This is a genomic window from Halopenitus sp. H-Gu1 (genome assembly GCF_041821145.1).
Lineage (GTDB): Archaea > Halobacteriota > Halobacteria > Halobacteriales > Haloferacaceae > Halopenitus.
On sequence record NZ_JBGUBC010000001.1, the window covers coordinates 1 to 115343 of the forward strand.

Here is a 115343-nt window from a genome sequence, read left to right on the forward strand (position 1 = left end):
ACTACGGTCAGAACCAAAAGCGTCGTGAGAACATCGTCGACGCCGGGGTCTATCCGAGTGAGCTCTTGAAAGAAGTCGTCGAGAAAGACGACTTGAAGCTAATCGTCGATCGGTACGGTCTCGACGCCCACAAGCGGAAAACCGACGACATGGTGTCCGCGATCATCGAGTACTTCGAACAATCACAGAAATCCGTCGACGACAGCGAACCAGCGGTCGACCTGTATCTGGATGCATACGAGGAGATCGCAGACGGGACGGTAAATCAAGTTCCACCGCAGCTCCAAGATCTTGTGGAGGCTGATAACCCGGAAGAGAAACTGGATGTGTTATTTGAGGACGCCACAGCGGAGATCTTCCGTGAGATCTTCAATCTGGGCGAGACAAATCAACTTGGACAGCAAGCGAACGGTGTAGTAGCGGATGGAGAGATCGAGCAAGATGGTCGCTGGTTACTTTGGGATAACAAACGCAGACGGCAGAAATTCCGACTTGGGAGCGACGCTCGAAGTAAGATCAAGACCTATATTGACACGAAGAACAGCCAGCATGACGTCGAATGGTTCCTCGTGATCGCACCCGACTTTACAGAGCAAGCAGAGACAAACGCGGCACAACTCGAGATGCAAGTCGGGAAGGACATTCGCTTGGTGCGGGCGGCCGATTTGAAGGAACTAGCCGAGTTGTGGCAGGAGGATTATGCAATGGATGACCGTGAATTGCCGTTATCCATATTCTTCGGATCAGAGGTATTTGATGTGGATGCCGCTTCCAAGTTGCTTGAAACACAATTCTCGTAGGAATCTATTCAAAGATAATCTAAAAAGATGGATATAATGGTCAATTTGATCAAAGGGGCTAGGTTCGTCCGTGTGTTTCAGAATCACAGAGAGGATGGTGTTATAAAAGCAGATCGTCAATCGGCCGGCGGACGGATACGGACGTACTCGTGGGCGTCTTCGATCTGAAGGGGCAGTGAGAATCAAGTGCGTACGCTGAGATGAATACGTGAATGGCTCTACCATCCGATTCAAGGGGAGAGTACCACGATGACTGACCTCGCCATTGAGTACGAAACGCATCCAAAGGTTACCGAACTCATCGAATGGATTCAGTACTGTACGGAGTTCGTAAGTCTGGATTTCACCGAGTGGGACCATCCACACGTCAACGGACCCGGATTGTATTTTGCCGTTGTCGTTGATTGTGCGTACGGAGCGTATGCAGATCCGATGGGTGCGAATCAGTGGCCGACGGATCAGTGCTCGTCCGTCTTCGATTCAGCGTTCCCCGAAACGTGTCAGACGGTCGGGAGAGAACAGGATGGCGGCATCGTCGTCGCCGTAGACGGGATGATCGAAGAGCAGATGGTTCGATTCCGGGACCTGGGCCAACAGACTGCCGACGACGTCGGCGAGATCCACTATCAGGAGTGGATGGGATCCCGGCATATGAGTGCCGTCGAAACGTCAGTGCGTCCGGAAGTCGTCACGACGATCACATTGAGCGAGGAAACCGGTCGGGTATCCCTCTTTCAGGACGGGACAGTCGATACGGTGGCCCGCAGCGAACTCGGAGGATCGTGGCGAGTCGAATAACGGGTCATCTGAGTCGTGTTCCGCATTGTGGAGTACACCGGACTGTGAGCTACCGTGGGATCAGGCCCCGAGAGTCGCGCTGAATAATCACACCAGATGTGTGTGATTTATTAACATAGTCTGTTATGAACTGGATCGTGGAAGCCTCCCACGGAACGATCCAATTCTCGAAAACCGAAGATGATCGGACCCAGATGCGAATCGAGTTGTCTCGGACGACGTACTAAGAGAGCCTCTTCACAGGTAATCGATCGTTGGGATTCACAACGAGAGCAGCGAAAGCTTACTCGAGTCGAATCGGTGCGTCCGGAGGAGCTATGCAGTGACGAACGCGACGCCGGTAATAGTGAACCGTGCACCCCCCGCAGAGCCGTCAGTAATCCCGATTTCCCAGCCGTGTGCAGTAACGATCCGCTTGACGGTGCTCAATCCGAACCCCGTTCCGTCATCCTCGGTCGAGAACCCGGCGTCGAATACGTTCTCACGATCCGTGTCGGCGATTCCGGAGCCATCGTCCTCTTCGCGCGCGATTTTCTGAAGCTGTTTCGCGATAGAGCCGGGCGAAGAATGGCGATCGACGACGATATGTCGGAAAACAGTGCTCGGACAGAGCTCCGTCACTTGCGTGTGTAACGTCGAGACGACGTCCCGTAACTCGAACTCCTCATCAAATACGTTCGCGAACTCGGTTGCTCGGACAAGCCTGCTTCAGCGAGTTCCGACCCGTCGAACGGAACGACCAGTGTCATACGATTCCCTTTGATGCACTACGGAAAATAGATCGGTCTGTACGGACGGGAACGAAAATCACTCGTCGGTATGTTCGTGGCTCCGTGGCAAACACCACACGGAAGGCTCTCCATCCTCGCTGTTTGTCGCCGCGGACGCTCAAACCGGACGAGCGGATCGCGGTGATCTACTCCCTCCTCACTCCCCGCCATCCGCGTATCGATCACGTGCGGTGTCGAACCCGAACTCCGACAACTCCGCACTTCGCCGGCGCTCTCGTTCGGCGATCGCCTCCGGATCCGGATTCGCGTCGTCGTCGATCCGTGCAAACGAGCCGTGCACCTTGGCGTGACACCAGCGACAAAGCGAGACCGTGATTTCGTGGGAGCCCGCATCCGCTCCATCCTCGGAACGATCGGTTCCCGTCGCATCAGCGTATCGAAGGTGGTGTTCCTCCAGTAGCGGACGGGCATCCTCGTGGGGCAGACGGATCTCCTGGAGCCCGCACCGGCGACAGTCCCGTCCGTTCGTCGTCGATCGGTAGTGTGGACACAGACACCAGCGGTCCTCCTCGCCGACGTGACAGGCGTACTCGTCTCGACGTCGATCGGCGATGAACCCGCTATCGTCGCCGGCACCTTCAAGGGCGTATCGACACCGACCGTCGTCGGTGAGGTGATCACAGACGCCGGCGACCGCGTAGGGATCGTCGACGCCGACCGGCGTCCCCGACGGAGTCCGCTCCATACCCCCGCTCCTTGGAGCGGAGACTTAAACGATCGGTCGAACGTCCGGACGGGGAGAAACGATCGATGGACGGAACGAACGGTCATCCGGAGAGGACCGCCACCGATCGGCCTTACTACCGCAGCGTCGAGATCGTCACCGCATACAGCGCACCACACTCACAGCCGATGGTCTCGGTCAACTCGCGCTCGCCGCTTGCGCGTTCGAGACGTGCTCCACACCTCGTACAGGTCAATCCGATCTTCATTTGTAGTTCCTCGGTTCAGCCCGCCAAGGGGAACGACAGCACCGAGAGAGGCCGTTACGGTGGCATGACAACGCGCCACATCTTTATCGAACCGGAACCAATCGGTGACTGCTCCCGTTGAGGGGGCCGGAGGGGGAGTCGTGCTTGCAGGCTTTCTCCCCCTCCATTGCGCACACCGGGTGCGCAGGATCGTGTTCCGCCCACTGTATTAAGAATCTACGGGCCGTCGACGTCGACGGACGGCGATCTCGACGGCAGCAACCCTGAATTGATGAGCGTGCGGGCTGAAGCATTGAGCACGACGCATCGAGTGGACCTCTTCGCGTCCCGATCGCTCCACTCGTCACGAGAGTCCCGGGACGGGCGATCGTCCGACCGGTCCAATCGCCCGGAATCACCGATCGGGAACGCGAGCGTCCTCACTGCATGACTCCACCGATCACCTATTTCGAGTTCCACGCGCTCCTCCTCGCGCCGCCGATCGTCGCGTTGATCGTCCTCGCGTGGTGCCGATCGCGACTCGATCGTCGACTTCTCGGCGGTATGGCGATCCTGTCTGCGGCCGCGATCGCGTACACGACGCCATGGGACGCACAATTGATCACGGCGGGCGTGTGGTGGTACGGCGAGGGAGTCGTGACGGGACGGATCCGTGGCGTTCCCCTCGGTGAATACGCGTTCTTCCTGCTGCAGCCGATGATGGCGCTGGCGTGGACTGCCCAGTTCCCGCTCCGGATCGCCAACCCGCCTCCGATGTCACCGCGCGACCGTCTCGTCGGAGCGCTCGCCGGAGTCTCGATTGGCATCGTCGGATGGACGTTGCTCGGCGGATCGACGCTGTATCTCGGCGCGATCCTCCTGTGGGCGGGACCGGTTCTCGCGGTGCAGTGGGCTTACGACTGGCGAGGACTCCATCAGCTCCGCCGAACGATGGCGATCGGCGTGATCGCTCCGACGGTCTATCTCTGTCTCATCGACCGGATCGCGATCGGAGCCGGACTCTGGCGGATCTCGACCGATCACACGACCGGGATCGCCGTTTTCGGCCTGCCGATCGAGGAGGCGACGTTCTTTCTCGTGACCAACGTCTTTCTCGTCCAGGGACTTCTCGCGTACGTCCGACTGTTCGATTCCCGCACGAGGACCGAAGCGCCGATCGGAGGAGAGCGACGATGAACGAGGACGCACCGAACGAAGACGCGAACAGGAGGACGCTCGTACGCATCACGTTCCTCCCGGGCTGGGTGGTAGTTGGAGTCACAACGGTCGCTTTCGCGCTCGGGGCCACCGTACCGCCTCGATACCGATGGGTCCCCCTCGCCGCGAGCGTCGTCCTCTTCGGATTGCCTCACGGAGCAGTCGATCACCTGATCGTCCCACGGGTTCGAGGCGAGTACGTAACCCGTCGCTGGCTTGCGATCGTCGGAGTCGTCTACGCCGTCCTTGGCAGTCTCTATGCGACCGTGTGGTTCACGGCGCCGGTCGCGGCTTTCGGCGTCTTCATCGGACTTACCTGGTTTCACTGGGGAGCGGGCGAACTGTATCCGCTCGTGGAGATCGCCGGAGTCGAACACCTCCGAACGCCGGGATCGCGAGTCACGACCGCGGCCGTTCGCGGTGCGATACCGATGGGACTCCCGCTCGTCGCGTTTCCGGAGCGCTTTCGAGCCGTCGCGGAGCTGCTCGTGAGCCCGTTCGCAGTCGGGTCCGCAGGGGAGGCGCTTGAACCGCTCTTGCAGCCGGAGACCCGTGTGGCGATTTTCGTCGGTATCTGTGGACTCGCCGCCTGTACCCTCGCCATCGGTGGGGTACGTGCACGACGGATGGACGCCAAGCGAGTGGACGCAAACGCCACTCTTGGCGGAGAAGGACGGATCGTCCTACCGGGCGATGCAGTTCGCGGCTGGCTGCTCGATGTGGGCGAGACCCTGCTTCTTCTCGGTTTCTTCGGGGTCGTGCCACCGGTTCTGGCCGTGGGGATATACTTCTGTGTCTGGCACTCCCTACGGCACGTCACGCGGATGATCGCGCTCGACGATCGGTCGACGGCGTCGCTCGCGGCGGGACGGATCGTCCCCTCGCTGTGGCGGTTCGGTCGCGATGCCACGCCGCTTTCGGTCGGGGCACTCGTCGTGTTCGGCGTCCTCCTCGTGATCGTTCCCCGCACCCCCGGAACGCCGGTCGAGCTGATCGGGGCATATCTCGTGACGATCGCGGTGGTGACGCTTCCGCACGCCGCGATCGTGGCCCGGGTTGACCGCGAGCAAGGGCTGATCTGAGATCGGAGCGTGTATCGCGAGCCGCGGTTCGTTCGGGTGACCCGACACGCTTTACACAGCGCACTCACAACGGTGTTCCAATGAGTACCCAGACCGCACGGGAGGAGCTGGCGGTCGTCATCGGGCTGGAAGTCCACGTCCAGCTCGAAACCGACACGAAGATCTTCTGTGGCTGTTCGACGGAGCCAGCCGAGGACGAGGCGCCGAACACCCGAACCTGTCCGGTCTGTCTCGGCCTGCCGGGGGCGCTTCCCGTCCTCAACGAGGGCGCCGTCGAGGCCGCCGTGAAGATAGGCAAGGCGCTCGGTGCCGATGTGCCGGAACGAACGACGTTCCACCGGAAGAACTACTACTACCCCGATCTGCCGAAGAACTTCCAGATCACCCAATACGACGCGCCGATCTGTTCGGACGGCGAACTCCCGGTCTCGGTGGAGGGGACGCGCCGGACGATCGGGATCACCCGCGCACACCTCGAGGAGGACCCCGGAAGCCTCCAACACGAGGGCGGATCGATAGAGACGGCAGAGCACACGCTCGTGGACTACAATCGGGCGGGCACGCCGCTCGTCGAGATCGTCACGGAGCCCGATTTCAGGTCGCCGGCGGAGACGCGGGCGTTCCTCGCAAAACTCGAGGAGGTGCTTGAGTACCTCGGCGTCTTCGACGCGACGCGCGACGGCAGCCTCCGTGTCGACGCCAACATCTCGCTCGTCCCCGAGGAGGCGATCGCGGATGACGGCTCGATCCCCGATGGCGCGCTCGCGGAGGCGAACCGCACGGAAGTGAAGAACATCTCCAGCCACCGGGGTGCCGAGAAGGCGCTCGCCTACGAAGTCACTCGCCAGCGGAACGCGGTGCGTCGCGGCCGGGAAGTCGAACAGGAAACGCGCCACTGGGATGAATCGCGCGGGATCACCGTCTCGATGCGCTCGAAGGAGGCGGAGAAGGATTACCGCTACTTCCGGGAAGGCGACCTTCCGGCCCTCGAGGTGGCCGACTGGCGCGAGGCGCTCTCGATACCGGAGCTTCCGGACGCCCGACGCGAACGATTCCGCGAGGAGTACGGTCTCGAGGAGGAGTCGGCTGCAAAGCTCACCTCCAGCCGCGAGATCGCTGACTTCTTCGAGGAGATCGCGGAGACCTTCGATCCCGATCTCGCCGCGACGTGGGTCGCCGACAATCTGCTCGGCGAGTTGAACTACCGAGATATGGCGATAACGGAGGTCGACGACCGTCTCGACGAGTTCGAACGGCTGATCGAACTCGTCGATGCCAGCGATCTCACCACGAAGAACGCCGAGGAGGTCGTCCTCCGCGAGATGCTCGATACCGGTGAGGATCCGGAGACGATCGTCGACCGCGAAGGGCTCGGCACGGCCGATACCGGAGAGGTCGAAGCCGCCGTCGAGGCGGCGATCGAGGAGAATCCCGAGGCGGTCGACGACTACCAGGAGGGGGACGAGGGCGCGATCAACTTCCTCGTCGGCCAGGTGATGCAGCGGACCGGCGGCTCCGCGGATCCCGGCGAGGTGAACGCGCTGTTGCGAGACCGACTGGAGGCGTGAACGACACCCATGGAATACGAGGAACCGAAGTTCTTCCAGGTGATGCAGTACGCCGCCCGGGCCGACGGCGACGTCATCGACATGGTGAGCGGCAACCCGGACTGGCAACCCCCCAACGCGCTTCGGGAGGCAGTCTCCGCCTACGCCGAACTCGAGTCGGAGGCGTTCCAGTATCCCCCGAGTGACGGCCTGCTTGAGCTTCGAGAGACGATCGCCCGGCGTCGCGGGGTCAGCGTGGATCAGGTCGTCATCACCGTTGGCACCGGCGAGGCGAACTACCTCGCCATGGCCCGAGCGCTCGAACGCGACGCCGGCGAGGAGGCGATCCTCCTCGATCCCGTCTATCCGTATTATCCCGGCAAGGTGGAGCTTCTGGGGGGAACACCCCGGATCGTTCCCACCGAGCACGACGGCGGAATCGACGTCGAAGCGATCCGGTCGGCAATGAGCGACGAGACCGCTCTCGTCGTGTTGAACACGCCGAACAACCCGACCGGCGCAGTCTACGATCCGACGGCCGTCGAGGCCGTTATCGAGGCTGCAACGCGCCACGACGCGCTCGTTGTCGTCGACGAGGTGTATCGCGAGTTCGATTACACCGGCGACTTCGAGAGCGCGCTAACGGTCGATTCCTCGAATCGGATCGTCACCGACGGCTTCTCGAAATCGCTTGCGATTACCGGATTCCGGGTCGGCTACGGAGTGTTCCCGCCGGAACACGCCGAGGCCGCACGGACACGACACATGCTCGTCAACGTAGCGGGGCCGCGACCCTCACAGTACGCCGTCCAGCACGCGCTTGCGGGGTTGGATCCCTCCTACCACGAGACCGCACGCGATCGACTGCGCGAACGGATCGCGACGTTCACCGACGCGCTGGATGCGGCGGGTGCAGAATACACCACTCCGGAGGGCGGCTTCTACGTCCTCGCGCGGTTCGAGGGATATCCCGGAACGACCGCCAACGTCGAGCGACTGATCGACGAGATCGGCGTGGCCGGCATGCCCGGGGAGACGTTCGGGACGACCCGCACGGACTGGATCCGATTCGCGCTCGTGACGCCGCGTGTCGAGGAGGCGGCGGCGCGGCTGACCGATCGATTCGCGTGACTCAAACGGACGAGCATGAGATGACCGCCGACGTCGCCTCAGGCGTCCTGGAGTTCGGCGTCCCGAAGTGCCTCGTTGAGATCGGTGCGGACGCGCTCGCCGGTCTCCGTGTCCATCGCGGTGGTAACGATGCGGTTCTCTTGAACGCTCGATCCGTCCCGCAACAGGAGCCGGACGTTCCCGTTCGTGTCCGCCCGAGTGGCCTTCGCGCGCAGGCCGGTCCGCGATCCCATGCCGCTGGCGTCGATGGGGCCCGGAACGATCTTCTTGACGTGGGGATGTTCAGCGACGGTCCGGATCGCGGTGCGGCCGGGGCGCCCGCCGATGAGCGTGGAGTGAGTCCCGCCGATCTTCTCGGTGGGGGCCGTCTCGACGACCTCGAGGGTTCGCTCGCCACGACGATCGAGCACCCAGCCGACGAGGTCCTCCTCGTCGGGAATCCGGTAGAATTCGTGGTGGAGTTGTGCGCGCGCCTCACGGAGGGGTTCGCGCTCGCCGGCGGCATAGACGGTCTCAGGACGCTTGCGGCGGATCTCGTCCGCCACGCGGCCGGCGAAATTTCGCGTCTGGACGGTCCCGAGCTCCTCGGCGTCCGTCTCGGGTGTCGTCGTAATCGTGGTTCGTCCGACGACATCGTCCGCAGAAAGCATCGTCAATTCGGCGCGATCGGCGCGAAACTCGACGACGACGCCGTCGCAATTAGCGGTGTTACAGGTGAGACAGTAATCGCCTGGCCGATCGAGAGGCGTGCCACACCGCCGGCAGTCCATGAACGAAGCAGGGCCGCGAGCGGTAAAAGCGCGTTGTGATCGGACGGGAAGGACACGTCCGCCGGTCCGAATCGACGACCCGCACCGAAACGGGGTGTGAGGACGGCCGAGGTGTCGAGTGGGAAACGCTTGAGTCACCGCCGGTTCGATACCGTGACGATGAACAAACGCGGCCACGTCTTGAACGCGCTATTGCTCGCGGTCGGGATCGGATTCGTGCTCGAACCGGCCGTCGACCTCGCCACGGGGCGAAAGATCGCCCAGATCATCGTTCCCATCGTCCTCGGAGCGCTGTTTCCCGACGTCGATACGGCCTTCGGCAAACACCGGAAGACGCTTCACAGCCTGCCGGTGCTTGCGATCGTGATGGCGTATCCGATCGCCTTCAACAACCTCCAGTTCGTGTGGATCGGCGTCTTCACCCACTACCTCCTCGATATGATCGGGAGTCGGCGAGGGATCGCACTGTTTCATCCACTTTCGAGTCGGGAGTTCTCGCTGCCGTTCGGCGTGACCACCGCCAGCAAATACGCCGATCTCGTGACCGTGATCATCACCGCTCTCGAGATCGCCGCCTTCTGGGCAGTCCACACCTACGTCGTCGACCTCGATGTCGACATTGCAGGCGTCTCCCAGACGATCGGGATGTGAACGGCGGAGCCCGAAAATCAGCCGGACCAAAAGGGATATATGCCGATGGATTGCGTGTTAAACGAATCCGTCGGAAGTAATACGAATGAAGATCACAGACATCAATACTCATCTCGTAGAGTCGGATGCGCCAATCTCGGAGTACGGCGTCAACGGGTGGCTCATAGTCACGGTCACGACCGACGACGGCATTCGAGGAATCGGCGAAGCCGGGGCCTGGGCCTATCTCGAAACTGCCGAAAAAGCGGTAGAGCGGTTTACGCCGCAGTTAATCGGCGAGGATCCACTTCAGCGCGAACATCACCTCCAGTCTCTCTATCGGAGTACCCACTTTCGAGGGGCGGCCATCTCGAGTGCGCTCAGCGCGATCGACATCGCGCTGTGGGACATTGCGGGAAAACACTACGATACGCCCATCTACGAACTGCTCGGAGGGAAATGCCGAAACAAACTGCGGACCTATGCACACGTCATCGGCGGCTCAATGGACGAGATGCTCGGCAAGCTCGAAGACTGCAAGGGAGAAGGCTTCACCGCCGTTGGTCACCTCTCACCGTTGCTCGACGAGCCTCGAGACGAGCCGTATTCGGAGACCCACTCGGAGATGATCACCGACGCGGCCGACCGGGTCCGACGGTTTCGGGACGCCGTCGGAACCGGGGTGGATCTGTGTATCGAGATTCACCGTCGACTCGATCCGCACCAGGCGATCGCCCTCGCCAACGAGATCGAGCAGTACAATCCTCTCTTTTATGAAGACCCCGTTCGCCCCGATAACTTCGATGCGATGAAGAAGGTCGCACGGAACGTCTCGATCCCCATCGCGACCGGGGAACGGTTCCATACGCCAGAAGAATTTGACATGTTATTGCGCCACGACGCGGTCGATTACGTCCGCCCGGATCTCTGTGTCGCTGGTGGAATCACGTGGGGAAAGAAGATCGCGAGCATGGCCGAGGCCTCCTACGTCGACGTGGTCCCGCACGACCCGATCGGACCCGTCAGCACGGCGGCGTGTATGCAACTGGCCGCATCCATCCCGAATTTCGAGATTCAAGAATATCCGTATCGTCCCGAGAACGATCAGGCACCGGGCGAGAACCTTCTGGAGGAGCCGTTCGAATGGGAAGACGGATACTTGATGGTTCCAGATGGTCCGGGTCTCGGGATCGAGCTTCAAGAGGACGTGCTGCAGAACTCGACGTACCGCCAGCCGAAACTTTCGACACGGCTCCACGAGGACGGATCCGTCGTCGACCAATAACACCGGTCGACGTCAGTACACCGCGACGTCGTCGAACCGTCCCTCATAGAAGACCCCGTAGGGATTCGTGGGATCCTCACCCGAAAGCAACTCCCGATCGAGGCGCTTCCAGGTGTTCTCGTAACCGAGGTGGGCGAACTCGATCGCTGCATAAAGGTGGTGGCCCGCACCCGAACGATGGACCACTCGACGAGGAGTGTCGGTCTTGAAGGCATCAACCACGTCGGCTTCCGTGGAAAGATCATCGTCAAAAACCGTCCAGGCCTCTCCCGTGGTTCGCGACAGATGAGCATACGAGGATCCGAATGCGGGCAAGTCCAGTTCGTCGGCGATGCGTCGGGCCCGTTGGTTCTGGTGGGCGAGCAGTTTCGTGTTGTAGGTCTCGACCGCATCGATGCGAGCGCCGTGGGCGTCGATCTCCGGCTGCGTGAGCGAGACGGTGGCGAAGGCGGGATGGGGAACGAGGATCGCGGCGTCCTGTCGCTCGAGTTCCGCCATCGCGGCCTCGAAGGTGATGAAATCGGGAATCGGATCGGAGAGTCCGAGCGCGAGCAGGTGTCGGCGGTTCCGCCAGTCGCCCGTGAACACCTCGCGGGCGGGAACGACGAGGAGATCATCGTCGGAGAATCGCGCCGCACGGGCTTCGATCTCCGGGAGTCGACGAAAGTGAGGAGCGTAGACGAGCGCGTCGATCCCACGGGCCTTTGCCCGCTCGACCGTGCGCTCGTCGAGCACCTTCACGTGTGCGTCGATTCGGGTCCCGCGTTCTGGCACACACGACTGGTCTTCCTCGTAGAGCAAAGGCGTGTCGCTCCACGACGGCACGGAGGACGAGGAAAACGATTAATGCGAGTGGGGGCGTTTCCTCAAGCATGTCTCCCTGGACGTGCGGTATCGGTGGATGTCACGAGACGTTCGAGTCGGTCGAGCCCGCGATCATCCACCAGACGACCCATCATCAACGCCACGAGTGTAAGGTGTGCGGGACGGTCGTCCCCGACGGCTATTTCGCCATCCGCCACGCGTTCAACGAGCACACGCGTGCGGAATACGTGCGGGCCTACGACGCCGACGCCGAGGACGTACGCCAGCGCGAACGGATCAAATCGGACGTCGAGTCGAGAGCCGATCTCCAGGCGGTCGTCGAGCGATTGAACGGCTGATGAGTCGCGAGACGGCCCGTTATCAGCCGAAATTTACCTGAAATCCCGTCCGAAACCCGCCCGACATCGGCATATTCGGGCGTCTTTTCCTCCTCGTGATCCGCCGACGTCATCTCTCGATAGCCAGCCGACCGTTTCTCGAGTCCGAATCAACGATCCCGATAGTCTCACGGATTCGAGCGCGAACGAAACCACAACCAATAATACAACTTAGGAATATTACCTAGTTGTATGACGGAATTCAATACATTCAGCGACGTGAGCGAGACGGAGGTCACACGCGCGATCGGCGAGCAGTGGTCCGAGGAGTTCCTCGAGTTCACGAACTCGGAGGTCATCATCATCGGCGGCGGTCCATCCGGGCTGATGGCCGCAAAGGAACTCGCCGAGCGGGGTGTGAAGGTAATGATCGTCGAGAAGAACAACTATCTCGGCGGGGGATTCTGGCTCGGCGGATTCTTGATGAATAAGGTGACCGTCCGCGATCCGGCCCAGAACGTGCTCGATGAACTCGACGTCGATTACACGGAGGCAGCCGACTCCGAGAACCTCTATGTGGCGAACGGACCGGAAGCCTGCTCGGGACTTATCAAGGCCGCCTGTGACGCCGGCGCGAAGGTCCAGAACATGACGGAGTTCACCGACATCGTGGTCCGGGACGACCACCGCGTCGGCGGGATCGTGATGAACTGGACGCCGGTCCACGCGCTCCCACGCGAGATCACCTGTGTCGACCCGATCGCGGTCGAATCCGAACTCGTGATCGACGCGACCGGCCACGAAGCCGTCGCGATCAACAAACTGGACGAGCGCGGCGTCTTAGAGGCACCGGGCATCCAGCACGCGAAAGAACACAACACGGGCATGGACGAGACGGACGACGAGCAGTACGGCGCACCCGGCCACGACTCTCCCGGCCACGACTCGATGTGGGTCTCCGAGAGCGAGGACGCCGTCGTTGAACATACGGGCGTCGTCCACGACGGCCTGATCGCCACCGGAATGTCGGTTGCAACTACCTACGGCCTCCCGCGGATGGGCCCGACCTTCGGCGCGATGCTCGTCTCCGGCAAGCAGGCCGCACAGGCCGCGATCGACGAACTCGACCTCGACACTACCGAGGTCGGGTTCTCCTCGCCCGCGCCGGCCGACGACTGAGGATCGACGTCAAAAATCGATCTCGGTATCGTCGGCGTTCTAGGCGACGGCGTTGCTCGCGAGCACTCCGCCCGTGATCAAAAGCAGGATCGAGACCGCCGCGGCGGCGAGAAACAGGGACCGCGAGTTTCGAACCGGCTCGCGGAGTTTGCCGGCATCGATCCCGGAGCGTAGTTTACTCGATCCAGCCTCGACGAGCCCCGCAAGCACGAACCAGAGGACGAGCATCGTCAACACGAGGTGGCCGCGGCCGGTTCCGGTCAACTGCTCTACGGTGTAGGTCGCCCCGGCCATGTAGCCGCCGGTGAGGAACGACACGAATGCCGAAACGCGGGTGACGGTTCGAAGCCGGCCGATGATCGACGAGAGCGCGTCGCTGCCGATGTCCCCGGTCGCCCCTGCCGGGATCACCGTCGCAGCCACAAACAGTACGCTGCCGGTCCAAAACGCGGCAAAGACGACGTGAAGCGTCCACACCGTCGCAGAAACGAAATCCATACAACCGGTTGGATCGCCGGATACTTATCGTCGGTGATGGTGCCACGATCGAGCGTCGTGATCGGGAAACATCACGATCGAGCGTCGTGGTCGGGAAACATCACGATTGAGCGTCGTGATCGGGACGGAATCAACCTCAGCGATCGAGAGGCCCGTTTTTCGTGAACTCCCGCAGGAGAACCGTCGCGTAGCTCCCGCTTGGTAGCGCGAACCCGAACCGGAGGTCATCGTCGATCGACAGCTCCGTCCTCGCGAGGATCGCCCGCCGCGTCCCGCTTGAGTCGAACTCGTCGGGCAGGGCGAAATCGTCGGGGGCGATCCCCGCCTCCGCGAGGACCTCACGTTCGATCGCGCCCGGTTCGCCGTCGGCCAGTTCGGTGTCGGTACCGATGAGCGGGGCCGTGACGAATGCCCGATGGCGCTTACAGTGGCGTTTCATCACTGAGACGCGATCCTCGCTCACCCGCTGGAGGCGGTCGACATCCGGAGCGTACAGCTCATCGGGGGCGTCGTTGTCGGCGAAACAGACGACGTCGCCCGCGACCGGCTCGTGAAACGGGAGTCCGCGGTCGAGTCGCTCGCTTACGATCCGATTGAACAGAGACGACTGGGCCGCGTTGACGAACAGCCGCTGGAGATTCGAGGGGACCGCTTCGAGTGCGTTCCGCCAGCGGCCGCCGACGTCATCTTCCTCGCTGCTGTCTCCTCGTTCGGCCCCGTCTTCGGCTTCATTGACCCTTTTCTCGGCCGTTTCGCCGTCGTCGCCTCCCTCGGCGAGACGGTGCAGCATCGCCCGCTCGAACCGGAGTCGTCCGGGAATCCGATCGAGGCAGGCCGCCCAGTCGGGATCGTCGCTCGCGAACTGCTCGTCGACGAACGTCCGGGCCGTACGGGTTCCCTCGGGCTCGGCGTCGGAGGGGTTCCCAACGTACATGCGCACCGCCTCGCGCCACTCCCCCCGAACGATCGCGAGGCCGACCTCGTGGGTGACCGGCCGAATGCTACCGAAGCGTTGTTGGCCGAAGTAGTTCGGAACCGCAACCGGTGCGTTCGGATCGGACTCCTCGTCGGCGTCTCGACCGGGGTCGGCGGCGCCCGTTCCGGTCGCAAACTCGCCGCGGCCGAACGCGCGAAGCTCGTCGGCGATCGTCTCGACACGCGCCACCGGGTCGTCGTCTGCCCCGTTCACGTCATCGTCGACGTCGGGATCGCGAACGCGGATCTCGAAGGCGTTGCCGGCGAGATCGCCGAAGGAAATCGGCCGTCCTGCGAGACCGACTACCTCAACCGTCGCTCCGTCGATCGAGTCGGCGACCGCACGGACCGCCTCCGGCTCCGCATTGCGGACGGTCATGAGCTGTGTGGTCACCGCACGTTTGTCCTTCGTGCCGGCCCAAGAGACGCGCTCGCGGCTGATCCCGAGTGCCGTCGAGAGCCTGCGGGCGAAGTCGTTCGTATCCCAATTCGAGAGCCGTACGCGCACCACGAGCTCCGGATACGCGCCGCGGTCGTCGCCGTGTTCGTCGATCGACACGGCGTCAAAGGCCTCCAACTCGCGGACCCGAAAGTCCTCGGGAGCAAGGCGCAATCGGCCACCGATTCCGTCGGTGTCGGAGACGTATCGGTCCATCCCGACCGCGCGTTCGAGCGGATGTGCTGGACGCATCGATCAGTAAAGCGAGAGGTCGCCGGTGACGCGGTCGACGAGCTTCTCGGAGCCCGGCCCGACGGCGAGCGCGCTCACGGTTCCCGGTTCGAGTTCGGTGTGGCCCGCATCGCGAACGATCGCGTAGGGGAGCCCCTCGCGGTCGGCTGTATCCGCGAGTTCGAACAGTTGGCTTTCGGAGTCACCCTTGAGAACGACCTTCTTTTGTCCGTCACCCTTCCAGCGTTTTTGCACGGAACGGGAGGCGTTCTCGTAGGCCGAAAGCGAGGCGTGTGCGACCTGGGCGGCGAGTTTTCCCTCGCCCATGCCCAGATCGGCCCTGGCGACGATGGCCTGTTTCATGTCCAAGGATTCACGCCCACGGGTTTAGGCGTATCCGTGTGGGTCGCCATATCGCCATCCACCCGATCGCCGGACGGCCGATCCGGTATCAATGTGGATCACCTTATAAGGGTATCGGCGTCGAAGACCTCGAACGAATGAGCCGCAACGACGAGATCGCGACCGTCCTCGAGGAGTTCGCGGATCTCCTCGAGGCGAAAGGGGTTGAGTACAAGCCCACGGCGTATCGTCGGGCGGCCGAGAACGTCCGTGAACACCCCGCACCGGTCGAGGGGCTCGCCGGCGAGGGAGCGGACGCGCTCAAGGAGATAGACCGAGTCGGTGAGGCGATCGCCTCGAAGATAGTCGAGTACGTGCGAACCGGTTCGATCGAGGAACTCGACGAACTCCGCGAGGAGCTGCCGGTCGATATGACGGCACTCACTCGAGTTGAAGGGGTCGGCCCGAAGACGGTCGGCACGCTATATTCGGAACTCGATATCAAGACGCTCGACGAACTCGAGGGGGCCGCCGAGGCAGGTGAGATCCGCGAGATCAAGGGATTCGGAACAAAAACCGAAAAGAACATTCTCGAGAATGTGCCGTTCGCGCGGAACGCTCAAAAGCGCGATCGGCTCGGCGATGCTCGCCCCGTGGCCGACGCCGCCCTGTCGTATTTGGCCGATCTCGGATCGGTGTCGAAACTCGAGGTCTGCGGATCGATCCGACGGTGGCGCGATACGATCGGCGACGTCGACGTGCTCGTCGCCAGCGACGAGCGGAAGGCGGTCGTCGAGTCGTTCACCGACTGGCCGGAGGCGGATGCGACCATCGAGGCCGGCGCGAACAAAGCGAGCGTCCGCGCGAACGGTCTGCGGGTCGACCTCCGCGTGGTCGTGATCGAGGAGTTCGGTTCCGCACTCCAGTATTTCACCGGCTCACAGGAGCACAACATCGCGGTCCGCAACCGCGCGATCGACCAAGGGCTGAAGGTGAACGAGTATGGCGTCTTCGACGTGAGCGACCTCGACGGCCCGACCGTCGGTCAGCGCGTCGGCGATCGGATCGCCGGCGAAACCGAGGCGGGGGTCTACGACGCGCTCGGGATGGCCTGGGTCCCCCCGGAACTCCGAGAGAACGCGGGCGAGGTCTCGGCCGCCGCCGATCATGGGCTCCCGGACCTCCTCGAGGAGGGCGACGTTCGCGGCGATATCCACACACACTCCGACTGGTCGGACAGCAACTATACGATCGCGGAGATGGTCGAGGCCGCCACAGAGCGGGGCTACGACTATCACGCGGTCACTGATCACGCGACCGGACCCGGGATCGTCGGAAGCGTCGGCCTCGACGAGGACGATCTCACCGCGCAGGCGGAAGCGGTCGCGGCGGTCCGCGAGGAGGCGACGATCGACGTCCTCCACGGAGTCGAAGCGAACATCGACGCCGATGGCGGGCTCTCGACCGACGGGGACGCCCTTGCCGACCTCGACATCGTCATCGCCTCCCCACACGCCGCACTCGGGAACGATGAGGGGGCAACGGAACGACTCGTCCAAGCGATCGAACATCCGGAAGTGGACGTTCTCGGGCATCCCACGGGTCGGATCATCAACGGTCGAGCGGGACTACGCGTCGACTTCGACCGGATCGGCAAGGCGGCCGCTCGCGAGGGGGTCGCCATCGAGGTGAACGCGAACCCGGCACGCCTTGATGCGAACGGCGAGGCAGTGCGGGCGATCATCGATGCCGGCGCCACGATCGCGATCGCCACGGACGCCCATTCGCCGCGGGAGTTCGAATACGTCCGCTACGGCGTCCACACAGCCCGCCGGGGATGGGCCGAGCGTGCGGACGTGATCAACACGCGATCGTCCGAGGAACTCCGGACGTTCCTCGAGACATGACGGGGAATCGTGAGGACGCCGAGGAGAACGAACAAAGCGGATCGGCGGAGCGAACGCCCGAAAACACGCGATTCCTCCTCGACGTGATGTGTGGCAGGCTCGCGAGATACCTCCGTTTTTGCGGCTACGATGCCGCCTATGCGCTCGATCGGGACGTCGAATCGGACGACCGAATTCTGTCGATCGCCCGCGAGGAGGACCGGACGCTGATCACTCGCGACGTGGAACTCGCCGAGCGCGCCGAGGACGCGATCCTCGTGAGTGCGCGCGACGTGACGGACCAACTCGAGGAGTTGGCGAAAGCGGGCGTGGAGATAACGATGGCGGAGACTCCACGGCGGTGTGGTCGCTGCAACGGACGGCTCCGCAGGTGTTCGACGGACGAGCAACTCGAACACGTTCCGGACGACCGACCGATCTGGCGATGTCGCGACTGTGGCCACCGCTTTTGGCGTGGAAGCCACTGGAACCGTGTCGCGGAACAACTCGAATCCGTCGGGGACGGATCCGAAACCGAGCGATAGCTACTCGATGAACTCGGTATCCTCGTCGTCCCGGTCGGTAGTTCCGAGACTCGCGTTTCCGACGGTCGATCCTCGATCGGAGGCGGATCCTCCCGGGCCCGGGTCCGGCCACTCGGTGCGGCCACGTCGATCGGAGTCGGGCGATGAGCGTTCGGATGTCGACGATCTGTGAGATTCGGATCCGGCCCCTGACGATCGCGTGGACGTCGACGAGCGGTTCGTGGTCGACTCACGATCGGGGCCGCCATCGCGTCCCGACCCGGTCGGGGTCGACAGCCGCTCCGGCTCCGATCCACCGTCGCTGACGCTTGCGGTCCCCAAGCTTCCTCCCGGACCCGAGCCGGAAGCGGAGCCGGAACTCCGTGTCGTCACCGAAACGTCCTCCTCCCCGATGCGGTTGGCGTCGGGGTCGTTCGTCTGCGTCTCGACCGATCCGTCCGGGGTTCCACCGAGCAGGCCGACGCCGCCGACTCCATGGAGTTGGCTGCGCTCGACCTCGACGACCCGGGTTTCACCCTCATGGGTGACCTCAAGCGTGACGGTCCCGCCGGGGTCGTTTCGGGTCTTGAAGTTGGCGACCCCGACGAACAGACACCAAAAGGTTGTCGCGGCGCCGAGGAAGTAGACGCCGGCAGTCGGCAGGGTGAGATCCACTAACTCCGGACGGGGACTGTTGATCCAGTGGTACGGGTACGCGTACGAGAACAGCGCGACGCCGAGCGCCATGATCGCGGCGCCGACGATCGACGCCGCGCGGGTAGTTCGACCGGCCGGAAGGACGCTCATCACGCCGAGCATCGCGAGCGGCAGGCCGATCCCACCGAGAATCCCGCCGATCCATCGCGCGTCAGCGAGGCTGTACGCTTCCATCGACGGGATGAGGTCCGTGCCCGCGGCCACGATCCCGGCCACGATGAGCAGGATACCGACGACGAAGAGCCCGACCCCCAGATACAGCCGCCGGAGGCTCGTCGTCGACCGACCTCCGTCCCCGTATACCTCCGAGAGACTGGTCATACGCGTCGTTTGTGGCCCATCCTCAAAACACTACGTCAGACGCACGCGTGACAAGACGCGATCGCCTTCGAAAGAATTACACGGACGCTCGGGAATCGTTTCCGTATGAGCGAGGCAGAGGATGCGGAGAACGCGGAGCCCGATGTCGAACTCGGCGAGGGGCAGACGATCGAGGGACAGCCGGTCGCGCGCGTGGCCTCCCGGCTCGTCTGGCCGAAGTCGAGCGGCGACGTCGCGGCTCAGGAGAGATCGGCGACGATCCGAACACCGGATGGTCCCCGCGAGCTGTCCACGGTGCTTGAGGAGACCGACGAGACGTTCTTCGAGACTCGTCGAGCGTTCATCGACGCCGTCGAGGACGTGATCGGCCGCGGACCGATAACCTCCGAGTGAGATCGGCAGATCACGAACCGTCGCGTGAAGTACCTCGGGGTCAAGCCCCGTGGCATTCGCCTTGAACCGTCGCGTAAAACACGACCGCTTTTCTCCCCTGAGCACGGATCGGTGGGTATGACACTTCCGTTCGATCCCGCGACGATCGATGGCGAGGACTTCGGCGAGGAGGAGATCGTCCTCGAAACGGATCACGAATCAGCGATCGAACACGTCCGGTCCATCTGCTCGGACGTCGGATTCGGCTTTCCTACGGAGTTCTCACCGGCGGAGATGCTCAACGAGAAGGTGGATGCCGACCGCGATCCGTACTACGTGCTCGGCGCGTGTAACCCCGCGGTGGCCGATCGCGCACTCGATGCCACCGGCGGGGATATCGGTGCGTTATTCCCGTGTAACATGGTCATAGCGCAGATCGCTCCCGGGAAACAGCGTGTCTATCACGTCTCTATCATGCGGATCGCCCGTCTGTTGGGGATGGTCGAGGAGACGGAGACGGAAGAAATGGACGCGATCATCGCGGAGACCGGCGAGCTGGTCTCGGAGACGTTCGAGCGGCTTGCCGAACTCGACGTCGCGATCGACGAGTAGCGACGAATCGTGACGTGTAGTGGGGAATATTGACACGTAGAGCGACGAGATGGACAGTAGAGACGACCCGCGAGAGTCGAGACCCGAACCTTACGACCCCAGAAACTCCCGAAGGTCGGTCTGGAGACCGGACGCCATGGTGGACTTGCGGCGGAGATCCGAAAGCGAGACCGGCAGGTGGTCCGCGACACCCCGAATCGCCTCACCGAAGGTCTCCGCGGTGCCGTGTTCGCCCTCAAAGGCGTTCCGGACCGACTCGCGGACCTGCCAGACGCCGACGGGACCCCAGTACTCGTCGGAGACGTGTCTCAGGACGATCGCCTTTGCCTGCCGGTCCCGATCGGAGAGGTGTTCGAGCACGCCGAGGCGCGCGGCGTAGTAGGCACCGGCGGTTTCCTCGACGTAGCCGGTGCGCCCCTCACGCCCCTCGTGGGCGGCTGCGAGATAAGTTCCGGCCTCGGGATCCGGGTTCCACACGCTGCCTGGCGCCTTCATCTCCACGAGTTCGTACTCGAAGCGGCCGGGCGCGAGGATCACCCAGAAGGCGTTTCCGAGGTACTCGTTGCGATGGATCTCGACGCGATCGACGCTCGGCGCGTCCCGGATCGTCCCGCGAAGGTACTTCCCGATCGTATCGTCCACAGCCGTGATCGACCACCGCGTCGGAACGAGCCTGCGGTTCTCCCCGCGACCGAGAGCGCCCGCCGAGAGGATGGAGTTGATGTCATAGACGTCGAACCCGCGGCGATAGAGGTAGGTCATCGCTCCCTGCGCCCGCCAGTCGTCGTCCTCAAGGGTCTTCTCGACGGGACGAGGAACGTGCGGATTTTCGCCGAGGGTCGCCTCTTTGGCGCGCGCGCTCGGGCCGACCGGAGCGCCGTGGTCGCTCTCGTCGACGTCGAGATCGAGATCGGGTTTCGATCCGAGTCCGATCTCGACGTCGACCGGCCGGTCGGCGATCGCGACCTCACGTTGGGTCCCGAGCCACCCATCCCAGGCGTCGTGAACCGAATCGACGTCAGTCGGTCGATTCGAGTTGAGCAGGCTCGTTCGTCGCTCGAAGACGTCGGCGATCGAGACGCCCTCATCGTACCAGGCGCCGGACGTCCGGAATCGGTCGGCCTGTTCCTCGCGGCCGACTGGCGAGAGGATCCCGGTCGAGACGTTCGGATAGTTCGATCGGCCGACGAAGATCGATGGCGAGACCGATCCGACGATCGAGTCGCCCGAAAGCGACTCCTCGAAGCGATCCTGGAAGGTCTCGACGTGATCGAGGATCGCGTAGTCCTTCTCCTCGGCGAGTCGCCGTCGCTCGGCGCGCTCGTTCCGCTCGAACTCCACGAACTCGTCGAGCCGCATTCATCGTCCCGTTGGAGGTGCCCCGGCTTGAAGGTTGCCCGACGTGGGGCTCGTCTGCCGTCGTGTCGATCCTAAGTGGGAATGCCCATCGCCTCGATCTGCTCTTGATACCGGTTGCGGATGGTGACCTCGGTCACCTGCGCAACGCTTGCGACCTCCCGTTGGGTCTTCTTCTCGTTACACAAAAGCGAGGCGGCGTAGATCGCGGCGGCGGCATAGCCAGTTGGGGACTTCCCCGAGAGCAACCCCTGTTCCGCGGTGGTCTCGATGATCTCGTTGGCTTTCGATTGAACTTCCTCGGAGAGTTCCAGTTCCGAACAGAAGCGAGGGACGTATTTCTTCGGGTCGACCGGCCGCATCTCGAGGCCGAGTTCCTGGGAGATGTACCGATACGTTCGGCCGATCTCCTTGCGCTCGACGCGTGATACTTCCGATATCTCCTCGAGCGATCGGGGAATTCCCTCCTTGCGACAGGCGGCGTACAGTGCGGAGGTGGAGACGCCTTCGATCGACCGCCCGCGGATGAGGTCCTCGTCGAGTGCGCGGCGATAGATCACCGAGGCGACCTCCCGAACGGACCGCGGGACGCCGAGCGCCGAGGCCATCCGGTCGACCTCCGAGAGCGCGAACTGCAGGTTCCGCTCGCCGGCGTCCTTCGTGCGAATGCGCTCTTGCCATTTGCGCAACCGATGCATCTGTGACCGCTTTTTCGAGGAGATCGACCGACCGTAGGCGTCCTTGTCCTTCCAGTCGATCGTTGTCGTCAACCCCTTGTCGTGCATCGTCTTCGTGGTCGGGGCACCGACCCGGGATTTCGACTGCCGTTCGGAGTGGTTGAACGCCCGCCATTCGGGGCCGGGATCGATCTGTTCCTCCTCGACGATGAGGCCGGTCTCCTCGTGGATGAGTTCCCCGTCGGCCGTCCGCGTCAGATCCTCCGGATCGAGATCATCGACGTCGATTTCGTCGGCGTCGGCCGCCTCCTCGTCGGCCGATCGCTCCTCCCCCTGACGCGTACGCCCTCGATCATGTTCCCGCTGGCGGGTTGGCCGTGTCATCGCATTTATATAGTAATCGATCCGACCAAGTTAAAAGTTCGGCCAAAATCGGGAGATCCCAACCGACGGTAAAACCCACGGACCGATCGAGGACCCTTTGCCGGGGGACCACGAGGATCGGAACGATGCCGACCATCGACTGCGATCCCGACGCCGCTCGCGATCGGCTCGTCGAGGCGGGCGTCGAGATCGAACCGGGAAACACCGAACATGAACGCTGGCGGGCCGAGCGCGACGGGGCAGTCGCGGTCGCCTACGAGGGATCCCTCGTCGTACAGGGCGAGAATCCGACCGCGATCACCTCCCTTCTGTCGGATGGGAGCGGGCGGGCCCACGTCTACTTCGATGGTGCCTCCCGCGGCAACCCGGGGCCGGCAGCGGTCGGCTGGTGTCTCGTGACGAGCGACGGGATCGTCGCCGAGGGGGGACGACGGATCGGCGAGGCGACGAACAATCAGGCCGAATACGAGGCACTGCTGGCGGCACTGCGGGCGGCCAAGGGATATGGCTTCGATGAGATCGACGTCCGTGGCGACTCCGAGTTGATCGTAAAGCAGGTGCGGGGAGAATGGAACGTAAACGATCCCACGCTCCAGGAATACCGGATCGAGGCACGTTCGCTTCTGGAGTCGTTCGATCGTTTCTCGATCGCCCACGTTCCCCGTTCGGTGAACGATCGCGCCGACGAACTCGCCAACGAGGCGCTCGACGAATAGCGCCGGATGACGCCGTCCCGAAGTGCGACGCCGGGACGCTGGGAAACGAACGAGTAAAGCGGCCGGAGCCCCGACGATACATCGAACGATGACCGAAGGGATCGAGGGCGCAGGAACCGGGAGAATGAACGGGGACGACGGGGGCGAAGCCGTCGACGCCGGCGAACGCGTTCCCGACATGCCCGGGGACGTCACAAAGGAGGCCGAGCGACTGACTCGACTCGCTCGGAACGCGACCGATCCGGACGCCGCCGACGCCTATCGTGACCGGCGCTCGGAACTGGTGGCCGAACACGAGTACACGCCTCGAGTCCGCGAGGACGACGACACGCTCGTTCTGTATCCGAGCGAGTGGGTCGAGGATGGAACGGTCAAGATCGACCGGATCGAGGAGACCGACCGGGCAGTAGAGCGATCGCTTTCAGGGGCCGGCGACCCCGATCGGTATCGGACGGTCGCCGAGAAGAACGCGGAGATCGTCGCCCGAGTCGACGATGCGTACGGTCCCGATCACGCAGCCAACGTGCGCGCATACGGAGAGTTCCTCGAGAACCACCACGTTCGAAGCCTCCCGGAGGCGACGATCGACGACCGCGAGGAGTTCCTGACGGAGTATTACCCGCGGAACGCCTGGCCGACGGACGATCAGCGGGCGATCGTGGAGCGATCGCTTGCGATCCTTTCGGAACTCCTCGAAGAATGAACTCACCGGTATGAACCGTCTCGGCCAGTTCCCCCTGTAGATCCGACGTGACGGTCCGGACGGACGCGAAGACTATCGGCGATCGTCGATGAGATCGCGGACTTCGGCGACACGCTCCTGATCGGTGAGGAACTTCGAGAGGGTCCAGTCGAGCCGCTCGAGAACGGCGTCGTGTCCCTCGTCCGTCAGCTCGTACTGGTTGGTACGTTTATCGAGTTCACTCTTTTCGACCAATCCGAGATCGACGAGATCGTCGAGATTTGGATAGAGACGACCGTGATTGACGTCCTCGCCGTAGTAATCCTCGAGTTCGCGTTTGATCGCGAGCCCGTACATCGCCTCCCGCGAGAGGATGATGAGGACGTTCTGTTGAAACGCGGTCAGGTCTCTGATGACGCTTCCCCTGGCACGAACGGATTGTGCCTCTGACATAGTGTCAGGCATGACACCCGTATATATAACCCTTGGCAAGCGAATCGACTCCGGGCGAGCGGATCCGAACTGACGGAGATTCACACGAGTGATCCCGAAAGGGCTTTGACGCCGTTGGCCGGACGAGGGGACGCATGACGAACCTCTGGACGGATCTCGAGACCGGACCGAACCCCCCGGAAACGATCTACGCCGTCGTCGAGTGTCTGAAGGGAGAACGGAACAAATACGAGTATGACAAGGACGTCCCCGGCGTGGTGCTCGACCGGGTCCTCCACTCGAACGTGCACTATCCCTCCGATTACGGGTTCATCCCGCAGTCGTATTACGACGACGAGGACCCCTTCGACGTGCTCGTCCTCGTCGAGGACGCGACCTTCCCCGGTTGTGTCATCGAGGCACGTCCCATCGCATTGATGCGGATGGACGACGACGGCGAGCAAGACGACAAGGTGATCGCGGTGCCGAGCGAGGACCCGCGATATGATCACATGAACGATCTGGAGGACATCACCACCCAGACCAGAGACGAGATAGACGAGTTCTTCTCGACTTACAAGAACCTCGAGGCGGGCAAGGAAGTCGAAACGCTCGGCTGGGAGGACGCGGAGGCGGCCAAGGACGCCATCGAGCACGCACGCGAACTCTACGACGAACAGATAGCGTAGGCGGTCCGAGGAGCCGGGACGCCGTCCGGCGAAAATGACTACTCGCGATCGAGTGGTAATTACTGCTGAACATTCGGTTCGGAAGTTTCTTTGGTAGTCTCGCGGATTTCAGCGTACAGGCAATGGCTGTACTCTGGCTGGATGACGTGGACGCCGACGACATCGAGACAGTCGGCGGCAAGGCGGCCTCACTCGGTGAACTCACAGGCGCCGGGCTCCCGGTCCCGCCGGGGTTTACCGTAACCGCCGAGACGTACCGAACCTTCATACAGGACGCGGGGATCGACGAGGAGCTGTTCGCGGCCGTCAACGTCGATCCCGAGGACTCCGCCGCGCTTCGGGAGGCTGAAGAGCGGGCGAGCGAGTTGATCCTCGGGACCGAACTCCCCGCCTCGGTGCGCGAGGAGATCCTCGAAAGCTATCGACAGTTGGGCGACGACGACACGGAGGCGTTCGTCGCAGTTCGCTCCTCGGCCACCGCCGAGGACCTCCCGGACGCGTCCTTCGCCGGCCAACAGGACACCTACCTCAACGTCCGCGAGGAGCAACTCCTCCAGCGAGTGAAGGACTGCTGGGCCTCCCTTTTCACCCAGCGGGCGATCTACTACCGCCAGCGGAAGGGATTTCCCCACGAGAACGTCGATATCGCCGTCGTGGTTCAGCAGATGGTCGATGCCGAGAAGTCCGGCGTGATGTTCACGAGCCACCCCTCGACCGGGGAACCCCAGATCATCATCGAGGCGGCATGGGGCCTCGGCGAGGCGGTCGTCTCCGGGTCCGTCTCCCCGGACAACTACGTCTACGATCGACGGACTGACGAGGTGATCGAGGCCACGATCGCCGATAAAAAGGTGATGATGGAAAAGGACTCGCAGACGGGCGAGACCGTCGAACTGGAAGTCCCCGAAGAGCGTCGAAACGCCCGCGTCCTGAGCGACGAGGAGATCGGAAAACTCGTCGCGCTCGGCGAACGCGTCGAGGACCACTACGAAACGCCACAGGACGTCGAATGGGCGATCGTCGACGACGAGATGTTCATGCTCCAGTCACGCCCGATCACGACGATAACCGAATCGGACGTCGAGGAGGATGACGAGGAAACCGACGAGGCCACAGTGGACAGGGCGGAGTCCTCCACTGAGGACGAAGCGGACGTACTCATCGACGGTCTCGGCTCAAGTCCCGGTATCGTCTCGGGGACGGTTCGAATCGTCACCAAACTCGATCACCTCGACCAGGTACGGGACGGTGACATCCTGGTCACGGAGATGACGATGCCGGATATGGTTCCCGCGATGAAGCGAGCGGCCGGGATCATTACCGACGAGGGCGGAATGACGAGCCACGCCGCGATCGTCTCCCGCGAACTCGGCGTCCCGGCAGTCGTCGGGACGAGCACGGGAACCAGGACTCTCGAGAACGGTCAGCAGGTTACCATCGACGGAGACAAGGGAACGGTTCGCGCCGGTACGGACGACGAGGCCGAACCCGCTACGGAGTTCGAACCAGTCGAGGCCGCACGTCCACAGACACCGGTCAAGCCGATGACTGCGACGGAGGTGAAGGTGAACGTTTCCATCCCTGAGGCAGCCGAACGGGCCGCAGCAACCGGTGCCGACGGCGTCGGACTGCTCCGCATCGAACACATGGTGTTGACGCTGGGCGAGACACCGGAGCACTACATCGCGAACCACGGGGCGCGCGCCTATCAGAACGAGATCATCGAGGGCATTCGGACCGTCGCCGACGAGTTCTACCCGCGTCCGGTTCGGGTGCGAACGATCGATGCGCCGACGGACGAGTTCCGTGATCTCGAGGGCGGCGACGACGAGCCGGACGAGCACAACCCGATGCTCGGCTGGCGCGGCATCCGTCGAAGTCTGGACAAACCGGACGTCTTCGAGCAGGAACTGGCCGCATTTGCTCGACTCTTCGAGATGGGGTACGACAACGTCGAGTTGATGTTCCCCCTCGTCAACGACGCCACCGACGTGATTCGGGCCAGAGAGCACATGCGCGAGGCGGGCATCGATCCGGACACGCATCGGTGGGGCGTAATGATCGAAACGCCTGCGAGCGCGCTCATGATACGGGAGTTGGCCGAAGCTGGGATCGACTTCGCCTCCTTCGGCACGAACGACCTGACGCAGTACACGCTCGCAGTCGACCGAAACAACGAACACGTCGCCGATCGATTCGACGAGCTTCACCCCGCCGTCCTCGAACTCATCGAGCGAACGATCGAAACGTGTCGCGAACTCGATGTCGACACGAGCATCTGTGGACAGGCCGGATCGAGGAGCGAGATGGTCGAATTCCTCGTCGAGTCCGGCGTCTCTTCGGTGTCCGCCAACATCGATGCCGTTAGGGACGTCCAACACGAGGTCAAACGCAAGGAACAGCGGCTGTTGCTCGATTCGGTCCGATAGCGTCGACGGACCGGTGAGGGGCATAGCCGGAACCGGAACCGATCCATGCAACGATCTCCCGCCCTCGAATCCGAATCGTTCGATCGCGTCCTCTCCTCGATGTGTACAGAGCCACACCCGGCAGCTCGCACGGCCGCAGAGCGGTTTCTCGCCTCGAATCCGGGCGATCCGGCGACGTATGAGGAGGTCTCACGACTCGAGACGAAAGCGATCGACCTCCTCGCGGAGATCGTTGACCACCCTGCCCCCGATGCCGCCGACGGCTACATCACCTCCGGCGGGACGGAGGCCAACATCCAGGCGGTCCGAGCGGCGAGAAACCTGTCGGAAGCCAACGAGCCGAACGTCGTCGTGCCCGAAAGCGCACACTTCTCGTTCACGAAGGCCGCGGAGCTACTCGACGTGGAGCTACGGACGGTCCCACTCGATGGGAAGTTGCGGGCGGATTTGGAGGCCGTCTCGGCCGCTGTTGACGAGGAGACGGCACTCGTGGTCGGCGTCGCGGGAACGACCGAATACGGTCGCGTCGATCCGATACCGGAGCTGTGTGCGATCGCTCACGAGGTCGATGCACGGATGCATGTCGACGCCGCGTGGGGCGGATTCGTGTTACCCTTTACCGATCGGGATTGGACCTTCTCGGATGCGCCGATCGACACCCTCACCATCGACCCCCACAAGTTCGGGCGCGCGGTGGTCCCCTCGGGCGGCCTGCTCACGCGGGACGGGAGAACGCTCGATGCCCTGGCCGTCGAGACGCCCTATCTGGAGACGTACTCGCAGGCGACGCTGACGGGAACACGAAGCGGAGCGGGGGTCGCAAGCGCGGTCGCCGCGATCGAGGAGCTGTGGCCGAAAGGATACCGTGAGGCCGCAAAACGAAGCCAGCGGAACGCCGATTGGTTGGCGAGCGCGCTCGCCGATCGGGGATACGAAGTGGTCGACCCGACGCTTCCACTCGTGGCGGCGTCGATCCCGAAGCCGATCTTCGAGGAACTGCGTGCGGTCGGCTGGAAAGTGGCCCGGACCACACGCGGTGAGGTCCGGATCGTCTGTATGCCCCACGTCACCCGTGAGCGGCTCGAGGCGTTCCTTCGGGACCTCGATCGCCTCGACTAATGGGCCGAAATGGGGTGACCCCGAAAGTGGCGAACAGGCGACGGAACGTCCGCTCTTCGACGGCTCGTCGCGCACCCGTCTTGACCGTCGAAGGCACCGGTCAACTCACAGGCCGCCTGGTTCGGAATGAGGGATAAACGTTCGCACGGACGGAGGGGATGGGAACCGGTCCGATCGACGCCGAACGCGACGACGCGAGACCAAACAGGTTTTAAGAACCCATATCCAATCGAACTGTAAGGTAGATACCATGGAGATGCCACGCCGCTTTAATACGTACTGTCCACACTGTGACTCCCACCAGGAACACGAGGTGGAGAAGGTCCGATCGGGCCGACAGACCGGCCTGAAACGTGACGCACGCCAGCAGCGACGTGCGCTGGCGACGATCGGCAACGCGGGCGGATATTCGAAGGTTCCCGGTGGCGACAAACCGACCAAGAAGACGCACTTGAAATACCGCTGTTCCGACTGCGGCAAAGCCCACATGCGAGAGGGATGGCGTGCGGGACGACTTACCTTCCAGGAGTAATCATGGCAGGAAACTTCATTCGCGTCGCCTGCAGCGATTGTGAGAACGAACAGACCATCTTCGAAAAGGCGTCATCGAGCGTTGCCTGTGCCGTTTGCGGCACGACGCTTGCGACCCCGACCGGCGGCAAGGCCGCGATCGAAGGCGAGACCGTCGAGACCGTCGAGGCACGGTAACCGCCTCCAGACAATTCATGAAGTACAGTGGATGGCCCGATCCGGGCGAACTCGTGGTCGGCAAGATCGACGAGATCGCGGATTTCGGCGTCTTCGTCGATCTGGAAGAGTACGAGGACAAACGCGGCCTCTGTCACATAAGCGAGGTCGCGTCCGGCTGGATCAAGAACGTCCGGGATCACGTTCGCGAGGGCCAAACGGTCGTCGCGAAGGTGCTCGAGGTCGACGAATCGTCCAAGCAGATCGATCTGTCGATCAAAGACGTCAACGAGCACCAGCGCAAAGAGAAGATCCAGGAGTGGAAAAACGAGCAGAAGGCCGACAATTGGATGCTGTTGGCGCTCGGCGAGGACGTCTCCGACGACCGGTACGAGTCGGTCGCAAACGCACTGCTTTCGGAGCACGAATCGCTGTATGACGCCTTCGAAAACGCCGCTATCCACGGGGCGGACGCGCTCTCCGGGGTCGACCTCGATGAGGACGTCTCCGAGACGATCGTGGAGACGGCACGCGAGAACGTCTCCGTTCCGTACGTGGACGTCACCGGCTACGTCGACCTCGAGTGTTCGGCGCCCGACGGGATCGACCACCTCAAGGCGGCCCTAGAAGCCGCCGAGGGGAACGGCGAGGTTCCCGAGGAGGTCGAGCTCACGGTCGCATACGTCGGGTCCCCCGAATACCGTATCCGAGTTCGTGCACCCGACTACAAGACCGCCGAGGCCGAACTCGAGACGGCCGCGGAGCGCGCACGGGAGTCGATCGAATCCGTCGGCGGAACCGGAACGTTCCACCGTGAGCGCCACGAGGACAACGAGTAACGCACGCGGAGTGGACCAGTGAAATCCCCGATTCGCGTGTGTGGTTCCTGGCGAGATGCCCACGATCGACCGATCTACACGTTCGGCGAGCGATGTCCGACCTGTGGATCCCCGACCGAGAACAGCGCCCCGCCACCGTTTTCTCCCGAGGATCGATACGGGGAGTATCGACGTCGAGCCCGCCGTCGGGGGCGCGAAGAACCCGACGAGGACGGATAGTCGCCACGCGATTTTCAAGCGATCCGGTCGGGTTCGGGACGAATGACCACGCACTTATGGCCCGCGAACCGGAGTGTAGGTCATGGACGACATCGAGATCGACGAAGTTGCGACACCGGAGCTCGCAGACCCGGTCCTGATCGAGGGGCTTCCTGGCGTCGGGCACGTCGGAAAACTGGCGGCCGAGCACCTTCTGGAGGAGGGTGAAAGCACGCTCGTTCGTCGGGTGTACGCGACGGAGTTCCCGCCACAGGTGACCGTCGACGATGAGGGAGTCGCAGAACTCACCTGCGCGGAGTTTCACGCAGTGGAGATGGACGGGACCGACCTGCTCGTGTTGACTGGCGACCACCAAGCGGCGACGAACGCCGGACACTACCAACTCACGACCGCATTTCTCGACATCGCGGAGTCGTTCGGCGTCGAGCGGGCGTTCGCGCTCGGCGGCATTCCGACCGGCGAGCTCGTCGAGGAATACTCCGTCCTCGGCGCAATAAGCGACTCCGCATTGCGCGAGGAGCTCGAGGCGGTCGACGTCGAGTTTCGAGCGGACGAGCCCGCGGGCGGGATCGTCGGCGTCTCCGGACTCATTCTCGGTCTCGGTCACCGTCGGGGACTGCAAGTTGCGTGCCTGATGGGCGAGACGAGCGGTTATCTCGTGGATCCGAAAAGCGCCGGCGCGGTGCTTGAGGTGCTCGAGGCACAACTCGATTTCGAGGTCGATTTCGGCTCGCTTGAGGACCGTGCCGAGGAGATGGAGGAAGTCACGGGAAAGATACAGGAAATGCAGGAGGGCCCCTCGATGGGCGACGACGAACTCCGGTACATCGGGTGAGGATCGGACGGCGGTCGAACGAGACAGTCCCGTCGGCCGTCCGCGGGGTCGGCAGGCCTATACGGCGCGGCGTCGATCCCATCGTATGGGAAGCGTACGCATCGCCGGTGTCGGGCTTACCCGGTTCGGTAGCCATCCGGAGCGAACGGGACGCGATCTGTTTGCGCAGGCGGCGGCGGAGGCGATCGAGGACGCGGGCGTCACGAGATCGGACGTTGGCGTGCTCAACTACGGCAACTACATGGGATCGATCGCGGAGAACCAGGGTCATCAGGCACCCCTGATGGCGGAGGCAGCAGGCGTCTCGTGTCCAGCCACTCGTTATGAGGAGGCGTGTGCCTCAGCCGGGGTTGCAGTTCGCGAGGCGGTTCGAGCGGTTCGGGCCGGCGACGTCGACATCGCGATCGCCGGCGGAATGGAGCGGATGAGTCATCTCGAGACCGGCGCCGTGACCGCGGGACTGGCGACGGCGGCGGACGATCTCTTCGAGGTCAAGGCGGGAATGACCTTCCCCGGCGCCTACGCGCTCATGGCCCGGGCGTACTTCGAGACCTACGGCGGGACGCGGCGTGATCTCGCCCACATCGCGAGCAAGAACCACGAGAACGCGGTCCCGAACGAGTACGCACAGTATCGCGAGCGGGTGAGTGTCGAACAAGCACTCGAGTCGCCGCCGGTGGCCTCGCCGCTGCATCTGTTCGATGCGTGTCCGATCACCGACGGCGCAAGCGCCGTCGTGTTCGTCTCGGAAGCCTACGCGAACGCGAACGGTGTGGACGCACCGATCGCCGTCACTGGATCCGGTCAGGGATCGGATCGAATGGCGCTTGCCGATCGGGAGTACCTCGCGCGGACGCCCGCGGCGACCCGCGCGGCCGAATCGGCCTACGCCGAGGCGGAAGTGGGTCCGGAGGACGTCGACGTCGCGGAGGTCCACGACTGTTTCACGATCGCGGAGGCACTTGCGATCGAATCGCTCGGATTCGTTCCACACGGGGAGGGGATCACCGCAGCGCGGGAGGGACTCACCACGCCCGACGGAGATATCCCCGTAAACCTCTCCGGCGGACTGAAGGCGAAGGGCCATCCGGTCGGCGCCACGGGCGGTTCGCAGATCGTGGAGGTGACCCGACTGCTCCGCGGGGACCATCCGAATGCCGAGTCCGTTCCCGACGCAGAGGTCGGGATCGCACACAACGCCGGAGGGAGCGTGGCGAGCGCTGTGGTACACGTCCTGGAGGTGGTCGCATGAGCGAGGACGGTGTCGGCGACGACGTCGATGACGGCGAATCCGCCGCCTCCCGTATCGCGAACACGGGCCACGACGAGTGGCTCGACGCGCTTGCGGCCAGCGAGGGATACGCGATGGCATGTCCGAACGGCCACGCCTCGTTACCGCCGCGGCGCGTCTGTCCGGAGTGCGGATCGAGCGAGCTATCCGAGGAGCCGCTCCCCTCGACCGGAACGCTCCGGACGTTCACCGTGGTCCACGTCGGATCGCCCGCCTTCGCCGCGGACGTCCCGTACGTGACTGCGATCGCAGAGTTCGGACCACTGCGACTCACGGGGCTGCTTCGTGACGTCGAGCCGATCGACGAGGAGATCCCGATCGGGCTATCGGTCGAAGCGACGGTCGAAACGCGGGAGAACGGGAGTCGGACTGTTGCGTTCCACCCTGTCGACGTCCCGTAACTACGAGTTCGTCCTCACTCACCGACTCGCCCTTCGATGACGTCCCGGAGGACATCGCGGAACGCCTCCGGATGTTCGACGTGTGGCAGTAGCTTGGCTCGATCGAAGACGACGAGGGTGCTCCCGGTCGTCTCAGCGAGCGAGCGGCCCTCCGAAAGGGGGGTGATCGTGGTCTCGCGGCCCCACACGAGCGTGACGGGAGCGTCGATGGTCGTGATCGCCTCGGAGAGGTCGGCGTCGGCATTGAGGTGGCCCGAGATGAACGATGCAGGTGCAAACCGAGCGCCGGCGACGTGGGCGGTTCGCCACTCATAGTCGATCCATTCTTCCGCCACCACGTCCGGGTCGTAGTAGCCGTGATCGGCGTTGAAATACCTGATCGACGGTTTCGAGGCGAGGAGGTTGAAAAGTATCTCACCGACGATCGGGCTCCGTATCGCCTCCCGCAGCCACGTTTTCGGCGGATCGGGTCCGGCGATCGAAGTCGGCATGATGAAACAGGCAGAGCGGATCGACACGTCCGGATCGTCGGCGATCGCGGCCACGTACGCCGCCGAAAGCGAGGACGCGACGACGTGTGGTCGCTCGAAGGATGCGAGAAACTCCCGAAGGAACTCCTGATAGAGGGTCGCGGAGTACCGCAGTGGCGGCCGGTCGGATCGGCCGAATCCCGGAAGATCGGGAGCAACGAGATGGTACTCCTCGGCGAGGGCATCGAAAACGGTTCGCCACTCGCCGGCGGATCCGGCGGCGTTAACGCCATGGACGAGAACGACCGTCGGAGCGTCGGGATCTCCCGCCTCGACGTAGGCGGCGTCCATCCCCCGCCACGGAAACGATTCCGGATCGCCGAGAAGCGGCGATTCAAGTGAGTCAGGATCGCCACGAAGGCCGCGATTGTACCCGACGGCGGCCCCGATCCCGAACGCGAATGCACTCACCAGTCGCTTTCGATTCATGCCGGATCGTTGACTCCCCGTCGGCTTATGATTGCCGTGCGAACGACGATCACGGAGCGATTCTGAACGTCCCCGGGGACTCACCGCCGATCGCGGATCGACTCGGCGATCGGCGCGAGGATCTCTTCGGTGAGGGTGTAGGGATCCGTCTCGCGTTCGTGAACGCGGCGTGCAAGCTCGTCGATCCCGCCACGACGGTCGATCTCCTCCTCGATTAGATCGGCCAGATCGTTTCGGAGGAGAGTCCGGATCTCGGCGGCGTATCGACTGCGCGCGGCCTCCGCGAGCCGCCCCGACGATTCGAGGTACTCGCGGTGGGCCGACAGGACTTCGAGGAGCTCCTCGACGCCGGTCCCTTTGGTCGCGACCGTCTCGACGATCTCCGGGTGCCACTCGTCCGAATCACCGTCGGTCGCGGCGAGATCGCCGTCACGATCGGGTTCTGTCTCCCGGTCGTCCGAGCGTGCAACCGTCCCGTGGTGGCCCGTTTCAACGCCCGCAGTCGGGTGTTCACGCCGGTGTAGCATCTCCTCGAGTTCGGACACGGTCCTCGTGGCACCCTCCATGTCGGCTTTGTTGATCACGAAGACGTCGCCGATTTCGAGGATGCCGGCCTTCAATAGCTGGACGTCGTCGCCGGATCCGGGTTGGACGAGAACCGCGACGGTGTCGGCGGTGCGGACGATGTCGACCTCGTTTTGTCCGGCGCCGACGGTCTCGATCAGGATCACGTCCTTGCCGAACGCGTCGAGGGCCGTGATCGCGTCCGTCGTCGCGGCCGAGAGCCCGCCGAGTTGGCCACGAGCGCTCATCGAGCGAAAGAACACGTCCATGTCGCCCGCATTCGAGGCCATCCGGATCCGATCGCCGAGGACGGCGCCGCCCGTATACGGAGAGGAGGGGTCGACGGCGATCACGCCGACGGTGAGGTCGCGGTCTCGGTAGGCCCGTGCGAGCTGGTCGACGAGTGTGGACTTCCCGGCGCCCGGCGATCCCGTGATCCCGATCACCGCCGCGTCGCCGGCGTGTCGATGGAGCTGCGAGACGATCGACCGATAGTCTGCAGATCGGTTCTCGATCCGAGTAATGACGCGGGCGAGTGCGCGATGCTCGCCGGCAAGAAGGTCGTCGACGAGTGCGGAGGCGGATGACGATGAATCCTCGCGATCGGTCGTTTCGTCCGGACCGTCGGTGGATCGATCGGTCATCGCTCGGACTCACGCTCGCGGTCCGGCGCGTGCTCGCGAACGAACGCGATCGTTTCCTCCATTGGCGTCCCCGGGCCGAACACCTCGGCCACGCCGAGTTCCTTCAGCCGACGTTCGTCCTCCTCGGGGATGATTCCGCCGACGAGAACGAGGGTATCCTCGAGAGCGCCGTACTCCTCGAGCCCCTCGAGTACCTTCGGAACGAGGGTGTCGTGGGCTCCAGAGAGGATGGAGATGCCGAGGACGTCGACGTCCTCCTGGACCGCCGCCTGGACGATCTCCTCGGGCGCACGGTGGAGTCCGGAGTAGATCACCTCGAAACCCGCATCCCGGAACGCTCGCGCGATGACGTGGGCACCCCGGTCGTGTCCGTCGAGGCCCACCTTGGCGACGAGACAGCGGATGGTCCGCTCCTCGCGAGTGTGCATGGGTGACGGTTCACGAGTGCGAGGTTTGACTCTAACGAAACGAGGGGGCCGGACGATCGCACGGAGACGGGGAGAACGCCCGTCCTGATGATTGGGAAAATCCCACCGACTGCCGAACGAGAGAACGTCTCGCGGACGGCGTGGAGAACTGACGCGTGGGTTTAAATGGAATCGTGACGAGATCACTCGACAGGGCGACGGCGGCCAAACTAATAACGAGCGGGTGGAACGCGAAATCCTCACTCCATTCCTCAAGAGCAGAAAGGCTTTGTGGTTTGAGGGTGTGTGTAAAAGTATCATGGATACAACATCGGTCGGCTCCGTGACCTTCCGGGTTGGGGCACGGGATCCGACTGCTGTCGAGTGTTCGGCGGCCTCATGTGAGGTGTCGGCCGCCCTCTCGGATCCGGGGGTCGCCACGGGGATAATCGTCCTCGCGGTGGCGGCCCTCGTGACCTTCATGTACATCTCCGAGGCGCGCCCGCAGGTCCGAGAAGAACGGAGACGAATCGTCGACGAACGGGATGCTTTTAAGGAGTTCATCGATCGAACGCGTGGACTGACGCCCCACAAGGCCGACGAGTTCTCCGCTACGGGGGGGACGGGCGGGACGGTCCGTCTCACACGCTTCGAAACGCGGGCTCCCCTCCCCCCTGACAACCTTCGCGATCGGGTCTGTTCGGATTACCGGGAGACCGTTATGTCGGTGCCACACTACACCGAGGAGTATGACGACTCGCTCGCGGAGAGCCTCAGGGAGGAACTCGGTGCGGACGTCGCCACGGCGCTGCTCACGGAGGAACGAGTCTCCTCCCCGCTTCATGCGACGATCGTCGCCCGGAGTCAGGGTGCCCGCGCCGCACGCACGGAGTTACTGGATGCAGTCGACGCGGAACTCGCGGAACTCGACGATGTCGAGACGCGCCTCACCCGGATGGATCGAACCCGAACTGCCCTCCGTTCACATCTGGAGGACGGAGACGCGGCTCCGACCTTCGAGGCGTGCCAGGACGTCTGGCGGACGCTCGGGGATCTGGAGGAAACGTGCGGGAGCCTTTCGAACGACAGACAGGAGACCCTGCGGGATCCGCCGTATGCCCCCGCGGACGACCAGCCGTCATTTCACGAGTATCTCTATGCCGACTCCGATGGCACGGACCATCCGGTGTTGTCCGCGATCGCGGAACTGACGGACCGGATCCGAACGGATAGACGACACGTCCTCCGACGATTAACGAAAACCGGGTAACCGAAGACACGCGATCACCGCTCCCACGATCGAGAACGGCCGGTAACGAATCGAAATGTGAAGGTCGTCTTACCCGTTCACCATCTCTTATTCTATATTTAATTCCGTGAAACGAAGAGTTATATACGGACCCGACTGAAGCAACGATATCCACGAGGAAGTACCGTGTGTGTCGAAGACCGGTTCGAGGATATCCTCTCCGAGCCACCCGTTCCAGCCCCGGTCGCACCGAAGCACCCCGACGCGTGGTATACACCCGATGTACGGGCGCAATACGAACCGATCGCGGGCGTGGTAACCACGATTCGGGAGACCGACGGGGAGTTCGTCTACGAGAGCCGGTCCCCACCGCTTTCGCCGGATGATGAAGCCGCTCTCGAGGTGGTCCGTGAACATTTCTCGGCGATCCGCCATCGCCGACCCCTCACGCGGGAGGGCGTCATCGAGCGGGCCGACAGGGGGTTCGAGCCGAAATACGAGCGTGCACTCGATCGGCTACTCGAGACCTCACACGCGGCACGTCGTCGAATCGACCACCACGCGCTGAGCGAACTCCGTCTGCTCGGTGAGTTGACGCCACTTGCGGTCGATGACCGGATCGAGGTCGCGGACATCGGCGACGCCGACGAACTCGTCGTCCACACGGTGTCGTTCGCGCCGGTCAAAACGGACGTGGGCGTCGAGGCGGCGTACGTCGATCGCGTGGCCGGCGAACGGCTTCATCGATACACGGTCCCGTTCGCGGGATTTTCAGTCGACGTCGTCGTCTATCGCGAGCGGCTGTTGGGCTCCGACCAGTTCGAGATCAAGTACGCAGTACTGGAACCCGATCTGTTGCCGGGCGACGAGGCGCTCATCGAGGCGTGTAAGGCGCGCATCTGGGAGACGAACGTCGATCGCGTCCTGGAGGACCGGGAGGCATTCGTTGCCGACCGGGCACGACGATTCCTCTCTCGACGATTATTGGCACGAAACACGCGTGCCTGGCTCGAGGCGACACGATATCGGGTCCGCTCCGCGCTCGCGGAGTATGACCTCACAGTCCCTCCGGTCGACTCCCGATACGCTCGGGATCGCCTCGATGACCTCGTTTACTACGTCCTTCGCGATTACGTTGGCGAGGGGATTTTGACGGTCCCGATCCGTGATCCGAACCTCGAGGACATCGAGGCGAACCGGGTCGACGAGCGAATCAAGGTCGTCCCCCGAACGACCGTCTTCGAGGGCACCGACGGCGCCGGCGACCGGGTTCCAACGAACTTGGCGTTCACGAGCGAACGGGCGTTCGTCAACGTGGTTACCCAACTGGCCGCAAGCGACGGGACGGAACTAAACGCCTCACGACCCTCGGCGAAGGTCAACCTCGACGTCGATGGCGTCGAGGAGACGATCCGGTGTGCGGTGGCGTTGCCCGTCATCTCCGAGGGCGGACCCCACGTCTCGATCCGGAAACAGTCGGCCGAGACACTCACGCCCGTCGATCTGCTCGAATATGACGCGCTCTCGAGTGAACTCGTGACGCTGTTGTGGCTCTTGTACGAATATCACGGGGTCGTCCTCTTTTCGGGGCCGACCGGCGTGGGCAAGACGACGCTCATGAACGCCCATATGCCGTTTATCCCCTTCGACGACCGCCCGATATCGATCGACGAGGGATCCCGTGAGGTACACCTCCCCCACGAGACGGGTGTCTCATTGACGACCCGCGAGCACGAAAACGAGTACAAGCGAGTGACGATGGCGGAGTTGATGACTGAAACGAACTACCTCAATCCCGACGTCGAGGTGATAGCGGAGATCAACACACCGGCCTCCTTCGAGACGTTTGCTGAGGTTTTGAATACGGGCCATGGTGTCCTGGGGACGACCCACGCGGAGGACGTCGAGACGCTCATAAACCGCGTGATAGAGCGGGGACTGCCCGCCTACCTGCTTCGAGAACTCGATCTGGTCGTGTTCCCGCACAAGGTCGGCGGCGACCGGTACGTCGCCCACGTCGTCGAGATCCTCTCGGATGCGGAGTTCGAGGCGCTTGAGGCGGAGGCCGTGCAGGGAGCGGACAGAATCGACAGGCGAGGCGGCGGCGGAACGATACGGAAAGGGGAGATGCGGGTCCACTGGAACACGGTCGCCTGGCGGGATACGGACGGTGAATTTCGTCTCGAGTACGATCACCCGGCGCTTGAGGAAAACTCCGAAACCAACGACGGGATATCGGCCGCCGGCGGAATCGATCGCGGATCACGAACCGACGGGACCCTCGGCTTTTACGTCCTGCATCGGCTCGCGGAACGAACCGACCGGGACGTCCACGAGATCGAAGACGAGTTCCACCGCAAACACCGCTACGTGCAGTATCTCGCCAGCGAGGGGATAGACGATTTCGAGGGCCTCTTCGAGTTTCTCTCCGATCTCCGGACCGACGAGGCTGCCACCGTCGAGCGGGCGGCACGGACCGCGGGAGCCGACGAATGAGCGAGGCAGACCGTGGATCGAAAGCGGACGGGCAGACGGGAGTCGATCGCCGGTCCGGATCGACCCGAGAGCCGGGAGCCGACCGGCGGTCGAACACGGTCGGGGGTCCACGAGATCGAGCAAACGATCGTCTCTCGGCGATCGATCGGGGTCTGTACGCGCTGTTCGCGCGCCACGCGGATGCGGCCCGCCACGCCGGGGACAGACACCGCTACCGGGGAACGCGGATCCAAGCAAGCTTCGAGGTGTTCCTCGCCCGTGTCTACGCCGTCTCCTGGATCGGTGGCGTCCTCGCCGCAGTCCCGGCCGTGATCGCGATCACACATCTCTCGCCGGTATTCATCCGACGACTCGATGCCGCGCTCGCCGCGGGTGTTCCCGGAGGGACGATCGGACTTACCTCGGTTTCGCGCGGTTGGCTCGCGGCCGCAATCGGGATCGTCGTCGCGACGGCAGCGAAACGTGGGATCGTCCGGCTCGGTGGGAGCTATCTTCGGTGGCTCACGGCAGCACGTCGCAACGACATCGAGCACACCCTTCCCGGAGCGGTCCGATATCTCCACGCGCTCTCATCGGGAAGCGATACTGCACGCGGGATGTTACGGAAGACGGCAGCCAACGAGGCCTACGGGGAGACGGCGACGTCGTTTCGAGCGGCACTCAACAGCGCCCGGTTGACCGGCAGTCTCGATCTGGCGCTCGGGCGCGTCGCGCGGGACACGCCTTCCCGGGATCTGCTCGCACCGTTTCTGTTGAAGTTTCGCGAACACGCCAACCAGGGGGAGGACGCACTCACTAACTACCTCCGGATGGAGGGACGAATGCTCGGTCTGCGCGAGGACCGCGCGAGGAAACGCGCGGAGGGCTTTCTGGAGTTGCTTTCGGAGCTGTTCATCGTCCTGCTCGTGCTGCCGGCGCTTTTGGTCATCATTTTGAGCATCATCGGCGTAATCGCGCCGGGACTCTCGGAGCCGATCGCGACGCCGATTGGCTCCATCTCGACGCGTGCCGTTCTCACTTACGGGAGCGGTGCGTTCATCCTCGGTGTCGGACTCGCGTCGGCGGCCGCCGTGGAGCAACTCCGGCCCAGCGACCAGCGAACGAGCTACGAGCGACCCGAGGGCCCGATCGCGACCCTCCGTTCGGCTCCGAACAACCCCGCCTCGGCCGCCGTCGTGCTCGCGATACCGTCGATCCTCCTCACAGCAGGATTCGCCAGCGGCGGTGTCGACCCGGTGAACGTGGCGTTGTTCGGCTACCTCGGATTCGCCCTTCCGGTCGGGGTCATCTCGGTTCGACGAGCCCGGCTCGATGACGCGAAGGACCGGGAGATCAAGGACTTCGTGCACGCGGTTTCCGGACACGTCTCGCTCGGCCGGCCGTTTCCGGAGGCGGTCGCCCTGGTGGCACGTGACGTCGATCTCGGCGCCTTGAACGACGACGTCGCCGATCTGGCGTTCAATCTCTCCCTGACGACGGGAGCGGGAAGCCGGGACGGCGACTACCCGGAATCCGAATCGCCCGCCGCCGCCTCTGCGGGTGGAACAGCGGAGCGAGGGAGCCGGGAAACTCTTCGAACCGCGGCGTTGAATCGGTTCGTCGACACCGTCGGCACGCCACTTGCCGAACAGACCGTCGGGCTCATCACGGGGGCACTCGATGCTGGCAGCGATACCGAGACCGTCTTCGAGACGCTCCAGACGGAGATCGGGCGGCTCTATCACCAAAAGCGGGCATTGCGGTCGGCGATGCTCGTGTACGTCGCCGTCGGATGGACGGCCGCGCTGCTCGTGATCGGAATCGTAGTCGCGGTCAACGTCTACGTCATCGACGGGTTCGCACAGCTGTCTGCCGTCTCCGGATCGGGGAGCCTCGCTCTCGATCCGGGATCGATACAGCCGGAACGCGAACGCTATCGGTTCTACGTGGTAATGCAGGCGACGATGCTCGCTTCCGGGTGGTTCGCGGGGGCTGCCTCCCGGGGATACTACGAGGCGCTGTTGCACTCGGGGGCGCTCGTCGGCGTATGTTATCTGATCTTTGCGGGAACGGGGCTACTGTGACCACCGACGATCGCCCCGGCGTCGATCGCGGCAATGCGACCGTCGTCGGGGTTGCGCTCCTCATCGGTATCACGGTCGCGAGCATGGGCGTGATCACGGCCGGGATGGGCGTCGTCATCGAGGACCACGCACGGACGATCGAGGCCGATCGGGTCACGGCAGCATTGACCACCGCGATCGAGGAAACCGCCGCACCCGGCCACCGGCGACGACGACTCCCGGTATCGGCGGGGCGCGTCGAGACGGTCGAGCGGACGGTTCGAGTCGAGAGGGACGGAACCTGGACGAACTGGGAGGCGAACGGGATCCGATACGTCTCCGAATCGGGGACGCGACGCGTCGAGACCGTCGCCGGGGCGGTCATTCGCGGGGAGGGGGAAAGCGCAGTCGTCACGCGTGATCCGTCCATCCTCGCCTCCGATGAGACGGTCGCGTTCACGTTGCCGGTGCTCACAGGTGAGACGCACATGGCGGTCTCGGGGACTGGCGTTGGGGGTGACGCTGGTAGCGCGAACCAAGTCGGATCCGGGACCGGATCCGGCATCCGAGCGGGATCCGGACCGGGAAGCGGCCTCACGCTTGAAACCACGGTTCGACACGACCGTCGCAATCTCGGGGTCGGCACGTTCCGTGTGGCGATCGAGACCCCCGCGCCGGCGGCGCTTGCACGCTCGTTCGAGCGGGTAGCCGCGACGGCGGGAGTCGAGGCGACGGTCGAACGGACGACGTTCCCGGGTGATGCACACCCGAGCGTCGTCCTCACGATCGAGGATGAGCGGGCAAGACACATGCTCGTCCGGGAGGTCACGGTGGAGGTGCGACGTGGCTAGCGATCACGAATGCTGCCGAGTCGAATCGCGATCACGGCGGGAAACACGGGGATGGCTCCGCCGAACCGATCGGGCGGTGACGCCGGTGACCGGCAAGCTGTTCGAGATCGGCATCGTCGTCCTGTTCGTCGCGATGCTTTCGGCGACCCTCTATGGCGGCGTCGTCCCCGAGTATCGCACCGCTACCGCCATCGAACTCGGCGATCGAACCCTCGCGACGGCCTCGAACGGGATCGAGACGTCCGTTCCCGTCGTCGATTCCGGAACGGATCGAACCACGGTCCACCGTGTGGCCGTCGAAACGCGAATCGATCTTCCGGCGACGATCCGCGGCCAGCCCTATCGGATCCGTACCGACGGGCAGTCGATCCTGCTCGATCATCCCCACCACGCGGTAGGTGGACGCCGGGAACCGGCGATGCCGGCACCCGTGACGACGATCGATGGCGAGTGGCGAAGCGGCGGCACGCTTCTCGTCGTCGCGAGACAGACCGACGACGGAGTAACCCTGGAGCTGGTGACACGATGAGTCGGGAGAGATCTGGAAGCCGGAGTCGGATCCGAAATCGTCTCAAAATCGAGGAGGCCGACTCCCACCTCGACGGTGACCGGCGAGCACAGGCGAACCTCCCCGTATTGGTCGTCGCGCTGGTGCTTCTCGTCGCGGCGACGGGTATCGCCCTCGCGGTCGCCACGGATGCGCGGGCGTCGGCCGAACGCGACAGCATCGAGCGGAGCGCGGCAGTCTCGATCGCCGACCGACTGGTGGCCGCCGACGGCCCGACGACGCGGCGACGGAACGTCCTTGACCGAACTGAGACGGCGGGACTGACCATTGAAACAGTCGAGGAAACGGTTCCGGCAGCAACCGATCAGGCGATCCGACTCCGACTCCGGAGCCGGAGCGACGACGAGGGGGACACCGTCCAAATGCTCCTCGAACGCGGCGACGTTCGCGGCGGCACCACGATCCGACGGATCGTCTCGCTGGCCGCGACCACGGAGGAAAGCAATCGTGTCCACGTGCCCGAAAACGGCACTTCGATCGCGATCCCGGGGAACGCCACGGGTGCGAGCGTTCGAACCGTTTCCGGAAACGTCACCACCGTTCGCGCGGACGGGCGCGTCGTACTCCACCGACCGGGTGGACTCGAAGGAACCGCACGGGTCGATCTTCCCCGACGCGCTCGGAGCAGGCTCGCTTTCGAGGGGCTCGGCATCCTCGAGGTCACGATCGAACGGGAATCACGATCCACGGCGGTGCTGGAGGTGACCGTGGATGAACGGCCGTGATCGGAGTCGCGGCCAGCTGTCGCTGTCGTCGGTCGAGGCCGCGATCGGCGTCGTCCTCGTGTTGGGCGTCGCGATGACCTTCGGGATCGCGCTCCCGGACGCGGGGACGCGGGAGGCGCAACTCGACGCCTACGCCGCCGACGTGGGGACGCTGCTCGCGAACGAACGCGGCGCCGAGGGAGAACCCGCACCACTCGGGACGGCGATCGCCTCCGGGGAGTCGTTCGCGGCCGAACGGGAGCCGCTTTCAAAGCGGGCGGACGATCTCGTTCCCGATCGCCTCCAGTACCGGATCGTAACACCCCACGGTTCGGTCGGGATGGCACCACCACGCGGCGCGACGGTCGGTCATGCGTCGGTTCTCACCCGAAACGGCATCGTTCGCGTGGCGGTGTGGCACGGATGAGCGACTGCGACCGCCGATCGGCTGAGCCAGCCGGGACCGCAAACGCAACCCAACGGAACCGTGGCCAACTCGTGTTGCTCGCGGCGGTCGTGATCGCGCTGGCACTCGTTCCGCTCGCGATCGCGTACTTCCAACTCGGCTACGTCGGCGACGTCGAAAGCGAGCCGGCGGTCGAGACGGGAACATCCGGCGCAACCGCGGTATCGGGACCGGCCTCGGATCGGGCGGCCCACGACGCGCTCGAACGAACTGCCACGGCGAATCTGGAGTCCGTCGCCGGCGAGCACGACTGGGCGAATCGGTCCGAGGCGGCCACGATCTATCGATCCCGACTCGGGGACGATCTCGACGGGATGGCCGGATTTGCCCTCGATGAGGGCGTCATCCTGACCGCGCGGCTCGCGCCCGCGCCCGCATCGGGGTGGGCGGCGGACACCTGTCCGGGCGGGCGAAACCGTGCATTCGGCGAGTGTGTGGCCGACGACGGCATCGTCCTCCAGGAGCGTGCGGACACCGCAACGATCGTGGCCGTCGCCATCGCGGTGCAGATCACCCACGATGACGGAACGCACGAGTCGACGATCGTGATCTCGATGCCGGGGTAAGGGTGAGCGTAATACTGGGATGAGTGCAATGTGAGATGAGCGTGATGCCGGGATGAGAGCGATACCGGGATGAGCACGGATGCCGAGATAAGAACGATGCGGGGTGAACGCGATACGAGAGCGAAAAACGGGAGTGATATCGAGAGGTAAAAACTCGGGAGACGGCGAGGGAATGAGGATTCAAAACGAGGGGCTGAAGCGAGACGGGGGACGCGTCCTCGAAGCGACCACGGACGACACGTATTTGGGCTCTCTGCCGCAATGGGACCACATCGATGTCGACGCCGAAGGAGGTACACGGCGACGTTCGCTATCTCGCCGGATCGCCGGGACGGATCGCGATCCTGCGGGTCCTTCGCGAGGAGCCGCTACGTCCCGCGGAGATCACGCGCCGCGTCGACTCGACGCGGACCACGGTCCAGCGCGTGCTCGCGGGATTTCGCGAACGGTGTTGGGTCTGTGAGCACAACGCGACCTATCAGCTGACGCCCACCGGTGAGCAGGTGTATGCCGCCTACGAGGAACTCCTCGCGGCAGCCGAACGCGCCCGGGAGTTCGCACCCCTCGCAAGCCACCTCACGTCGCTGCCGGAAGGACCGCCGCCGGAGGCGTTCGCCGCCGGCGAGTTGACCGTCGCCACCTCAAGCGACCCGCTCGCGCCGGTCGAGGACCTGCTCGACCGCTTCGAGGACGCACGCGGCACGCACGTCCGAAGCATCTCGCCCATCGTCACGCGGACGTTCAACGAGGCCGCCCTGGACCTGCTCGAAACGGGGGCGACGATCGAGTTGGTGATCGACGAACGGGTGCTCACCGCCTCCGCCGAGAACTTTCCGGTCGCCTTCGATCGCGCCCGCGAACGCGAGGACATCACGGTGCAGATCCACCCCGACCCGCTTTCGGCCGGCCTGCTGGCCTTCGAGGGGACGACGTGCGTGGTCGCCTACGACGACCAGAACGCGCTGCGTGCGATATTGGCCTGTGAGGACGAGCCGACGGTCGCCGAGTGGGCGACAGACTGGTTCGAGCGGCTCTGGCAGCGATCACAGCCGCTGGCCGAGGCAGTGGACACGTAGCCCGAGTCGAAGTCGGAGGCGGAATCAATAGTCGGGCTCGATCGGATCCGGATCAGGGTCCCTGATCGTCGAGACGGAGGACGCAGAAACACCGGTCGAACGAGGACCGGCTTGGAGGGTCGTCGTCAACGGGACCACGAGCCGTCGGTGGCGACTCGTAATTGACGGATCGGCGCCCGGCCACCTATATGTATCCACGGTAGGCTGTCGTAGGGTCGAGATGGTGTTACAGATCCAGTAACAGCTATCGACGTCAACGCACGATACCGCTCGGTGCGTGAAGTCGATCGGGACACGTCGTGACACGATCGGAGGGGCAACGCGAAGCAACGGGAGCGCTGCCGCTCATCGACGTGGCACGATAAAGAAGTGGAAATCGGGCTGACCCGGATGGGTCAGTGGTTAGGCGTCCGAGTTAGGGACGACGCCGGACTGCGAGGAGTGCAGCCGCGACGAGGGCGACGAGGGCGACGACGGCACCGAAGCCGGGCGTCTCTTCCTCAGTCGTCTCGGTCGGCTCTTCTGTCGGCTCCTCAGTCGGTTCCTCGGTGGGCTCCTCCGTGGGTTCCTCAGTCGGTTCCTCGGTGGGCTCCTCCGTGGGTTCCTCAGTCGGCTCTTCAGTCGGTTCTTCCGTCGCTATCTCTTCGACGACTTCGACGCTAGCACGGTCGGTGTTGTCGCCATCGTCGGCTTCAACCGTGTAGCTGCCGGGTTCGACGTCGGCGAGTTCGATCTCGACGGACCACACGCCGTCAGTCTCCCACTCGTCCGTGCTCGTGATCGCCACGGAGTCGTCGTTCTCGTCGAGGAGTTCGACGGTGATCGTGTTGTCGTCCGGACGGATGTTGGTCGTTCCTTCGATTTCGAGCGTGCCACCGGTTTCGGCCGGATCGGTGACGGACTCGATCGTCGTGAGACTGTCCGAGTAGCGGAAGTTCTCGGTGACGATCAGGTCGTCGCTCGCAGTGTCTTCAACCGAGTTCGAGAGGATCCGGTCACGGACCTGATCGGCCGTACCGGAGTAGCCTTCGATCTCGTTCGCGAAGGCGCTAGCGCTTTCGCCACTACTGTTGTCTTCACCGAAGTGACCATCACGACCGGCGGAGAGGATGTGTGCGGAAACACTACCCTCGCTCAGATCTGCACTGGGCATATCGACGGTTTCATCGAAGGTATCGTCGCTGTCGACACTGATGGCGTGTGCAACGGCGTTACCACGAGAGTCGACGAAGGCAACGACGAGTTCGTCCTTGCCGGGAGCAGCACCCTCAACGTCGACCTCCTCGTCGTCGCTGGAGACCTGACCGTTGTAGGTGATGAACTCACCATCGAGCTCGGTGTCGAGCACGCGGATCGACGAGGTACTACTCACGCCGCTGTTGAATTGGGAGGTAGTGAGGTCGTCATCCACTTGACTATCACTATCGTCGTCAGTGTCGGCATCCTGTGCATCGATAACGCCGAGACGGTAGGTTCCGGGCAGGGACAGGATGTCGTTACCGAGCGTATCGCCGTCCAGTACGACGTCCGTCTCCTCGAAGGTGTCGTCACCTTCGACGTTGATCGTCCGGTCACCGTCGATCTGGACGAGTTCGAAGTCGTTGTTGTCACGAGCGTAGATCGCAACCTCGTCGACACCCTCCGCAGCGGTGCCGTTCACGTCGACCTCAGAGCCGACCACGTACGCACCGGTCGGACTGTCGAGCGTGACGTCGCCCTCGACGACATCGAAGTCCTGCTCGTCGTCGGTGTCATTATCCGTGACGTCACGACTCAGGTCGTTATTGGCGTCGAGATAGTCACTGGCGTCCTCAGACCCGCTTGCCGGGTAGAGGTCAACATCGATCGAGGAGTCATCAAGGTGCTGGGTCTCGATGGATCCGACACCGTTTCCGCCGTCGATCTCGACGATCGCGTAGGCGTAGTTGATCTCGCTCGCGGAGAGAGTACCCGAGTTATCGAAGCCGCCGTCGCTGTTGTTCACAGCACCGATTGCGGCGGTGTCACCGACGTTCCGGAAGATATTACGCATACTCTCGTTGGTGATCCCATCGCGGAAGTCACCGGATTCGATCACGACCGCGTGGTAGTTTCCTTCCGGGCTGTTCTCGACCGTGTAGTCTAGATCCTCGCCCTGCGTGACCTCATCGCTGCCAAGGTTCAAGGATGCAGTCTGATCGTCGGTGATCGTGACTGTCGTCGAGTCGGTTGCCGTACCATAATCGAGGTCTTCGACACCCGCGATGGTGAACGTATATTCACCCGCATCGACGTTATTGGGATCGATCTCAATCGATCCATCGTCATTCCGCGTGGCGCCGTTAGTGTCAGTAACGATCTCGTTAGTGACGTCAAGTCCGTCCTCATCTTCGACGGTGAGCTCAACGTCCTCCGCGTTGTCGTAGTTGTATTCGACGTAGACGACGGCGTTGTTCTGATCCGTCGTGAGAATGCCGTTATTTACGTCTGCACCGGCATTGTTCTGAACTTCAAATGTAGTTACCCGCGGAGTCATTACGGTGGTGGTGAATCCGGTACTCGAATCCGTGTACCGACCTGTTGGCTGATCCTGAGGGATCGGCATCTGCAGAGGTTCTCCCTCTGCAGAGCCAGCTTCACCGATCAGGCTACCAGGGCTAACTTCCTCATTAGCATTTGTACTCTCGTTAAATACGATGCTGTCTTCACCCTGATAGACTGTTGAGTTGTTACCAACGATACCTGCGCCTGCACTGGTGTCCCAGTCATCCCGGGCATCAGCGTTACCGTAGTCACCACGCTCGTCAGCAGCAGCGATCGCTGCACCCGACGCGATCATGGATGTTACCATGATCACTGCCAGGAACACCGCGCGCCCCTTCGAGCGATAGTTTGTGTCGTTTGTCATAGTTATGTTCTGTTTCGCATGGACCTCCGGAAAGACACCGCTATGTCCTCCGTCCGGTCAACACGGTCAATTATACCGACCTCCATTAAGTACTTTGTGTATCTGTTAGGTAGTCGTTCACACACTTCGGAGGGCTAATTCGGGTGGTAAAGGCCCTTCTAAGCCCCGATCGACGTTCGATCGATCTCCGTCAGATGGCGTCGTAACATGCCGTTTTGACGTGTTTCGGTACGTTTTGATCCGCCCGGACGCCGACGTCGATGAGAAGCCGACGATCGACCCCGCTCGTTGGGTATGTCAGACGTTCGTCAGACCGTGAGGGCGCTTTCAAAGCCGAATGTGGCCCCAATATGCCCCGAAACGGACTCACGTCGACTCGCGCGCACGTGGGCGATACTACAATAATCGACTAAAGTGAATCAGCGCAGCTAGAGTTAGTGGTGCACCAGACCCAGCCGTGGAGACCCACCTCAACGACCGTTCGATCATTAGACTCGCCGCCGAACGCCGACCGCCGCACCGATCGCGGCCACGAGCGCGAGAAGCGCGGCGACGACGCCGAAGCCGGGTGTCGACTCCTCGGTGAGATCCGGTGTCTCCCCGGTGAGCGACGGAACATCCGGGGCAGTCGGCTCGGGAGGAGTTCGGACGTCCGGGCCGACGATCTCCGCGTTCGCGGTGGCGACGGGCTCCTCGTTCACGCTGAATCTTACCTCGATCATGTCACCGGCCGATGCTTCCGAGAGATCGAAGGTGGCGGAGAAGGTGCCGTCCGATTCGACCTCGACGGTCGCGAGTTGGACGTACGACAGCGAGGCGGCCTCCGCGGAGACCACCCGGAGGGTTGCCTTCGTGCCGGGTGCCAGATTCGTCTCACCGGCTATCCGAACCGATTCCGCGTTCGTGAGGCGGATCGTGCCGACAGCCGCGTCCTCGCCGTCGGCGTCTTTGTCCTCGATCCCCTCGAAGTGCGCCCACGGTTCGGCGACCGAGAAGTTGGCCGTCTCGGATTCGTCGTCGCCCGGTTCGAGATACGGGAATGCGGGCTCACCGGGGTCGCCGCCGGCTCCGCCGAGCAGCCCGCGATAGAACGTCTCGATGTGACGGTCCGCGCGATCGAACAGGAACGGCTCCTCGGGGTCCGTGTCGTAGGCCATCGAGGCCGAAAAGTCGAGTTCCTCGTCCTCGTCGTCCGGATCGAAGACCCTGACTGCACGCGTGTCCACGACCACGTACAACTCGCCGACCTCGTTGTCCGCGTAGACCGAGACCGCCTCGGGATCCATCTCGGTGAGGTCGAGCACCTCCAGGGGCGAGTCGATGCTGCCGCTCGATCCGGGCCCCTGGATCACGGGGCCGCTCTTGGCCTCGACGGCGAAGCGCACGCCCTCGCCCGTCCGGGTTTCGAGTTCCGCCAGCGTCCCGGGGGCGAAGCCGGTCTCGAGGGATTCGAAGTCGCCCTCGATCGCAACCAGATGTCCGTAGATCCCCGTGGCCTCCGTCGCGATCACCAGCCGGTCGCCGGCAGCGACGACATCACGCTGGCCCATCGACTCCTGGAGGACCGTCCGGTTGTCGGCCGCGTTCGCCGCACCGGCGGGCGCGGCCTGGATCGAGACGCCCTCGATGCCTGGTTGCTCCAGGGCGATCATCGCCCGACCGAGCGGCGCGGCCTCGTCGTCGGCTACCATCGCGGACTTGCCCGGCGTGGACTCCTGGGGGGCCGTAGAGCCCGCCTCGACGACCCGGAACTCACCGGTCGTGCCGGCGGCGATCGGGTACTCGCCCGGCTGGAGCGGCCGATCGAGCTGGTCGATCCCGCGATCGGTGTCCGCCGAGGCGATCAGTCCGAGTTCGGCGAGGTAGGCGTCGAAGTCCTCAAGGGATTCGCCCTCGGGGCCGACAAACGTCGCCCCGTCCTCGCCGGTGGGGAACCGACCGTGGACCCCGCTTCGGACCGCGTCGTCCTCGGAGTAGTAGACGAGATCGGTGTTCGTGGCGCTCACGCTGTCGCTCGTCCCGAGTGTTCGCGTATTGATCGAGACGGTCACCTCGCCGTCGCCGTCGACGTCCTCGAGACGAAGCACGTCGATGAACCCGGCCTCCGCGCTCCCGATCTGAACGTACGCGTGATCGGGGACGTCGGTCGTCTCCCCGTCCGCGTCGTCGGCTGCTACCGCGCTCGAAAGATCGAGCGTCACCGTGACGACGTCGCCCGCGGGCCGCTCGTAGGTCGCTGTGCTCCAGCCGCCGACTTGCCTGCTCGCTCCGGCGCCGTCTCCGGTCCCGTTCCCATCGTCGATCCGGGTGTCGGAGCCGTTCGTCGGGCTGTTCGCCGGGTCGTTCGCCGGACCGTTCGCCGAGCCGTTCACGGAGGTGGCCGTCCGGCTGGGAGCGGGCGCATCGACATCGTCGATCGACGCCGAGGACGTCTCCGGGCCCTGATCGACGGCGTCGGCGGTCGCAGCCGCCGGGGCGACCGCGAGCAAGCAGACGGCCGCAGAACAAAGTACCGCGAGAAGGACCGCCCGCGCCGTCGTCTGAATAGGTGTGTCGCGTGTCATCGTTCGGTGGGTGGGGGCCTGGGCCGGAACGGGGCGATGGCCGGCGATCCCGGGAACCCCGACTCTCGCCGTCCATCCGCGGTCGGCGCGTGGGGCCCGGTGCCGGGACGGACCGCCGTCTCGGGTGCGGGGGCGTTCACCCGGAAAGAACGATGGACAGGGTAAATACTTTGGGCGATGGGTCCGTCGCCGGCGCCGCTCGTGGATCGTCGACGAACGTCCCCGGTCGTCAATGGCGGACTCGCCGATCCGAACACGCGGGCGATCGCATCCGGCATCTTGCGGAAGGGATCCGGTGACCTCGGGGAGCCGTCACCGACTCCAGGTCACCGGCTCACGATCCCAGAGAACGGCTGTGCCTCGTCGTACCGGGCCCACAGCAACACCGCGGGAGGTAACGCGATCACGGCCATCACGAACGAATAGAGCACGCTCAGCGCCATCAGAAGGCCGAAGTCACCGAGGACCGGCGTGATAGCGAGCGCGAGCGCGCCGGTTCCAAGCGAGGTAGTGAGCATGCTGCCGAGGAGTGCCCCGCCGGTGCCCGATAGCGTGATCACCATCGCCTCGTGGGCGTTCGCCCCGGTGTTGTACTCGTCGATGAACCGGTGGGTGGTGTGGACCGAGTAGGCGATCCCCAACCCGATCGAGATGGAGAGGATCGTCGCCGTGAGCGCGTTCAGCGACATGCCCAGATACCGCATCGTCCCGATGAGGTAGGCGATCGCGATCAGGATCGGGAAGACGTTCACGACGCCCAGCATCGGCTTGTGCTCCAGGACGCCGTAGGCGATCACCAGAAAGACCCCGGTTAACCCAACCGCCAGGATCAGCCCCTGGATGGCCGAGGTGAAGATGAGGTCGGTGACCGCATCGAAGACCACGATCGAGCCGGTAGCGGTCGCCGTGTATCGGAAGTCCTCGGCGAATTCCCGGGTGTCCGCGGCGGCGACGTCCTGGGAGGCGTCCGCCTCGATCGCGTACTCGACTTGGGCACTCCGGCGATCCTCGGTCAGATACCGTTCGGCCTGCGCGCCCGACGAGGAGTCGAACAGTTCGTCGTAGATCCGATCGAGGTTCCGGTCGGGAATGCCGTTTCCGTCCCGGTCGTTGCGCGCGACGAGCGCGGCGAACTCCGGATCTCGTTCGGCGTGTGACTGGATGACGGTGAGGATGCTCCGCGGTTGGGCCTCGCCGCCGGGAGCGACGGAGAGGGTGTCGGGGGGATCGTCGTTTGGAGCCGCAAGCGCCTCAAGAGCGTGATCCTCCTCGAAGGAGCCCTCGACGTACAACTTCACCGACTGGTCCTGGTTGGTTGCGAACTTATCCTCAAGCAGATTTATCGTCTCCGTGACGGTGTACTCGCCGGGAGCGAACGGCTCTGGCAGACCCGCCAGGTAGTCGGGTTGTTCTTCGGGCGGCAGGAAATCCTTCGTCTCGAAGGACGTGTCGACGCCGGCTCCGTAAGCAGCTGCGGCGCCGCCGGAAAGCAACAACGCGAGCACGAACACGAGGGGGGCATACCGGCTCACGACGGCGGGAAACGCCAACGCCCGCCCGAGCGCGGAGTCCTCGGAGGCGATCGGTTTGGAGTTGAATTCCGGAACGTCAAATCGAGCGCGGAGGTCGTCGACCTCCAGTTTCGCGGCCGGCAAGAACAGTCCGAAGATGAGGAACGTGAAGACGATCCCGATACTTGAGGCGATCCCGATGTTCCGGATCGGCGTGAGATCGGAGATCACGTTCGCACCGAAGCCGAAGACGGTCGTCACCGTGACGATGACGAAGGCGATCATGAGCTGGTTGTTCGCCGTCCGCATCGCCTCGGTGGGTTCGAATCCCCGAACCGTCTCCTCACGGTAGCGGTTGATGATGTGGATCCCGAAGTCGACCCCGACCGCAAGAAGTAACACGGGCACGGAGATCATCTGCTGGCTGAAGGCGATCCCCGAATAACCGAGAAACCCGAACGTCCAGACGATCGTCATCAGAAGTGCCAACAGTCCGAGGACGAGGTCGATCGGGTCGCGATAGGCGACGATCAGGAACCCGAGCAGTAACAGAACGACGACGGGCATCACGATCGTCAACGAGTCGACGATGACGTTGCCCATCTCCGCGTTCGTGATCCCGGAGCCGAACGCCCGGATGTCGCCGGGTTCGTCGTCCGCGATCACCTGGATGTCCGTCTGGACGTCGGTTAGGTCCGCCGAGGAGAACCCGTTTGGAACGTCGTGAGAGATCACCGTGACCGACGCCGACGCCGAGGCCGTCGTCGGATTGAAGTCCTCCGAGAGGGTGCCGGTGAATCGGGTCTCGTCCTCCAGTCCGCGAACCGTCCGACGGATCTCGGCCGGCGTGGATCGCTCGATGACGCGCCGCTGTTCGGCCGCGGTCGTCGCCGAGGGATCGATCGTCCGCGCGACGACCGGTGCGGGACCGTTCGCGGACTCCATCCGGAGGTCATCCCGCTTCTCGACGCGTTCTATCACCCGAAGATTGTGAAGGAGTGCCTCCTTGGTGAGGACGTTGTCGCCGGTGTGAATGATCTGAGTCGATTCAGTATCGGGTTCGAAGGGGTCCTTGAACTCGTCGTTTATCGCGTCGAGCGCCTCCTGTTCGGGGAGATCCGAGGTGAACGAATCGGTGGCGTCGGTCTCCGTAGAGATGAGCCCGAACCCACCCACGAAGACGGCAGTGAGAATGAGAAAGACGAGCACGACCGTTCGCGGGCGGGTGACGATCGTCTCGTTGAGACGTCTCGTCGTCGCCTCGACCCACTCGCCGAGCGTCATCGACTACTGCCTCCGCCCCATCATCGATCACTGCCTCCGGTACCAGACGGCCCCCGCGACCGCCACGATGACGACTACCACGAGGATGAGCGGGAGCGGCAGGCCACCCTCCTCGCCCTGGACCACGTCGATCGGAACGCGAACCGTGTCCGACAGTTGACTGTTCCCGTCCTCGTCATCGTACCGGAAGTCGAAGGAGATCGGGTAGGTCTTCTCCGGCGTCGCCGAGGCAGAGGCAGTCAGCTCGAAGGTCAAAGTGACCGTCTCGCCGGGCTCGATCGACTCGACGTAGCCCGTATCGGCCTCGCCGGTATCGAGGGGATCGTCGGCGAACAGCCGCGCCTCGACGTCGGTAGCCGTCTCGTCGAGGTTGTTCGTCACCTCGACCGAGAGGGTTCGTGAGCCGCCCGCCTCGATCGTCGACTCGGCGAGCACGACGTCGAACTGGTTGCGCTCGGGCGCGACGTCTGCCAGCACGTCGAGTTTCTCGTAGACGCGTCGGTCGTCGTTCGTGTTCCGATAGCTGACGGCGAAGTCGATCGACTTCGCGCCGGCCTCGGCCTCGCCGCTCACCTCGATCGGTAGCCGAAAGGAGGCGGACTCGCCGGGAGCAAGCGATCCGACCGCGACCGACTGCTCGATCGGGATCACGGTCTGGGCGTCGTCCGCGTATCGAACGACGACGCTATCGGCGGGCTTTGGGCCCGTGTTCGTGACGGTACCGACGATATCACCGTCCTCGCCGACGCGGAGCGAGGAGGAGACGTCCGTGAAGGCGAACGACTGCTCGTCGACGGTCGAGATACCGGCCGTCATGGGCCTTGAAGTCACCGCGATCCCGTCAGTGTCCTCGTAGTTCACCGAGAGATCGATCGTGTAGCTGCGGCGAGTGGCGTCCGGGGCGAGAACCACACTGTGGTTGACCGTTCGCGTCTCACCGGGCTCCCAGTCACCGACGAACGCGGTCGAACTGGCGGCACCGGACTCGAAGCTCAACGCGCCGCTTCGCGACTCGGCAGTCACGCTTGCCTCACCGGCGGGTTCGGTGCCGGTATTGCGAAGCGTCATCGAGACGTCGGTCTCGTCGCCGATCTGTGCGGTCGCGTTCGTGTCGACGACCTCAAAGCGGGCATCCTCGGTAACTTCAACGGTGATCGATCCCTGTCGAGTGCGCGTGAACTCGCCGTAGTCGGTACCGTAGGCGTCGTAATCCACGAGGCGAGTGAACTGGTATTCGTACTCGATCGGAATGCGGTAGGTGCCGGGCTCCGCGTCGTCGGCGATCGCGATCGGGACGCCGATCTCGGCCGATCCGGTCGGGAGATTTCCGACCGTGATCTGACCGGTTTGGACGTCGATGGGGACGTTCGAATCGTCCATCTCCATGGTCATCCCGCGGGCGGTCGTGACCCGCTCCTCGTATTGGGCGGGTCCGCCCTTATCGATCCTGCCGCGATTCGTGATCGCAACCGTCAGCTCGTCGGCGGTGCCGGCCGAGACCTCGCCCGTTGCGGTGGCAAAGGAGATGTCCGGCTGGCCGATCACCTCCCCGGATTCCTGGGCAGCGGCGGGAACGGAAACGCCGGCGACGCCGGCGACGACGGACGCGACGACGAGAAGCGCAACGATGATCGGAAGACGACTCGAATTCATGAACGAACACCGGAAACTGGATCGGGTCTCATCTATGGTGGTAGTGGGTCGGAGGGGCGGGTTCTGATCGGGGGCATGCGGTCGGATATCGTCGATTCGGGGGCGGACGATCGGGGGACGATATATCGGCGATTGGCTGACTAACTACTTAGTTACATTCTCCCAGGGAGATACATCAATCCGTTGGTTTGGTCCGGCGGAGACGGAGTTGAGTGATGGTGGTAACGGGAGTCACGATCGAACCGAAAGCCGTGACCAAACAGGGAGTCGCGATCGTGTCGGGTCCCGTCCCCGAATCCGAATCTAAATCCGGATCCGAATCCGAAACGGGAGGGGACGGGACGGAACCGGTTCCGCCTCACTACTTGGCCCGATAAAGATATCCCGCCGACAGCACCAGGATGGCCTCCGCGATCTTCGAAGTGATCGAAACGGGATTGACCTGGCCGCCCATCGCGAAGAAGGCGACTATGGTCGCGCCGGCGTACACGACGGCGACGAGATACAGTTCTCGGCGCCAGTAGCGCGTGAAAAACAGGACGATCCCGCCGAGAAAGCCCGCTCCGTTCAGATAAAAGAGGATCCCGGTCGTCCGGCTGAATTCGATCACCTGCGGCGCGAGGAACAGGTGGATCGCTGCCGAGACGAGGGCCGTGAGAACTGCGAGGTACGCCACGGGCGAGGATGGGGTCCGGAACGTCGAACGGTCGCCGCCGTCGGTAGTCAATCGTGTCGCCATGGGTGACGATCGGGTTCCAAATATAAAGAAATATCTCCGAACGTCACTGAAGAACGGGGCGCCTCGATCGCGCCCCACATGTTGAAGTGCGACGATCCCAGAGAGAGTGCGTATGTACGAGGACGACGGGATCGATGAGGATGGGGTGACGAACGGGATGGACGCCGATCCCGGATCGCCGTCGTCGGGGTCGAGAACGGAAGCCAAAGCGGAGTCCGGATCGGGATCCGATCCAGCGCCGTCCGCGATCCGACCGCTCGATGAACGGACGGTCCAGCGAATCGCGGCCGGCGAGGTCGTCGAGCGACCGGCCTCGATCGTCAAGGAACTGGTGGAGAATGCTCTCGATGCGGATGCCTCACGGATCGCCGTGTCGGTCGAGGGGGGCGGAACCGACCGCATCCGCGTTCGTGACGACGGGATCGGGATCCCGGCGAGCCAACTCCCCGAGGCAGTTGCCGAACACGCCACCTCCAAGATCGACGACATTGACGACCTCGAAGCGGGCGTCGGTACGCTCGGCTTCCGCGGGGAGGCGCTGTATACGGTCGGTGCCGTCTCCCGACTGACGCTCCGATCGCGTCCCCGACCGGAGGCACACGGCGACTCGTCCGGGAGAACCGAGACCGAGGCCGATACCGGTGCCGAGATCACCGTCGAGGGCGGCGAAGTCGGCGAGATTCGTCCGGCAGGGTGTCCGGTCGGCACCACGGTCGAGGTCGAGGACGTCTTCTATAACACGCCCGCCCGCGAGAAGTTCCTGAAGACGGACGCCACGGAGTTCGATCACGTCAACCGGGTACTCACCCAATACGCGCTCGCGAACCCCGACGTGGCGGTCTCACTCGAACACGACGGTCGCGAGACGTTCGCGACCGAGGGAAACGGCGACCTCGAGAGCGCAGTGCTTGCCGTCTACGGCCGCGACGTTGCGAAGTCGATGCGTCCCGTCGAGTGGCAACCTGCCGACGAACGGATGACGGGCGAGGAGGTCCCACCCGAATCCCTCCCCGACGAGACACCGGTCGGACGCGTCCACGGACTCGTCTCCCACCCCGAGACGACGCGCGCGAGCCGGGAGTACCTCTCGACGTTCGTCAACGGCCGGTACGTGACCGCGGGCGCGCTTCGGAATGCGGTGATCGAGGCCTACGGCGGCCAGCTCGCTTCGGACAGGTACCCCTTCGCGGTTCTGTTCGTCGAGGTGCCGCCGGAGACCGTGGACGTGAACGTTCATCCCCGCAAACTCGAGGTTCGCTTCGATGCGGAATCGGCCGTCCGAGAGGCGGTCGAGACGGCCGTCGAAACCGCGCTGCTCGAGCACGGCCTGATCCGATCCACCGCCCCGCGCGGCCGATCGGCCCCCACGGAGACCGCCATCGAGCCGCAGCGTGCAGACACCGAGGTCCGCGGCGGTGCGGCGACGACCGACGGCCGTGATCGGGAGACGGAACTGGAGCAGAACCGAAACCCGGAATCCGATCGGAATCAGGGATCAAACTCGGAGCACGATCGAACCCTCGATCCCGAATCCGTTTCCAACCAAGAGGACCGAACCGGCGACGCGAGCGAGATCGATCCGAACGACGAGGATGCCTGGTCCGTCGAAGGACTCACCGATCCGGGGACGTCGCTCGGATCGGAGGACGAAGTGGGAACGGACGATCCATCCGGGGAAACCGGCGGATCGGTCGAGACGAGCACATCGGAGGGTGCAACAGGCGGAGTCGATCCCACCGGAACCGACCGGAACACGCAGGAGGGAAGCGAGAGAAAACATGCCCATACCGACACGTCGGACCGAAAGACCGCGAACGCGTCACCCTCGCCGAGAACGTGGCAACGGGACGAGGTAACCGACTCCGGATCATCCGAGAACGTTGCGACGACCTCGGAGCAGGAGATGAGCGATGGGCTCACCGATCGGGAGTCACAGGGAGGGACGACAACCGAGACGGAACGTGTACCGTCGATCGCGACTCCGAACGAGCAGGGAACGCTCGACGGGGAGACGACGACCGCGGAGATCGAGCGGGACTTCGAATCGCTGCCGCGACTGCGGGTCCTCGGGCAACTCCACGAGACGTACGTCGTCGCCGAGGCGTCCGAGGGACTCGTGTTGATCGATCAACACGCCGCCGACGAGCGCGTCAACTACGAGCGGCTCCGGGAGGTCTTCGCCGACGGAATGGACGCCCAGGCGCTCGCCGAGCCGGTGACGGTCGAGTTGACCGCGCGGGAGGCCGCGCTCTTCGCGGAGTTCAACGAGGAGCTTCGAGGGATCGGATTTCGGACGGAGCGGGCCAGCGACCGGGAGGTCGTCGTCTCCGCGGTCCCGGCCGTCTTCGATGCGACGCTCGATCCGGGGTTGCTCCGGGACGTGCTGGGGTCACTCGTCGAGGAGGGAACCGACGATGCGGAGCCGGTCGAGGACGTTGTCGACGGGCTAGTGGCGGATCTCGCCTGCTACCCGTCGGTGACTGGGAACACGTCCCTCCGGGAGGGTTCGGTGCTCGAACTGCTCGCCGCGCTCGACGAGTGTGAGAATCCCTACGCGTGCCCGCACGGACGGCCGGTGATCATCGAATTCGACCGCGAGGAGATCGAAGACCGCTTCGAGCGGGATTATCCCGGCCACGTCGGACGACGCACGGAGTGAATCAGAGCGGAACACCGAACGTCCGGCACGTTGACCGAACGACGAGCGGTGACTGATCGAGAGTTAATCGACGATCGATGGCTGGCGGCCGATCGACGATCGATCAATCGACGGCTGGCGGACCAGGCGTACTATATACTGGGGGTGCAAGTTGCGGATATGGAGTGGGACGCGTGACCGATCTCGTGACCTTCGGCGAAACGATGTTGCGGCTCTCGCCGCCGCGAGGCGAGCGGCTGGAGACGACTCGGGAACTCGAGGTTCAAACCGGCGGTACCGAAAGCAACGTCGCCGCCGCCGCAGCCAGACTGGGCATCGACTCGGTGTGGCTCTCGAAGCTGCCGGACTCCCCGCTTGGGAGGCGTATCGTCTCCGAGCTGCGGAGCCACGGCGTGCGAACAGGGATCTCCTGGGCGGATCCCGAGGAGACGCGAACCGGGACCTATTACACCGAACACGGCGGCGACCCCCGCGGAACGAACGTCGTCTACGACCGTGCCGACTCCGCATTCACGACGGTACGGACGTCGGAACTTCCGGAGGGGATCTTCGAGGGGACGGGCCGGTTCCACACGACCGGCATCACGCCCGGACTTTCACAGACGGCCAAGCAGACGACGATCGATCTCCTCGAAGCCGCCGGCGAGGCCGGCGTCACGCGGTCATTCGATCTGAACTATCGAGGCAAACTCTGGTCGCCGGCGGAGGCGAGACGGACCTACGAATCGCTTTTCGAGTACGTCGATACCCTGTTCGTCCCTCGCCGGGACGCCCGGGACATCCTCGAGTACGAGGGCGACGCCGTCGAGATCGCCCACGGTCTGTTGACCGAACACGACCTCGATACCGTCGTTCTCACCCGGGGCGAGAAGGGTGCAGTCGCGGTCGGCGACGGAGAGGTGCACGAACAGGGAACCTACCAATCCGACACCTACGATGCGATCGGGACCGGCGACGCGTTCGTCGGCGGGTTCCTTTCGCGACGGATCGACGGCGGCGACGTTCCCGACGCGCTACAGTGGGGGGCGGCTACGGCCTCGCTCAAGCGGACGATCGGCGGCGACATCGCCGTGATCACCCGCGATGAGGTCGAGTCCGTACTCGCCGGCGAGTCGGGGATCGATCGCTAGCGATCCGCGGACCACCCACGGGCGTGTATCGCTCCCGTCGAAGTGGACAACGCTTACTATCGCGCAAGCGCGAGATGAACCATGCACGTAGCCGTTATCGGCGCCTATGGCAGCGCCGGTGCCGCAGTCGCCGAGGGGCTGTATCCACACGTCGGTGGCCGGATCGACCGACTGACACTCGTCGACGACGGTGAACCGGGTGGGGGACTCTGCATCCTGGAGGGTTGTATGCCCTCGAAGGAACTCATCTCGGCGGCCACCCATCGCCACCAGGGCCGGGTCGACGAGCGGCTGACCGGCGAACCACACGGGCTCGACCTCGAGCGGATCGTCGAGGAGAAGAACGACCGGACGCGGGGCTGGGCGAGTCACCGTCGGGAGTCGATCCACGATATGGCCGCCGACGAGGACGTCGAGTTCCTCCACGACCGGGCACGGTTCCGCGGCGATCAGACGATCGAGGTCGATGGACAAACGATCGAGGCGGACTACGTCGTGATCGCGACCGGATCGGTTCCCAACATCCCCGACATCCCCGGTCTCGAGGAGGCAGGCTACTACACGAGTAAGGATACGCTTCACGCGACCGAGCTACCGGAGTCCGCGATCATCCTCGGGTTCGGATACGTCGGTCTGGAGATGGCGCCGTACCTCTCGGAGGCGGGCGTCGACATCACCGTGATCGAACACGACGAACGCCCGATCGACGAGGCGGACCCGGAGTTCGGGGACACCCTTCTCGACATCTATCGCGAGGAATTCAACATCGAGGTGCACACGGCGGTCCGCGAGAAGTGGGTCGAGGAGACGGACGACGGCGTCCGGCTTCACCTCCGAAACGAGACCGACGACGAAGACGAAGACGAGGACTGGCTGGGATCCGATGATGCGGAGATCGACAGCATTCGAACCGACGGCGCCGACGTCCCGGAGCCAGTCGAGGCTGAGTCGATATTCTGTTTCACCGGTCGGCAGCCAAACCTCGACGGACTCGGACTCGAAAACACCACCCTCTCGCCGGAGGACGGCTGGATCGACGCGACGATGCGCCCGCCGAACGCCGAACAAACCTTCGTGGTCGGCGACGCGAACGGCCGCGAGCCGATCCTCCACGTCGCGAAAGAACAGGGATACAAGACGGCTGAGAACGTGTTGGCACACGCCAGAGGCAAGCCGATCGAGCCGTACGATAACATCCATCATCACGTGATCTTCTCGGGGGCGGCGATCTATCCGTTCGCGCGCGTCGGCCATACCCCTCGGTCGGCGGTAGAGGCCGGCCACGCGATCGCGACCGCGACGCGGCGGGCCAGCGACGACGGGGTATTCAAATCGAAGGACGTCCCGCACGGTCTCGCACGTCTCGTCGTCGACGCCACGGACGGGACCGTCCTCGGCTGGCAGGGACTCCACTACCACGCCGACGTCATGGCCAAGACGTTCCAGTTGGCCGTCGAGATGGAACTGGACGTTCGCGAGATCCCTGATCGAGCCTATCACCCGACGACTCCCGAGATCCTCGACGGACTGGTGCGGGAGTGTGCAGCACAGGTGCACGCCGAGGAATAACCGACTCACCGAGCGATCGGTGCGATGGAAACGAGAACGAGCGGGGTATCCCAGCGAGCACGCGGGTCAAGCCGAGTAGTAGTACTCGCCGGTCCGCTTCTGCTCGCGGTCCTTCTGGGATTCGGGTTTGTTGATCCGGGGACGACCGGTTCGCTCGTCGCGCCGGAAGGTGATCCCGAGATCCGAGAGAAAGTCGTTCATTCCCGCCCGCATCTCCTGGGGCGGCTTGGCATGGCCATGCTCGGCGGGTTCGCCGTCGAAGACCATCAGTCGGTCGGCCAGGAGGTCGATCATGTAGATGTCGTGGTCGATCACCAGCACGGTCGCGTCGTGGTTCTCGGCGTACCGCCGGATCGCGGTCGTGGCCTGTACACGCTGTTCGACGTCGAGGTGGGCGGACGGTTCATCCAGCAGGTACAGATCGGCGTCCTCCGAAAGACACGCGGCGATCGCAACGCGCTGGCGCTCGCCGCCGGAGAGATCCGTGAGATTCTGTTCCATGATTCGCTCGAGTTGGAGCGGCTGTGCGACCTCCGTGTTCCAGTAGGAGCTTCCGACCTGGTCCGTGATCGACGAGAGGAACGCGTCGACGCGCATGTGACGATCGATCTCGATATACTGTGGCTTGTAGGCGATGTCCATCGAGAACTCCAGTTCGCCTCGGTCGGGCTCTATCACGCCGGCGAACAGTTTCGCGAGCGTGGATTTGCCGATCCCGTTGGGACCGACGATACCCAGCACCTCCGATTCGTAGATCGTGCCGCCGTCGATGGTGAGATCGAACTCGCCCTCGCCGTAGGAGTGGTGCAGGTCCGGATACTCGACGAGTGGGTTCTCCTTCGATGAGACGCGCGGGGCGTGCTCCTCGAAGGTGATCGACTCCGGTCGAATCCGCATGTTCTCGTTGTCGAGATAGCCCTCCAGATACTCATTGATCCCGTTTCTGACGGATTTCGGGTCGGTTATCACGCCGTATGCACCGGGCTCCCCGTAGGCGACGTGGAGGGTGTCCGCGAGGAGATCGAGGATCGCAAGGTCGTGTTCGACGACGAGCATCGAGCGCTCGGAGTCGGCGGCGAGTTCACGAATCAGCCGAGCGGTAGTCATCCGCTGGCTGATGTCGAGGTACGGCGTGATCTCGTCGAGGAAGTAGAAGTCGGCGTCCCTGGCCAGACACGCAGCGATCGCCACGCGCTGGAGTTCACCGCCGGAGATGGAGTCGATGTCCTGGTCCATCACGGGAGCGATGTTCAGCCGATCGATGATGTCATCGAGCGCCCCGCGCTCGTCCGTGTGTTCGAGCAACTCCCGTGTGTTGCCGTCGAACTGCTTTGGAATCTGGTCGACGTACTGGGGCTTTCTGGCGATCGAGACCGATCCCGCCCGGAGCCGGTCGAGATACGTCTGCAACTCGGTGCCGCGGAAACGGTCGACGACCGACTCCCAGTCGGGCTCCCCGCCGGTGTAATCGCCGAGGTTGGGAACGAGTTCGCCGGCCAACGCGTGGACGGCGGTCGATTTCCCGATCCCGTTCGGACCGAGAATGCCGGTCACGGCTCCCGGATCCGGAACCGGAAGGCCATACAGCGAGAAGGCGTTTTCGCCGTAGCGGTGGATGGGGTCCGACTCAAGCTCGGATGGAAGGTTGATGATCTCGATCGCATCGAAGGGACATTTCTCGACGCAGATACCACAGGTCTCTCCGAGACAGATCTCCTCGGAGATTCGGATCTGGTCGGGGTCCCCGTCCTCAACGTCCTCACCCCGCACCGTGATGCACTCTTTGCCCGTTCGGTTGGGCGGGCAGTATTTCATGCATTCGTAGTTACAGCGGTCGGGTTGACACCGGTCGAGATCGACAACCGCGATACTGTCGTCGGCCATGGCTACAGTTGAACACCCGAGGTCAACAGGATCGTGTAGGTGATGAACCACAGCGTGAAGGTCATAAAGACCACGTAGAGGTTGTCCTTCATCCCGAAGTCGGTGATGTCGACGCCGACCAGTTTGAGGATCGGAAACTGGCCGACGGCAAACGCCCCCATCACGACGACGGCCATCGTGGATCCGCCGTTGGCGGGCGACGTGCCGACGTACCACGCGGACACGAGTGCTGCGCCGATGCCGGCCAGACAGGCGATGGTCGTGACGACCACGCTGCGAGCGTGGCCGGTGATCCCCGAGTCGTCACTCATACCTACGCGTCTGCTGGCACCGGTGAAAAGGCGTTCGTTCCACGGTCGACTCCTCCCTCACCGACGGATCGACGGACACGAACGATGGAGGGCGAACGCCGGTACAGCGCGCGCGAGCCACGATCCTGACCGATCGGTCAGCCCGAGCGGCTCATGTGGTGAATATATAGGAGAATGTTGCCCCAATATCCGTGGAATACGTCCTCGATCGCGATCGAAGGACGTCGATCACCGGGATCTGCATCAACCTTTATGCCGGTGTGCTTTTTCGAGTCGTAACGATGGCTGGAACCGAACAGGGAAGCACCGACGGGACCGAGACGCTTGAGGACCTTCCCCCGAGTGCGAAGCTCGTTTTCAAGGTACTGGAGTACAATGGGGCATTAACACAGAAGGGAATCGTCGAGGAGTCGATGCTTTCGGCACGAACGGTTCGATACGCGCTCGAGCGGCTCGAACGGATCGGCGTCGTCGACGAGGACGTCTATTTCGCCGATGCGAGACAGAATCTCTATGAACTCACCGACCCGGCTGGAGAATTCACGACTGACGAGAAGGAAGCCTGCTGTGCCGACTGATCGACGATCCCGAATGCCCTCCGCCCTTCGGATCACCGTTCGTCAGCGATCTCCCGGCTTCGCGCGATCGCGGAACGAACGGTAAGTGCGACCGTCACGAGGGTTCCACACGCGACCGCAAGCACGAACGCGAGCAGGAGAAACCACCCTTCGGGCCCCAACACCGGATACGCGCGGGTTCCGTCGAAGGGGCCCCACAGCTCAAGGACGCGAAACAGGTAGGCGGCGACCGCTACAACGATCCCGACGATCGCCCCGATGATGGCGTGACGTCGGACCTCGAGTGCGGCGAGAAACGCCACGAGCGGCGGCCGTTCCGGTCGCTTTTCGGTCACGCCGAAGCGTTCGATCCGCCGGGACATAGGCCCATCGAACCGACACGATCGGTCGTTCCCACGATCGGTCAGTTACCCGGTCGATCGGTCGAGACGTCGTCCACCGATCCGTCCGTGGTTCCCTCCTCGATACTCGCGTACACGCCCGCACCCTCTTCGACCAGGTCGAGGCGGTCGGCGAGCGCGGAACCGATATCGTAGGTGTCACGGACCGTCCGAGCGAGGATCCCGTCACGCTGGAAGGCGACGAGGACGGCAACGTACTCGTCCGAATCAGGGCGCAACAGGAAGACGGCACGGGGATCGTCGTCCTCAAGTCGAGCGTTCACCCGAGCGATAAGCGGCTCGATCGGGAGGGATCCATCGGCGAGCGCGGAGAGTGTGTCACGGCCGGGCGGATCCGCAAACAGGTACAACGCGCCGTTCGGGGAGCCGTCGCGTCCACGGGTCGTCGTCGACATAACGGCGTCACCGGCCGCCCGGGCGTTCCGCCAGGCCTCCCTCGCGGCCTCGAACATCCCTGTGACCTCGTCGGCGACGTGAATACGACTCTCGCGGACGACCTCGATCTCCTCGATCCCTGCCTTCTGTCCCGACCACGCGAGCGTGGCGTCGACGATCCATCCCGGCTCCAATGGGTCGGCAACAGCGGAGTGATCGCCATCGACTCGAAGAGGAGCATACGCGTCGGCGGCTGCCGGATCGTCCGGATCGATCGGCTCGTCCGGGATCTCGACCAGCGTGAATACGTCGTCCTCGCGACGCTGGACCCGAAACCGGCCGACGGTCGTCGGCTGCATGGACGATCGAAACGGACGAGCGGTGATAAGCGAGGTGATCCGTTCCGCGGTCGACCAACAGTCAAGGCCGACGGTTCGCTATCAGGGCCAACGGTTCGCTATCAAGGCCGGACGGCTGGCGGTCGACGATCGGCGATCGGCACCGACGATCAGCGGCACCGGCATCGACGGATCCGCACCGTTATGGGGGGCCAAAGCGTACGTCTTCACACGAATGGGAATTCTCGAGGACAAGGGTCGAGCGCGGGTGTTCTACAGGTATCTCTCGACGATCTATGACCGGATCAACCCGTTCATCTGGAACGAGCGGATGCGAGAGGAGGCGCTCTCGTGGCTCGACATCGAGGCTGGCGATCGAGTGCTCGACGTCGGCTGTGGGACCGGGTTCGGAACGGAGGGTATCCTCCAGTACACCGACGACGTCCACGGTCTTGATCAGAGCGTTCACCAGATGGAGCGGGCCTTCGAGAAATTCGGCAAACACGACCAGGTGAACTTCTACCGGGGCGACGCCGAGCGACTTCCGTTCGCGGACGACACCTTCGATGCCGTCTGGTCGTCCGGCTCGATCGAGTACTGGCCGCACCCGGTGGCGGGACTCCAGGAAATGCGCCGGGTCGCAAAGCCCGGATCAACCGTCCTCGTTGTTGGACCCGACTATCCGGACTCACGGATCGCGAGACGAGTCGCGGACGCGATCATGCTGTTCTACGACGCTGAGGAGGCCGATCGGATGTTCCAGCAGGCCGGATACGCGGAGTTCGAACACCACATCCAGCAGGCCAAACCCGGAAGTCCGAAGGCGATCACGACCGTCGCGACCGTCCCGGAGTAGACCGTCCCGAAGTACACCGTCCTCAAGGTCGATGATCGGAGAGCGGAGAGCGGACCATAATAGCCGCCGACGCGTGATCGATCCGTCCCGGCGGCTAGCATCTCATCCGGAAATCACCGTCGTCGACAGCTGAGCCACCGGCCTCGATCCGTCGTAGACCCGGATCTCGACGATTGCTCCGGGCGTGAGAACCGGGTCGTTCGTGTTCGCAACGGCGAAGGAGGCCCGGTCGCCGGGAGAAAGCGTCGTCGTTCCCGCACTGTTGAACGCGCCGGTGGGACCCGGCTCGAAACCGCTCGCCGAGAAGAACGGCACTGGCGGCTGTTCGGCGAGCGGTTCGCCGTCGACACGAACGCGAAGTCGGAGGTTCGAGACGTCGAGCGCGTCGCCACCCCGGTTTTCGAGGATCACGTCCGATCCCTCAACGGTCAGCGAAAGAGCCGCGGTCGGTGCCGGATCGATCGGATCCACAGCGCCCGTGACGATCACGGCGAAGCCGGCGCCAAGAACCGTAACGAGAAGGATCAGACACACGGCCGCGATCGGAGCGAACGCCCGATCGGAGCGAGATCCGGGGGCAATTCGATGCGAATGGAGTCGCGGAAGGATCGGGATCACACGCCGTCTGCGTCGGTATCCGTATAATACCCTCGTACTGCGGCGTGGGCCAGTCGATCAGATGGGTCGTGTCTCGGGTTCCGCTCAGGATGCGTCTTCGGTCCCGCCACTCAGGAGGTGTCTTCGGTTCCGCCACTCAGGAGGGGTCTTCGGTTCCGTCATCCGGTTCGGGGATCCGCGGCGGATCGACGGGATCGATCTCGGAGACCCAGGCGACGCGGGGATCGGCGACGACGGTCGTTCGATAGGGGCGATCCGGGGAGAGGATCCAGAGTTGCCCTTCCCCGTTCGTCGATCCGACCTCGACGCTGTCGTCGCCACCGGCGGCAACGGTGACCGTGGCGCTCGAGACGGGATCGCCCGTCTCCAGGTCGGTGGCGGTCACGCGAACCGGACCGCCCGGATACGTTCGTTCGACGATCAACTCGATTCCGTCCTGGGTCGACGTTCGCGTGTGAGCGTCGGAGAAGGACTCGAGTTCACGACGCTGGTGTTCGATAAAGACGTCGCCGTCACCGCCGCTGACGAACGTCCGAAGGCGCCCTCCCTCGAAGGGAACGTTGACCCGGGTGAGTCCCTCCGTCCCGAGCGTATCGGCGGAGAGGCTCCGCTCGTCAACGCGAGGGTACGCGGAGAGAGTACGTTCGAGCGCCTGCTCGCTTTCGTCCGGTCCGCCCGCCGCGTTCCGGTCCCATCGGTCGCCACGGTAGACCTCGCGGAGGTACTCGTCGTCGTCGATCGCGGCTAGGATGACGACGTCATCGGCGGTCTCGACGTAGATCCGATCCGGAGTCTCTCCCCCTCGAATCGTCTCCAACGCGTAGGAACGAACCGGCCCCTCGTAGACGCTCAACCGGAAGGCGAGCGACTCGGTTTCGAGAGTAACGCCCGAGGTCTCGGCCGCGAGCACCGAGAGCGCATCGAGCCGCATTCGTAGCACCTCCGCGGTGGCTGATATCTCGGCGAGTTCGACGAACAGCTCCCGATCGGAAAGCTCGCCGCGTGCGTGCGCGTCGATGGCCTCCTGCTGTCGCTCGTAGAGGCGGGTCTCCGCGTCCCTGACCGCGGCCTCGGCGGCCACCAACCGCCGCTTCCGTTCGGCGGAGGAGTTTGCGGCCTGCACGTGGGCGATCGTCGCCTCGGTCCGCATCGAGGCCGTCGTCCGCGTCGTCTCGATCCGGCTTGCCGGACCGAGATCAGCATGGTGGCGATCGAGGGAGACCGACGTCGCCGATCCGGACGGCGCAGCCAGGACGTTAATCCACGAGTCCGTCGTGGGATCGGTGGTGTCACTCCCGTTCGTCCCGTCACCGTCCGTTTCCGTCTGCTGGGCGACCGGATCCCGGAAGAGCGCACCGAGGGCGTCCGCCGACGGATCGACCGTGAGGGTGGGTCGGTCCCCGTCCCACGTCGCGGGGCTCGCATCGCCCGGCGCGAACCCGACGGTCACCGGCGCGAGAAGGAGGGCGAGCGCCAGGAGGACCGAGAGGAGCTTCATCGGGGGGAAATCCGGCGGCATCAGTTAAAAAATACACCCATTGAGGGAGATCGGACGCACGAGAACCGACCGATGAAAAGGATTTTGCCGAGCGCACGCGAGGAAACGGCTATATGCGGCGACTCGTCCTCCGTGTCGTTCTCGCCTCCATGCTCCTGTTGATCGGGGTCTCCGGGGGTGCATTCGCCGGAGCCACGCCGAGCGCCCCGGAGCCGACGTCCGCCGCGTTCGATGGGTCGACGGCGGTCGAATCCGTTGACGCAAGTGGACGGCGACCGCAACTTTCGACCGGAAACGCGACGCCGGAGACGGAGTTCCGGATCGATCTGCAATCGACGCGGGACGCCGACTGGACGGTGATCGTCCGATATGAACTCGCCACCGAGAACGAAACGACGGCGTTCGAGCGCGTTGCCGGTCGTTTCAAGTCGGGGGAAGTCGGCCCGTCCGCAGAGCTGTACGTCAACCTCGCGGCTGGCGCCGCCGAGGCGTCGGGCCGCGAGATGGAGATCGTGGACGTCCAACGCGAGGCCGCGATCGATCGGGGGATCGATCTGGCCGGCAGCGAGGGAGCGGTCGGCGAACTCCGACTCTCGTTTACCTGGACCGAGTTCCTCCGTGAGGAGGGCGAACAGCTCGTCCTCGACGACGCCTTCCGTACCGCCGACGACGAGACGTGGCTGCAGTCGCTCGGGGAGAACCAGCGGATGGTGATCCAGCCGCCCGAAGAGTATCAGGTCGATTCGTTTCCCGGGATCGGCCTGTCGCTCGAGGATCGAGCCGTCGTGATCGAGGGGCCGAGGACGTTCGAACCGGACGACCGCATCGCGGTGGTTTATTCACCGACCTCACAGCCCGTCTCGAGCCCACCGTGGCTCCTCCTTGCAGGTGCGGTCGTCCTCGGATCGCTCGTGATCGCGTGGGGGCTGTGGATATATCGCCGATCCGGAGACGAGGAGTCGCCGCTTGAACGCCCCACCGGTGCGCCGGACTCGGCCGCAGAACGGCCGACTGGGGAGACGGGAGTTGGAAAGACGGAAGCGGGCGAAAAGACCGGAGCTCCGGACGAAGGACTGGCTGGGTCGTTCGAGGAAGCGGCGACCGAGGAGGAAGCGGAAACGGAACCTGAAGAGGCCCACGAACCGGATCTCTCGCTGCTGTCCGACGAGGAGCGGGTCGAACGGCTACTCGAGGACCGGGGCGGCCGGATGCGACAGGCGACCATCGTCGAGGAGACGGGATGGTCGGATGCGAAGGTCTCCCAACTCCTGTCGGCGATGGCCGAGGAGGGACGCATCGAGAAACTGCGACTTGGGCGTGAAAACCTCATCTCGCTGCCCGACCAGGCGCCCGAAGAGGACGGAGAAGACGGGTCGAACAGGGAGGAGTGACCGACCGACGAGCAGCGATCGACGGGAGCGATTGCTGACCAGTTCCGGATCGACACGGGCGATTCCGAGTCGGTACGGAGTGATCCCGGGACGATATGGGATATTCCGAGCCGATGCCAGGCCGGATCCTGGTCAGCAACGCGTGACGCCCGAGACGGAGCCGACCCGCTGTCGACGGCTTTCGAAAGTCCTTACACGTGGTCGGTGGTACCGTCTCACGATGAAGGTTCTCGTGACTGTAAAGGAGGTCGGCGAGGTCGGTGACGACTTCGCGATCGAGGGGGACGGGATCGCCGATGGCGACCTCGAATACGACATCAACGAGTGGGACGAATACGCACTCGAGGCCGGCGTCCGTCTGGCCGAAGCTGAGATCGCCGAGGAGGTCGTCACGGCGACGATCGGGCCCGAACGTGCCGAGGAGACGATCCGAACGGCACTGGCAAAGGGCGCAGATCGCGCCGTCCGCGTCTTCGACGATGCGATCGAGGATGCCTTTCTCGACGTTGAAACGCGGGTCGATATTCTCGAGGCGATCGTCGAGGCGGAGCAACCGGACCTGGTGCTCTCGGGCGTCCAAGCGAGCGATACGGCCTTCGGAGCCACCGGGGTCGCGCTCGCGGAGCGGATCGGCTATCAGCATGCGGCGGTGGTAAACGACCTCGAAATGGATGCGGACGCCGGGGTGGCGCATGTCCGGCGGGAACTCGAGGGAGGCATCGAGGAGCTGACCGAGGCGGACCTGCCGGCGGTGTTGACCATCCAGACCGGACTAAACGAGCCACGGTACGCGAGCCTCCGTGGGATCCGTCAGGCGCAACGAAAGGAGATCGACGTGCGGACGCTCTCGGATATCGGACTCTCGGAGATCGACGTCGAAGGGAAAGTGACGCTCTCGAGCATGTATGAACCCGAAAGCGACTCCGATACGGAACTCATTGAGGGCGACGCCGGAGAGGCTGCAGCGCGTCTCGCCGAAGTCCTCCGCGAGGGAGGGGTGGACGCCTGATGTCGTCCGCCGCCGTGCTCGCCGTCGTGGAACATCGCCGCGGCGAGCTCAGGGATATCTCCCAGGAGTTGCTCACCGTCGGACGCGAGCTTGCGGACGCGATCGAGGGTGACCTCCACGTCGCGGTCATCTCCGGGGACGTCGAGACGTTCGCGGAGAGACTCAACCGGAACGGCGTCGACGCCATCCACGCCGTCGAGAGCGGGGAGGAGTTCGACCACGGGATCTACACGCGAGCGGTCGAGGCCCTTCACGCGGAACTGGAACCGACGGCGCTGCTGATGCCCAACTCCGTCAACGGGCTTGATTACGCGCCCGCCGTCGCCGAACGGCTCGATCTTCCCCTCGTGACTGACGCGACCGATCTGGCCTACGACGAGGGGATCACGGTCACCCGCGAGATGTACGGATCAAAGGTCGAAACGACCGTAGAGGTGGACGACGACCGATTCGCCGTGACCGTCCGCGGCGGCGAGTGGCCGGCTGCGGAGGGATCCGGCGACGCGAGCATCGAGACGATCGACCTCGATGTCGAGGAGGGCGACTTCGGCGTCCGCGTTCAGGGATATGAGGAGGTCGCCGGCGGAGACGTTGATATCACGGACGCCGACGTGCTCGTCTCCGTAGGCCGCGGGATCGGCGAGGAGGAGAACCTCGAGTTGATATGGGAGCTGGCCGACGCGCTCGATGCCACGGTCTCGGCCTCGCGACCGATCGTCGATAGCGGGTGGCTCCCGAAGAACCGCCAAGTCGGCCAGTCAGGGGCCGTCGTCACGCCCGACGTGTACATCGCGATCGGCATCTCGGGTGCCGTTCAGCACGTCGCCGGTATGAAGGGCGCAGAGACGATCGTTGCGGTCAACGTGGATCCGAACGCGCCGATCTTCGACCTCGCCGACTACGGGGTCGTCGGAGACCTCTTCGAGGTGATTCCGGCGCTGATCGAGGAGTTCAAGTAACCCTCGAGGAACTCCGTCTTCACCCGAAGGCCGTCACGTTCGAAGCCATTCCAGTCCCGCATTCAATCCTGGGCACGGCAGTCCTCTCCCGCCACGACAGCCCTCCCGATCATAGTCCGTTCTCAACTCACGTTCTCAACCCAACTTCACTCGCGCTCGCGAAGCCGGTCGATCCGATCGCCGAGAGGCGGCTGTACCTCGAGGAACGTCCGCCAGGTTCCCCGCTCCGGTTCCACACCGCGACGTGCCGCGGCACGTTCGAAGGCGTCGGCGAGCCGATCGGCGCCGACGCGGTCGGCCGCCCGAGCGTCAGCGGCATACTGGATCCGGCGTCCGGCCCACAAGGAGACGATCCCGATCGCCACGAGAGCGGTGAACCCGTCGCCAAAGGGAACGATTCGGACCACGATCGCCGCGAGGATCGACAGGATCGCGGCGACAGCGGCGGCGCGAAATTCAGCGTAATGCGTCTCGACGCGAGCAGCCTCGGCCGCGAACAGAGCCTGAATCGTTCCCTCGTCGAGAGCGGCTTCGCCGTCCCCGTTCTCATCCGAACCGTCCGATCCGGGGCCGACCGTCCCGTCTTCCCGCGCTCGGGAGTTATCCCCTCCGGTGCGGTTCGCACCGACCACCTCGTCGCTCACGAACAGCACGCGCCGACCTGGCGGTCCGCGGACCGCGATCTCCGGAGTCCGCCCTCCGTCGTCGATGACGGCGACGGCTTCAACGTCGAGGCCGGCCGCCTCCCGGAGCGCGTCGAGGCGTGCCCGTTCCGCACGCGTCGGTTCGCGGGTCTCAAGGAACCGATCCGCGGCGTACAGCGGACCGACGGTTGCCGCGATCATCGCGACGACGGCGACGACGGGGAGCAATGCGATCCGAAGCATTCAGAACTTCTCCAGGAGGTCGTCGTAAAACTCGCCGCCGCGTCGATTCGAGAGCTTCTCGACGATGAGTTCCGGGGTGGAGCGGGCGAGGTGATCCTTTCGTGGCGATCGATTCACGCGGAGTTCGCCCTCGACGAGCCCGGTCGCCTCGATACCGTCGACGGCGATCTCGAAGTCGGCGGCCTCCCGGATCTCCCGGGCAAGATGGGAAACGAATACTCCGGTCGCCGCCTGGTCCTCGAGCGCCTCGAGGATGCCCGCGATGATCTTCGCGGAAGCGCCCGGTTCGGTGATCGACTCCAGCTCGTCGACCAACACGAGCCGACCGTCGGCACCTTCGACGAGGTCGCCGAACTCGCGAAGCGTCGCCTCGAAGGCGCCGGCGTCGAGGGTCCCCTGGGACTTCGCGTAGTAATGGATCTCCTCGAACCGCTCGAGGCGCACCTCCGTGGCCGGAACGGGCATCCCCATCTGTGCGAGGATCACGACGAGCGCGACCAGATCGAGCGTCGATGTCTTGCCGCCGGAGTTGACTCCCGAAAGCAGCGTGGCACCACTCACCGCGTAGTCGACCGCCTCTACCTCTTCGAAGGGGACATCGAGGAGCGGCGACCGGCCCTCGACGATCCGGAACCCGCGGTCGCGGTCGAACGTCGGGAGCGTACACTCGAAATCGCGGGCAAACCGGGCTATCGCGAGTTCGACGTCGAGTTCGAGAGCATCACGGACGAGCGCGTCGGCCGGGTCGCGAAGCGCCGAGAGCTCCTCGGCCAGCTCGGCTTTGAGCATCGCGGCCCGCTGGTCACGGGCGGCCGAAAGCTCGGTTCGAAGCCGTGAGACGGATGCCTCGTCCTGTTCGACCGGAAACGTTGGGTCCCCGTCCGCAAAGACGCGCTCCGCGATCTCCGCCTCGCCGGGCTCGAGTTGCAACGCGGCTATCACGTGGTCGCGTGCGCGATCGAGGGCCGCGTCGTACTCGTCGGCGAGCTCGCGCGAGAGCAGCGAGTCGACACGCGCACCCTGCTCGACGAGCGAGAGGAAGTCCTGGCCCTCGATCGTGACGTCCCGCTCGCGGATGGCCTCCCGCAGGTGGTCGTTCGCGACCGACTCCGCGGTTCCGACGGCTGCATCGAGATCGTCAACGGCGGTCGTCAGCCGGCCGAACTCCGCGTCGCCGATCACACTGCCGTCGTCGTCGATCCGCGAGAGCGCGTCCCGGAGCGCATCGAGTTCACACGGCGGGTCGATGGTGGCGGCCTCGTGAACGTTCGCGGCCGCGAGAAGTCGATCCCGATTTGCCGCGAACCTGGCAAGAAGGCGCTCCGGGACGGTCTCGGCGGGCGTCTCGAGGGCATCGGGCCGGACCCGAACGTCACCCTGCACGTCCAGCCCGGCGAACGATTCGTCGAGGACGACCACGGTTGCATACGACCGGGCCAACTCCGAGACGTCGCGGGCGTCTTCGACGATCTCCACGGAGAGTTCGGGGACCGCCTCCTCGGCCTCGGCGTAGCATTCGGCATCCGCAGTCGCCAGACATCGCTCGCGAACCCGGACCGTGTCCGGCGATTCCATCGGATCGACGCCCGAAAGCGCTTCGAGAATATCGGGATCCGGATCGCGTTCCATCGCGTCCGCGACGAACGACCGGGCCTCCTGGATCCGCGAACGGGATGCCGAGGGGTAGAACGTCTCCAGACGCGTTTCGGCATAGTCGGTGACCGTTCGGTCCTTGAGCAGACCCATCGCATCGCGATAGAGATCGCGTGCGCGATCGGTCGCGAGCACGCGTCCGTTGTCGTCGTGGCGGTCGCGGATCGCCCCCCGAGCGATCTGGACGGCCCGTCCGTGGGTAATCCCGGACGCGCTCGCGATCGCGGCGACATCACCCTCCCGAAGCGCCGTCTCGGGATCATCCAGTTCGTGGAGGGCGTCCGCCGTCTTCGCCCCAACTCCGGGGATCGCCTCCAGTTCCATCACACCGGGTTCTCTCGGGGATCGCCAAAAGGGTGCGGGTCGCGGGCGGCCTCACGAGGGCACGTCCCCGACAGACACGACGACGCCCTTTTTCTCTCTCACGTGTAACGAACTGCCATGGACTCGGTTACGGACGCGAGCCGGCCGACGGGAACGCCGGATGCGTCGATCGAACTCGACAGGGAATCGCTTTCGGCATCGCTCGAACGGAAGGTCGATCTCGTCCAGGAATCGCTTTCGGAATGCGATAGCGCGTTGATCGCCTTCTCAGGCGGTGTCGACTCCTCGGTCGTCGCGGCGCTCGCGCGCGACGCTCTCGGTGAGGATGCCGTCGCCTGTACTGCCAAAAGCGAGACGCTTCCGGCCGCGGAACTCGATGACTCCGTCCGAGTCGCAGCCGAGATCGGGATCCCCCACGAGATCGTCGAGTTCTCCGAGCTCGACGACCCGGCGTTCGTCACCAACGACGACGAGCGGTGTTATCACTGCCGAACGATGCGGCTCGGCCGGATGTACGAGAAGGCGACCGAGATGGGTATCCATACGGTCTGTGACGGGACGAACGCCTCCGATCCGGGCGAGGGACACAGACCGGGATTGCGTGCCGTCGAGGAGCTGTCGGTGCGATCGCCGCTTTTGACACACGACATCGACAAATCGGAGGTGCGAGCAATAGCTGAGGCCTACGGCCTCTCAGTGGCTGACAAACCGTCGATGGCGTGTCTCTCCTCGCGGATCCCGACCGGACTGGAGGTCACCGAAGAACGGCTGACCCGCGTCGAGAAAGCCGAACGACTCCTTCGCGAATGGGGCTTTTCGCAGTTCCGCGTCCGGGATCACGACGGCTTGGCCCGCATCGAGATCGCGACCGGTGAACTCGGAGGCGCACTCGATCCTGAGTTCGCGCAGGCAGCCACCGAGCACCTGACTGACGTCGGCTTCGAGCACGTCACGCTCGATCTGGCCGGCTACCGGACCGGAAGCGTGAGTCCGGGCGACGCGAACGAGAGTGATGAGACGGACGAGGCTGACGAAACGACGGAAAGAGACGGGACGGGCGAGGAGAGCACCACGAACGATGGCACCACGAACGATCTCGATCTGGGACGACAGTATCCGCGCGGAAACTAACTGACACCGCGAGCGAGGATCACGTGATCCCTCGTGGCCGCGTCGTCACTCGTCTCGATCGCCGGCCTCGTCAGGGAGGGAGGTGGGATCGGCTTTGGACCCGTGGCGGGAGTCATCGCGCTCGAACGCGTACAGCGACGGGCCCATCACGAGGATAACGAGGGTGCCGGGAATCGGAACCGTCGGGACGAACACCGGAAGCGTCAGTCCGATGGCGACCGTGAGAAAGACGAATCCGGCCCACAGCGGTGCCCTCGCGATGCCGAGGCGGTCGGCGTCCCAGTAGACGGCGATCGCGGCCACGGCCGCAAGAAGAATCCCGGAGCCGGCGACGATCGGGACGAGAGCCATATCGGCGGGTGGATCCGACGAGCGAAAAACGTTCCGTGACGACGACGTCCCGAAGCCTAGCCATTCCCGGGATCAGTCCCGAGATCAGCCCCGGGATCGGCTCCGGGGACTGGCTCCGGTTCAGTGACTACGGCCGCCAGTTCGTCGGCGGAGATGTCGAGGCCCTGCCGGGAGAAGAAGGCGGCTACGTTCCGACAGTCACGCTCGAGGAATTTCCGGGCGTTCGGATGGTGGACGGTCACCGCCTGGCCCATATCGATGACCACGAGTTCGCCCTCATGGATGATCACGTTGTACTCCGAGAGGTCGCCGTGGATCAACCCGACCCGGTAGAGCCGGCGCATATACTCGCGGATGACCTCGTAGGCAGTCTCCGGATTCTCGATGGAGACCTCCGAAAGTCGGCGAGCCCGGTCGTCCGCGTGGCCGACGAGTTCCATGACGAGTGCGTTCCGTTGGACGGCGATCGGTTCCGGAACACGAACGCCGGCATCGCGTGCACGCCGGAGGTTGGCGAACTCCTTTTTCGTCCAGGCGAGCACGACCGCCTTTTTGTCCGAAGCGATCCCCTCGAATCGGGGATCGCCCTCCAGATACTCACGCATCTGGTTGAAGTTCGAGGAGTTGATCCGATAGATCTTCACCGCGACCTCCTGGCTTTCGTCCTCGCCGAACGCCTCGAAGACGTTAGCCTCCTTTCCCGTCGATATCGGTCCGCCAAAAGCGGTGATGTAGCCGTCCTGAACGAGTTTGTAGATGGCCGCAAGCGTCGCATCGTCGAAGACGGAGCCCACGAGTTTGAACTGTTCCGAGTCCTTGATCCGCTCGCGGAACTCGTGGAACTCCCGATCCCGCCGGCGTGCGATCCGGTCCGCTTCGGTATCGGAAACGTCGATTTGCTCCCACTCGTCGCCCGGATCCTCGGGGGGTTCGAGCAGGTCGAACTCCTCTGTCATTCCTTAAAACGTTGGGCTCCAAGCCGTAAAAGCCCGGCTGTTGGTCCAATGGCCGTGGCCAGCCTCACGGGAACGAAGAGGACCGATCGCTACGCGAAGAGATCAAGGCCCCATCGACACGGGAAGCAGTCAACCTCCACCGCCACGGAAGCGACCGGGGGGACTTTATCACTCGCTGTCGGAGATGTGCCCAGAATGTCCCAATTCGTCTCCACGGGTGTCGACGGTTTGGATACGATCCTCGGTGGAGGAATCACGCCCCAATCGACCGTTCTCGTTTCGGGGACCCCGGGAACGGGAAAGAGCCTCCTCGGGATCCAGTACCTCTACGCCGGAGTGAGTGAGTCCGACGAGCGGGGCGTCTACGTCTCCTTCGAGGAGGACGCGGAGGACGTTCGGGAGGCCGCGGAGTCGATCGGATTCGAGGCGTTCGGCGAGTTCGTCGACGACGGCCGGATCGTCATCCTCGATAAACGCGACCTGCTCAAAGACGACGACCTCTCGGCGACGATCGATCGGATCCTCGAGACGATCTCGGACCAGGACTTCGATCGGCTGGTGCTCGATTCACTGTCGATGTTCAAGCTCTTTTTCGCGGACGAACGTGAGGAACGAACCTACCTGTTGAAGTTCTCCGACATCCTCAAAGAGAGCGGACTCACATCGCTTCTGATCCACGAACAGGCGACCACATTTCCCGACGCTGAGATCGGGCTGGAGAACTTCCTCACGGACGGAAACGTCCATCTCATCCAGACGCCGACGGGGTCGGGCGTCAGCCGTTATCTCTGGGTGGCGAAAATGCGCAAACAGGACATCGATACCGATATCTATCCGCTGGAGATCGACGAGGGAGGACTCGTGGTCCACGATCAGGCGGGCGGCTTCACCATGGTGGATCACTCCGGGACCCCGTTTTGAGACGCCATCCGAGACTCCGTTTTACGGAACTATCCGGGACCCCCATTTTGAGAGCGCACCGGTCGAAGACACAGACTGCGGGCAGCCGGGAACGCGGAAAGGCTGGAGATCACTCAAGAGACCGGATTGCCGCGATGGGATGGGGATCAGGCGTTCGATAGTGTGCGCCACGCCTCATCGAGGCGGTTCGTGACGGCCGACCGCTCCTCGAGATCAACCTCCAGCTCGTCACGGAACTCGACGGAGACACGCTCGACGCGACGGCGATAGACGTTAATCCGGCGATGATCGTCGGAGAGCGGCCGGTCGTGTAATTCGAGGAGGTTCGCCTCCTGCAGTTCGTCGATCCGGCGATAACACGTCGCGATCGGGACGTCAAGCTCCTCGCTCAGTTCCTGGGCTGACTTCGGGTCGTCGGCCGCCGCAAGGATCGCCGTGTTGTACTTGTTTCCGAGCACCTCGATCAAGTCGTCCCCCGACATTCACGAACTCAATATTGAGTCCGTGTTTGTAAAGGTACGTACTTGCGGTCGCCGTCCCCGGATCGATCCCCGAAGATCGGGACCCACACCGACCGCAGGCGTGCGCATCGATGCCGTTCTCGGAGGTAACTGCCCGGCCAGTTATCGCTCCGCGAGCATAGCCGCCAATTATTACAGGTGATATTTTGATCCGAGGGTTTATTTTAGATATCATCTCATGGATCAATGGGGAAAGTGGGGGACGGCACGCCGAACCACGGCCACGCCGTCTGCGGAGGTCCTCGGAGGGGGAACCGGGGCGACCACCGCAACGGCACCAGCAGTCGATCGGAGCGGGAGCGGGAGCGGGAGCGGTCCGATCGCTGTGATCCGGTGCGACCGAGGAAGAAGAGGGACGATCGACTGCGAGACGGACGGGAGAACCGGGTCGAGACACGATCGAAGCGATCTGGGTTGCGATCGACCGATCCAGGAAGCAACTGCCTTCACCGCACACGAGGGACAAAGCAGGGACGATCCGGGAAGTAGGGACGATCCGGGAAGGGACGATCCAGGAAGTAGGGTCGCGCCCACGAGCGAGAAGAATCCACGAGACGGATATCACAACCACGAGAAGGACGCACACGGCGACGTCGCGAGAACACCCTTAAAAGCGTCCACGACCAAAAGACATGTATGCGACACGTAACGATTCCGCAGGATCGGATCGCCGTCCTCATCGGTGAAGGCGGCGAGACGTTGCGCGAGGTGGAAGATCGGGCGGACGTTCGACTTGACGTCGACTCGGAGACGGGATCGGTCGCGATCGATTCGACCGGCGATCCGGTCTCGGCGATGATCGCGCCGGACATCGTTCGGGCGATCGGCCGAGGGTTCACCCCCGAGGTTGCCCTCTCGCTCCTCGATCACGATCTTCGACGCTTCGAGTTAGTCGACCTTGCGGACCACACCCGGAACGACAACGATCTGCAGCGCCAGAAGGGCCGTATTATCGGCGAGAACGGGCGAACACGCGAACTCATGGAGGAACTGACCGGCGCGGAAGTCGTCATCTACGGAACGACCGTCGGCGTGATCGGCGGAGCCGAGGAAGTGTCGGCCGTCCGGCGAGCGGTGGGGATGTTGCTCGACGGAGCACCCCACGGTGCCGTGTACTCGTTCCTCGAACGGAAATCCAACGAGCTCAGCGACGACATCGGGTTCTCGACTCCCGAGTGATCCGATCGCGGTCCGATTCTCGTTATAAACACCCCCATGTCACCGACTGACATAGATAGTTGCGCCGTCACGTTGGGCGCTTTCATCGAACGGTAGCGCAACGCTTTTATAGAACTACAGACAATCACACGCTGTACTATGAGTCAGCGACAGCGAATGGGCAACCAGCCGATGATCGTGCTCTCCGAGGAGTCGCAGCGAACCTCCGGAAAGGACGCACAGACGATGAACATCACGGCCGGGAAGGCGGTCGCGGAGTCGGTCCGTACCACCCTCGGTCCGAAAGGAATGGACAAGATGCTCGTCGACTCGACGGGCGGCGTCGTCGTCACGAATGACGGCGTCACCATCCTCAAGGAGATGGACATCGATCATCCGGCGGCGAACATGATCGTCGAAGTCTCCGAGACGCAAGAGGAGGAGGTCGGCGACGGAACCACGACCGCGGTCGTCGTGGCCGGCGAACTTCTCGATCAGGCCGAGGAACTCCTCGACCAGGACATCCACGCGACGACGCTCGCGCAGGGATTCCGTCAGGCCGCAGCAAAGGCCAAGGAAATCCTCGATGAGGAGGCTATCGAGGTCACCGAGGGCGACCGCGAGACGCTCAACGAGATCGCCGCCACGGCGATGACCGGCAAGGGCGCCGAATCCGCAAAGGACGTGCTGGCCGACCTCGTCGTCGACGCAGTGCTGGCGGTCGCGGACGGCGACGACATCGACACCGAGAACGTCTCGGTCGAGAAGGTCGTCGGCGGCGCAATCGAGGGATCGGAGCTCGTCGAGGGCGTCATCGTCGACAAGGAACGCGTCGACGAGAACATGCCCTACGCCGTCGAGGACGCCGACGTGGCCCTGTTCGATGGTGCCATCGAGGTCAAGGAGACGGAGATCGACGCCGAAGTCAACGTCACCGACCCCGACCAGCTTCAGCAGTTCCTCGACCAGGAAGAGGCCCAGCTTCGCGAACTCGTGGACGAACTCGTCGACGTCGGCGCCGACGTCGTCTTCGTCGGTGACGGCATCGACGACATGGCGCAACATTACCTGGCCCAGGAGGGCATTCTCGCGGTCCGACGCGCGAAATCCGACGACCTCAGCCGGCTCGCCCGCGCGACGGGCGGCCGCGTTGTAGCCAACCTCGATGACATCGAGGAATCCGATCTCGGCTTCGCCGGCTCCGTTGCCCAGAAGGACATCGGCGGCGACGAGCGCATCTTCGTCGAGGACGTCGAGAAGGCCCGCTCGGTCACGCTCATCCTCCGCGGCGGCACCGAGCACGTCGTCGACGAGGTCGAGCGTGCAGTCGATGACTCCCTCGGCGTCGTGCGGACGACCCTGCTCGAGGGGTCCGTCCTGCCCGGCGGCGGCGCGCCCGAGACCGAACTGGCGCTCCAGCTTCGTGACTTCGCTGACTCCGTCGGCGGTCGCGAGCAGTTGGCCGTTGAGGCGTTCGCGGACGCACTCGAAGTCATCCCGCGCACCCTCGCAGAGAACGCGGGTCTCGATCCCATCGACTCGCTGGTCGATCTCCGTGCCCGCCACGACGGTGGCGAGCTCGGCGCCGGTCTCGATGCCTACACCGGCGACGTGATCGACATGGAAGATGAAGGGGTCGTCGAGCCCCTCGGCGTGAAGACGCAGGCGATCGAGTCCGCCACCGAGGCGGCCGTGATGATCCTTCGCATCGACGACGTCATCGCCGCTGGCGAGCTGAAGGGCGGCGGCTCCGAAAGCGGCGGGGACGAAGGCGGCGCACCCGGCGGTGCCGGCGGCATGGGCGGCATGGGCGGCATGGGTGGCATGGGCGGCGCAATGTAAACGTCGGCCGACAGCCACACACCCACCTCACCGACCACCGTTTCGCTGCACCGACCGCGTCGATCGCGAACCGAGTTCCGACGTTTTTTGGAAGTCTACGACCCGAAAGCGAACGCGCCGAGGAGCGTCCGTCGAAGCGATCCGCGTCGCGATCGGGGGCCAGCGTAAGGCTCCGAAGCCGATTCGTCCCGTTCGTCACGATCCGAACCGATCAAAACCCCCTTATGGGACCTCTCCGTACTCGCGAATATGGCTGATCCACTAGCGATCGGAGTGGCGGCGTCCATCGTGTTGGTCGTCGTGTTCTTTTCCTCGTTGAGGGGGACCGGCTGGAGCCCGGCCGAGGACATCTCCGAGGAGGTGCTCGAACGGCGTGCGGCTACCGTACCCGAGACCGACTTTCCCGAGCCGATGAACCGTTCGATCGGCGGCGGTGGCGGCGCCGTCGCGGTCGGCGGCGGCGGTGAGGGAGGAGAAACTGGCGAGCTCGAGGAGGGCAGCGCCGAGGAGTCGGCGGGTCCCGGCGACATCCCCGAAGACGAGATCGAATACTACGAGGTCGAGTTCGTGAAGGAGGGTGAAACGGTCGAACTCGCGAACAACGAGCCGATCCTCGACCAGGGCGAAGAACAGGGCTGGGACCTGCCCTACGCGTGCCGGCAGGGTCAGTGTGTCTCGTGTGCGGCCCACATCACCGATGGTCCCTCCGAGGACTACGTCGTCCACGACGACCAACAGATGCTCGGCGAGGCCGAGATCAACGACGGGTACACACTCACCTGCGTCGCCTACCCGCGCGATTCGTTCACCATCGAGACCAGCGAGTCACCCTAGCCCGAGCCGAGCCGTCACGGTTTCCATCCCTCTTTGACACGCGATCGAGCCACCGTTTTCGAACCGTTTAACCGATCGAGCGGGGAACGCCGTTGTGAGGGCGCGTAGCTCAGCGGACAGAGCACTTGGTTCCGGACCAAGATGCCGCGGGTTCAAATCCCGTCGCGCCCGTCACGTTTTCTGACGGGGTGAATACAACCGACTGCGGCCGTGTGCATATAAGTCACCACCCAATGCCGCTTTTGTGTCGGCGACTCGCCGACGGAAGCGTTCCACTAAAGTTGACACCCTTTTGAGTTGTGCTATGACAACATTTAACACACTAGTTGGCGAATTCTATATAGCGTTCTCTATGCCGGAGAGTGGGATGGTGAAGTGCGTGTTGGGTTGAACGCAAGAGGTGAGTCATCCAATGCCAACGTACATCGTCCTACAGGAATATACCCAACAGGGCATCAAAAACATAGAAGACAGTCCCGACCGACTCGATGACGCGAAAGAGCTCGCTGAATCGATGGATTGTGAGGTGAAACAGTTCTATCTTACATTCGGTGAATATGACCTGGTTGTTGTCCTGGAAGCACCGGATGATGAGACGGCTGCTCAGCTGGCGTTAACGGTCGGCAAAAGCGGGGCCGTTGCGACCGAGACGCTGAAAGCGTTCCCCGAAGACGAGTATCGTGAGGTCATCGCTGGACTCCCTTAATACGTCTCCCTCCCCTCTCAGTGGGAGGTGATGGTTTTGTGAATCAGCCGATGGGTACCCTCTCTATTCAGCACGCAGCTTCTGAGTTATCGCGTGGTCAAAGACGTCGCCAGCGTGGACGACGACGTCGACGTCGAGAGCAGGTGCCGTTCAGGTGGACGCGCAGCCACACGTCCAGCCAGGGTCGTGGCCGGTCCGGCTTATCAGGTCGGAACGACACGCCGGGCAGTAGTCCGGGGTGACGGATTCGCTTCGGGGAACGTACACCGCACCGCCGCACTTCACACACGCATCCGCGACGATAGTCGCGCAGTCCGCGCAGACGTTAAAGTGGTCAGCCGTGAGCTCGCGCAGGGGCTCGAGTTGTTTATCCAGGAGATACTCATCGATGACCGTCTGGCAGCTGTGGCACGGTTTCATGGCGGTGCACGAGACACCTCGTGACCCCACCGTAAATACCTGCCTCCGGAAACGAACTGACTACTGGAAGCCGAACGAGCCGTACTCTCGACCGACCGTTCCACATCCATAGTAAACGAGGGTCGTGATAACTCGACCCTCGGAAGTGTTATCCCTGAAACCGGCCTACGTTTGGTTGCAATGGCAAACGGTAAGGTTGACTTCTTCAACGACACTGGCGGCTACGGTTTCATTTCGACTGACGCAGACGACGTAGACGAGGACGAAGACGTGTTCTTCCACATGGAAGACGTCGGCGGCCCCGATCTCGAGGAAGGTCAGGAAGTGGAGTTCGACATCGAATCATCCCCCAAGGGACCCCGCGCGACGAACCTCGTCCGCAACTAACGACTACTTCCCCCGTCGTTTGTAGCGATGGACGGAAATTCGTTTTTTCAAACTATTACAGGTCGTAGCTCGTGCTCTCGGCGTCGGCAACTATCAGACGGATGTGGAGACGCCTCATCGAGATATCCATCATCGACCGGCTACGACGTGCGGTCGAAGGGGGACAAAATGCAACCGCCGAAGGAGGCTCTCAACAATGGCGGCCGGAGTAGCTCCTCTGACACAGTCGGGACCGATTGAGAGTCGTTTGCTTCCAGAAAAAAACATATAGAGCCGGACGTTCAACTTGAAGTATGGCCGGGCGATATGGTGACCTGAACTACCAGAAGCTCACGAAACGAAGCGTGCTATTGGGACTCACGCTCTTCGTAATCGGGGCGCTCGGAGAGCTGACACTTCATACTGTGGGACTGCAAGTCCCCGGATGGGAGGAACTACTCTTGTTCGACATAGAGATTCTTGGGATCGTAATAGCACTACTCTCCCCGTTCGTTTTTGGAATCTTCCTCCCGCTAACGGAATAAGGGGGCACGTAATGAGCCAGTGAGGAATCACTCACGGACTTCAACCTCGCTGATCTCGAATCTCGCACCCCCATCCTTGCTTGCAATCAGATTGACCGCCCAGTCATGCGCCCCGACGATCTCGGAGACGATCGCCAAGCCCAATCCGGTTCCCTCTTCCGTGGTCGAGTACCCGGAGGTGAATACCCCGTTCCGGTCGTCTTCGGGGATACCCGGTCCGTCATCTTCGACGTAGAACCCTGACTGGTCCGGAAGCGCACCCGTGCGAACCGTAACATCCTCGCCGGCGTGTTCAATTGAATTCCGAAAGAGGTTCTCAAAGAGTTGCTGAAGGCGATCCGGATCGGCCGTGAATGTGAGATCACGTTCGGTACGGAGAGTCGCCTGTTTCGTGTCCACAACCGCCCAGGCTTGATCGGCAGTGGTTGATAGGGTAACGCGATCAGTGTCATCAGCCGGTTCGCCCTGGCGAGCGAGGGTCAGTAAGTCATCGATGAGTGTCTCCATCCGCTTGAGAGCCGTGTCCACGGTATCAAGATGGTCACTCTGACAGTCCTGCTGGGCGAATTCGAGTCGTCCCGCGGCGACGTTGAGTGGATTGCGCAAGTCGTGAGACACCAGGCTGGCAAACTGTTCTAACCGATCGTTCTGGCGTTCCAGTTCTTGTTCACGGGCGGCTAGTTCCGCACGTTCGGCTTCCAAGGCAGTGCGGTACTGTCGCTGGCGCGCGTTGTAGAACCCGATCAGAAACCCGCCGAGTGCACCCGCAGTAATCCAATTCACCGTGAGGAACGGGATGTCAACCATCGTGACTTCATGCGCGGCTTGGTACGGCACGACAGGATAGCCGAACACGACGCCACCGAGTAGTCCGACCCCCGTCCACGCCGCGACGCGGATCGTAGATGCATCGTCGAACTGGCTCCAGTAGAGCCAGACACCCGCGATTAGGAGTACTATCGAGAGAGTGAGGGGAATGACTATCCCCAGCAGTTTGGTATGGAAGCCTTGCTCAGTATATATGTGGTAGAGATGAACGGAAGTGGTGAGGTAGCCGACCGAGACGATCCCACCCGCACTGAGGATGCGTCGTCGGGCTCCCTGTGACATCACATGCATGAGACCGTGTCTATGCCATATTATACTCCCGTTTTGAGGTCAGTAGACCGTTCAGCAATAGGTGGGTCGGGTGAAAGTACGCTCTGTATCGAACGATCGCTACCCACGCTGACTATGAGACGATTCGTGCTGTAGTCCGACCACTCAGGAACCTCCGTGGCCCCCGATCTGATTGTTGCCTGTCAGAAACAGCGTGCAAAATATAGCGGTTACATTCCTCACGTTGCCGATCCACCGGTCAACGATGAGCAGTATCAGTATGCTTTGCCGCGCGGGTCCGAGTTCGCAGTTCGTGGATCCGTCTTCATCACACCTCATCCTGTGATTCCGCAGTTGTGGTCTCGGCGCTGGATGGCTCACTCCGCACCTCCAGAATATGGTTGTTCTCGATGGGTTCGACGAGTAGCCGGACGCCGTCGTCGGTCACCGTCTCGCCCTCTTCAACGAGGCGGCCGGTCCGGTTCATGAGTTGAGATCCCGTCTTACCGGATATGTTCGTCATTACACGGACCGCATCCGGAACATCGTGTGCCAGAGGATCGTCGCGATCACGTGCCCGAGCGAGGCGTGCTCGTGCTCTCTCGATGCGCTCCCCGCAGCAGTTGAGAAATCCGGATACGAGGTCGCCGCGCAGTCGAATTGACGCCGGCGGAGTTAGAAAACGATCCCGGATTGCATCACGGTGATGAGAACCGTTAACACCGGGACGCTGGCGAGCGTCGTCACGAAGATGGTCGCGGTGAGGTGTTCGGAGGCCACCTTCCCGTCCCGTTCGGGATCGTCGCTGTAGGTGATGGCCAGCGCGAGCGGCACCACCGCGACCGGGGTCGCCGACAGGACGACGAACGTTCGAGCGATCGTGGGATTGTCGAACGCTAACGCGAGGACGACGGCGATGGCTACCGTCGGCGCCACGAACAATCGAAGTGCAGACGGAGAGACGACGCTGGTAAAGGACGTGTGCTCCATGTCGGCCAGTTGCGCACCGACGACGACGAGCATGAGCGGAATCGACGCTTCACCGACCATCTGAATGGTCTGCATCGCCACCGCCGTGTCCGGAGGAACGACGTCAGCCCACCTCGCGAAGAGAGCGAGGAAAATCGCGTATATCAGCGGCAGCCGGAAAACGGAGCGGACTGCACCCCACCCGGTCTCGCCCCCGCCCCGAGAGGCGACGTATACGCCGGCCGTGTACATCAAAAATGCCTGGACCGTCATCCAGAGAATAGCCGTCGTCCGGCCGACCTCACCGAATGCGAAGGCTGCAAGGGGCACACCATAGAAACCCGCGTTTGGAAACATGGCGGCCAGCACGTCGGCACTTCGAAACGGTTCTGTGACGCCCGCGATCCGGCCGACGCCTTCGGAGACCATCCACATCGCGCCGACGAAGAAAACGACGCCGATGACCACTTTAACGAGCACGGCCCCACCCAGTGACGTCGTCGCGAGATTGTGGAACACGAGTGCCGGGAGAAAGGCGTACAGCGCCACGTCATTGAGGGATTCGAGCGTGATATCGAGCGTCATGGTGATCACGTACCCCAACCCCATGATCGCGAGAATAGGAAGAATAGCCGACGTAAACGCGGAAACGAGCGACATCCTTGCGCGGCATATGACGGTCCGGTAAAAAAGGGCTCGGAAACACAGGACCCACAGAACGGTTCCAGTGTGTTCGTCGGATCGGGATTTTGTGTGTTCGTCGGAACGGGAGGATGTCACTTCGAGATGATTCGGTTACGAGAACGTCGGTCGCTCCGCGTACGCGATCGGATCGCGTTCACCCGCGTTCCGGAATGCCTCTAACCGGAACGCACACGCATCACACGTCCCGCAGGCGGGTGCTTCGTCCCGGTAACATGACCACGTGATCTCGTACGGGACGCCCAGTTCGAGGCCTCGCTCAGCGATCTCCGTTTTTGACCAGTCAACGAACGGCGCGATCAGCTCGATTTCCGTGTCGGGTTTCGTACCCACGTCGATGACGTGCTGGAACGCCGCAAAGAACGCCGGCCGGCAATCCGGATATCCGGAGAAATCCTCGGAATGTGCGCCGATGAATACTGCCGAACAGTCGTTGGCTTCGGCGTACGACGTCGCCATGGATAGCAGATTTGCGTTCCGGAACGGGACGTACGACGTCGGGATCTCGTCACTATCCGGATTCGCGTCCGGGACGTCCATTTCCGCATCCGTGAGGCTCGAGGCTCCGATTTGAGAGAGATGTCCGGTCTCGATGTGGAGGAAGTCGGCCGCATCAACCTCCGCAGCGAGTGCGTTCGCGCATTCGTACTCTTTGTCCTCGGTTCGTTGCCCGTAGGACGTATGGAGCAGGTACGGTTCGTATCCACGGTCCAGTGCCTCATACACTGCCGTCGCACTGTCCATTCCACCGGATGCCAGAATGGCTGCTCGGTCGTTACTCATGTGTGGATGTCGTCGGCGATGTCGGTCGGTGATTCTCAGCGGTGCGTTTCTGCGCTCGACCAGACGTGGACGGCCCGGTGCCGGCCTCGTGGGTGTGTCGTGTCATCATGTTCCTGGAGCGTCGTTCCACAACGCAACGTGAAGTCGGGGTGTGTACCGGTACCCGTGTTCCATGGCGAGTTCCGCGACGTCGCTTCGCGTTCCAGCCAACTGCTCACGCGTCATCCCCTCCGGCATGAGCAGCACGTCATCGTTCGGGACGTCCGTCACCGTCGATTCACGGACGCGTTCGACGAGGTCAGTGATTTCGGGAAGGTCCGTCTCGTCAGTGACGACGAATTTTAATTGGCTGTCGTAGGCGTCCACGAGCGCTGTGAGTGCGTCCATGTCGAGACGACGGTCCGCATGTTTGTCCGCCCACCCCCCGTCGCCGTTCGGGTCACGTTCCGGTGTCGGAGTGCTGCTTGCGAGTTTCGGACTGATACTCGCCAAATCGATCGCCGCGTCCCGGTAGATCGTCCCATTCGTCTCCACCGTCGTGTGATACCCGTAGTCCGCAAGTTCGTCCAACAACGCCACTGACTGCGCGTGAATCAACGGTTCCCCACCGGTGAACACGACGTGGTCGGCCTGCTCGTACGACCGGACGTCGTCAACGATCGACTCGATATCCAGCCACGCCCCGGTCGGCTCCCAGGACGTGTGGTATGAATCACAGAACCAACACCGGAGATTACAGCCGGAGGTCCGAACGAACACGGACGGCACGCCGGCGAGCGCCCCCTCACCTTGGATCGAGTAGAACACCTCGTTAATCGGAAGGCCCTCATCAGTCGCCGCAGCGTCCGCTGTGAGGTCCCCAACGTCGTTAGCAACCGGCATTAGTACGTTGCACAGAGCTCCCCGGTCTCTCGAACCGTCGCCGAAACGTTCGAAACCGTGTCCGGAAACGCTTCGATCAGACGGTCTTCGAGGAGCACCCCCATCACTTCTGCCGTCGGCGGGTGATCCAACACGACGAGCGACTCCTCATCGCCCGAGGCTTCGAACGCCTCTACAAGCGGGTCCCCCCGTTCAACGAGAAACATGTGGTCCCAGTCGTTTATTACGTCCGTCACGTCGCCCTTGTCGACGACCCAGCCCTCCTCGGTGAGCGTCCCTGTCACTTCGACCGTGATCTCGTAGTTGTGCCCGTGGGGTCGCGAGCATTTCCCATCGTGATGCAGAATCCGATGACCCGAACTGATCCTGATCGGGGTATCCTCCCCGATCAACAGGGTGCGTTCGCCCGTCTCATCGAGAGGCGTCGCCTCTCGATCATCCTCCAATAAGCTTTGAGTCATACTCAAAGAATACTCGGCGAATATATAAATATTGAGTTTCGGCACCCATCGAACGCGATTCGCTAAATACACATCGAGGGGACACGACTCGTAGACGCCGGTATCAGCGGAGCAGTAGCTACTCGCTTGTAGTCCCGGTGACGGTAACTGGACGATCGGTTTTGAGAAGCACGGACTGTGTTATGCTTCCGAAAAGGACCTTCCCCGCGGGCGATTGTTTGCGCCCACCGAGCACGATGAGATCCACGTCCTCTCTGTCGGCATCCTCGATGATCCCCTGCGCCGTGTCGCCGCTCTCTTCAAGCAGCCTCACGTCAACGTCCTTCTCCTCGAGATACTCGGTCGCGCGACGGACCGATCCGACCCGCCCGATCGTTCGCTCAAATTCCTTGAGTTCCTCGGGCGCCGACCCTGATTCTCCCTGGAACACGAACATCAAGATCACCTCGACGGTTTCAGCGGCAGTAGGCAGAGACGCAACGAACTTCGCTTGATTGAGTGCGCGTTCTTCGTTCGAGTCTACCGGCATCAGAATTCGATACATGACCCCGGGTTTATCGTATACAATCATCAAATTTTCCATGATTTCTCACGAGTGGAGGGTGACCGGCGGCGGCTCTCACTGGAGTGACCGGACGTATCAGCGAACGGGGTTGGATTCGATGATGTGCGCGTCAATCGTTCCAGTGCTTGAACGTTCGGAACTCCGTGGCGATGTCCGTGACGTCGGTCGGTTCGAGTGAGCCCCGTTCGGTGACGATCTCGTCGATACGATCGGGTGGTGTCACATCGAAGATCGGATTCAAGACGTCGAGCGGCGAATCACCATCGTATACCGCTGATCGATCGCCGGACGCCAGAGTCACCGCCTCGCGGGTCGAGATCTTATCAGTAGCGGTCACGACCGTGACCGGAACGCCGTCTCGATCGGCGGCGAGTGCCATACTCCGTGTTCCCGTCTTGTTCACAACGGAGCCGTCAGAGGCCACCGTATCCGCGCCGACCACCACGCGGTCGACATCCTCTCGTGAGAGGACGTGCGCGACGGCAGCGTCGGTATGGACCACCACGGGACAGTCGACGTCGTCGGCTGTGACCAGTTCCTCGGCGACGTCGATCCCCTCTCGGTCCGGCCGTGACTCGGCGACGAACACACGCGACGGAGTCCCCTCGCGAAGGGCATCGAGAACGGTCCCCGACCGTGAAAGCGTCATCACGGTCCCGTCGATCCGCTCGCTCGCGTTCGCCGCGGCGGCGGCGTCGGCTTCGAATGCGCGATCGATGTTCGACAGCGTCGACTCGAGGACGGCCGGTGCGCCGGCAGTCGCGCTCCCGACGTCGGACGTGTCCCTCGCTTCGGTCATCGTCCGGTTCACTCGGTTTCGGAGGACGGCCATCGACGGCCGGGCGTCGAGCAACTGACGGGCGAGATCCGCGAGTTCGTCCCACTCACCTTCGGGATCGGTGTCGAACGCGCGGGTACTCGTATCTGGGACCATCCGTTTCTCGTTGACGCCGTTTCGAGGCGATGAGGACGACGCCGTCCTTCCGCGCTCGGCGATGAGTAGCCCGGCCCGGTCGCGAAGCACCGCAAGTGCACGAATCGACAGGACTGCCGCTCCATGCTCCTCGTCAGCCGCAATCGAGGTGACCGTCGGAGCGACACGCTCGTAGGCCGTCCAGAGTTCGGGAACCGTCTTTCGGCCGTCGACGGCATCCTCGCGTTCGATATCGATATCGATATCGAGAGTCAACATCACGGTCGGCAAAACCCACTCGAAGGCGTCGTGTTCGTCGCTCAGTTCGATCTCGCGTTCCGCACAGTCGAACAGATACGGATGGACGGCCCACGTCCGCCCCACGTCCGGGTCCTCGAACCGGACCGGCTCACCGGAGCGAACGAACGAAACCTCCTCACCGACTTCGAGGCCGGTCTCCTCGCGGATCTCGACACGGACCTGCTCGTCCGGGTCGCCCTCGGCGAAGCCGGAGACACCACCCCACTGGCCCGAATAGGTTCCAACGGCGTTACTGCGGCGCATGAGCAGTACCTCACCACGGCTGCGGAGAAACGCGGTGACGACGGCCGTCGATCCGTCCCCGGTAGCATCAGTCATAGGGAACCCCAAACGAGCCAGAAGGGTGTTGTTTTCGGACGTACTCCGTCCCCGGTGTTCGCCCCGGATTCTCTCGGCCGACGATTCCGCACTTCGTCTCGGTTCCGAAGAGGTCGACGGATTCGCTGCTGCCGGGGAAATTTACTTCTCCCTTCCAACGCCAGATAGAGGGACGTGACTGACGAGTTCATCTACGGGCCCGCTTACGAGCCGCTACAGACACACGCATTCGAGAGCGCCGACGCCATCGCTGACGACGCTCCGACGAGCATCCTATGGCTCGAACGAAACGACCACCGCATGGACCAGGTGGCCGACGCCTGGGCCCGTGACCGAGATCCACTCCGACTCGAAGTGACCGGTCTCGATCAGCTGGTGGGTGAGTGCTACGAGGCGCTCACTGGTCCACGCACCCTCCTCGATGCACTCACGCGACGCCAACTCGTCGACGAGGCGCTCCGAACGCTCGAGAACGACCACGTACTCGACGACGCCCATCGCCATCGCGATGCGGTGCTTGATGTCGTTACCACGCTCGAAGCCGACGGCTACGACACGACGGACGCCATCGAATCACTCCTCGCGGAGAGCACCGTTCCCGACCGCGCAGCCGAAGTGCTCGAAACCACGTACGATCGGTTCGCCGACGACCGGAGCCGGACGATGACCGGCGAAGAGTACATTCAAAGTCAGGCCTATCGGCGGGTGCTCGAAGCCGACGACTCCATGGCGGATCTACTCCCGCACGCCGACGTCGTCGTGGTCTCCGGGTACTACGATCTCTCGACCAATCAACGCGCCATCATCGACCGACTCGCCGACTCGATCCCGAGTATCACGCTGCTTCCGTTAGTGAACGACCGTCCGAACGCCGGCGCCGACGCAGTCGCGGCGGATGCAGCCGCGTTCTACCGCGAGCATGCCGATGATATCCGTCACGTGACGCCCGATCAACCGGCGCCACTCGTCGGGCCTGCAAGCCGGCTCTACACGCCGGGCGACGACTCCGACTACGAACTCACGGAGGGGGTTCTCCGGTGGGTCCAAGCGCCGACACCTGACCGTGAGATCCGACGAGTCGCCCGCTCGCTCCGGAAGCGTCTCGCCGACGACGAGGTCGACCCAAACGACGTGTTAGTCGTCGTCCCTGGACTCATCTCCTACCGCGAACACGTCGAGGACCTCATCCCAGCCCACGGCGTCGAGACGGTTAGCGTCGCCAACAAACTGCTGTACCAGACGAACGTCGGTACCGCGATGCTTGATCTCGTCACCGCCTGCAAGGGCGATCCCGGAGCGGAGCTGTTGGCCCGACTCGCGACCAATCCCACCGTGAGACTCGACGGAGTCGACGGCGCGGAAGTCGCCGACCTCGCACGTCGTCTCCCCACCGACGATCACGAACGACTCCTGACGGAACTCGACGACGACTCCAGAACCACCGTCGAGGAGCTGCTCACCGTAACGGATCGGGTCACCGACGCGGCCGGCGTTGCCACCCTCGACGCGCTTCGAACCCTCTTCGATCATGTCGCCCTGGAGACGAACGTTGAGACCATCAACGAGGAGGCGGAGACGTTCGACGCCGAAATGGAGAGCCGAGCCTACAGCCGGGTCGATCGCGTGCTGGACGCCATCGAACGGGTCGTCCGAACGCTCGAGGTGGACGAGGTGTTCGGCCGGGTGAGCAACGAGCTTGATCAGGTTCGCGTGCCGCCCCCACGAAACGCGACCGACGGCGCCATCGAGGTCGTCGGACCTCGCGACGCGTTCATGCAGTCGTACGATCACCTCTATCTGGTCGGGATGACGACTCGAGACAGCCCCCCAAATCAGGACCGCCCACGCTTTTTCGAGGAACTCGAGGACGGCCTGACAGGCGTTGACGCAACGACTGACAGGGAGGTCGCTCGCTACCAGTTCGCGACGATGCTCGCGAGTGCGAACAGCGTCTTCATCACGACGCCGCGATCGACCGTGGACGACGACCCGCTTCTCGAATCCGCTCTGCTCGATGAACTCACTCGCGTCACCGATCTCGAACCCACCGATCACGACCTCGGGAACGGCTACCGCGAGGACGTTCAACGCGCCGTCGGCCGAACGAGTGACAGCCGGGCAGCCAGCGACGCCGTCGAGCAAGCCCACGGAGCAGGCGTCTTTGACGACGACGTGATGACCCGAGTCCGCCGCGGCGTCAGGTGTGCGGAACACCGCAGGGAACCCACCCGAACCGAGCACGATGGGCTTCTCGATCCCGAGACGGTCGACGCGCTCCATCCACCCGACGAGCGTGAACCCTACAGTCCGACACGACTCACACAGTACGCACGATGTGGGTTCAGATACTACATGGAACGAGTGCTGGACATCGAAGCGCCCGAGGAGTATAAACTGGAACCGGATCCGCTCGATCTCGGATCCCTCGTCCATGCGATCCTCGAGGGGTTCTATACCGACCTCCAGGACACCCCCGGTGATCCCGTCGACCTCGCCACCCACGATCCCGTCGATCTCGAAGCCCGGATGGTGGCCGCCGGCGAGCGGGCGCTTGCGGAGCAAGTCCTGCCGTTCGACGATACCTTCTACGATCGGTGGTTGCGGGCGCTGTTCGCCGGTCTCGCTGACCCCGAACGCAACGATTACTACCACGCTGACGAGGCCGGCATTCACGCGCCATCTCGGGGACTGCTGGGGCGATTCCTCGATGCCGAACGCGATCGGGACGACGATCCGGGCTGGTTCGAGGTCGGAATGGATCTGAGTGACGACGAGGACGCGACGTTCGACCTCGAACTGCCCGACGGACGAACCGTCCCGATCGGTGGCCGTATCGACCGTGTCACCGTCGATCGCACCGATGAACCGGCTACGGGCCTCGTTCACGACTACAAGACCGGCGATCGGTCACCACGATCGACGATCGACGGCATCGAGTTCCAACTGCCGCTGTATGCGCTCGCCGCTGGGCATCAGCTCGAACGCGAGGGCGTCGAAACCCCGCTTGATGCGGCGTTCTACGTCCTCGATCCACCCGACGACGTGAGCGAGAAGTGGACGCTTCGCTACTACCTCTCGCGGTACGGTGACGCGACCGACGAGGACTACGAACGCTTCATCGAGGCCGTGACACCACGCCGTGTCCGATCCATCGTCGACGGTATCGAGGGCGGTGCATTTGAGCCCACGGTGCTCGATGAGGACACCGCCAAGTGCCAATACTGTGAGTATAGCGACATCTGCGACGTTCGCTACCACCAGCGACGTGCGGTCGTCGATGCTATCGATGCCGACGACCGCCCCGGATACGTTCCCCGCTATGCTCGCGAGGAGTCGCTTCTCGACCAGTTCGGAGGTGGCGATCGATGACGAAGAACACCGACGATCACGTGGCTGATCGCCGCGAAGCGGCAACCGGCGAGTTCCGCCTGACGAAAGAACAGGCCGCCGCGCTGGAACTCGACCACAACGTCGCACTCACGGCAGGTGCCGGCACCGGGAAGACGACGGCGCTGACCGAGCGGTACCTCCATATTCTCGAAGCGGAACCGGAGGTAGGACCCGAGGAGATCGTCACGATCACGTTCACGAACGATGCAGCCAACGAGCTACAAGACCGGATCCGGGACACGATCGGTGACCGGCTTGACGATGCCGACCGGGAGTCGTATCCCCGCTGGCGGACGGTCAGGGATGATCTCGAGGACGGTTACATCCATACGATCCACGGCTTCTGTGCCCGTCTCCTCCGGGAACACGTCGTCGACGCACCCGTCACGCCCGACTTCGAGGTGTACGACGAGACGGATGCCGCCGTACTCGCCCGGGAGGTCGTCCGACAGGAACTCGATGATCGTCTCGAAGTCGGCGACGGCGACGTCAGCCGGCTCGCTCGCCTCTGGAACCGGGCGACGCTTGAAGACGTCCTCGTCGGACTCATCCAGCAGCGTCCCGAGAGCGACGACTGGGCAAACCGGTGGCGAAACGAGACGCCAGCGGACTACGTGGACTACGTCTGGGACGACATCCATCCGATCAGTCCGTCCTTCGCTGAGGAATTATTCGCGCAAGAGGAGGTCCGTACCGCGTTCGCGGTGATTCGCGATCTCAAGGCGGATAGCGTGCTGGACGACGTGGCACCGACGGACGACGACGGCGCCGACACCGTCGAGACCGTCACTCGACTACTCGACGAGTACGATCCCCTCAACGAGAACGCGTCGAGCCGGGGCCGTCAACGATTCCTCGACGACCTCTGTGCGTATCTCACGACAAACGAGGGGAGCCGCGACGGCCGCGACTGGAAGTACTGGGGATCAGCAGGCCGATGGAGTGATGCTGGTCGCGAGTCCGATCAGGACCGTCTGGAGACCGCCATCGAGACGTTGTTCGATACTATCGACCCCGAAAGCCTCGAATTCGGCGTCGAGACGGATCGGGCGAGTGCCCACTACGTGCTCGCGCTTGCACGGCTGTACGACGGCGTTCGCGACGCCTACGAGATGGTCAAAGACGAGCGGAACGTCCAAGATTACGACGACCTCGTCGAAACGACCATCGGGTTTCTGGAGGACACGCCGGCCGTCCGGGAGCGCCTGCGCAAGCAGTTCGCGTACGTCATGGTCGACGAAGTGCAGGACACCGATCCCCGCCAGTGGGAACTCGTTCGGCTGCTCACCAGTGACGACACGGAGGACTTCGACGCTCGAAACGTCTTCCTCGTCGGCGACGAAAAACAGAGCATCTACCGCTTTCGGGGTGCCGACGTCACCGCCTTCGCTGACGCCCGGCAGGAACTCGCGGATGCAAACCCCGACGGCGTCGAGACGAATCGAGAACTCAGCGGCAACTTCCGGACGGTCGAGGAGACGCTCCAGTTCTGCAACGAACTGTTCGACGGGGACGGGGTGTTCGACGCCTTCGGCGACGAGTACGAACCGTTCGAGGCACGGCCACAAGAACTCACGCCAGCGCGGGAGAGTGGAACCGACGTCGTCGGTCGCTGTGAGTACCTCCTCGTGCCGGACGACGATCACGACGAACTCCATGCACCCGGCTATCTGGAAGGGACGCCCCGGTTCACCGAGACGGGCGAGCGCGAAGCGTACGCCATCGCGGCCCGGCTCACGCGACTCCTTGCGGACCCACCTGCCGTCTACGACGTGGACGGCGAGAAGAAAGATGACGCCTCGCCGGAGGACGTTACCATTCTCCTCCGTTCGCGGACTCGGCTAACGGCGTACGAACGAGCGCTCGATGAGTATGGGGTACCCTACACGGTCGTCAGCGGGACGGGCTACTACGACACTCCCGAGATAACGGCGCTTTTGAACCTGCTGCGCGTTCTGGAGAATCCCAACGATGATATCGCGCTGTATGGCATTTTGCGGTCCACGCTGTTCGGCATTCCGGACGACGAACTCGCCCCGCTCCGGGTGGTCGATGAGGACCTCTGGAGAGCGCTTGGGAACACGGACAGCGATCGGGTGAACGATGACCTGGCCGACGCCTACGACTGCCTTCAGCGGTGGCGTCAGTTGGCTGGAACCCATCCCGATGTCTCTGCCGACAGCACGACGCCCTGGGGGACGCTACTCTCTCGAATCATCGACGAATCGGGATACATCGCCAGCGTGGCGGGTGACGAGCGCCCCCGTCAAGCCGCCGTGAACGTCAACCGATTCCGCGAGCAGGTTCGCCGCTGGGAGGAGGCCGGCATCAAGACCATTGCCGAACTCCGCTCGCGGCTGGAGCTCCGCCAGGACGTCGAGACACACGCCGACGAGGCGACGATTCCGGAAGACGTCGACGGCGTCCAGATCCGGACGATCCACTCCGCGAAAGGCCTCGAGTTCCCCATCGTCGTCGTCCCGGAGGTGGGCACCCGATTCAACTTCGGGACGGCGGTCGACGACGACGGCAAGGTCCTCTTCGATGAGCTGGACGTTGGAGACGATACCGGTACTGGCCGCGAGCCGGTGATCGGTCTCAAGACCCCGACGCCGGACGATGCGTTCGCCGACGAACACACCCTCGCCAGACGCGTCGTTCGGGAGCGCGTCCGTCGGCACGAGCGAGCCGAACTCAAGCGACTGCTGTACGTGGCCGCGACCCGCACCCGGGACCACCTGCTGTTCAGCGGCCTCCACGAAATCAACGAGGAAGGCGACGACTACCGTCTCGCCGAGCCCGACGACCCCGAGGAAGCTACCCGCTGGCGCGACTGGCTTCAACCGATTCTCCTCGACGAGGAAACCACACCGCAGCAACTGACAACCACGGATGCGGTCCGGAACTCCCTCGGAGAGAGCACCTACAGGATTCGCCGCCCGGAGCCACCGATCGACGACTGGCACGGGGATGACGACTCCGAGGAGCCCTCGCTCCGGATCGATATCCCCTCCCCAGCGGCGCATCGTCGAACGATCGTCGTCACCGCTACCGACTACGCGTCGATGCGAACCGGCGACTCCGTGACATATCTCGAGGATGCGGCCGACGGCGACGGGAGCGCTCCCGAGAAGGGACTGTCACCGACGACGCTCGGAACGATCGTTCACCGAATCTGTGAAACCCGCCTCGACCGTTCACGGTGGGATCAGTTCGCCCGAGACGTCGCAAAGCGGACCGGCGAAAACGTCCTGCGTGAGGATCTCGAGCGTATCGAGACGTACTGTGAGCGGGCACTCGCGTTCGTGAACGACCGAGAGGCGACCCTCGATATCGTGAGCAGTCGAGCGGAACTGTCGGTCACCGCCCGGTTCGAGCAAGCACATGTCGTGGGTGATATCGATCATCTCGCGATTACGCCGGACGCGTTCCACGTCATCGACTACAAGACCAACGATACGAGTGACCGGTCAATCGGAGAGCTATCCGAACAGTATTGGCCACAACTGGACGCATATGCCGTGGCACTTCATCAAAGCGACCCACTGCGAGCGGTCGAGTTGTCACTGTACTTTACTGATGCCGAAGAGTCCCGAACTCGACGACTTGAGCCGGCCGAACTCGACGACCTCGAGGCGATCGTTCGATCACACGTGAGCGATCGAACGTCTTGACGGGCGGAGCCGGCGACAATGTCATGGTCGCCTTCGATCACGACTCCATATCGAGTCCCCACTCGGCGGCCCGTTCGGCGGCCTCCTCGCGTGCCTGCTCGCGGAGCGTGTCGATCCGGTCGTCGTCAGCCAGAAACGACTCGACGGCGCTATGGCTCGAAGAAGGATCGCTTTCCACGAGTCGTTCGGACGGAGCCCGATCGCGGGTTCGATCGGCAAGCGCCGGCGCGTCGGCCAGTTCCTCAGCGGGCATGCCGGGAGGAACGCGGAACGCCTCGTTCTCGTGGAGCCGATCGAGGGCGTTCGCGGCCAGTTCGTGGAGTTCGATCCGGTAAGGCCCGGCGACCGCGACGTCGGCGAGCGCAGCGGAGCCGCCACGATCGGAGGCGGGATTGTATGCGAGTACCGGCACACCATCCTCGAAGGTTACCACACCGTGGGTGTCGCCGTCCAAAAGCAACGTCTCCTGTGGAACGAGCACGAGGTATCCGGTCAATCGGGTGGAAAGTGCCGTCTCGAGCGGGTCGGCGGGGTCGGAAACGACGTGCGAGCACTGCAGTTCGCCACGCGGGACGGGAACGTGACCGAGCGCGAACGATCGGTCGTCGTCGCGATCGCGGCCGGGAGCGCGCCGGCCCGTTCGATCGCGCTTGGTCATACCGTGTCGGGGACGACCGCGCTCCGGAACCGGTCCGCCACCTCGCCGCCGTCGCGATCGCGAACGTCGATCGCCGCCGCGGCCTCCCGAAAGGCATCAGCCACGATGCTTTGGGGGGCGTACGCGAGAAGCGGCTCACCAGCCGCACGAGCCTCACGGACCACCTCCGCGGCCGGCACTTGCGCGAGCGTCGGCCCGCCGAAGTGGCGTTCGGCCTGACTCGCCACGCGATCGGCGTTCTCACGGACCTTATTGAACAGGACGCCGGCGGTCGTAGTCCCGTAGGCCCGCGCGTACTCTTGAACTTTCAGCCCGTCCGAGATGGCGGGAATCGTTGGCTGACTCACGATCACGACCCGGTCGGCGAGGACGATCGGCAACACGGCCGACCGCGATCCGAGGGCCGCAGGCGAGTCGAGAAGCAACACGTCCGTTCCGGCGGCCAGCTGTGCGATCACCTCCCGAAGCCGGGATGGATCCGCTCGCTCGAACCCGGACAGGGAGGTACCACACGGAACGACGGTCATCCCGAATCGGTCGTAACTCGCGGCGGAGACGTCCGTGGCGGTCCCCTCGAGGAGGAGATCGTGAAGCGTTACTTCGACGTCGTCGAGACCGGCGTGAAACAGGAGATTCGCCATCCCGGTGTCGGCATCGACGACCGTCACGTCGTGGTCCGCCGAAAGCGCCATTCCGAGTGCGAGCGTGCTCGTCGTCTTGCCGGTCCCCCCTTTCCCGCTGGCGACCGCAAACGCCTCAACCATCGATCAGTACTCGACACGGCCGCCTAAAAGTGGCACGGGAGCGGATCGACGACGACGTTCCAGGAGACGGTCGCCACGCAGTCGGCGGGATTCGGGATCGAAACCCCTTTCATATAAAATCGAGTACTATCACGTGAGCCGAGGTAGCCTAGCCTGGCCAAGGCGGCAGATTCGAAATCTGCTGTCCATACGGACTCAAGGGTTCAAATCCCTTCCTCGGCGCTCCTCCCGTTTTGACGCTGAAAGCGGTCGATTATGCCCCATCCAGCGATCGCTGTGTCGACCCTTCCTCACGAAGTCGTCGGCGACGCTTATCGTAGGCCGCCTCGAGTTTCGCGTTCGTCGCTCGCGAGAGGAGATAACAGTCGACCTCGCCGCCGTCTTCGGGATGAGCCGCGGCGATCCAGACGTGACCGTCACCCGTAGAAAGGTCCGCTGCCCATCGTTCCGCGGCCTCGCGATCGGCGAACTCCCGGCGAGAGCCCTCCTCGAGGACGATAGTTCCTACTTTCGCGTTTCGCTTTCGTGCCGACGGCTTGATCGCGACGACGACGCTCACGTCCGTCGGTCGGACGCGATCGGATAAAAACCCCGTCAGACGCCCGTCACCGTCGGGGGCGAGCGAGTCGTTCAGTCGTCGGCCGGTGCCGGCTCGCTGGACTGACTGAGCGTGTCGCCACACAGCCGGTCGAGTGCGTCGACCATGGCCACGACGCTTGCGCGTGTGATGTCGGCTTCGGCAGCCTCGACGGTGACGGTGCGGTCGCCGCGGGAGAGTTCAACGACGACGGTGACGACTGCGTCGGTGCCGCCGGTGATCGCATCGACGTGGTAGGACTCGAGCTCGAACTCGACGTCCTCATCGGCAAGCGCCTCGCGGACGGCGGCGACGGCGGCGTCGACGGGACCGGAGCCGTGTCCGGAAGCGACCCGTTCCTCGCCGGCGACCCGCAGGCGAACGGACGCCGTGGGGAGTCCGGACCCCGAGGACGCGGTGAGATCGAGCAGTTCGACCTGGCGATCGCGTTCCCGTTCGCGGACGTCGTCGGCGATCGCAAGCAGGTCGGCGTCGGTGACGCGCTTGCCGCGGTCACCGAGGTCCTTGACGCGTTCGACGATCGACGCGAGCTGATCGTCGGTGACGTCAACGCCGTGTTCGGAAAGTGCGGCCGAAACGCCCGCGCGTCCGGCGTGTTTCCCGAGCACGAGCCGACGTTCACGGCCCACGGTCTCCGGCGGGTACGGCTCGTACATGGCGCCGTCCTTCAGCGTGCCATCGGTGTGGATCCCGGATTCGTGCGCGAAGGCGTTCGTCCCGCAGACCGCCTTGTTCGGCGGCAGGGAGACGCCGGTCGCATCCGAGACGGTCCGAGCGAGCCGATAGAGCTGCTCGAGATCGACCGTCTCGATGTCATAACACCTGTCGAGGGCGATCGCGACCTCCTCTAAGGCGACGTTGCCGGCACGCTCGCCGACGCCGTTTACCGTCGCGTGGACGAAATCGGCGCCAGCACGGAGGCCGGCGTGGACGTTCGTCATCCCGAACCCGAGGTCGTCGTGGGTGTGGACCCCGGTCGGCCCGACCGCGGCGAGCCGCGAGACGATCTCGAAGGTCTGTTCCGGTCCGGCGGCACCGACGGTGTCACAGTAACAGAATCGGTCGGCACCCGCATCCAGTCCCGTTCGAGCCATCCGTTCGAGGTAGTCGAGATCCGCCCGCGAGCCGTCCTCGCCGAGCAGTTCGACCCACAGGTCGTGGTCTTTCGCGTAGACGACGAGCTCCTCGACGGTCTCGAGGACCTCCTCGCGGGTCGATCCGACTTTCGTCTCGACGTGGCGGTCGGAGGCCGGGACGACGAGATTGATGCCGTCGACTCCACACGCAAGCGCATGATCGATGTCGGATTGTACGCCACGGGCAAAGCTCGTGACGGTCGCATCGAGTCCTTCGGCAGCGACCTGGCGGATGCCTTCGCGTTCACCCTCCGAGGTGCACGCGGAACCAGCCTCGATCACGTGGACGCCGACGGCATCCAGCTCCCGAGCGATCTCGAGTTTCCGATCCGGGGTCAACGAGACGCCGGGCATCTGCTCGCCGTCGCGAAGGGTGGTATCGAGCAATCGAACGGAATCGCGGTCCGAAAGCGGGGTGAAAACGGTATCCTCGGTCGGCCCGTCGTGAGAAGGGCGGGCCGGATAGTCGTTGTTACCGGAGAATTTCACAGCCAGCCGCCGTGTGGCGACTTCCTCTATCCTCCGAATTGCCACGAGTGTTTCGTGTCATTCGTACTCGTGAGGTGGAGAGCCACACTAATAAGCTATCGGGTTTTGCCGGTAAACATACCCGTTCGCCGGCACGACTCACGACTCCCGACCGGTCTCGATGACGTCGATCGCATCCCCTGGGTCGACGGCGGCAGCGGATCCGGCCGGCAGTTCGATCACGGTATCACCGCGAGCGAACCCGATCCCGACGAACGGACGCAGTCGCTTCGTCTGCGTAACGGTACCGTCCACGACCCAGACGGCATCGATCGAAACGGGCACGAAAAGCATGTGCAACGTTCGTGTCTCGGCCGTCTCGAAGGGAAACACGAGCGCGTAGTCGTCGGGGATCGATCGTCGAAACATCAGTCCTCTCGCCTTCGAAAGCGTCGAGTCGGCGATTTCGACATCGGTTGCGATCGTCCGACCGGTCGAGGCGTCACCGGTGTCCGAGTCGGGAACCGAGCTGGGAGCCGAGTTACCCTCCGAGTCGGAAGTCGAGTCACGTCCCGAATTGGAAGTCGAGTCGAAACCAGCGGGCCGATGACGGATTCGACTGTCCGGAGCCGAAACTGGAGACGAGAACGCGGTCACTCCTCGCCCTCGTCCCCGATCAGGTCGTCGACCAGTCGCCGAAGCGTCGTCAGCGGATACTGCCCGGGTGCGGTCGCGTTCGCGGGGTCGATCGGGGCATACCCGATCCGCGAGCCATACACGGGCGCCACGGCGCGTGTGTGTTTGCCGGGGGTGCCCATACACATCGTCGCCACCGTGTGCCCCGCCGCGGTCGCCTCACGGGTCGCTTGCAACATCGCGAGCGCGTCATCCCGGGAGGTGGCCATCGTAGCGACCTTGCCGACGTCACCCGCCTGCGCGGCGTCAGCAAGGATATCCACGAGCGCCTCAGTTGGCGGCGTCGACTCGAAGTCGTGTGCGGAGGCGATCACACGCACGCCCGCTTCCCGGGCCGTCTCCCGGAGCGCGTTCGCGTGGGATTGCTCGATATCGGGGTCCGGCGCAGTACCACGAAGCGCCGCAAGTTCGATGTCAACTGCGACGACTGCGTCATGGGTGACCGCCTCCGTGAGCGCCTCGTACCGTGCAAGCGAGTCGGCCTCGCCGCCCTCCCAGTCGGCACGGTCGGTGACGATGACCGGGAGCGTCCACTCGGAGTTGGCAAGCGCGGCGAGGGGGTCCTCCGCGAGATCCATTCGAAACTCGATGGCATCCGCCGCGGACCGAGCCGCAGTGGCCTCGGCGGGATCCGCTGTACTCGCCGCGAGCACGAACTCCTCAAACATGTCGACATCTGGGTCCCGGACCGACTTAGGAGTGCCTGTCGACCGTTAGGCGAGAGAGCCGAGCCGACGGAGAAACGGAATCGAAACGGAGGAGATCGAAACCGCCGACTACGCGATGAGGCCTTCCTCGGCCTCGAGCAACTCGTGGTAGCGGTTTCGAATGGTGACCTCGGAGATGTCTGCGACCTCCGAGACGGCCGCCTGCGTCGTCTTCTCGTTTGTGAGTAGCGCGGCGGCGTAGACGGCGGCAGCAGCCAACCCGACCGGGGATTTACCGGAGTGAACGCCTTTCTCTTTCGCGTTCTTCAACAACTGTTTCGCACGCATCTCGGACTCATCGGAGAGTTCGAGCGCGGAGGCGAACCGGGGGACGTACTGTTCGGGGTCGGCGGGTTTGACCTCCAGTTTGAGCTCTCGGACGACGTATCGGTACGTCCGGGCGATCTCCGACTTCTCGACGCGGGAGACCTCCGATATCTCATCGAGCGAGCGCGGAACGCCGGCCATCCGCGCGGCCGCATAGACACACGACGTCGAGACGCCCTCGATCGAGCGACCGGGAAGCAGGTCCTCGTCGAGCGCGCGGCGATAGATGACCGAGGCCGTCTCACGAACGTTGTCGGGGAGGCCGAGCGCGGAGGCCATACGGTCGATCTCACCGAGTGCCTGCTTGAGGTTGCGCTCCTTGGAGTCGCGCGTTCGGAACCGCTCGTTCCACTTGCGGAGTCGCTGCATCTTCTGGCGCTGGCGACCCGAAAGCGATCGGCCGTAGGCGTCCTGGTCTCGCCAGTCGATGTTCGTCGACAGGCCCTTATCGTGCATCGTGTTCGTCGTGGGGGCGCCGACTCGCGATTTCTCGTCCTTCTCGCGGGAGTCGAACGCGCGCCACTCGGGGCCGCGGTCAACCGAGTCGGCCTCGACGACGAGCCCACAGTCCGAACAGACCGTCTCGCCGTGTTCCTCGTCGGTGACCACGTGGCCGTTACACTCCGGACAACTCAGTCCTTCGTCGCTTTCAGTTTCGCGCTGGGACGTTCTCTCCCGCATGTGTGTGCGTTCACTCATAGGTGCCATCCCCCTCGGACGGATCAATAAGAACCGAGGAAGTGCTTACGTAAAGGACGGGCGAACAACACTTAAAAGGACCGGAATCCATCCGGCAAAGAATCGAATGAATGATCACGATCATCGGCGACTACTTCTGTCTCGGGCGGGACGGAGTACCAAAGCGCCCTTGTCGTGGGCGATCGATCGGTGACTATGGATTCCCCGCGCGTCGTCTCGTTGGCGCCGAGTGCCACTGCGACGATCACTGCACTGGGTGCAAGCGACCGTCTCGTGGGCGTGACCCACCACTGTGCGGTCGAGTCAGGACAGTCCCCTGTCTCCGTGGGTGGATGGATGACGCCCGATCTCGATCGGATCGACCAACTCGATCCGGATGTCGTCCTCACCAGCGACGGCCTGCAGGCGGAGATCGCGGAGGAACTCCGTCAGCGGGATCACCACGTGATCCACCACGAACCCGCCTCGCTCGCAGAGGTGGTGGCCTCGTTTGCGGACGTTGGCGCCGCGATCGGCCGCCCGGATGCCGGCGAACGCCTCGTGGAGAACGCTCGTGATCGGATCGACGTGGTCTCAGGAACCGTCGCCGAACGACTTGAGAGATCCGACCAGTCCCGACCCGTCGTCTACTGTGAAGAGTGGATGGATCCGCCGATGGCCGCTGGGAATTGGGTACCAGACGTCGTCCGGACGGCCGGCGGTCAGTATCCGTTCGTCGATCCCGGCGAGCGCTCCCGGGAGATCGACGAGGAGACGGTCCGTTCTCACGATCCCGACCACGTGGTCCTTCATCCGTGTGGGTATGGCGATCGCGTGGATCCGAGCGTGGTTCACGATCGTGGCTGGGACCTCGATGCGGAGGTACACGTCCTCAACGACGATCTCCTGAACCAACCCAGCCCGAACCTGCTTGCTGGCATCGAGCAACTCGCCGAGACACTCCATCCCGAGGCCTTCCGCGAAGAGTGAGGCCCACCGACACCGACTTGTTCTCGCCCCGCCGAGGACCGGTATGCGAATCGGCGTCGGGAGTTCGAACCCGGTGAAACGCGAGGCGGTCGTAACGGCGGTCGGCGACGCCACGCTCGATGACGACTCGCCGAGTACGATCGAGGCCATCCCGGTCGAAACGGGCGTGAGCGAACAACCCCGCGGCCACGCTGAGACCATCCGCGGTGCCCGAACACGGGCTCGAAACGTCGTCGCGAATGGCTACGACCTCGGCGTGGGACTGGAGGGTGGTGTCGCCGAGTTCGAAGGGGTCGAGGGGTTGTTTGTGATCATGTGGGCTGTCGTCGACGACGGAACGACGATCGGATCCGGTTCGGGACCGAGCGTCCGACTGCCGGTGGAGATCGAACGACGTGTCCGAAACGGCGAGGAACTCGGGCCGGTCATCAACGACGTTCTCGGGGAGGACGACGTCGCGACGGGGCGGGGAGCGATCGGCGTCTTCACTGCGGGACGCGTCGATCGGGAGGACGCGCTTGCGGTCGCCGTTTCGAGCGCGCTCGCACCGTTCCTCACGGACCGCTACGAGGCGAACGATCGCCCCGAGGGTTAACTCCGAGAGAGGCACAGCCACCCCGTGTTTCGCTAGCCGTCCCGGAACGGAATGCGGGTGTACGATACGGACGTTCCGGGAGCGTCAGCCGTCCGTATCGTCTGTACGCCAGGGACAGGGCCTCTCAACGGTTCACAATGGTCGTGTTGAGGATCAAGCAAACGGTCCATCTCGACTATTCACTCGCTGAGTGCGTCGGTCTCGTTCACGTCCGAAGTCTCCTCGACGGCGGTGGTGAGTGAGACGTTGAGCGCCAGCATCGAGATGACCCCGCCGACGAGCGTCACGACGTTCTTGAGGGCGTGATCGAGGACCGCCGCGCCGAGTGCCGTCGAGACTCCGATCGGGGTGAGTCCGACGACGAGGGCGGTGAAGGCCCCCTCATAGAGGCCGATCCCGCCGGGGGAGATCGGAATCACCTTCGCGAGGTTGCCGACGCTCACCGCGAAGAAACAGACGGCAAGCAGCGTTACGGGGTCCAATACGACGTCGAGCGCGAGGAGGACCAGCGCGGCTACGAGAACGTCGATCACCCAGATAGCGATGCTCGTTGCCCCGACACGCGAGAACGCGATGGGATCGCCACCGACCCGCTGGAGATCACCGACGAACCGCTCGAGAACGTCGGCGACTGCCTCTCCATAGGAATCTCCGCTTATCCGGGAGACGATCGACCGTATCCGGTTCGTGTCCGAACGCGCCGAAAACACCACTCCGAGCACGGTCGCGATGGCGGCCAGGCCGACGCCCATCGCGACGAAGGCTGCCGTTCGCCCCGCCGGATGGCCGCCCGAGATCGCGACGATCACTTCACCGAGACGCCCCGAGGCGGTGTAGCCGACGAGGACGACGCCGGAGAGTCCGGCAAGCGTCAGGAGATCGAAGACGCGTTCGGCGGCGAGCGATGCGAATCCGGAGGGATATGGGATCGATCGTCGCATCTTCACGATGTACGCCCGAACGGCGTCGCCACCACGGGCGGGCAACACGAGGTTGCCGGTCTGGGAGATGAACACCGCGCCGGTGAGAAATCCGGACCGTTCGACGAAGCCGAGTTCGCGAAGAATGTCTCCATACCGATAGCCGCGGATGGGCCACGAGAGGGTGTACAGAACGACTGCAACCCCGAGGAGGCGGGGATTAGCTCGGCGCATCTCGCGAAGGACATCCCCGAAGTCGATGTACGTCGACATCAACGCGACCGCGACCGCGACTAAAAGCAGTCCGGCGCCAAAGCTCACTCGCGGCGTGATCCGGGGTCGAACCGACAACTGCCACCACAGGCGCCCGATCTGTGATCCCATCCCGAGGACGTCACGGACGAGATCGACCTTCGTGTCTCCTTTCGGCTCCCAGGAGACCGGGAACTCCTTGATTCGGTACCCCTCCCGTTGGGCCCGTACCAATAGCTCGGTGTCCCAGAACCAGTGGTCGTCCTCGACGTCCGCTATGAGGTCACGGAAGGCATCGCGTGATATCGCTTTGAACCCACATTGGTGATCGCGAACCTCCGATCCGAGAAGCGTCCGAACCAGGAGATTAAACCCGCGCGAGGGGATGCCCCGCTTGGCAGGACGCTCCGCCTCACGGCCGGGCATCCATCGGGACCCCGTGGCAAGATCGTACTCACCGGACCGGACCGACTCGACGAGCTCCTCGAGGTGGGACATATCCGTCGCGAGATCGGTATCGAAGTAGACGAGAACGTCCCCGTTTGCGGCCTCGAAGGCGCGTTCGAGCGCGCCGCCACGTCCCAGCCGATCGTCGCTGTGAACGTGTCGAACCCGGTCATCCGCCGCCGCGAGTCGATCGGCGATCTCCGGTGTCCGGTCCGCACAGCCATCCTCGGCGACGATCACTTCGAAATCGTCCTCGGACAGGAACCCGGCGAGCGTCGAGAGCGTCGTCTCGACGGTATCCTCGAGGGTGGCCTCCTCGTTGTAGGCGGGAAGGACCACGCTCACGGTCGGATCGCCGGTGGACCCGTTCATTGTCGCCACATGGCCCCGGCCGAGGTAAGTACCTTCTGAAGCGACCGATGGTTCAAATCCCCGACTCGCTTCGAGGATCGTACCCACCACCCCCGCTATCGAGGACCAGTAGGCGTCGAGCGACGAGCTGATCGACCGACGGCGCGGCGTTAGCCGATCCTACCAAACCACCCTTTTGTCGGCGGCGTCTCCATACGTATATGAGCACCACGTCCACGGGGCAGACGACGGGCACGAACCTCACGGAAAAGCAACGCCGTATCCTCGCGTACCTCCGATCGAACGTGGACAGCCAGACGTACTTCAAATCGCGGCTCATCGCGGAGGATCTGGGATTGTCGGCGAAGGAGGTCGGGGCGAACATTCGGTCGGTTCGCGATGCATCGACCGACCTGTCGATCGAAAAATGGGGCTACTCGTCGGGGACGACGTGGATGGTCGAACGATAACCGTCCGATCGGAGACGAACGTCTCGATCGAGAGAGGAGACACCCATCGTCCAGCGCGTTTTTTGCACCCGGGCGACTACGGACGAGCGTGACCGAGGTCGCGTTATTCGACATGGACGGGGTGCTTCTTGAGGGGGACAGGACCGATCCCGGCGTGTACCGGGCAGCTGCACACGATGCCCTCCGTGAGTACGATATCCGACGGATCGACGACGGCCACGCATCAGTCCTGGAGGCGAGCGAGTACCGGGCGGAGATGACCGACGCGTGTCGGTCGCTGGGAATCGACTGCGACGAGTGGTGGCAGTTACGCGAGTCATCTGCCTCCCGGCGGGCCAATGCCCGGATTCGATCCGGCGAACGATCGCTGTATCCCGACGCCGAGGCGGTGCTGGAGCTTCCCGACGAGCTACCGACCGGTCTCGTGAGCAACAACCGCCGAGAAACTGCGGAATTCGTCGCTGACTACTGTTTTCCCGGCCGCTTCGACGTCGCGATCGGTCGAAATCCGACGATCGCCGATTACCACCGGAAGAAGCCGGATCCGGAGTTCCTCAAGCGTGCACTTGCGGCGCTCAACGTTCGGACCCCGGAATCGGGATACTACGTCGGCGATCGCGGCACGGACGTTCTCGCCGCCGAACGTGTGGGCCTCGAGTCGATCCTCATCGAGCGGCCACACGTGGACGTGGGGACGCTTGCGTCCGAACCGGACCACGTAGTCCCGTCGCTACGAGAGGCAGTTCGGATCGTCACGGATCTCGGGGGAGAGTAGAACACAGGGGAAAACGACAGCTCACCGCGAAGAGGAACGATCGGCTATCCGAGTCAGTCGGTCGGAGACGAGTCATATCGAAGATGTTTCGCGGCGTCGTCCGCGAACTCCCTGGCGTCGGGACCAAAGGAATCGGCATAGCGGACGATCAACACGATGAGGCGTTCGGGATCGCGGACGGTATAACCGTCCTCCCGATCGAGGAGTCCTGCCGCCTCAAGATCCGCGGCGGCCGAACTGATCGTCGACCGGGAGACGCCGATCGCGGACGCGATCTCCGATCCGGTCGCCGCCGGATCGCGAAGGAGTTGAAGGATCGTTCGACGCGGCGTCTCCCGCCGGAGATAGCCGAGCGCTTGCTTGTCGGACGAATCGAACCGACCGGCAGGATAGAATCGTCGGTAATCGCCGTCCTTCAACGATTCGAGATCGTCGGCTGAGACGAGCCGACGGAGGTGATACTGCGTCTCGCCGGTGCCGAGCCGGAGATCGTCCCGGATCTTCGAGAAGTGGGCGCCGGGCGTAGTCGCGACGTACCCTCGGATCGCCTCGCGGGTCTCGTTGTCCGCAGGTCGGTCGGCCGAGTCGTCGTCCCCGCCGGTCGCACGCGCCGATCCGACGAACGGAGCGGCCGCTCCGAGGGCGGCAAACCGCCGAAGCGTCCGCCGTTTTCGTTCGTCGACGTCGTCGGTCACGACTGAAGAGTGTCGAGCATCGGGTAAAAACTCGTCGCTCAGCGTGGTGGTCCCTGACACGAGCGATTCGCCCGTGATCGACGGTTACTCGGATTCGGTCTCGAGGTTCTCCTCGGAAACCGCCTCGTCCATCTCCTCGATCACCTCGTCGGGGGGCTTGATATGGCCAACATCGCCGGACTTGACGGCTTCAGCCTCCTGTTCGAGTTCCTCGATGTCCATCTCCGCCGCCTCGTCGATCTGTCCGAGGATCTCGTCGATGTCGTCGAGACCGAGCAGCTGTCGGGTCTCTTCGTCGAACTCGAGCGCTTCGAGCCCCTCACCTTCGCTTTCGACGTCAGAGCCGGTCAGGTGTTTGCCGTACCGCCCGACGAGGCTCGTGAGCTCCTGTGGGAGCACGAACGTCGTCGATTCGCCCTGGCCGATCGCCTCCAGAGTCTCCATTCCACGTTCGATCACCGCACGTTCGCCCATCGCCTCCGAGGATTTCGCACGGAGGACCGTCGAGATCGCATCACCCTGTGCTTCGAGGATCTGACTTTGTTTTTCCCCTTGTGCACGGATGATGTTCGATTGTTTGTCCCCCTCCGCCTGCTCGACGGCCGAACGACGTTCCCCTTGCGCTTCCAGGATCATCGCGCGACGGCGGCGCTCCGCGGATGTCTGCTGTTCCATCGCCTGCTGGACGTCCTGGGAGGGATTGACCTCCCGAACCTCGACGCTTTCGACGCGGATTCCCCACTCGTCGGTCGGCTCGTCGAGTTCCTTTCTGATTTTCGCGTTGATCTCCTGGCGTTTGTTGAGCGTGTCGTCGAGTTCCATATCGCCGAGGACGGCCCGAAGCGTCGTCTGTGCGAGATTCGAGACCGCCTTCTTGTAGTTATCGACCTCGAGGAACGCCTTCTTTGCGTCCATCACCTTGATGTAGACGACCGCGTCCGCGGTAACCGGGGAGTTATCGCGGGTGATCGCCTCCTGTCTCGGGACGTCGAGGGTCTGTGTCCGCATGTCGAACGCGTAGGTTCTGGAGACGAACGGCGGGATGACGTTCATACCCGGTTGGAGCAGCTGTCGATACTCCCCGAAGACGGTGAGTGCCTCCTTTTCGTAGGCGTCGACGATCTCGATCGACTGCCAGATCGCGACGAGGACCAAAACCAGAAACAGCAGGCCGATCGGTGCAAGCCCGAATCCGGTCTGGAGGACGGTCAAATCCATACGTCTGATTAACACATGGCAACCATAAGCGTTCGGTCGGTTGCTCAGCCAAACCCGGAGCCGCTAGCCGTTCTCGGTCTCCGTTTCCACGTCCGGATCCCGTGCCCTGTCCGTCTCGACGTCGACGTCCGCAGTGTGCGTTCGATCGGCCGCCAGCTCGCGATCGATGTCGTCCTCGATGGCCGACAGCGACTCGACGGTGACGACGTTTCCGCCGCCGGGATCGACGACCATGACCTCCGTTCCCTCGGGGATCGAACCGTCCATCGAGCGGGCCGAGTAATGAGGATTAAATCCGCCCGCGGAGAGTTTCACCTCCCCGCCGGTCTCCGTGACTGTTTCCGTGACGCGACCGGTCGTTCCCGTCAACGAACCACTGTCGCGCGTCTGCCGCTGTCCCTTTCCGCCGTAGATGTCGAATTCGTGGTAGCCGTAGAAGGCGATCGCCCCGAAGAACAGCGCGAACACCCCGAGAAGGAAGGGGCTCGCAAGCGGAGCGAACGCGAGCCCGACCGCTCCTGCCCCCAGGAGAGCGATCCCGACGACGATGAAGTTGGCACCGGGCGCGATCGCCTCGGCGACCGACAGCGCCAACCCGATCGCCAACAGCAAAAGCGGGAGCGTCTCGGGCCCGAAGAGGTCCAACTGGAACAGCAGCTCCATACATGGAGTAGGGGCTCCAAGGGATTAAGTGATTTCACGAAGGGACGTTCAGCCCGCAGACCGCACGGATACTCCCCCGTAATACTCAAAACGCAGTCAGGACGACGGCGACCGTGAGCATGACGCCGAGTGTCACGAACGTCGCGTGGATCGGATCGATGGGTTCGGGTTCGATAGGCCCCCCGCCGGGACTGGGTTCCTCGACGAGCCCGTCCGGGCCGACGTCATCGAGGCCAAATTGCCACTCCATCTCCTCGTCATCGTCGTCTCCGTCCTCGCCGGCCCGCGCGTGTCCCCGACCGCGGTCTCCCCGAGTCATGGTCCAGTATTGGACGCGGATCGATAAATGGCTGGTGGGTGCGACACCGAGACGTGTTCCACTGGCGGATCGGCGATAGCCACACGAGTCACTACCGTTGGGAGTGCGGTCGAACGTCGCCCTCGTAGATGACGCCGCGTTCGCCATCCATCGTCACGACCTCTCCATCAGCGATCCACGAGGGGAAGGAGACGCCGGATATCATCGGCACGCCGAGTTCGCGTGCGATGACCGCCGGATATCCGGTCATACCCGGACGCGCTCCGACGATCCCCCCGATCATCGAGAGATCGCCCGTAAACTCGCCGTCGAAGTCCTCCGAGAGGACGACGATCGACGTCTCCTTGAGCGACGAGAGGTCGCCGTCGGTAAGCCGCACGATGGGAGCCGTCGTCCGACCGCTCACGACGGACTTGCCGGTGGCGATCGTCTCCGCGGCGACGTGAACCTTCAACGTGTTCGCCGTGTCCGTGCCCTCCAGTCCGGACATCATCCCCAGCAGGACGACGACCGTGTCGCCCGAGGTCGCGGCGCCGGCGTCGATCGCCGCCTCGACGGCGTTGTCGAGGACGTGCTCGATGTCGGTAGCGTAATCCGCGTACTTGGGCTGGACACCCCACGAGATCGCGAGCTGGCGACGCACGCGGTCCGTGGGAGTGGCCGCGACGACCGGCACCCCGGGACGGAACATCGCCGTCTTCCTGGCGGTGTAGCCGGATTCGGAGACTGCGACGACCGCGGACGCTCCCACATCCCGGGCGAGATACCGCGCCGAACGGGCGATCGCCTCGGTTCGGGATCCCTCGTCGGCGGTCGGAACTCGCTGTTCTCTGGTCTCGGCGTACTCCTCGCTCGATTCGATCTCCCGAACGATCCGGTCCATCGTCTCGACGACGCGAACCGGATGGTCGCCGATCGCGGTCTCACCCGAAAGCATCACTGCGTCGGTGCCGTCGAGGACGGCGTTCGCGACGTCGGAGGCTTCCGCTCTGGTCGGGCGACGCGAGCGGATCATCGAATCGAGCATCTCCGTCGCGGTGATCACGGGCACCCCTGCATCGACGCACATACGGATGATCCGCTTTTGGATGACCGGGACGTTCTCAAGGGGACACTCGACGCCGAGGTCACCGCGGGCGACCATCACGCCGGCGGCGGCATCGATGATCCCCTCGAGATTCTCGACCGCCCCGGCGCGTTCGATCTTTGCGATGACCGGGATATCGTCCCCGCCGTACTCCTCGAGACGGTCGGTGATCGTGTAGACGTCGGCCGCATCACGAACGAACGAGGCAGCGACGAAGTCGGCTCGCTCCTCGGCGGCAAGGCGCAATTCGCGTTCGTCCCCTGGCGTGATGAGATCGACGTCGAGCACGACGCCGGGGAGGTTGACGCCCTTCCGTGAGGCCAACTCGCCGCCGGAGTCGATCCGCGCGATGACGGTCCCGTTCTCGACGCGCTCGACGGTGGCCTCGATCCGGCCGTCATCGAGAAGCACGGTGTCGCCGGGACCGGCTGCGGCGATGGAGTGGGTGAGCCCGACCGCCTCGGACGTCGCCGTCTCGCCCTCCAGAAACCGAACCTGCGATCCGGTTTCGAGGTGGACCGGCTCGTCCGTTTCAGCCGTTCTGACCTCCGGCCCCTGGAGATCGACCATGACGGCAAGCGGCGAGTCCGTGGCGTCGTCGACCGCCCGCACGCGCTCGATCACCGTTCGTCGGTGATCGGTGGTGCCGTGGCTCGCGTTGAGCCGTGCGACCGCCATGCCGGCATCCGAGAGCGCCCGGATCGTGTCCGTGTCGTCCGACGCCGGGCCCAGCGTACAGACGATCTTCGCGTTTCGCATACGACGCCGTTGTCGGGGCGCGTGAAAAAGCCTCCTGAACGTCCACCCGCGAAGCCGCTCGCGTCGGAACGATCAGGTCGATCGAGTTGATTGGTTCGGTTGAGTTGCCCGGCACCGATCCGAGCCGCTACCGGACCGTCTCGCCTGGCTCCGCGTCCCCGTGGGTCGTGAGGAGGTCGGCCTCCTCGCCGGCGGCAAGCACCATCCCGTTGGACTCGACGCCGAACAGCTCTGCGCGCTCCAGGTTCGCGAGAACGATCACGGTTTTGCCCTCGATCGCGTCGAGATCGTGTAGCTGTTTGATCCCGGCGACGATCTGACGCGTCTCGACGCCGATGTCGACCTCGAGACGCGCAAGTTTGTCCGCTCCCTCGATTCCCTCGGCCGAGAGGATTCGGCCGACACGGAGGTCGAGATCCTCGAACTCCTCGAATCCGATCCGATCCTCGGCGACGGGTTCGAGATCGACGTCATCGGCCGCAACGGCGCCTTCCTCATCATGGTCGGCTGTCTCATCCTCGTCGTCGGATTCCGCACTCGCCTCTCCCTCGGTGGCCGCAGCCACTCGCTCCTCGAGTTTCGCGTTCAGTTCCTCAACGCGCTCCTCGGGGATCTTCTCGAAGAGTTCATCCGGCTCGTCGAACGCTCCCGCGGGCGGCGCGCCGGCGTCGTCGAGCGTCGTCTCGTGGACCGATCCGTCCTCACCGAGTTGAGCCCACAGCCGCTCGCACTTCTCGGGGGCGATCGGCTCGAAGAGGACGGCGATCGCCTTGGCGATCTGTACACAGTCGTAGATGACCTGGGCGGCCGCATCGGGCTCCTCGTCGACGAGCGACCACGGCTCATTGCGCTGGATGTACTCGTTCCCGAAGCCCGCGAGATGGGTAACGGCGTCGCCGAGATCGCGGATCGAATAGTCGTTGACCGCCTCGGCGACGGCTGCCTTTGCCTCGTCGATCCGGGCTTCGACCTCGTCGCTTGGCGCGTCGACTGTGGCCGGCGCTCCGTCGTAGTTGCGGTGGGCGAACAGCAACGACCGGTAGAGGAAGTTGCCGATCGTACCCACGAGTTCGGTGTTCACGCGCTCGCGGAACCGCTCCCACGAGAAGTCGACGTCCTGCTGGAAACCACCGTTCGTCGCGAGGTAGTAGCGCAGCAAGTCCGGGTGAAAGCCCTCATCGAGGTATTCGTCGGCCCAGACCGCGCGGTCGCGGCTCGTCGAAAAGCCCTTCCCACCGAGAGTGACGAATCCCGAGGCCATCACCGCACGCGGCTCGGTATGGCCGCTTGCGTGCAACATCGCCGGCCAGAAGATC

Annotated in this window: 110 protein-coding genes, 2 tRNA genes and 1 pseudogene (1 of these 113 running past the window's edge); 59 read left to right on the top strand and 54 right to left on the bottom strand. The window is 63.6% G+C overall.

What is annotated here, in order from left to right; translation table 11 throughout:
• Together ACERIT_RS00005 and ACERIT_RS00010 are read left to right on the top strand one after the other, a co-directional pair.
• Positions 1-800 (top strand): annotated as a pseudogene (locus ACERIT_RS00005) (hypothetical protein); the annotation flags it as partial.
• 249 nt (positions 801-1049) lie between these two features.
• Entirely contained in the window at positions 1050-1598 is a 549-nt protein-coding gene (locus tag ACERIT_RS00010) for a hypothetical protein (RefSeq protein ID WP_373672741.1), read from the top strand.
• A 315-nt stretch (positions 1599-1913) separates the two neighbouring features.
• Here ACERIT_RS00010 and ACERIT_RS00015 read toward each other — a convergent pair whose 3' ends face one another.
• The 3 genes from ACERIT_RS00015 to ACERIT_RS00025 all read right to left on the bottom strand — a co-directional run bounded on the left by ACERIT_RS00015 (position 1914) and on the right by ACERIT_RS00025 (position 3321).
• Positions 1914-2219 (bottom strand): ATP-binding protein, encoded by a 306-nt coding sequence (locus ACERIT_RS00015; protein WP_373672742.1) that lies wholly within the window; start codon positions 2217-2219, stop codon positions 1914-1916.
• Between the two features lie 306 nt (positions 2220-2525).
• Positions 2526-3074 (bottom strand): hypothetical protein, encoded by a 549-nt coding sequence (locus ACERIT_RS00020; protein ID WP_373672743.1) that lies wholly within the window; start codon positions 3072-3074, stop codon positions 2526-2528.
• 115 nt (positions 3075-3189) lie between these two features.
• Positions 3190-3321: a hypothetical protein gene (locus tag ACERIT_RS00025; protein WP_373672744.1), complete on the bottom strand. Its 132-nt coding sequence runs from the start codon at positions 3319-3321 to the stop codon at positions 3190-3192.
• A gap of 426 nt (positions 3322-3747) precedes the next feature.
• Between ACERIT_RS00025 and ACERIT_RS00030 the strand changes: the two genes are divergently transcribed.
• The 4 genes from ACERIT_RS00030 to ACERIT_RS00045 all read left to right on the top strand — a co-directional run bounded on the left by ACERIT_RS00030 (position 3748) and on the right by ACERIT_RS00045 (position 8278).
• Entirely contained in the window at positions 3748-4497 is a 750-nt protein-coding gene (locus ACERIT_RS00030; protein ID WP_373672746.1) for a lycopene cyclase domain-containing protein, read from the top strand.
• Entirely contained in the window at positions 4494-5600 is a 1107-nt protein-coding gene (locus tag ACERIT_RS00035; protein WP_373672747.1) for a Brp/Blh family beta-carotene 15,15'-dioxygenase, read from the top strand. Before ACERIT_RS00030 ends, ACERIT_RS00035 begins: the two co-directional genes overlap by 4 nt.
• Positions 5601-5680: 80 nt before the next feature.
• Positions 5681-7168, top strand: coding sequence for an Asp-tRNA(Asn)/Glu-tRNA(Gln) amidotransferase subunit GatB (gatB, locus tag ACERIT_RS00040; RefSeq protein WP_373672748.1), 1488 nt, complete (start codon positions 5681-5683; stop codon positions 7166-7168).
• 9 nt (positions 7169-7177) lie between these two features.
• Entirely contained in the window at positions 7178-8278 is a 1101-nt protein-coding gene (locus ACERIT_RS00045) for a pyridoxal phosphate-dependent aminotransferase (protein ID WP_373672749.1), read from the top strand.
• 38 nt (positions 8279-8316) lie between these two features.
• Here ACERIT_RS00045 and ACERIT_RS00050 read toward each other — a convergent pair whose 3' ends face one another.
• Positions 8317-9048 (bottom strand): DUF2103 domain-containing protein, encoded by a 732-nt coding sequence (locus tag ACERIT_RS00050; protein ID WP_373672750.1) that lies wholly within the window; start codon positions 9046-9048, stop codon positions 8317-8319.
• A 159-nt stretch (positions 9049-9207) separates the two neighbouring features.
• Between ACERIT_RS00050 and ACERIT_RS00055 the strand changes: the two genes are divergently transcribed.
• Together ACERIT_RS00055 and ACERIT_RS00060 are read left to right on the top strand one after the other, a co-directional pair.
• Positions 9208-9699: a metal-dependent hydrolase gene (locus ACERIT_RS00055; RefSeq protein WP_373672751.1), complete on the top strand. Its 492-nt coding sequence runs from the start codon at positions 9208-9210 to the stop codon at positions 9697-9699.
• Positions 9700-9784: 85 nt separating this feature from the next.
• A complete protein-coding gene (locus ACERIT_RS00060; protein ID WP_373672752.1) occupies positions 9785-10963 on the top strand; it encodes a mandelate racemase/muconate lactonizing enzyme family protein in 1179 nt (392 codons plus the stop codon).
• Between the two features lie 12 nt (positions 10964-10975).
• Here the strand turns inward: ACERIT_RS00060 and ACERIT_RS00065 are convergent, their stop codons facing one another.
• Complete coding sequence (locus ACERIT_RS00065) at positions 10976-11737, bottom strand: PHP-associated domain-containing protein (RefSeq protein ID WP_373672753.1); 762 nt, start codon at positions 11735-11737, stop codon at positions 10976-10978.
• 98 nt (positions 11738-11835) lie between these two features.
• On the opposite strand from ACERIT_RS00065, the gene ACERIT_RS00070 reads away from it, so the two are divergent.
• Together ACERIT_RS00070 and ACERIT_RS00075 are read left to right on the top strand one after the other, a co-directional pair.
• The gene (locus ACERIT_RS00070) at positions 11836-12126 is read left to right on the top strand and encodes a hypothetical protein (protein ID WP_373672754.1); all 291 of its coding nucleotides are present in this window, start codon (positions 11836-11838) and stop codon (positions 12124-12126) included.
• Between the two features lie 231 nt (positions 12127-12357).
• Positions 12358-13284 (top strand): sulfide-dependent adenosine diphosphate thiazole synthase, encoded by a 927-nt coding sequence (locus ACERIT_RS00075; RefSeq protein ID WP_373672755.1) that lies wholly within the window; start codon positions 12358-12360, stop codon positions 13282-13284.
• Between the two features lie 39 nt (positions 13285-13323).
• On the opposite strand, the gene ACERIT_RS00080 is transcribed toward ACERIT_RS00075, so the two are convergent.
• From ACERIT_RS00080 to pth2, 3 genes are all read right to left on the bottom strand, one after another.
• Positions 13324-13782 (bottom strand): transporter, encoded by a 459-nt coding sequence (locus ACERIT_RS00080; RefSeq protein WP_373672756.1) that lies wholly within the window; start codon positions 13780-13782, stop codon positions 13324-13326.
• Between the two features lie 136 nt (positions 13783-13918).
• Complete coding sequence (truD, locus tag ACERIT_RS00085; protein ID WP_373672757.1) at positions 13919-15448, bottom strand: tRNA pseudouridine(13) synthase TruD; 1530 nt, start codon at positions 15446-15448, stop codon at positions 13919-13921.
• A gap of 3 nt (positions 15449-15451) precedes the next feature.
• Positions 15452-15790 carry a peptidyl-tRNA hydrolase Pth2 gene (gene pth2, locus ACERIT_RS00090; protein WP_373672758.1) on the bottom strand — a complete coding sequence of 113 codons (339 nt, stop codon included), beginning with the start codon at positions 15788-15790 and terminating at the stop codon, positions 15452-15454.
• Between the two features lie 137 nt (positions 15791-15927).
• Here pth2 and polX point away from each other — a divergent pair, with 137 nt between their 5' ends.
• Both polX and ACERIT_RS00100 read left to right on the top strand, forming a co-directional pair.
• Positions 15928-17676: a DNA polymerase/3'-5' exonuclease PolX gene (polX, locus tag ACERIT_RS00095; RefSeq protein ID WP_373673058.1), complete on the top strand. Its 1749-nt coding sequence runs from the start codon at positions 15928-15930 to the stop codon at positions 17674-17676.
• The gene (locus tag ACERIT_RS00100) at positions 17673-18200 is read left to right on the top strand and encodes a Mut7-C RNAse domain-containing protein (RefSeq protein ID WP_373672759.1); all 528 of its coding nucleotides are present in this window, start codon (positions 17673-17675) and stop codon (positions 18198-18200) included. The genes polX and ACERIT_RS00100 overlap by 4 nt, the downstream gene beginning before the upstream one ends.
• Here the strand turns inward: ACERIT_RS00100 and ACERIT_RS00105 are convergent, their stop codons facing one another.
• The gene (locus tag ACERIT_RS00105) at positions 18201-19217 is read right to left on the bottom strand and encodes a hypothetical protein (RefSeq protein ID WP_373672760.1); all 1017 of its coding nucleotides are present in this window, start codon (positions 19215-19217) and stop codon (positions 18201-18203) included.
• A gap of 105 nt (positions 19218-19322) precedes the next feature.
• On the opposite strand from ACERIT_RS00105, the gene ACERIT_RS00110 reads away from it, so the two are divergent.
• Positions 19323-19610, top strand: coding sequence for a DUF5789 family protein (locus tag ACERIT_RS00110; protein WP_373672761.1), 288 nt, complete (start codon positions 19323-19325; stop codon positions 19608-19610).
• Positions 19611-19727: 117 nt separating this feature from the next.
• The gene (locus tag ACERIT_RS00115; RefSeq protein ID WP_373672762.1) at positions 19728-20201 is read left to right on the top strand and encodes a DUF302 domain-containing protein; all 474 of its coding nucleotides are present in this window, start codon (positions 19728-19730) and stop codon (positions 20199-20201) included.
• 90 nt (positions 20202-20291) lie between these two features.
• On the opposite strand, the gene nreA is transcribed toward ACERIT_RS00115, so the two are convergent.
• Together nreA and ACERIT_RS00125 are read right to left on the bottom strand one after the other, a co-directional pair.
• The gene (gene nreA / locus ACERIT_RS00120; RefSeq protein WP_373672763.1) at positions 20292-21560 is read right to left on the bottom strand and encodes a DNA repair protein NreA; all 1269 of its coding nucleotides are present in this window, start codon (positions 21558-21560) and stop codon (positions 20292-20294) included.
• Positions 21561-21631: 71 nt separating this feature from the next.
• Positions 21632-22618, bottom strand: a complete 987-nt coding sequence (locus ACERIT_RS00125) for a transcription initiation factor IIB family protein (RefSeq protein ID WP_373672764.1) — start codon at positions 22616-22618, stop codon at positions 21632-21634.
• 125 nt (positions 22619-22743) lie between these two features.
• Between ACERIT_RS00125 and rnhA the strand changes: the two genes are divergently transcribed.
• Both rnhA and ACERIT_RS00135 read left to right on the top strand, forming a co-directional pair.
• Entirely contained in the window at positions 22744-23334 is a 591-nt protein-coding gene (gene rnhA, locus ACERIT_RS00130) for a ribonuclease HI (RefSeq protein WP_373672765.1), read from the top strand.
• Positions 23335-23422: 88 nt separating this feature from the next.
• A complete protein-coding gene (locus tag ACERIT_RS00135) occupies positions 23423-24037 on the top strand; it encodes a hypothetical protein (protein WP_373672766.1) in 615 nt (204 codons plus the stop codon).
• A 72-nt stretch (positions 24038-24109) separates the two neighbouring features.
• On the opposite strand, the gene ACERIT_RS00140 is transcribed toward ACERIT_RS00135, so the two are convergent.
• Positions 24110-24469 carry a PadR family transcriptional regulator gene (locus ACERIT_RS00140; RefSeq protein ID WP_373672767.1) on the bottom strand — a complete coding sequence of 120 codons (360 nt, stop codon included), beginning with the start codon at positions 24467-24469 and terminating at the stop codon, positions 24110-24112.
• A 134-nt stretch (positions 24470-24603) separates the two neighbouring features.
• Between ACERIT_RS00140 and ACERIT_RS00145 the strand changes: the two genes are divergently transcribed.
• From ACERIT_RS00145 to ACERIT_RS00190, 10 genes are all read left to right on the top strand, one after another.
• On the top strand, positions 24604-25137 hold the full coding sequence (locus tag ACERIT_RS00145; protein ID WP_373672768.1) for an inorganic diphosphatase: 534 nt from the start codon (positions 24604-24606) through the stop codon (positions 25135-25137).
• Positions 25138-25259: 122 nt separating this feature from the next.
• Positions 25260-27566, top strand: coding sequence for a phosphoenolpyruvate synthase (gene ppsA, locus ACERIT_RS00150; protein WP_373672769.1), 2307 nt, complete (start codon positions 25260-25262; stop codon positions 27564-27566).
• Between the two features lie 45 nt (positions 27567-27611).
• The gene (mfnA, locus tag ACERIT_RS00155; RefSeq protein ID WP_373672770.1) at positions 27612-28685 is read left to right on the top strand and encodes a tyrosine decarboxylase MfnA; all 1074 of its coding nucleotides are present in this window, start codon (positions 27612-27614) and stop codon (positions 28683-28685) included.
• A 250-nt stretch (positions 28686-28935) separates the two neighbouring features.
• Positions 28936-29217, top strand: a complete 282-nt coding sequence (locus ACERIT_RS00160; protein WP_039400251.1) for a 50S ribosomal protein L44e — start codon at positions 28936-28938, stop codon at positions 29215-29217.
• A gap of 2 nt (positions 29218-29219) precedes the next feature.
• On the top strand, positions 29220-29393 hold the full coding sequence (locus tag ACERIT_RS00165; RefSeq protein ID WP_373672771.1) for a 30S ribosomal protein S27e: 174 nt from the start codon (positions 29220-29222) through the stop codon (positions 29391-29393).
• A gap of 17 nt (positions 29394-29410) precedes the next feature.
• Positions 29411-30211 (top strand): translation initiation factor IF-2 subunit alpha, encoded by an 801-nt coding sequence (locus ACERIT_RS00170; RefSeq protein WP_373672772.1) that lies wholly within the window; start codon positions 29411-29413, stop codon positions 30209-30211.
• An 18-nt stretch (positions 30212-30229) separates the two neighbouring features.
• A complete protein-coding gene (locus ACERIT_RS00175) occupies positions 30230-30430 on the top strand; it encodes an RNA-protein complex protein Nop10 (protein WP_373672773.1) in 201 nt (66 codons plus the stop codon).
• Positions 30431-30512: 82 nt separating this feature from the next.
• Complete coding sequence (locus ACERIT_RS00180; protein WP_373672774.1) at positions 30513-31265, top strand: proteasome assembly chaperone family protein; 753 nt, start codon at positions 30513-30515, stop codon at positions 31263-31265.
• 85 nt (positions 31266-31350) lie between these two features.
• Positions 31351-32517: a thiolase domain-containing protein gene (locus ACERIT_RS00185; protein WP_373672775.1), complete on the top strand. Its 1167-nt coding sequence runs from the start codon at positions 31351-31353 to the stop codon at positions 32515-32517.
• Positions 32514-32957 (top strand): Zn-ribbon domain-containing OB-fold protein, encoded by a 444-nt coding sequence (locus ACERIT_RS00190; RefSeq protein WP_373672776.1) that lies wholly within the window; start codon positions 32514-32516, stop codon positions 32955-32957. Before ACERIT_RS00185 ends, ACERIT_RS00190 begins: the two co-directional genes overlap by 4 nt.
• A gap of 14 nt (positions 32958-32971) precedes the next feature.
• On the opposite strand, the gene ACERIT_RS00195 is transcribed toward ACERIT_RS00190, so the two are convergent.
• The 3 genes from ACERIT_RS00195 to ACERIT_RS00205 all read right to left on the bottom strand — a co-directional run bounded on the left by ACERIT_RS00195 (position 32972) and on the right by ACERIT_RS00205 (position 35552).
• Positions 32972-33916 carry an alpha/beta fold hydrolase gene (locus tag ACERIT_RS00195; RefSeq protein ID WP_373672777.1) on the bottom strand — a complete coding sequence of 315 codons (945 nt, stop codon included), beginning with the start codon at positions 33914-33916 and terminating at the stop codon, positions 32972-32974.
• 80 nt (positions 33917-33996) lie between these two features.
• On the bottom strand, positions 33997-35124 hold the full coding sequence (gene meaB / locus ACERIT_RS00200) for a methylmalonyl Co-A mutase-associated GTPase MeaB (protein WP_373672778.1): 1128 nt from the start codon (positions 35122-35124) through the stop codon (positions 33997-33999).
• Positions 35121-35552, bottom strand: coding sequence for a cobalamin B12-binding domain-containing protein (locus tag ACERIT_RS00205; RefSeq protein WP_373672779.1), 432 nt, complete (start codon positions 35550-35552; stop codon positions 35121-35123). The genes meaB and ACERIT_RS00205 overlap by 4 nt, the downstream gene beginning before the upstream one ends.
• Before the next feature lie 298 nt (positions 35553-35850).
• Here ACERIT_RS00205 and ACERIT_RS00210 point away from each other — a divergent pair, with 298 nt between their 5' ends.
• The 9 genes from ACERIT_RS00210 to ACERIT_RS00250 all read left to right on the top strand — a co-directional run bounded on the left by ACERIT_RS00210 (position 35851) and on the right by ACERIT_RS00250 (position 45549).
• Entirely contained in the window at positions 35851-36801 is a 951-nt protein-coding gene (locus tag ACERIT_RS00210) for a hypothetical protein (protein WP_373672780.1), read from the top strand.
• 165 nt (positions 36802-36966) lie between these two features.
• A complete protein-coding gene (locus tag ACERIT_RS00215; protein ID WP_373672781.1) occupies positions 36967-39276 on the top strand; it encodes a type II/IV secretion system ATPase subunit in 2310 nt (769 codons plus the stop codon).
• Entirely contained in the window at positions 39273-41339 is a 2067-nt protein-coding gene (locus tag ACERIT_RS00220; RefSeq protein WP_373672782.1) for a type II secretion system F family protein, read from the top strand. Before ACERIT_RS00215 ends, ACERIT_RS00220 begins: the two co-directional genes overlap by 4 nt.
• Positions 41336-42169: a hypothetical protein gene (locus tag ACERIT_RS00225; RefSeq protein WP_373672783.1), complete on the top strand. Its 834-nt coding sequence runs from the start codon at positions 41336-41338 to the stop codon at positions 42167-42169. The genes ACERIT_RS00220 and ACERIT_RS00225 overlap by 4 nt, the downstream gene beginning before the upstream one ends.
• Positions 42162-42698: a hypothetical protein gene (locus ACERIT_RS00230; protein ID WP_373672784.1), complete on the top strand. Its 537-nt coding sequence runs from the start codon at positions 42162-42164 to the stop codon at positions 42696-42698. The genes ACERIT_RS00225 and ACERIT_RS00230 overlap by 8 nt, the downstream gene beginning before the upstream one ends.
• Positions 42695-43462, top strand: a complete 768-nt coding sequence (locus tag ACERIT_RS00235; RefSeq protein ID WP_373672785.1) for a hypothetical protein — start codon at positions 42695-42697, stop codon at positions 43460-43462. Before ACERIT_RS00230 ends, ACERIT_RS00235 begins: the two co-directional genes overlap by 4 nt.
• On the top strand, positions 43449-43868 hold the full coding sequence (locus ACERIT_RS00240; RefSeq protein ID WP_373672786.1) for a hypothetical protein: 420 nt from the start codon (positions 43449-43451) through the stop codon (positions 43866-43868). Before ACERIT_RS00235 ends, ACERIT_RS00240 begins: the two co-directional genes overlap by 14 nt.
• Positions 43865-44473 (top strand): hypothetical protein, encoded by a 609-nt coding sequence (locus ACERIT_RS00245; protein WP_373672787.1) that lies wholly within the window; start codon positions 43865-43867, stop codon positions 44471-44473. The genes ACERIT_RS00240 and ACERIT_RS00245 overlap by 4 nt, the downstream gene beginning before the upstream one ends.
• Positions 44474-44748: 275 nt before the next feature.
• Positions 44749-45549 carry a helix-turn-helix transcriptional regulator gene (locus tag ACERIT_RS00250; RefSeq protein WP_373672788.1) on the top strand — a complete coding sequence of 267 codons (801 nt, stop codon included), beginning with the start codon at positions 44749-44751 and terminating at the stop codon, positions 45547-45549.
• 415 nt (positions 45550-45964) lie between these two features.
• Here ACERIT_RS00250 and csg read toward each other — a convergent pair whose 3' ends face one another.
• The 5 genes from csg to ACERIT_RS00275 form a co-directional block, all read right to left on the bottom strand.
• Complete coding sequence (csg, locus tag ACERIT_RS00255) at positions 45965-48436, bottom strand: HVO_2072 family ArtA-dependent S-layer glycoprotein (RefSeq protein ID WP_373672789.1); 2472 nt, start codon at positions 48434-48436, stop codon at positions 45965-45967.
• 488 nt (positions 48437-48924) lie between these two features.
• Positions 48925-51000: a BGTF surface domain-containing protein gene (locus tag ACERIT_RS00260; RefSeq protein ID WP_373672790.1), complete on the bottom strand. Its 2076-nt coding sequence runs from the start codon at positions 50998-51000 to the stop codon at positions 48925-48927.
• A 326-nt stretch (positions 51001-51326) separates the two neighbouring features.
• Positions 51327-53795: an RND family transporter gene (locus tag ACERIT_RS00265; RefSeq protein ID WP_373672791.1), complete on the bottom strand. Its 2469-nt coding sequence runs from the start codon at positions 53793-53795 to the stop codon at positions 51327-51329.
• Positions 53796-53822: 27 nt separating this feature from the next.
• Positions 53823-55448 (bottom strand): COG1361 S-layer family protein, encoded by a 1626-nt coding sequence (locus ACERIT_RS00270; RefSeq protein ID WP_373672792.1) that lies wholly within the window; start codon positions 55446-55448, stop codon positions 53823-53825.
• 361 nt (positions 55449-55809) lie between these two features.
• Entirely contained in the window at positions 55810-56187 is a 378-nt protein-coding gene (locus tag ACERIT_RS00275; RefSeq protein ID WP_373672793.1) for a hypothetical protein, read from the bottom strand.
• Between the two features lie 112 nt (positions 56188-56299).
• Between ACERIT_RS00275 and mutL the strand changes: the two genes are divergently transcribed.
• The 3 genes from mutL (at position 56300) to ACERIT_RS00290 (ending at position 61545) form a co-directional block, all read left to right on the top strand.
• Positions 56300-58846 (top strand): DNA mismatch repair endonuclease MutL, encoded by a 2547-nt coding sequence (gene mutL, locus ACERIT_RS00280; protein ID WP_373672794.1) that lies wholly within the window; start codon positions 56300-56302, stop codon positions 58844-58846.
• A gap of 164 nt (positions 58847-59010) precedes the next feature.
• Entirely contained in the window at positions 59011-59976 is a 966-nt protein-coding gene (gene kdgK1, locus ACERIT_RS00285; RefSeq protein ID WP_373672795.1) for a bifunctional 2-dehydro-3-deoxygluconokinase/2-dehydro-3-deoxygalactonokinase, read from the top strand.
• A gap of 81 nt (positions 59977-60057) precedes the next feature.
• On the top strand, positions 60058-61545 hold the full coding sequence (locus ACERIT_RS00290) for an NAD(P)/FAD-dependent oxidoreductase (RefSeq protein WP_373672796.1): 1488 nt from the start codon (positions 60058-60060) through the stop codon (positions 61543-61545).
• 66 nt (positions 61546-61611) lie between these two features.
• Here ACERIT_RS00290 and ACERIT_RS00295 read toward each other — a convergent pair whose 3' ends face one another.
• Positions 61612-63429 (bottom strand): ribosome biogenesis/translation initiation ATPase RLI, encoded by a 1818-nt coding sequence (locus tag ACERIT_RS00295; RefSeq protein ID WP_373672797.1) that lies wholly within the window; start codon positions 63427-63429, stop codon positions 61612-61614.
• A gap of 2 nt (positions 63430-63431) precedes the next feature.
• On the bottom strand, positions 63432-63740 hold the full coding sequence (locus ACERIT_RS00300; protein WP_373672798.1) for a hypothetical protein: 309 nt from the start codon (positions 63738-63740) through the stop codon (positions 63432-63434).
• Positions 63741-64021: 281 nt separating this feature from the next.
• On the opposite strand from ACERIT_RS00300, the gene ACERIT_RS00305 reads away from it, so the two are divergent.
• Positions 64022-64318 carry an ArsR family transcriptional regulator gene (locus ACERIT_RS00305; protein ID WP_373672799.1) on the top strand — a complete coding sequence of 99 codons (297 nt, stop codon included), beginning with the start codon at positions 64022-64024 and terminating at the stop codon, positions 64316-64318.
• 32 nt (positions 64319-64350) lie between these two features.
• On the opposite strand, the gene ACERIT_RS00310 is transcribed toward ACERIT_RS00305, so the two are convergent.
• Positions 64351-64680 carry a hypothetical protein gene (locus tag ACERIT_RS00310; RefSeq protein WP_373672800.1) on the bottom strand — a complete coding sequence of 110 codons (330 nt, stop codon included), beginning with the start codon at positions 64678-64680 and terminating at the stop codon, positions 64351-64353.
• A 41-nt stretch (positions 64681-64721) separates the two neighbouring features.
• A complete protein-coding gene (locus ACERIT_RS00315; RefSeq protein WP_373672801.1) occupies positions 64722-65453 on the bottom strand; it encodes a DUF6663 family protein in 732 nt (243 codons plus the stop codon).
• Positions 65454-65667: 214 nt separating this feature from the next.
• On the opposite strand from ACERIT_RS00315, the gene ACERIT_RS00320 reads away from it, so the two are divergent.
• On the top strand, positions 65668-66288 hold the full coding sequence (locus ACERIT_RS00320; RefSeq protein ID WP_373673059.1) for a methyltransferase domain-containing protein: 621 nt from the start codon (positions 65668-65670) through the stop codon (positions 66286-66288).
• 102 nt (positions 66289-66390) lie between these two features.
• Here the strand turns inward: ACERIT_RS00320 and ACERIT_RS00325 are convergent, their stop codons facing one another.
• Positions 66391-66906: a type IV pilin gene (locus ACERIT_RS00325; RefSeq protein WP_373672802.1), complete on the bottom strand. Its 516-nt coding sequence runs from the start codon at positions 66904-66906 to the stop codon at positions 66391-66393.
• A gap of 136 nt (positions 66907-67042) precedes the next feature.
• The gene (locus ACERIT_RS00330; RefSeq protein ID WP_373672803.1) at positions 67043-68404 is read right to left on the bottom strand and encodes a hypothetical protein; all 1362 of its coding nucleotides are present in this window, start codon (positions 68402-68404) and stop codon (positions 67043-67045) included.
• A 113-nt stretch (positions 68405-68517) separates the two neighbouring features.
• Between ACERIT_RS00330 and ACERIT_RS00335 the strand changes: the two genes are divergently transcribed.
• From ACERIT_RS00335 to ACERIT_RS00345, 3 genes are all read left to right on the top strand, one after another.
• Positions 68518-69795 (top strand): hypothetical protein, encoded by a 1278-nt coding sequence (locus ACERIT_RS00335; RefSeq protein WP_373672804.1) that lies wholly within the window; start codon positions 68518-68520, stop codon positions 69793-69795.
• Positions 69796-70015: 220 nt separating this feature from the next.
• Positions 70016-70804 carry an electron transfer flavoprotein subunit beta/FixA family protein gene (locus tag ACERIT_RS00340; RefSeq protein WP_373672805.1) on the top strand — a complete coding sequence of 263 codons (789 nt, stop codon included), beginning with the start codon at positions 70016-70018 and terminating at the stop codon, positions 70802-70804.
• The gene (locus ACERIT_RS00345; RefSeq protein WP_373672806.1) at positions 70804-71763 is read left to right on the top strand and encodes an electron transfer flavoprotein subunit alpha/FixB family protein; all 960 of its coding nucleotides are present in this window, start codon (positions 70804-70806) and stop codon (positions 71761-71763) included. Before ACERIT_RS00340 ends, ACERIT_RS00345 begins: the two co-directional genes overlap by 1 nt.
• Before the next feature lie 146 nt (positions 71764-71909).
• On the opposite strand, the gene ACERIT_RS00350 is transcribed toward ACERIT_RS00345, so the two are convergent.
• On the bottom strand, positions 71910-72650 hold the full coding sequence (locus ACERIT_RS00350) for a peptidase (RefSeq protein WP_373672807.1): 741 nt from the start codon (positions 72648-72650) through the stop codon (positions 71910-71912).
• Positions 72651-74627 carry an endonuclease MutS2 gene (locus ACERIT_RS00355; RefSeq protein WP_373672809.1) on the bottom strand — a complete coding sequence of 659 codons (1977 nt, stop codon included), beginning with the start codon at positions 74625-74627 and terminating at the stop codon, positions 72651-72653.
• Between the two features lie 117 nt (positions 74628-74744).
• On the opposite strand from ACERIT_RS00355, the gene larE reads away from it, so the two are divergent.
• Complete coding sequence (gene larE, locus ACERIT_RS00360) at positions 74745-75758, top strand: ATP-dependent sacrificial sulfur transferase LarE (RefSeq protein WP_373672810.1); 1014 nt, start codon at positions 74745-74747, stop codon at positions 75756-75758.
• A gap of 45 nt (positions 75759-75803) precedes the next feature.
• Here the strand turns inward: larE and ACERIT_RS00365 are convergent, their stop codons facing one another.
• Both ACERIT_RS00365 and rio1 read right to left on the bottom strand, forming a co-directional pair.
• Positions 75804-76109 carry a hypothetical protein gene (locus ACERIT_RS00365; RefSeq protein WP_373672811.1) on the bottom strand — a complete coding sequence of 102 codons (306 nt, stop codon included), beginning with the start codon at positions 76107-76109 and terminating at the stop codon, positions 75804-75806.
• 56 nt (positions 76110-76165) lie between these two features.
• A complete protein-coding gene (gene rio1, locus ACERIT_RS00370) occupies positions 76166-77065 on the bottom strand; it encodes a serine/threonine-protein kinase Rio1 (protein WP_373672812.1) in 900 nt (299 codons plus the stop codon).
• A 195-nt stretch (positions 77066-77260) separates the two neighbouring features.
• On the opposite strand from rio1, the gene ACERIT_RS00375 reads away from it, so the two are divergent.
• Entirely contained in the window at positions 77261-77986 is a 726-nt protein-coding gene (locus tag ACERIT_RS00375; RefSeq protein WP_373672813.1) for an RAD55 family ATPase, read from the top strand.
• Positions 77987-78132: 146 nt separating this feature from the next.
• Here ACERIT_RS00375 and ACERIT_RS00380 read toward each other — a convergent pair whose 3' ends face one another.
• Positions 78133-78468: an ArsR/SmtB family transcription factor gene (locus tag ACERIT_RS00380; protein WP_373672814.1), complete on the bottom strand. Its 336-nt coding sequence runs from the start codon at positions 78466-78468 to the stop codon at positions 78133-78135.
• 675 nt (positions 78469-79143) lie between these two features.
• Between ACERIT_RS00380 and ACERIT_RS00385 the strand changes: the two genes are divergently transcribed.
• The 5 genes from ACERIT_RS00385 (at position 79144) to ACERIT_RS00405 (ending at position 83047) form a co-directional block, all read left to right on the top strand.
• Positions 79144-79686 (top strand): pre-rRNA-processing protein PNO1, encoded by a 543-nt coding sequence (locus ACERIT_RS00385; protein ID WP_373672815.1) that lies wholly within the window; start codon positions 79144-79146, stop codon positions 79684-79686.
• 171 nt (positions 79687-79857) lie between these two features.
• A complete protein-coding gene (gene thsA / locus ACERIT_RS00390; RefSeq protein ID WP_373673060.1) occupies positions 79858-81507 on the top strand; it encodes a thermosome subunit alpha in 1650 nt (549 codons plus the stop codon).
• A 249-nt stretch (positions 81508-81756) separates the two neighbouring features.
• Complete coding sequence (locus ACERIT_RS00395) at positions 81757-82341, top strand: 2Fe-2S iron-sulfur cluster-binding protein (RefSeq protein ID WP_373672816.1); 585 nt, start codon at positions 81757-81759, stop codon at positions 82339-82341.
• A 98-nt stretch (positions 82342-82439) separates the two neighbouring features.
• Positions 82440-82512 (top strand) — tRNA-Arg (locus tag ACERIT_RS00400).
• Between the two features lie 241 nt (positions 82513-82753).
• Positions 82754-83047, top strand: a complete 294-nt coding sequence (locus ACERIT_RS00405; protein ID WP_373672817.1) for a GYD domain-containing protein — start codon at positions 82754-82756, stop codon at positions 83045-83047.
• A 150-nt stretch (positions 83048-83197) separates the two neighbouring features.
• Here the strand turns inward: ACERIT_RS00405 and ACERIT_RS00410 are convergent, their stop codons facing one another.
• Complete coding sequence (locus tag ACERIT_RS00410) at positions 83198-83467, bottom strand: hypothetical protein (protein ID WP_373672818.1); 270 nt, start codon at positions 83465-83467, stop codon at positions 83198-83200.
• A gap of 180 nt (positions 83468-83647) precedes the next feature.
• On the opposite strand from ACERIT_RS00410, the gene ACERIT_RS00415 reads away from it, so the two are divergent.
• Both ACERIT_RS00415 and ACERIT_RS00420 read left to right on the top strand, forming a co-directional pair.
• On the top strand, positions 83648-83854 hold the full coding sequence (locus ACERIT_RS00415) for a cold-shock protein (protein ID WP_373672819.1): 207 nt from the start codon (positions 83648-83650) through the stop codon (positions 83852-83854).
• A 293-nt stretch (positions 83855-84147) separates the two neighbouring features.
• On the top strand, positions 84148-84378 hold the full coding sequence (locus ACERIT_RS00420) for a hypothetical protein (RefSeq protein WP_373672820.1): 231 nt from the start codon (positions 84148-84150) through the stop codon (positions 84376-84378).
• Between the two features lie 27 nt (positions 84379-84405).
• Here ACERIT_RS00420 and ACERIT_RS00425 read toward each other — a convergent pair whose 3' ends face one another.
• The 8 genes from ACERIT_RS00425 to ACERIT_RS00460 form a co-directional block, all read right to left on the bottom strand.
• Complete coding sequence (locus ACERIT_RS00425) at positions 84406-85488, bottom strand: sensor histidine kinase (RefSeq protein WP_373672821.1); 1083 nt, start codon at positions 85486-85488, stop codon at positions 84406-84408.
• Between the two features lie 316 nt (positions 85489-85804).
• Positions 85805-85963, bottom strand: a complete 159-nt coding sequence (locus tag ACERIT_RS00430; protein WP_373672822.1) for a hypothetical protein — start codon at positions 85961-85963, stop codon at positions 85805-85807.
• A 188-nt stretch (positions 85964-86151) separates the two neighbouring features.
• Entirely contained in the window at positions 86152-87105 is a 954-nt protein-coding gene (locus ACERIT_RS00435) for an AEC family transporter (protein ID WP_373672823.1), read from the bottom strand.
• A gap of 135 nt (positions 87106-87240) precedes the next feature.
• Positions 87241-87930 (bottom strand): 7-cyano-7-deazaguanine synthase QueC, encoded by a 690-nt coding sequence (queC, locus tag ACERIT_RS00440; RefSeq protein WP_373672824.1) that lies wholly within the window; start codon positions 87928-87930, stop codon positions 87241-87243.
• Positions 87931-88035: 105 nt separating this feature from the next.
• Complete coding sequence (locus ACERIT_RS00445) at positions 88036-88812, bottom strand: 7-carboxy-7-deazaguanine synthase QueE (protein ID WP_373672825.1); 777 nt, start codon at positions 88810-88812, stop codon at positions 88036-88038.
• On the bottom strand, positions 88812-89273 hold the full coding sequence (locus ACERIT_RS00450) for a 6-pyruvoyl tetrahydropterin synthase family protein (protein ID WP_373672826.1): 462 nt from the start codon (positions 89271-89273) through the stop codon (positions 88812-88814). The genes ACERIT_RS00445 and ACERIT_RS00450 overlap by 1 nt, the downstream gene beginning before the upstream one ends.
• A gap of 118 nt (positions 89274-89391) precedes the next feature.
• A complete protein-coding gene (locus tag ACERIT_RS00455) occupies positions 89392-89817 on the bottom strand; it encodes a universal stress protein (RefSeq protein ID WP_373672827.1) in 426 nt (141 codons plus the stop codon).
• A 130-nt stretch (positions 89818-89947) separates the two neighbouring features.
• Positions 89948-91390 carry an NUDIX domain-containing protein gene (locus tag ACERIT_RS00460; RefSeq protein ID WP_373672828.1) on the bottom strand — a complete coding sequence of 481 codons (1443 nt, stop codon included), beginning with the start codon at positions 91388-91390 and terminating at the stop codon, positions 89948-89950.
• Between the two features lie 174 nt (positions 91391-91564).
• Between ACERIT_RS00460 and ACERIT_RS00465 the strand changes: the two genes are divergently transcribed.
• Positions 91565-94759: a PD-(D/E)XK nuclease family protein gene (locus tag ACERIT_RS00465; RefSeq protein WP_373672829.1), complete on the top strand. Its 3195-nt coding sequence runs from the start codon at positions 91565-91567 to the stop codon at positions 94757-94759.
• Complete coding sequence (locus ACERIT_RS00470; RefSeq protein ID WP_373672830.1) at positions 94756-98454, top strand: UvrD-helicase domain-containing protein; 3699 nt, start codon at positions 94756-94758, stop codon at positions 98452-98454. The genes ACERIT_RS00465 and ACERIT_RS00470 overlap by 4 nt, the downstream gene beginning before the upstream one ends.
• Before the next feature lie 37 nt (positions 98455-98491).
• Here ACERIT_RS00470 and ACERIT_RS00475 read toward each other — a convergent pair whose 3' ends face one another.
• Positions 98492-99112, bottom strand: coding sequence for a hypothetical protein (locus ACERIT_RS00475; protein ID WP_373672831.1), 621 nt, complete (start codon positions 99110-99112; stop codon positions 98492-98494).
• Complete coding sequence (locus ACERIT_RS00480; protein WP_373672832.1) at positions 99109-99876, bottom strand: P-loop NTPase; 768 nt, start codon at positions 99874-99876, stop codon at positions 99109-99111. Before ACERIT_RS00480 ends, ACERIT_RS00475 begins: the two co-directional genes overlap by 4 nt.
• Positions 99877-100013: 137 nt before the next feature.
• Here ACERIT_RS00480 and ACERIT_RS00485 point away from each other — a divergent pair.
• Positions 100014-100098: transfer RNA gene (locus ACERIT_RS00485), tRNA-Ser, on the top strand.
• Positions 100099-100129: 31 nt separating this feature from the next.
• Here ACERIT_RS00485 and ACERIT_RS00490 read toward each other — a convergent pair.
• From ACERIT_RS00490 to ACERIT_RS00510, 5 genes are all read right to left on the bottom strand, one after another.
• Positions 100130-100435, bottom strand: coding sequence for a hypothetical protein (locus ACERIT_RS00490; RefSeq protein WP_373672833.1), 306 nt, complete (start codon positions 100433-100435; stop codon positions 100130-100132).
• A 71-nt stretch (positions 100436-100506) separates the two neighbouring features.
• Complete coding sequence (locus ACERIT_RS00495) at positions 100507-102144, bottom strand: (R)-citramalate synthase (protein ID WP_373672834.1); 1638 nt, start codon at positions 102142-102144, stop codon at positions 100507-100509.
• 93 nt (positions 102145-102237) lie between these two features.
• Positions 102238-102561, bottom strand: a complete 324-nt coding sequence (locus tag ACERIT_RS00500; protein WP_373673061.1) for a DUF192 domain-containing protein — start codon at positions 102559-102561, stop codon at positions 102238-102240.
• A gap of 170 nt (positions 102562-102731) precedes the next feature.
• A complete protein-coding gene (locus ACERIT_RS00505) occupies positions 102732-103442 on the bottom strand; it encodes a type I 3-dehydroquinate dehydratase (RefSeq protein WP_373672835.1) in 711 nt (236 codons plus the stop codon).
• Positions 103443-103550: 108 nt separating this feature from the next.
• The gene (locus tag ACERIT_RS00510; protein ID WP_373672836.1) at positions 103551-104507 is read right to left on the bottom strand and encodes a transcription initiation factor IIB family protein; all 957 of its coding nucleotides are present in this window, start codon (positions 104505-104507) and stop codon (positions 103551-103553) included.
• Between the two features lie 195 nt (positions 104508-104702).
• On the opposite strand from ACERIT_RS00510, the gene ACERIT_RS00515 reads away from it, so the two are divergent.
• Together ACERIT_RS00515 and ACERIT_RS00520 are read left to right on the top strand one after the other, a co-directional pair.
• On the top strand, positions 104703-105476 hold the full coding sequence (locus tag ACERIT_RS00515; protein ID WP_373672837.1) for a cobalamin-binding protein: 774 nt from the start codon (positions 104703-104705) through the stop codon (positions 105474-105476).
• Between the two features lie 43 nt (positions 105477-105519).
• Positions 105520-106071, top strand: coding sequence for a DUF84 family protein (locus ACERIT_RS00520; protein ID WP_373672838.1), 552 nt, complete (start codon positions 105520-105522; stop codon positions 106069-106071).
• Positions 106072-106250: 179 nt separating this feature from the next.
• Here the strand turns inward: ACERIT_RS00520 and ACERIT_RS00525 are convergent, their stop codons facing one another.
• A complete protein-coding gene (locus ACERIT_RS00525; RefSeq protein WP_373672839.1) occupies positions 106251-108062 on the bottom strand; it encodes a flippase-like domain-containing protein in 1812 nt (603 codons plus the stop codon).
• A 200-nt stretch (positions 108063-108262) separates the two neighbouring features.
• Between ACERIT_RS00525 and ACERIT_RS00530 the strand changes: the two genes are divergently transcribed.
• Both ACERIT_RS00530 and ACERIT_RS00535 read left to right on the top strand, forming a co-directional pair.
• Entirely contained in the window at positions 108263-108511 is a 249-nt protein-coding gene (locus tag ACERIT_RS00530) for a hypothetical protein (protein ID WP_373672841.1), read from the top strand.
• 88 nt (positions 108512-108599) lie between these two features.
• Positions 108600-109286 carry an HAD family hydrolase gene (locus ACERIT_RS00535; RefSeq protein WP_373672842.1) on the top strand — a complete coding sequence of 229 codons (687 nt, stop codon included), beginning with the start codon at positions 108600-108602 and terminating at the stop codon, positions 109284-109286.
• Between the two features lie 53 nt (positions 109287-109339).
• Here ACERIT_RS00535 and ACERIT_RS00540 read toward each other — a convergent pair whose 3' ends face one another.
• From ACERIT_RS00540 to metG, 6 genes are all read right to left on the bottom strand, one after another.
• The gene (locus tag ACERIT_RS00540) at positions 109340-109981 is read right to left on the bottom strand and encodes a winged helix-turn-helix transcriptional regulator (protein WP_373672843.1); all 642 of its coding nucleotides are present in this window, start codon (positions 109979-109981) and stop codon (positions 109340-109342) included.
• Positions 109982-110065: 84 nt separating this feature from the next.
• Positions 110066-111199: an SPFH domain-containing protein gene (locus ACERIT_RS00545; RefSeq protein ID WP_373672844.1), complete on the bottom strand. Its 1134-nt coding sequence runs from the start codon at positions 111197-111199 to the stop codon at positions 110066-110068.
• A 63-nt stretch (positions 111200-111262) separates the two neighbouring features.
• Entirely contained in the window at positions 111263-111862 is a 600-nt protein-coding gene (locus ACERIT_RS00550) for an NfeD family protein (RefSeq protein WP_373672845.1), read from the bottom strand.
• A gap of 85 nt (positions 111863-111947) precedes the next feature.
• The gene (locus tag ACERIT_RS00555; RefSeq protein ID WP_373672846.1) at positions 111948-112181 is read right to left on the bottom strand and encodes a hypothetical protein; all 234 of its coding nucleotides are present in this window, start codon (positions 112179-112181) and stop codon (positions 111948-111950) included.
• 91 nt (positions 112182-112272) lie between these two features.
• A complete protein-coding gene (gene pyk, locus ACERIT_RS00560; RefSeq protein WP_373672847.1) occupies positions 112273-114027 on the bottom strand; it encodes a pyruvate kinase in 1755 nt (584 codons plus the stop codon).
• A 127-nt stretch (positions 114028-114154) separates the two neighbouring features.
• Positions 114155-115343, bottom strand: the 3' portion of a protein-coding gene (metG, locus tag ACERIT_RS00565; protein WP_373672848.1) for a methionine--tRNA ligase. The gene runs 1001 nt beyond the window's last position; 1189 of the gene's 2190 nt are visible here — the last part of the coding sequence; its start codon lies beyond the right edge, outside the window; its stop codon occupies positions 114155-114157.

Coding starts and splice junctions, on each gene's coding strand:
- ACERIT_RS00275 (WP_373672793.1), bottom strand. CDS start 56,187: ATGGCGACACGATTGACTACCGACGGCGGCGACCGTTCGACGTTCCGG.
- ACERIT_RS00050 (WP_373672750.1), bottom strand. CDS start 9,048: ATGGACTGCCGGCGGTGTGGCACGCCTCTCGATCGGCCAGGCGATTAC.
- ACERIT_RS00180 (WP_373672774.1), top strand. CDS start 30,513: ATGGACGACATCGAGATCGACGAAGTTGCGACACCGGAGCTCGCAGAC.
- csg (WP_373672789.1), bottom strand. CDS start 48,436: ATGACAAACGACACAAACTATCGCTCGAAGGGGCGCGCGGTGTTCCTG.
- ACERIT_RS00080 (WP_373672756.1), bottom strand. CDS start 13,782: ATGGATTTCGTTTCTGCGACGGTGTGGACGCTTCACGTCGTCTTTGCC.
- ACERIT_RS00375 (WP_373672813.1), top strand. CDS start 77,261: ATGTCCCAATTCGTCTCCACGGGTGTCGACGGTTTGGATACGATCCTC.
- ACERIT_RS00100 (WP_373672759.1), top strand. CDS start 17,673: ATGACGGGGAATCGTGAGGACGCCGAGGAGAACGAACAAAGCGGATCG.
- ACERIT_RS00355 (WP_373672809.1), bottom strand. CDS start 74,627: ATGGAACTGGAGGCGATCCCCGGAGTTGGGGCGAAGACGGCGGACGCC.
- nreA (WP_373672763.1), bottom strand. CDS start 21,560: ATGCGGCTCGACGAGTTCGTGGAGTTCGAGCGGAACGAGCGCGCCGAG.
- ACERIT_RS00195 (WP_373672777.1), bottom strand. CDS start 33,916: ATGAATCGAAAGCGACTGGTGAGTGCATTCGCGTTCGGGATCGGGGCC.
- ACERIT_RS00220 (WP_373672782.1), top strand. CDS start 39,273: ATGAGCGAGGCAGACCGTGGATCGAAAGCGGACGGGCAGACGGGAGTC.
- ACERIT_RS00405 (WP_373672817.1), top strand. CDS start 82,754: ATGCCAACGTACATCGTCCTACAGGAATATACCCAACAGGGCATCAAA.
- ACERIT_RS00470 (WP_373672830.1), top strand. CDS start 94,756: ATGACGAAGAACACCGACGATCACGTGGCTGATCGCCGCGAAGCGGCA.
- mutL (WP_373672794.1), top strand. CDS start 56,300: ATGTACGAGGACGACGGGATCGATGAGGATGGGGTGACGAACGGGATG.
- ACERIT_RS00110 (WP_373672761.1), top strand. CDS start 19,323: ATGAGCGAGGCAGAGGATGCGGAGAACGCGGAGCCCGATGTCGAACTC.
- ACERIT_RS00510 (WP_373672836.1), bottom strand. CDS start 104,507: ATGAGTGAACGCACACACATGCGGGAGAGAACGTCCCAGCGCGAAACT.
- ACERIT_RS00105 (WP_373672760.1), bottom strand. CDS start 19,217: ATGACCAGTCTCTCGGAGGTATACGGGGACGGAGGTCGGTCGACGACG.
- ACERIT_RS00210 (WP_373672780.1), top strand. CDS start 35,851: ATGGATACAACATCGGTCGGCTCCGTGACCTTCCGGGTTGGGGCACGG.
- ACERIT_RS00025 (WP_373672744.1), bottom strand. CDS start 3,321: ATGAAGATCGGATTGACCTGTACGAGGTGTGGAGCACGTCTCGAACGC.
- ACERIT_RS00245 (WP_373672787.1), top strand. CDS start 43,865: ATGAGCGACTGCGACCGCCGATCGGCTGAGCCAGCCGGGACCGCAAAC.
- ACERIT_RS00010 (WP_373672741.1), top strand. CDS start 1,050: ATGACTGACCTCGCCATTGAGTACGAAACGCATCCAAAGGTTACCGAA.
- ACERIT_RS00115 (WP_373672762.1), top strand. CDS start 19,728: ATGACACTTCCGTTCGATCCCGCGACGATCGATGGCGAGGACTTCGGC.
- ACERIT_RS00335 (WP_373672804.1), top strand. CDS start 68,518: ATGCGGCGACTCGTCCTCCGTGTCGTTCTCGCCTCCATGCTCCTGTTG.
- ACERIT_RS00030 (WP_373672746.1), top strand. CDS start 3,748: ATGACTCCACCGATCACCTATTTCGAGTTCCACGCGCTCCTCCTCGCG.
- ACERIT_RS00420 (WP_373672820.1), top strand. CDS start 84,148: ATGGCCGGGCGATATGGTGACCTGAACTACCAGAAGCTCACGAAACGA.
- mfnA (WP_373672770.1), top strand. CDS start 27,612: ATGCAACGATCTCCCGCCCTCGAATCCGAATCGTTCGATCGCGTCCTC.
- ppsA (WP_373672769.1), top strand. CDS start 25,260: ATGGCTGTACTCTGGCTGGATGACGTGGACGCCGACGACATCGAGACA.
- thsA (WP_373673060.1), top strand. CDS start 79,858: ATGATCGTGCTCTCCGAGGAGTCGCAGCGAACCTCCGGAAAGGACGCA.
- ACERIT_RS00425 (WP_373672821.1), bottom strand. CDS start 85,488: ATGTCACAGGGAGCCCGACGACGCATCCTCAGTGCGGGTGGGATCGTC.
- ACERIT_RS00525 (WP_373672839.1), bottom strand. CDS start 108,062: ATGAACGGGTCCACCGGCGATCCGACCGTGAGCGTGGTCCTTCCCGCC.
- ACERIT_RS00145 (WP_373672768.1), top strand. CDS start 24,604: ATGACGAACCTCTGGACGGATCTCGAGACCGGACCGAACCCCCCGGAA.
- ACERIT_RS00310 (WP_373672800.1), bottom strand. CDS start 64,680: ATGTCCCGGCGGATCGAACGCTTCGGCGTGACCGAAAAGCGACCGGAA.
- ACERIT_RS00545 (WP_373672844.1), bottom strand. CDS start 111,199: ATGGATTTGACCGTCCTCCAGACCGGATTCGGGCTTGCACCGATCGGC.
- ACERIT_RS00235 (WP_373672785.1), top strand. CDS start 42,695: ATGAGTCGGGAGAGATCTGGAAGCCGGAGTCGGATCCGAAATCGTCTC.
- ACERIT_RS00410 (WP_373672818.1), bottom strand. CDS start 83,467: ATGAAACCGTGCCACAGCTGCCAGACGGTCATCGATGAGTATCTCCTG.
- ACERIT_RS00250 (WP_373672788.1), top strand. CDS start 44,749: ATGTCGACGCCGAAGGAGGTACACGGCGACGTTCGCTATCTCGCCGGA.
- ACERIT_RS00550 (WP_373672845.1), bottom strand. CDS start 111,862: ATGGAGCTGCTGTTCCAGTTGGACCTCTTCGGGCCCGAGACGCTCCCG.
- ACERIT_RS00415 (WP_373672819.1), top strand. CDS start 83,648: ATGGCAAACGGTAAGGTTGACTTCTTCAACGACACTGGCGGCTACGGT.
- larE (WP_373672810.1), top strand. CDS start 74,745: ATGGACTCGGTTACGGACGCGAGCCGGCCGACGGGAACGCCGGATGCG.
- ACERIT_RS00045 (WP_373672749.1), top strand. CDS start 7,178: ATGGAATACGAGGAACCGAAGTTCTTCCAGGTGATGCAGTACGCCGCC.
- ACERIT_RS00075 (WP_373672755.1), top strand. CDS start 12,358: ATGACGGAATTCAATACATTCAGCGACGTGAGCGAGACGGAGGTCACA.
- ACERIT_RS00035 (WP_373672747.1), top strand. CDS start 4,494: ATGAACGAGGACGCACCGAACGAAGACGCGAACAGGAGGACGCTCGTA.
- ACERIT_RS00435 (WP_373672823.1), bottom strand. CDS start 87,105: ATGTCGCTCGTTTCCGCGTTTACGTCGGCTATTCTTCCTATTCTCGCG.
- polX (WP_373673058.1), top strand. CDS start 15,928: ATGAGCCGCAACGACGAGATCGCGACCGTCCTCGAGGAGTTCGCGGAT.
- ACERIT_RS00385 (WP_373672815.1), top strand. CDS start 79,144: ATGCGACACGTAACGATTCCGCAGGATCGGATCGCCGTCCTCATCGGT.
- ACERIT_RS00480 (WP_373672832.1), bottom strand. CDS start 99,876: ATGGTTGAGGCGTTTGCGGTCGCCAGCGGGAAAGGGGGGACCGGCAAG.
- ACERIT_RS00445 (WP_373672825.1), bottom strand. CDS start 88,812: ATGCCGGTTGCTAACGACGTTGGGGACCTCACAGCGGACGCTGCGGCG.
- ACERIT_RS00185 (WP_373672775.1), top strand. CDS start 31,351: ATGGGAAGCGTACGCATCGCCGGTGTCGGGCTTACCCGGTTCGGTAGC.
- ACERIT_RS00345 (WP_373672806.1), top strand. CDS start 70,804: ATGTCGTCCGCCGCCGTGCTCGCCGTCGTGGAACATCGCCGCGGCGAG.
- ACERIT_RS00365 (WP_373672811.1), bottom strand. CDS start 76,109: ATGGCTCTCGTCCCGATCGTCGCCGGCTCCGGGATTCTTCTTGCGGCC.
- ACERIT_RS00505 (WP_373672835.1), bottom strand. CDS start 103,442: ATGTTTGAGGAGTTCGTGCTCGCGGCGAGTACAGCGGATCCCGCCGAG.
- ACERIT_RS00520 (WP_373672838.1), top strand. CDS start 105,520: ATGCGAATCGGCGTCGGGAGTTCGAACCCGGTGAAACGCGAGGCGGTC.
- ACERIT_RS00475 (WP_373672831.1), bottom strand. CDS start 99,112: ATGACCAAGCGCGATCGAACGGGCCGGCGCGCTCCCGGCCGCGATCGC.
- ACERIT_RS00305 (WP_373672799.1), top strand. CDS start 64,022: ATGGCTGGAACCGAACAGGGAAGCACCGACGGGACCGAGACGCTTGAG.
- ACERIT_RS00380 (WP_373672814.1), bottom strand. CDS start 78,468: ATGTCGGGGGACGACTTGATCGAGGTGCTCGGAAACAAGTACAACACG.
- ACERIT_RS00460 (WP_373672828.1), bottom strand. CDS start 91,390: ATGACTGATGCTACCGGGGACGGATCGACGGCCGTCGTCACCGCGTTT.
- ACERIT_RS00165 (WP_373672771.1), top strand. CDS start 29,220: ATGGCAGGAAACTTCATTCGCGTCGCCTGCAGCGATTGTGAGAACGAA.
- ACERIT_RS00290 (WP_373672796.1), top strand. CDS start 60,058: ATGCACGTAGCCGTTATCGGCGCCTATGGCAGCGCCGGTGCCGCAGTC.
- ACERIT_RS00020 (WP_373672743.1), bottom strand. CDS start 3,074: ATGGAGCGGACTCCGTCGGGGACGCCGGTCGGCGTCGACGATCCCTAC.
- ACERIT_RS00330 (WP_373672803.1), bottom strand. CDS start 68,404: ATGAAGCTCCTCTCGGTCCTCCTGGCGCTCGCCCTCCTTCTCGCGCCG.
- ACERIT_RS00430 (WP_373672822.1), bottom strand. CDS start 85,963: ATGAACCGGACCGGCCGCCTCGTTGAAGAGGGCGAGACGGTGACCGAC.
- pyk (WP_373672847.1), bottom strand. CDS start 114,027: ATGCGAAACGCGAAGATCGTCTGTACGCTGGGCCCGGCGTCGGACGAC.
- ACERIT_RS00070 (WP_373672754.1), top strand. CDS start 11,836: ATGTCTCCCTGGACGTGCGGTATCGGTGGATGTCACGAGACGTTCGAG.
- ACERIT_RS00555 (WP_373672846.1), bottom strand. CDS start 112,181: ATGACTCGGGGAGACCGCGGTCGGGGACACGCGCGGGCCGGCGAGGAC.
- truD (WP_373672757.1), bottom strand. CDS start 15,448: ATGCGTCCAGCACATCCGCTCGAACGCGCGGTCGGGATGGACCGATAC.
- pth2 (WP_373672758.1), bottom strand. CDS start 15,790: ATGAAACAGGCCATCGTCGCCAGGGCCGATCTGGGCATGGGCGAGGGA.
- ACERIT_RS00395 (WP_373672816.1), top strand. CDS start 81,757: ATGGCTGATCCACTAGCGATCGGAGTGGCGGCGTCCATCGTGTTGGTC.
- ACERIT_RS00270 (WP_373672792.1), bottom strand. CDS start 55,448: ATGAATTCGAGTCGTCTTCCGATCATCGTTGCGCTTCTCGTCGTCGCG.
- ACERIT_RS00315 (WP_373672801.1), bottom strand. CDS start 65,453: ATGCAGCCGACGACCGTCGGCCGGTTTCGGGTCCAGCGTCGCGAGGAC.
- ACERIT_RS00160 (WP_039400251.1), top strand. CDS start 28,936: ATGGAGATGCCACGCCGCTTTAATACGTACTGTCCACACTGTGACTCC.
- meaB (WP_373672778.1), bottom strand. CDS start 35,124: ATGACCGATCGATCCACCGACGGTCCGGACGAAACGACCGATCGCGAG.
- ACERIT_RS00125 (WP_373672764.1), bottom strand. CDS start 22,618: ATGACACGGCCAACCCGCCAGCGGGAACATGATCGAGGGCGTACGCGT.
- rio1 (WP_373672812.1), bottom strand. CDS start 77,065: ATGACAGAGGAGTTCGACCTGCTCGAACCCCCCGAGGATCCGGGCGAC.
- ACERIT_RS00450 (WP_373672826.1), bottom strand. CDS start 89,273: ATGACTCAAAGCTTATTGGAGGATGATCGAGAGGCGACGCCTCTCGAT.
- ACERIT_RS00530 (WP_373672841.1), top strand. CDS start 108,263: ATGAGCACCACGTCCACGGGGCAGACGACGGGCACGAACCTCACGGAA.
- ACERIT_RS00515 (WP_373672837.1), top strand. CDS start 104,703: ATGGATTCCCCGCGCGTCGTCTCGTTGGCGCCGAGTGCCACTGCGACG.
- ACERIT_RS00240 (WP_373672786.1), top strand. CDS start 43,449: ATGAACGGCCGTGATCGGAGTCGCGGCCAGCTGTCGCTGTCGTCGGTC.
- ACERIT_RS00140 (WP_373672767.1), bottom strand. CDS start 24,469: ATGTCAGAGGCACAATCCGTTCGTGCCAGGGGAAGCGTCATCAGAGAC.
- ACERIT_RS00300 (WP_373672798.1), bottom strand. CDS start 63,740: ATGAGTGACGACTCGGGGATCACCGGCCACGCTCGCAGCGTGGTCGTC.
- ACERIT_RS00260 (WP_373672790.1), bottom strand. CDS start 51,000: ATGACACGCGACACACCTATTCAGACGACGGCGCGGGCGGTCCTTCTC.
- ACERIT_RS00205 (WP_373672779.1), bottom strand. CDS start 35,552: ATGCACACTCGCGAGGAGCGGACCATCCGCTGTCTCGTCGCCAAGGTG.
- ACERIT_RS00265 (WP_373672791.1), bottom strand. CDS start 53,795: ATGACGCTCGGCGAGTGGGTCGAGGCGACGACGAGACGTCTCAACGAG.
- queC (WP_373672824.1), bottom strand. CDS start 87,930: ATGAGTAACGACCGAGCAGCCATTCTGGCATCCGGTGGAATGGACAGT.
- ACERIT_RS00055 (WP_373672751.1), top strand. CDS start 9,208: ATGAACAAACGCGGCCACGTCTTGAACGCGCTATTGCTCGCGGTCGGG.
- gatB (WP_373672748.1), top strand. CDS start 5,681: ATGAGTACCCAGACCGCACGGGAGGAGCTGGCGGTCGTCATCGGGCTG.
- rnhA (WP_373672765.1), top strand. CDS start 22,744: ATGCCGACCATCGACTGCGATCCCGACGCCGCTCGCGATCGGCTCGTC.
- ACERIT_RS00455 (WP_373672827.1), bottom strand. CDS start 89,817: ATGTATCGAATTCTGATGCCGGTAGACTCGAACGAAGAACGCGCACTC.
- ACERIT_RS00060 (WP_373672752.1), top strand. CDS start 9,785: ATGAAGATCACAGACATCAATACTCATCTCGTAGAGTCGGATGCGCCA.
- ACERIT_RS00340 (WP_373672805.1), top strand. CDS start 70,016: ATGAAGGTTCTCGTGACTGTAAAGGAGGTCGGCGAGGTCGGTGACGAC.
- ACERIT_RS00170 (WP_373672772.1), top strand. CDS start 29,411: ATGAAGTACAGTGGATGGCCCGATCCGGGCGAACTCGTGGTCGGCAAG.
- ACERIT_RS00350 (WP_373672807.1), bottom strand. CDS start 72,650: ATGCTTCGGATCGCATTGCTCCCCGTCGTCGCCGTCGTCGCGATGATC.
- ACERIT_RS00135 (WP_373672766.1), top strand. CDS start 23,423: ATGACCGAAGGGATCGAGGGCGCAGGAACCGGGAGAATGAACGGGGAC.
- ACERIT_RS00295 (WP_373672797.1), bottom strand. CDS start 63,429: ATGGCCGACGACAGTATCGCGGTTGTCGATCTCGACCGGTGTCAACCC.
- ACERIT_RS00190 (WP_373672776.1), top strand. CDS start 32,514: ATGAGCGAGGACGGTGTCGGCGACGACGTCGATGACGGCGAATCCGCC.
- ACERIT_RS00320 (WP_373673059.1), top strand. CDS start 65,668: ATGGGAATTCTCGAGGACAAGGGTCGAGCGCGGGTGTTCTACAGGTAT.